The organism is Streptomyces sp. 378 (genome assembly GCF_030124145.1).
Classification (GTDB): domain Bacteria; phylum Actinomycetota; class Actinomycetes; order Streptomycetales; family Streptomycetaceae; genus Streptomyces.
The window spans coordinates 115,343-230,685 of record NZ_JASKMS010000005.1 but is presented as its reverse complement, the minus strand read 5'-3'; the positions used below and the strand labels follow the sequence as shown (position 1 = coordinate 230,685).

Annotated in this window: 104 protein-coding genes and 2 riboswitches (2 of these 106 running past the window's edge); of the genes, 34 read left to right on the top strand and 70 right to left on the bottom strand. The window is 71.3% G+C overall.

All coding sequences use genetic code 11. From position 1 onward, the window contains the following. Together QNO09_RS09780 and hisD are read right to left on the bottom strand one after the other, a co-directional pair. Positions 1-10: the 5' end (the start) of a histidinol-phosphate transaminase gene (locus QNO09_RS09780; RefSeq protein WP_283969699.1), read on the bottom strand. Its footprint begins 1,097 nt before the window's first position; the window shows 10 of its 1,107 coding nt (coding positions 1-10); the start codon lies at positions 8-10; its stop codon lies beyond the left edge, outside the window. Continuing rightward, positions 7-1,332, bottom strand: coding sequence for a histidinol dehydrogenase (gene hisD, locus QNO09_RS09775; protein WP_283969698.1), 1,326 nt, complete (start codon positions 1,330-1,332; stop codon positions 7-9). Before hisD ends, QNO09_RS09780 begins: the two co-directional genes overlap by 4 nt. A 177-nt stretch (positions 1,333-1,509) precedes the next feature. Between hisD and QNO09_RS09770 the strand changes: the two genes are divergently transcribed. The 4 genes from QNO09_RS09770 (at position 1,510) to ybaK (ending at position 5,503) form a co-directional block, all read left to right on the top strand. Further along, positions 1,510-3,087, top strand: coding sequence for an oxidoreductase (locus QNO09_RS09770; RefSeq protein WP_283969697.1), 1,578 nt, complete (start codon positions 1,510-1,512; stop codon positions 3,085-3,087). A 121-nt stretch (positions 3,088-3,208) separates the two neighbouring features. After that, a complete protein-coding gene (locus QNO09_RS09765) occupies positions 3,209-4,240 on the top strand; it encodes a hypothetical protein (protein WP_283969831.1) in 1,032 nt (343 codons plus the stop codon). Positions 4,241-4,251: 11 nt separating this feature from the next. Continuing rightward, positions 4,252-4,992 carry an LON peptidase substrate-binding domain-containing protein gene (locus QNO09_RS09760; protein ID WP_283969696.1) on the top strand — a complete coding sequence of 247 codons (741 nt, stop codon included), beginning with the start codon at positions 4,252-4,254 and terminating at the stop codon, positions 4,990-4,992. A gap of 10 nt (positions 4,993-5,002) precedes the next feature. Then, positions 5,003-5,503, top strand: coding sequence for a Cys-tRNA(Pro) deacylase (gene ybaK, locus QNO09_RS09755; RefSeq protein WP_283969695.1), 501 nt, complete (start codon positions 5,003-5,005; stop codon positions 5,501-5,503). Here the strand turns inward: ybaK and QNO09_RS09750 are convergent. From QNO09_RS09750 to QNO09_RS09735, 4 genes are all read right to left on the bottom strand, one after another. Then, positions 5,490-6,188 (bottom strand): AAA family ATPase, encoded by a 699-nt coding sequence (locus QNO09_RS09750; protein WP_283969694.1) that lies wholly within the window; start codon positions 6,186-6,188, stop codon positions 5,490-5,492. The two genes, ybaK and QNO09_RS09750, sit on opposite strands and share 14 nt — an antisense overlap. A gap of 56 nt (positions 6,189-6,244) precedes the next feature. Then, entirely contained in the window at positions 6,245-7,066 is an 822-nt protein-coding gene (locus QNO09_RS09745) for an ABC transporter permease (RefSeq protein ID WP_283969693.1), read from the bottom strand. Positions 7,067-7,169: 103 nt separating this feature from the next. After that, positions 7,170-8,144: an ABC transporter ATP-binding protein gene (locus QNO09_RS09740; RefSeq protein ID WP_283969830.1), complete on the bottom strand. Its 975-nt coding sequence runs from the start codon at positions 8,142-8,144 to the stop codon at positions 7,170-7,172. 123 nt (positions 8,145-8,267) lie between these two features. Continuing rightward, a complete protein-coding gene (locus tag QNO09_RS09735) occupies positions 8,268-9,479 on the bottom strand; it encodes an NYN domain-containing protein (protein ID WP_283969692.1) in 1,212 nt (403 codons plus the stop codon). A 220-nt stretch (positions 9,480-9,699) separates the two neighbouring features. Here QNO09_RS09735 and QNO09_RS09730 point away from each other — a divergent pair, with 220 nt between their 5' ends. After that, a complete protein-coding gene (locus QNO09_RS09730) occupies positions 9,700-9,864 on the top strand; it encodes a hypothetical protein (protein ID WP_283969691.1) in 165 nt (54 codons plus the stop codon). A 91-nt stretch (positions 9,865-9,955) separates the two neighbouring features. Here QNO09_RS09730 and dnaE read toward each other — a convergent pair whose 3' ends face one another. Beyond that, on the bottom strand, positions 9,956-13,495 hold the full coding sequence (dnaE, locus tag QNO09_RS09725) for a DNA polymerase III subunit alpha (RefSeq protein ID WP_283969690.1): 3,540 nt from the start codon (positions 13,493-13,495) through the stop codon (positions 9,956-9,958). 217 nt (positions 13,496-13,712) lie between these two features. Between dnaE and QNO09_RS09720 the strand changes: the two genes are divergently transcribed. The 3 genes from QNO09_RS09720 to QNO09_RS09710 all read left to right on the top strand — a co-directional run bounded on the left by QNO09_RS09720 (position 13,713) and on the right by QNO09_RS09710 (position 16,781). Continuing rightward, positions 13,713-15,062, top strand: a complete 1,350-nt coding sequence (locus QNO09_RS09720; RefSeq protein ID WP_283969689.1) for a DUF2252 domain-containing protein — start codon at positions 13,713-13,715, stop codon at positions 15,060-15,062. Positions 15,063-15,129: 67 nt separating this feature from the next. Next, positions 15,130-15,825 carry a hypothetical protein gene (locus tag QNO09_RS09715; protein ID WP_283969688.1) on the top strand — a complete coding sequence of 232 codons (696 nt, stop codon included), beginning with the start codon at positions 15,130-15,132 and terminating at the stop codon, positions 15,823-15,825. Between the two features lie 116 nt (positions 15,826-15,941). After that, on the top strand, positions 15,942-16,781 hold the full coding sequence (locus QNO09_RS09710; protein ID WP_283969687.1) for a thioredoxin domain-containing protein: 840 nt from the start codon (positions 15,942-15,944) through the stop codon (positions 16,779-16,781). A gap of 152 nt (positions 16,782-16,933) precedes the next feature. Here the strand turns inward: QNO09_RS09710 and QNO09_RS09705 are convergent, their stop codons facing one another. Beyond that, the gene (locus QNO09_RS09705; protein ID WP_283969686.1) at positions 16,934-18,169 is read right to left on the bottom strand and encodes an IS701 family transposase; all 1,236 of its coding nucleotides are present in this window, start codon (positions 18,167-18,169) and stop codon (positions 16,934-16,936) included. Positions 18,170-18,975: 806 nt separating this feature from the next. On the opposite strand from QNO09_RS09705, the gene QNO09_RS09700 reads away from it, so the two are divergent. Next, positions 18,976-20,646, top strand: a complete 1,671-nt coding sequence (locus tag QNO09_RS09700) for an alkaline phosphatase D family protein (RefSeq protein ID WP_283969685.1) — start codon at positions 18,976-18,978, stop codon at positions 20,644-20,646. 6 nt (positions 20,647-20,652) lie between these two features. On the opposite strand, the gene QNO09_RS09695 is transcribed toward QNO09_RS09700, so the two are convergent. Next, positions 20,653-21,330: a dienelactone hydrolase family protein gene (locus tag QNO09_RS09695; RefSeq protein WP_283969684.1), complete on the bottom strand. Its 678-nt coding sequence runs from the start codon at positions 21,328-21,330 to the stop codon at positions 20,653-20,655. Between QNO09_RS09695 and QNO09_RS09690 the strand changes: the two genes are divergently transcribed. Further along, positions 21,329-22,465 carry a mechanosensitive ion channel family protein gene (locus tag QNO09_RS09690; RefSeq protein WP_283969683.1) on the top strand — a complete coding sequence of 379 codons (1,137 nt, stop codon included), beginning with the start codon at positions 21,329-21,331 and terminating at the stop codon, positions 22,463-22,465. The genes QNO09_RS09695 and QNO09_RS09690 overlap by 2 nt on opposite strands. 64 nt (positions 22,466-22,529) lie before the next feature. Here the strand turns inward: QNO09_RS09690 and QNO09_RS09685 are convergent, their stop codons facing one another. From QNO09_RS09685 to QNO09_RS09660, 6 genes are all read right to left on the bottom strand, one after another. Further along, complete coding sequence (locus QNO09_RS09685) at positions 22,530-23,270, bottom strand: SDR family NAD(P)-dependent oxidoreductase (protein WP_283969682.1); 741 nt, start codon at positions 23,268-23,270, stop codon at positions 22,530-22,532. Positions 23,271-23,313: 43 nt separating this feature from the next. Beyond that, the gene (locus tag QNO09_RS09680; RefSeq protein WP_283969681.1) at positions 23,314-24,900 is read right to left on the bottom strand and encodes a Na+/H+ antiporter; all 1,587 of its coding nucleotides are present in this window, start codon (positions 24,898-24,900) and stop codon (positions 23,314-23,316) included. Between the two features lie 95 nt (positions 24,901-24,995). Further along, complete coding sequence (locus QNO09_RS09675) at positions 24,996-25,466, bottom strand: GNAT family N-acetyltransferase (protein ID WP_283969680.1); 471 nt, start codon at positions 25,464-25,466, stop codon at positions 24,996-24,998. Next, positions 25,463-26,407, bottom strand: coding sequence for an RluA family pseudouridine synthase (locus tag QNO09_RS09670; protein WP_283969679.1), 945 nt, complete (start codon positions 26,405-26,407; stop codon positions 25,463-25,465). The genes QNO09_RS09675 and QNO09_RS09670 overlap by 4 nt, the downstream gene beginning before the upstream one ends. Positions 26,408-26,450: 43 nt before the next feature. After that, a complete protein-coding gene (gene lspA / locus QNO09_RS09665; protein ID WP_283969678.1) occupies positions 26,451-27,092 on the bottom strand; it encodes a signal peptidase II in 642 nt (213 codons plus the stop codon). 89 nt (positions 27,093-27,181) lie between these two features. Then, on the bottom strand, positions 27,182-28,300 hold the full coding sequence (locus QNO09_RS09660) for a TraR/DksA family transcriptional regulator (protein WP_283969677.1): 1,119 nt from the start codon (positions 28,298-28,300) through the stop codon (positions 27,182-27,184). A gap of 603 nt (positions 28,301-28,903) precedes the next feature. On the opposite strand from QNO09_RS09660, the gene ileS reads away from it, so the two are divergent. After that, positions 28,904-32,080 carry an isoleucine--tRNA ligase gene (gene ileS / locus QNO09_RS09655; RefSeq protein WP_283969676.1) on the top strand — a complete coding sequence of 1,059 codons (3,177 nt, stop codon included), beginning with the start codon at positions 28,904-28,906 and terminating at the stop codon, positions 32,078-32,080. 206 nt (positions 32,081-32,286) lie between these two features. Here ileS and QNO09_RS09650 read toward each other — a convergent pair whose 3' ends face one another. The 16 genes from QNO09_RS09650 to rsmH all read right to left on the bottom strand — a co-directional run bounded on the left by QNO09_RS09650 (position 32,287) and on the right by rsmH (position 50,049). Further along, positions 32,287-33,417 (bottom strand): DivIVA domain-containing protein, encoded by a 1,131-nt coding sequence (locus tag QNO09_RS09650; RefSeq protein WP_283969675.1) that lies wholly within the window; start codon positions 33,415-33,417, stop codon positions 32,287-32,289. Between the two features lie 53 nt (positions 33,418-33,470). Then, complete coding sequence (locus QNO09_RS09645; protein ID WP_007448661.1) at positions 33,471-33,755, bottom strand: YggT family protein; 285 nt, start codon at positions 33,753-33,755, stop codon at positions 33,471-33,473. A gap of 60 nt (positions 33,756-33,815) precedes the next feature. After that, positions 33,816-34,457, bottom strand: a complete 642-nt coding sequence (locus tag QNO09_RS09640; protein WP_283969674.1) for a cell division protein SepF — start codon at positions 34,455-34,457, stop codon at positions 33,816-33,818. Positions 34,458-34,586: 129 nt separating this feature from the next. Then, complete coding sequence (locus tag QNO09_RS09635; protein ID WP_283969673.1) at positions 34,587-35,306, bottom strand: YggS family pyridoxal phosphate-dependent enzyme; 720 nt, start codon at positions 35,304-35,306, stop codon at positions 34,587-34,589. Between the two features lie 6 nt (positions 35,307-35,312). Then, a complete protein-coding gene (pgeF, locus tag QNO09_RS09630) occupies positions 35,313-36,044 on the bottom strand; it encodes a peptidoglycan editing factor PgeF (protein WP_283969672.1) in 732 nt (243 codons plus the stop codon). Between the two features lie 10 nt (positions 36,045-36,054). Continuing rightward, on the bottom strand, positions 36,055-37,248 hold the full coding sequence (gene ftsZ, locus QNO09_RS09625; protein ID WP_283969671.1) for a cell division protein FtsZ: 1,194 nt from the start codon (positions 37,246-37,248) through the stop codon (positions 36,055-36,057). A gap of 288 nt (positions 37,249-37,536) precedes the next feature. Continuing rightward, complete coding sequence (locus QNO09_RS09620; RefSeq protein WP_283969670.1) at positions 37,537-38,331, bottom strand: cell division protein FtsQ/DivIB; 795 nt, start codon at positions 38,329-38,331, stop codon at positions 37,537-37,539. A 27-nt stretch (positions 38,332-38,358) separates the two neighbouring features. Further along, positions 38,359-39,456 (bottom strand): undecaprenyldiphospho-muramoylpentapeptide beta-N-acetylglucosaminyltransferase, encoded by a 1,098-nt coding sequence (gene murG / locus QNO09_RS09615; protein ID WP_283969669.1) that lies wholly within the window; start codon positions 39,454-39,456, stop codon positions 38,359-38,361. A 6-nt stretch (positions 39,457-39,462) separates the two neighbouring features. Continuing rightward, positions 39,463-40,839, bottom strand: coding sequence for a putative lipid II flippase FtsW (gene ftsW, locus QNO09_RS09610; RefSeq protein ID WP_283969668.1), 1,377 nt, complete (start codon positions 40,837-40,839; stop codon positions 39,463-39,465). A 134-nt stretch (positions 40,840-40,973) separates the two neighbouring features. After that, entirely contained in the window at positions 40,974-42,416 is a 1,443-nt protein-coding gene (murD, locus tag QNO09_RS09605) for a UDP-N-acetylmuramoyl-L-alanine--D-glutamate ligase (RefSeq protein WP_283969667.1), read from the bottom strand. Beyond that, entirely contained in the window at positions 42,398-43,489 is a 1,092-nt protein-coding gene (gene mraY / locus QNO09_RS09600) for a phospho-N-acetylmuramoyl-pentapeptide-transferase (RefSeq protein WP_283969829.1), read from the bottom strand. The genes murD and mraY overlap by 19 nt, the downstream gene beginning before the upstream one ends. Then, on the bottom strand, positions 43,489-44,904 hold the full coding sequence (locus tag QNO09_RS09595; RefSeq protein WP_283969666.1) for a UDP-N-acetylmuramoyl-tripeptide--D-alanyl-D-alanine ligase: 1,416 nt from the start codon (positions 44,902-44,904) through the stop codon (positions 43,489-43,491). Before QNO09_RS09595 ends, mraY begins: the two co-directional genes overlap by 1 nt. A 28-nt stretch (positions 44,905-44,932) precedes the next feature. Continuing rightward, positions 44,933-46,453 (bottom strand): UDP-N-acetylmuramoyl-L-alanyl-D-glutamate--2,6-diaminopimelate ligase, encoded by a 1,521-nt coding sequence (locus QNO09_RS09590; protein WP_283969665.1) that lies wholly within the window; start codon positions 46,451-46,453, stop codon positions 44,933-44,935. Positions 46,454-46,644: 191 nt separating this feature from the next. Beyond that, complete coding sequence (locus QNO09_RS09585; protein ID WP_283969664.1) at positions 46,645-48,606, bottom strand: peptidoglycan D,D-transpeptidase FtsI family protein; 1,962 nt, start codon at positions 48,604-48,606, stop codon at positions 46,645-46,647. A gap of 5 nt (positions 48,607-48,611) precedes the next feature. Continuing rightward, the gene (gene ftsL, locus QNO09_RS09580) at positions 48,612-49,061 is read right to left on the bottom strand and encodes a cell division protein FtsL (RefSeq protein WP_283969663.1); all 450 of its coding nucleotides are present in this window, start codon (positions 49,059-49,061) and stop codon (positions 48,612-48,614) included. Between the two features lie 31 nt (positions 49,062-49,092). Further along, positions 49,093-50,049: a 16S rRNA (cytosine(1402)-N(4))-methyltransferase RsmH gene (rsmH, locus tag QNO09_RS09575; protein ID WP_283969662.1), complete on the bottom strand. Its 957-nt coding sequence runs from the start codon at positions 50,047-50,049 to the stop codon at positions 49,093-49,095. A 387-nt stretch (positions 50,050-50,436) separates the two neighbouring features. On the opposite strand from rsmH, the gene QNO09_RS09570 reads away from it, so the two are divergent. From QNO09_RS09570 to QNO09_RS09555, 4 genes are all read left to right on the top strand, one after another. Next, entirely contained in the window at positions 50,437-50,988 is a 552-nt protein-coding gene (locus QNO09_RS09570) for a beta-class carbonic anhydrase (protein ID WP_283969661.1), read from the top strand. A gap of 302 nt (positions 50,989-51,290) precedes the next feature. Continuing rightward, positions 51,291-52,331, top strand: coding sequence for an AAA family ATPase (locus tag QNO09_RS09565; protein ID WP_283969660.1), 1,041 nt, complete (start codon positions 51,291-51,293; stop codon positions 52,329-52,331). Next, positions 52,331-53,692 (top strand): DUF58 domain-containing protein, encoded by a 1,362-nt coding sequence (locus tag QNO09_RS09560; protein WP_283969659.1) that lies wholly within the window; start codon positions 52,331-52,333, stop codon positions 53,690-53,692. Before QNO09_RS09565 ends, QNO09_RS09560 begins: the two co-directional genes overlap by 1 nt. Continuing rightward, on the top strand, positions 53,692-56,085 hold the full coding sequence (locus tag QNO09_RS09555; protein WP_283969658.1) for a transglutaminase TgpA family protein: 2,394 nt from the start codon (positions 53,692-53,694) through the stop codon (positions 56,083-56,085). Before QNO09_RS09560 ends, QNO09_RS09555 begins: the two co-directional genes overlap by 1 nt. A gap of 243 nt (positions 56,086-56,328) precedes the next feature. On the opposite strand, the gene QNO09_RS09550 is transcribed toward QNO09_RS09555, so the two are convergent. From QNO09_RS09550 to QNO09_RS09540, 3 genes are all read right to left on the bottom strand, one after another. Further along, positions 56,329-56,733 (bottom strand): SCO2097 family morphological protein, encoded by a 405-nt coding sequence (locus QNO09_RS09550; RefSeq protein ID WP_283969657.1) that lies wholly within the window; start codon positions 56,731-56,733, stop codon positions 56,329-56,331. Between the two features lie 279 nt (positions 56,734-57,012). Continuing rightward, positions 57,013-57,819, bottom strand: coding sequence for a methyltransferase (locus QNO09_RS09545; RefSeq protein WP_283969656.1), 807 nt, complete (start codon positions 57,817-57,819; stop codon positions 57,013-57,015). 392 nt (positions 57,820-58,211) lie between these two features. Next, positions 58,212-58,772, bottom strand: a complete 561-nt coding sequence (locus QNO09_RS09540; protein ID WP_283969655.1) for an SAV_6107 family HEPN domain-containing protein — start codon at positions 58,770-58,772, stop codon at positions 58,212-58,214. Between the two features lie 166 nt (positions 58,773-58,938). Between QNO09_RS09540 and QNO09_RS09535 the strand changes: the two genes are divergently transcribed. The 4 genes from QNO09_RS09535 (at position 58,939) to QNO09_RS09520 (ending at position 64,394) form a co-directional block, all read left to right on the top strand. Beyond that, positions 58,939-59,721, top strand: coding sequence for an ATP-binding cassette domain-containing protein (locus tag QNO09_RS09535; protein WP_283969654.1), 783 nt, complete (start codon positions 58,939-58,941; stop codon positions 59,719-59,721). Continuing rightward, on the top strand, positions 59,693-61,777 hold the full coding sequence (locus QNO09_RS09530; RefSeq protein ID WP_283969653.1) for a YhgE/Pip family protein: 2,085 nt from the start codon (positions 59,693-59,695) through the stop codon (positions 61,775-61,777). Before QNO09_RS09535 ends, QNO09_RS09530 begins: the two co-directional genes overlap by 29 nt. A gap of 47 nt (positions 61,778-61,824) precedes the next feature. Next, positions 61,825-62,454, top strand: coding sequence for a TetR/AcrR family transcriptional regulator (locus QNO09_RS09525; protein WP_283969652.1), 630 nt, complete (start codon positions 61,825-61,827; stop codon positions 62,452-62,454). 449 nt (positions 62,455-62,903) lie between these two features. Next, entirely contained in the window at positions 62,904-64,394 is a 1,491-nt protein-coding gene (locus QNO09_RS09520) for a phytoene desaturase family protein (RefSeq protein WP_283969651.1), read from the top strand. Positions 64,395-64,422: 28 nt separating this feature from the next. Here QNO09_RS09520 and QNO09_RS09515 read toward each other — a convergent pair whose 3' ends face one another. From QNO09_RS09515 to QNO09_RS09490, 6 genes are all read right to left on the bottom strand, one after another. Then, positions 64,423-65,358, bottom strand: coding sequence for an SCO2102 family sporulation regulator (locus QNO09_RS09515; protein ID WP_283969650.1), 936 nt, complete (start codon positions 65,356-65,358; stop codon positions 64,423-64,425). 56 nt (positions 65,359-65,414) lie between these two features. After that, complete coding sequence (gene metF, locus QNO09_RS09510; protein WP_283969649.1) at positions 65,415-66,338, bottom strand: methylenetetrahydrofolate reductase [NAD(P)H]; 924 nt, start codon at positions 66,336-66,338, stop codon at positions 65,415-65,417. A gap of 98 nt (positions 66,339-66,436) precedes the next feature. Next, the gene (thiE, locus tag QNO09_RS09505) at positions 66,437-67,087 is read right to left on the bottom strand and encodes a thiamine phosphate synthase (RefSeq protein WP_283969648.1); all 651 of its coding nucleotides are present in this window, start codon (positions 67,085-67,087) and stop codon (positions 66,437-66,439) included. A 324-nt stretch (positions 67,088-67,411) separates the two neighbouring features. Further along, complete coding sequence (locus QNO09_RS09500; RefSeq protein ID WP_031131943.1) at positions 67,412-67,777, bottom strand: Rv2175c family DNA-binding protein; 366 nt, start codon at positions 67,775-67,777, stop codon at positions 67,412-67,414. A 109-nt stretch (positions 67,778-67,886) separates the two neighbouring features. After that, positions 67,887-69,128: an NAD(P)/FAD-dependent oxidoreductase gene (locus QNO09_RS09495; protein WP_283969647.1), complete on the bottom strand. Its 1,242-nt coding sequence runs from the start codon at positions 69,126-69,128 to the stop codon at positions 67,887-67,889. 32 nt (positions 69,129-69,160) lie between these two features. Continuing rightward, on the bottom strand, positions 69,161-69,511 hold the full coding sequence (locus QNO09_RS09490; RefSeq protein WP_283969646.1) for an avidin-fold protein: 351 nt from the start codon (positions 69,509-69,511) through the stop codon (positions 69,161-69,163). A gap of 52 nt (positions 69,512-69,563) precedes the next feature. Then, positions 69,564-69,675, top strand: a riboswitch (TPP riboswitch). Here QNO09_RS09490 and thiO point away from each other — a divergent pair. The 5 genes from thiO (at position 69,673) to QNO09_RS09465 (ending at position 74,794) form a co-directional block, all read left to right on the top strand. Further along, positions 69,673-70,845, top strand: a complete 1,173-nt coding sequence (thiO, locus tag QNO09_RS09485; protein ID WP_283969645.1) for a glycine oxidase ThiO — start codon at positions 69,673-69,675, stop codon at positions 70,843-70,845. Its footprint overlaps the riboswitch before it by 3 nt. Then, positions 70,842-71,042: a sulfur carrier protein ThiS gene (thiS, locus tag QNO09_RS09480; protein ID WP_283969644.1), complete on the top strand. Its 201-nt coding sequence runs from the start codon at positions 70,842-70,844 to the stop codon at positions 71,040-71,042. The genes thiO and thiS overlap by 4 nt, the downstream gene beginning before the upstream one ends. A 2-nt stretch (positions 71,043-71,044) precedes the next feature. Next, positions 71,045-71,842 carry a thiazole synthase gene (locus QNO09_RS09475; protein WP_283969643.1) on the top strand — a complete coding sequence of 266 codons (798 nt, stop codon included), beginning with the start codon at positions 71,045-71,047 and terminating at the stop codon, positions 71,840-71,842. Positions 71,843-71,935: 93 nt separating this feature from the next. Further along, positions 71,936-73,858, top strand: coding sequence for a Stk1 family PASTA domain-containing Ser/Thr kinase (pknB, locus tag QNO09_RS09470; RefSeq protein WP_283969642.1), 1,923 nt, complete (start codon positions 71,936-71,938; stop codon positions 73,856-73,858). A gap of 57 nt (positions 73,859-73,915) precedes the next feature. Beyond that, the gene (locus QNO09_RS09465; RefSeq protein WP_283969641.1) at positions 73,916-74,794 is read left to right on the top strand and encodes a deoxyribonuclease IV; all 879 of its coding nucleotides are present in this window, start codon (positions 73,916-73,918) and stop codon (positions 74,792-74,794) included. A 4-nt stretch (positions 74,795-74,798) separates the two neighbouring features. On the opposite strand, the gene QNO09_RS09460 is transcribed toward QNO09_RS09465, so the two are convergent. Continuing rightward, complete coding sequence (locus QNO09_RS09460) at positions 74,799-75,449, bottom strand: sulfite oxidase-like oxidoreductase (RefSeq protein ID WP_283969640.1); 651 nt, start codon at positions 75,447-75,449, stop codon at positions 74,799-74,801. A gap of 176 nt (positions 75,450-75,625) precedes the next feature. Here QNO09_RS09460 and bfr point away from each other — a divergent pair, with 176 nt between their 5' ends. Then, complete coding sequence (gene bfr, locus QNO09_RS09455) at positions 75,626-76,102, top strand: bacterioferritin (protein ID WP_283969639.1); 477 nt, start codon at positions 75,626-75,628, stop codon at positions 76,100-76,102. Positions 76,103-76,154: 52 nt separating this feature from the next. Here the strand turns inward: bfr and QNO09_RS09450 are convergent, their stop codons facing one another. Together QNO09_RS09450 and QNO09_RS09445 are read right to left on the bottom strand one after the other, a co-directional pair. Then, entirely contained in the window at positions 76,155-76,388 is a 234-nt protein-coding gene (locus tag QNO09_RS09450; protein WP_283969638.1) for a (2Fe-2S)-binding protein, read from the bottom strand. A 148-nt stretch (positions 76,389-76,536) separates the two neighbouring features. Beyond that, on the bottom strand, positions 76,537-77,889 hold the full coding sequence (locus tag QNO09_RS09445) for a class II 3-deoxy-7-phosphoheptulonate synthase (RefSeq protein WP_283969637.1): 1,353 nt from the start codon (positions 77,887-77,889) through the stop codon (positions 76,537-76,539). A gap of 96 nt (positions 77,890-77,985) precedes the next feature. On the opposite strand from QNO09_RS09445, the gene QNO09_RS39895 reads away from it, so the two are divergent. Then, entirely contained in the window at positions 77,986-78,042 is a 57-nt protein-coding gene (locus tag QNO09_RS39895; RefSeq protein WP_078625594.1) for a trp operon leader peptide, read from the top strand. Between the two features lie 109 nt (positions 78,043-78,151). After that, positions 78,152-80,017, top strand: a complete 1,866-nt coding sequence (locus QNO09_RS09440; RefSeq protein WP_283969636.1) for an anthranilate synthase family protein — start codon at positions 78,152-78,154, stop codon at positions 80,015-80,017. Between the two features lie 52 nt (positions 80,018-80,069). On the opposite strand, the gene QNO09_RS09435 is transcribed toward QNO09_RS09440, so the two are convergent. Genes QNO09_RS09435 through QNO09_RS09420 form a run of 4 tightly spaced genes read right to left on the bottom strand, consistent with a single transcriptional unit; the run spans position 80,070 to position 83,871 of the window. Next, entirely contained in the window at positions 80,070-81,098 is a 1,029-nt protein-coding gene (locus QNO09_RS09435; protein ID WP_283969635.1) for a 6-phosphofructokinase, read from the bottom strand. 53 nt (positions 81,099-81,151) lie between these two features. Further along, complete coding sequence (locus QNO09_RS09430; protein ID WP_283969634.1) at positions 81,152-81,841, bottom strand: response regulator; 690 nt, start codon at positions 81,839-81,841, stop codon at positions 81,152-81,154. Continuing rightward, complete coding sequence (gene macS, locus QNO09_RS09425) at positions 81,838-83,064, bottom strand: MacS family sensor histidine kinase (protein WP_283969633.1); 1,227 nt, start codon at positions 83,062-83,064, stop codon at positions 81,838-81,840. Before macS ends, QNO09_RS09430 begins: the two co-directional genes overlap by 4 nt. A gap of 27 nt (positions 83,065-83,091) precedes the next feature. Further along, positions 83,092-83,871 (bottom strand): lysophospholipid acyltransferase family protein, encoded by a 780-nt coding sequence (locus QNO09_RS09420; RefSeq protein ID WP_283969828.1) that lies wholly within the window; start codon positions 83,869-83,871, stop codon positions 83,092-83,094. 202 nt (positions 83,872-84,073) lie between these two features. Between QNO09_RS09420 and QNO09_RS09415 the strand changes: the two genes are divergently transcribed. Next, positions 84,074-84,871: an alpha/beta hydrolase gene (locus QNO09_RS09415; RefSeq protein WP_283969632.1), complete on the top strand. Its 798-nt coding sequence runs from the start codon at positions 84,074-84,076 to the stop codon at positions 84,869-84,871. Then, positions 84,864-85,502, top strand: a complete 639-nt coding sequence (locus tag QNO09_RS09410; RefSeq protein WP_283969631.1) for a hypothetical protein — start codon at positions 84,864-84,866, stop codon at positions 85,500-85,502. The genes QNO09_RS09415 and QNO09_RS09410 overlap by 8 nt, the downstream gene beginning before the upstream one ends. Here QNO09_RS09410 and QNO09_RS09405 read toward each other — a convergent pair. The 6 genes from QNO09_RS09405 to QNO09_RS09380 all read right to left on the bottom strand — a co-directional run bounded on the left by QNO09_RS09405 (position 85,499) and on the right by QNO09_RS09380 (position 90,708). Further along, on the bottom strand, positions 85,499-86,278 hold the full coding sequence (locus QNO09_RS09405) for an endonuclease/exonuclease/phosphatase family protein (protein ID WP_283969630.1): 780 nt from the start codon (positions 86,276-86,278) through the stop codon (positions 85,499-85,501). The genes QNO09_RS09410 and QNO09_RS09405 overlap by 4 nt on opposite strands. A 105-nt stretch (positions 86,279-86,383) precedes the next feature. Then, a complete protein-coding gene (locus QNO09_RS09400; protein ID WP_283969629.1) occupies positions 86,384-87,337 on the bottom strand; it encodes an ROK family glucokinase in 954 nt (317 codons plus the stop codon). A 139-nt stretch (positions 87,338-87,476) separates the two neighbouring features. Next, positions 87,477-87,977, bottom strand: a complete 501-nt coding sequence (locus QNO09_RS09395) for a DUF5304 domain-containing protein (protein WP_283969628.1) — start codon at positions 87,975-87,977, stop codon at positions 87,477-87,479. Positions 87,978-88,100: 123 nt separating this feature from the next. Continuing rightward, positions 88,101-89,288, bottom strand: a complete 1,188-nt coding sequence (locus QNO09_RS09390) for an ArsA family ATPase (RefSeq protein WP_283969627.1) — start codon at positions 89,286-89,288, stop codon at positions 88,101-88,103. A gap of 72 nt (positions 89,289-89,360) precedes the next feature. Beyond that, positions 89,361-89,801 carry an SRPBCC family protein gene (locus QNO09_RS09385; RefSeq protein ID WP_283969626.1) on the bottom strand — a complete coding sequence of 147 codons (441 nt, stop codon included), beginning with the start codon at positions 89,799-89,801 and terminating at the stop codon, positions 89,361-89,363. A gap of 109 nt (positions 89,802-89,910) precedes the next feature. Beyond that, positions 89,911-90,708 carry a metallophosphoesterase family protein gene (locus QNO09_RS09380; protein WP_283969625.1) on the bottom strand — a complete coding sequence of 266 codons (798 nt, stop codon included), beginning with the start codon at positions 90,706-90,708 and terminating at the stop codon, positions 89,911-89,913. Between the two features lie 296 nt (positions 90,709-91,004). Between QNO09_RS09380 and QNO09_RS09375 the strand changes: the two genes are divergently transcribed. Then, complete coding sequence (locus QNO09_RS09375; RefSeq protein ID WP_283969624.1) at positions 91,005-92,801, top strand: AMP-dependent synthetase/ligase; 1,797 nt, start codon at positions 91,005-91,007, stop codon at positions 92,799-92,801. A gap of 12 nt (positions 92,802-92,813) precedes the next feature. On the opposite strand, the gene QNO09_RS09370 is transcribed toward QNO09_RS09375, so the two are convergent. Continuing rightward, the gene (locus QNO09_RS09370) at positions 92,814-94,451 is read right to left on the bottom strand and encodes a GMC oxidoreductase (protein ID WP_502962271.1); all 1,638 of its coding nucleotides are present in this window, start codon (positions 94,449-94,451) and stop codon (positions 92,814-92,816) included. Positions 94,452-94,629: 178 nt separating this feature from the next. Next, on the bottom strand, positions 94,630-95,772 hold the full coding sequence (locus QNO09_RS09365) for a glycosyltransferase family 4 protein (RefSeq protein ID WP_283969622.1): 1,143 nt from the start codon (positions 95,770-95,772) through the stop codon (positions 94,630-94,632). Positions 95,773-95,889: 117 nt separating this feature from the next. On the opposite strand from QNO09_RS09365, the gene QNO09_RS09360 reads away from it, so the two are divergent. Beyond that, a complete protein-coding gene (locus tag QNO09_RS09360) occupies positions 95,890-97,125 on the top strand; it encodes a glycosyltransferase 87 family protein (protein ID WP_283969621.1) in 1,236 nt (411 codons plus the stop codon). A gap of 253 nt (positions 97,126-97,378) precedes the next feature. Here the strand turns inward: QNO09_RS09360 and QNO09_RS09355 are convergent, their stop codons facing one another. The 5 genes from QNO09_RS09355 to QNO09_RS09335 form a co-directional block, all read right to left on the bottom strand. Further along, on the bottom strand, positions 97,379-98,563 hold the full coding sequence (locus QNO09_RS09355) for a hypothetical protein (RefSeq protein ID WP_283969620.1): 1,185 nt from the start codon (positions 98,561-98,563) through the stop codon (positions 97,379-97,381). 33 nt (positions 98,564-98,596) lie between these two features. Continuing rightward, the gene (locus QNO09_RS09350; protein WP_283969619.1) at positions 98,597-99,610 is read right to left on the bottom strand and encodes a C40 family peptidase; all 1,014 of its coding nucleotides are present in this window, start codon (positions 99,608-99,610) and stop codon (positions 98,597-98,599) included. A 232-nt stretch (positions 99,611-99,842) separates the two neighbouring features. Further along, entirely contained in the window at positions 99,843-100,883 is a 1,041-nt protein-coding gene (locus QNO09_RS09345; protein ID WP_283969618.1) for a C40 family peptidase, read from the bottom strand. Between the two features lie 246 nt (positions 100,884-101,129). Then, a complete protein-coding gene (locus QNO09_RS09340; protein WP_283969617.1) occupies positions 101,130-102,479 on the bottom strand; it encodes an NYN domain-containing protein in 1,350 nt (449 codons plus the stop codon). 37 nt (positions 102,480-102,516) lie between these two features. After that, entirely contained in the window at positions 102,517-102,756 is a 240-nt protein-coding gene (locus QNO09_RS09335; RefSeq protein ID WP_283969616.1) for a hypothetical protein, read from the bottom strand. Between the two features lie 159 nt (positions 102,757-102,915). Here QNO09_RS09335 and QNO09_RS09330 point away from each other — a divergent pair, with 159 nt between their 5' ends. Next, a complete protein-coding gene (locus QNO09_RS09330; RefSeq protein WP_283969615.1) occupies positions 102,916-103,668 on the top strand; it encodes a rhomboid family intramembrane serine protease in 753 nt (250 codons plus the stop codon). After that, positions 103,665-103,946 carry an Lrp/AsnC family transcriptional regulator gene (locus QNO09_RS09325; RefSeq protein ID WP_030848030.1) on the top strand — a complete coding sequence of 94 codons (282 nt, stop codon included), beginning with the start codon at positions 103,665-103,667 and terminating at the stop codon, positions 103,944-103,946. Before QNO09_RS09330 ends, QNO09_RS09325 begins: the two co-directional genes overlap by 4 nt. A gap of 89 nt (positions 103,947-104,035) precedes the next feature. Here the strand turns inward: QNO09_RS09325 and QNO09_RS09320 are convergent, their stop codons facing one another. From QNO09_RS09320 to ctaE, 6 genes are all read right to left on the bottom strand, one after another. Continuing rightward, a complete protein-coding gene (locus QNO09_RS09320) occupies positions 104,036-105,418 on the bottom strand; it encodes an aminotransferase class V-fold PLP-dependent enzyme (RefSeq protein WP_283969614.1) in 1,383 nt (460 codons plus the stop codon). Positions 105,419-105,550: 132 nt separating this feature from the next. Then, positions 105,551-105,667, bottom strand: a riboswitch (SAM riboswitch). A gap of 72 nt (positions 105,668-105,739) precedes the next feature. Beyond that, complete coding sequence (trpD, locus tag QNO09_RS09315; RefSeq protein WP_283969613.1) at positions 105,740-106,804, bottom strand: anthranilate phosphoribosyltransferase; 1,065 nt, start codon at positions 106,802-106,804, stop codon at positions 105,740-105,742. A gap of 137 nt (positions 106,805-106,941) precedes the next feature. After that, positions 106,942-108,564 carry a cytochrome bc1 complex cytochrome b subunit gene (gene qcrB, locus QNO09_RS09310; protein ID WP_283969612.1) on the bottom strand — a complete coding sequence of 541 codons (1,623 nt, stop codon included), beginning with the start codon at positions 108,562-108,564 and terminating at the stop codon, positions 106,942-106,944. After that, positions 108,561-109,628 (bottom strand): cytochrome bc1 complex Rieske iron-sulfur subunit, encoded by a 1,068-nt coding sequence (gene qcrA, locus QNO09_RS09305; protein ID WP_283969611.1) that lies wholly within the window; start codon positions 109,626-109,628, stop codon positions 108,561-108,563. Before qcrA ends, qcrB begins: the two co-directional genes overlap by 4 nt. Continuing rightward, on the bottom strand, positions 109,625-110,437 hold the full coding sequence (qcrC, locus tag QNO09_RS09300; RefSeq protein ID WP_283969610.1) for a cytochrome bc1 complex diheme cytochrome c subunit: 813 nt from the start codon (positions 110,435-110,437) through the stop codon (positions 109,625-109,627). Before qcrC ends, qcrA begins: the two co-directional genes overlap by 4 nt. Positions 110,438-110,518: 81 nt before the next feature. Continuing rightward, entirely contained in the window at positions 110,519-111,139 is a 621-nt protein-coding gene (gene ctaE / locus QNO09_RS09295; RefSeq protein ID WP_283969609.1) for an aa3-type cytochrome oxidase subunit III, read from the bottom strand. Positions 111,140-111,284: 145 nt separating this feature from the next. Here ctaE and QNO09_RS09290 point away from each other — a divergent pair, with 145 nt between their 5' ends. Further along, the gene (locus QNO09_RS09290; protein WP_283969608.1) at positions 111,285-111,686 is read left to right on the top strand and encodes a response regulator; all 402 of its coding nucleotides are present in this window, start codon (positions 111,285-111,287) and stop codon (positions 111,684-111,686) included. Positions 111,687-111,789: 103 nt separating this feature from the next. Here the strand turns inward: QNO09_RS09290 and QNO09_RS09285 are convergent, their stop codons facing one another. From QNO09_RS09285 to ctaC, 4 genes are all read right to left on the bottom strand, one after another. Next, positions 111,790-113,043, bottom strand: a complete 1,254-nt coding sequence (locus tag QNO09_RS09285; protein WP_283969607.1) for a L,D-transpeptidase — start codon at positions 113,041-113,043, stop codon at positions 111,790-111,792. A gap of 131 nt (positions 113,044-113,174) precedes the next feature. Continuing rightward, entirely contained in the window at positions 113,175-113,573 is a 399-nt protein-coding gene (locus QNO09_RS09280; protein WP_283969606.1) for a cytochrome c oxidase subunit 4, read from the bottom strand. Then, a complete protein-coding gene (ctaD, locus tag QNO09_RS09275; RefSeq protein ID WP_283969605.1) occupies positions 113,570-115,306 on the bottom strand; it encodes an aa3-type cytochrome oxidase subunit I in 1,737 nt (578 codons plus the stop codon). Before ctaD ends, QNO09_RS09280 begins: the two co-directional genes overlap by 4 nt. Continuing rightward, positions 115,303-115,343, bottom strand: the 3' portion of a protein-coding gene (ctaC, locus tag QNO09_RS09270; protein WP_283969604.1) for an aa3-type cytochrome oxidase subunit II. It continues 925 nt past the right edge of the window; 41 of the gene's 966 nt are visible here — the last part of the coding sequence; its start codon lies off the right edge, out of view — the gene reads right to left on this strand; it ends in the stop codon at positions 115,303-115,305. The genes ctaD and ctaC overlap by 4 nt, the downstream gene beginning before the upstream one ends.

The window sequence follows — 115,343 nt, the reverse complement described above, 5'->3', positions numbered from 1 at the left end:
TGCCTGTCACTTGCTTGCGGGTACCTTCCAACCGAACCGGGCCTTGATCGCCGCACCGTGGGCCGGCAGGTCCTCCGCCTCCGCCAGCGTCACCACGTGGTGCGCGACCTCGGCCAGGGCGTCCTGGGTGTAGTCGACGATGTGGATGCCGCGCAGGAAGGACTGGACGGACAGGCCGGAGGAGTGGCAGGCGCAGCCGCCGGTGGGCAGGACGTGATTGGAGCCGGCCGCGTAGTCGCCGAGGGAGACCGGGGCCCAGGGGCCGACGAAGATCGCGCCGGCGTTCCGGACGCGGTCGGCCACGGCGGCGGCGTCCGCCGTCTGGATCTCCAGGTGCTCGGCGCCGTACGCGTCGACCACCCTCAGGCCCTCGTCGATGCCGTCGACCAGGACGATCGCGGACTGCCGGCCGGACAGGGCCGGGACGATCCGGTCGTCGATGTGCCGGGTGGCCGCGACCTGCGGCTCCAGCTCCTTCTCGACGGCGTCGGCGAGCCGGACGGAGTCGGTGACCAGGACGGCGGCGGCCAGCGGGTCGTGCTCGGCCTGGCTGATCAGGTCGGAGGCGACGTGCACCGGGTCGGCCGTGTCGTCGGCGAGGACGGCGATCTCGGTCGGGCCGGCCTCGGCGTCGATGCCGATCCTGCCGGTGAAGTAGCGCTTGGCGGCGGCGACCCAGATGTTGCCGGGGCCGGTGACCATGTTCGCGGGCGGGCAGGACTCGGTGCCGTGGGCGAACATCGCGACGGCGGTGGCACCGCCGGCCGCGTACACCTCGTCGACGCCGAGCAGCGCGCAGGCGGCGAGGATCGTCGGGTGCGGCAGGCCGCCGAAGTCGGCCTGGGCGGGCGAGGCGAGCGCGATGGACTCGACGCCGGCCTCCTGCGCGGGCACCACGTTCATGATCACGGAGGACGGATACACGGACCGGCCGCCGGGCGCGTACAGCCCCACCCGGTCGACCGGGACCCACTTCTCGGTCACGCTGCCGCCGGGCACGACCTGTGTGGTGTGCGAGGAGCGGCGCTGCTCGCGGTGGACGGTACGGGCGCGGCGGATGGACTCCTCCAGAGCCGCGCGCACGGCCGGGTCGAGCTCCCGCAGCGCGCGGGCGAGTGCGGCGGCCGGCACCCGCACCTGGTCGAGCCGGACCCCGTCGAACCGCTCGGCGGCGTCGATCAGCGCCGCGTCGCCCCGATGATGCACGTCCTCGCAGAGCGGACGCACCTTCTCCAGGGCGGCCGCTACGTCGAAGTCGGCTCGGGGCAGCAGGTCACGCAGGGCGGGGCCCTCGGGAAGGGCGTCGCCGCGCAGATCGATTCGAGAGATCACGGGCTCAATTCTCTCAGACCCGGATGAGACGCCGTCCGCGCGTATCAATGGCTGATACAGAAGCCCCCGGAAGGCGGAAGATCCCCTTCACCTCCTGCTTTCGGGGCGTCACACAGCGGGCATGAACAGTTGTACGAAGAAACCAACCGGCGCGTACCCGGGGAGGAGGGAAGAGCCGTGACCGAGGGGGCCGGCCTCCGTGCCGGGGATCTGCCCGACGACCTGACCGCGGCCGAGGCCGGCATGTGGCAGGCCTTCCGCAACGGGACCGTGTACGACCTGAGCAGCGGCGACGCCGTGGCGGACGATCCGCACGGCGGTCGTCCGTGGGGCGCGGAGCGGACCGTGCGGGCCCGGATCGTGTGCTGGTTGCTGCTGGACGGCCCGCCCGCCCTGGCCGGTCGCGTGTCCTCGCTGAAGCTGGTCGGCGTGCAGGTCAGCGGCTCGCTGGAACTCGCCGGCGGCACGGTGGTGCCGTACGTCGAGCTGCGCCGGTGCCGGTTCGAGCAGGACGTGCTGCTCCCGGAGGCCCGCTTCACGACCCTGCGGATGGTGGACTGCTCGGTGCCGCGGCTCGAGGCGGCCCGGGTGCACACCGAGGGTGATCTGCATCTGCCGCGCTGCCGCTTCCACCACGGCATCCGGCTCACCGACGCGCAGATCGGCACGGACCTGATGCTGAACCAGGCGATCGTGCACCGGGACCACAGCGGCCGGTCGATCGCCGCGGACGGCCTGACCGTCGGCCAGGACTTACAGGCCGAGCTGCTGGAGTCGCACGGCGAGCTGAGCCTGCGCGCGGCCACCGTCGGCGTCTCCCTGAGCCTGCGCGGCGCCCGCCTGGCGAACCCGTACGCCCGGCTCGCGCTGAACGCGCCGCAGCTGACCGTCGAGCGCAGCCTGTACCTCACCCCGGCGGGGGTCGGCGCCCAGGCGATGAGCGGCATGACGCCGGCCGAGGGGACGCGGATCCAGCGCTTCGAGTGCGAGGGCGGGATGCGGCTGGACGACGGGCGGTTCGGCGACGCGGTCGACTTCGAGCAGGCCCGGTTCACCCTCACCGACGACCAGGAGCTGTCGCTGCGCCGGGTGCAGACTCCCGAGCTGCGCTTCCTCGGGGAGCAGCCGGCGCGCGGGCGGGTGGTGCTGTCCGGGGCGAAGGTCGTCAACCTGATGGACCGGGCGGACGCCTGGCCGGGCCCGGGCCGGCTGCACATGGGCGGTTTCGCCTACGAGAACCTCGTGCCGCGCGGACCGTTCCCGCCGGCCGAGCGGCTGGCCTGGGTGGCGGCGGCGACCGCCGAGTACAACCCGGAACCGTACGAGCGGCTCGCGGCCGTGCTGCGGGCCTGCGGGGAGGACGAGGACGCCCGCGAGGTGCTGCTCGCCAAGCAGCGCCGGCATCGCGAGAGCCTGCCGATCGCGGCCAAGCTGTGGGGGTACGCGCAGGACTGGACGGTCGCCTACGGGTACCGGCCGGGCCGGGCCGCGGTGTGGATGGCGGTGCTGTGGGCGGCGGGCTCGCTCACCTTCGCGCAGGCCGGCCGTCCGCCGATGAGGCGGGGCGAACACCCGGAGTGGAATCCCACGCTCTTCGCCCTCGATCTGCTGCTGCCGGTCATCGACCTCGGCCAGGTGGGCTTCTGGCAGCTGCGCGGCGCCTGGCAGTGGCTGGCGACGGCGATGATCCTGCTGGGCTGGGTCCTGGCGACGACGGTGGCGGCGGGGGCGACACGGGTGCTGCGGCGCAACTGATGATGCTGCTGTGGCCAAAGTTATTGAACTGTCACACCTTTACGCTCTCTTGACCATCGGATGTACAACTTTCCGCAGGTTTGATGAACGGTCTGGCGCCGCGATGACCACCCGACTTTCAATGGTCGGCACCATGGCAATGCAGCTCCCGTTCATCCGCCCGAGCCGGATGGCAAGGACCTCCCCCCACCCCGTCGGCGAGCCCCGCGCCGACGACGAGGTGCTGCTCGACGCACCGGACGCCCGGCTGAGTCCGGCGCTGGTCGCCGCCGCCCGGGGTGAGCACGGGCCAGCCGCCGGCCTGCTCCTGGCCACCCGCGCGGCCTCCGAATGGGAACGGCGCGACCGGTACGTCACCCGGCTGGCCGCCTTCGCGCACTCACGGCCCGAGTGGCTGGACGCCTGGCTCGCCCTCGCCCCGCAGGACCCCGACGCGCTGCTGGTCGCGGCCCAGCTGGCGGTGGACCGCGCCCGGCGGTCACCGGCCCGGGCCGAGCTGCTGCGCGAGGTGAGCCCGCTCATCACGGCCGCGGCCCGGGGCGACCAGCGGGACCCTGTGCCGTGGCGGCTTGCGCTCGACCACGCCCGGGGCGCCCAGGCCGGGCACACCTACTTCGAGGAGCTGTGGGAGGCGGCCGTACGCCGTGCCCCGCACCACTACGGCTGCCATGTGGCGGCGCTGCGCTACCTGGCCACCCACTGGCACGGCTCGCACCACGAGTGCTTCGACTTCGCCGACCGGGCCGCCCAGGACGCTCCCCCCGGCGCGCTCGTCCAGGCGCTCCCGCTGCGGGCCGCCTTCGGCTACCTCACCGACGGCTGCGGGCCCGAGGTGTCCCGGGAGCGGCTGGACGCGGCCGTGGACCGGGCGATCGCGCTGTCCCCGCTGCTGCCCGCGGTCGATCCCTGGCCGGCCCGGATGCGGAACCTGCTGATCTTCGTCCTGGTGCGCCTGGAGCGCTGGCAGGACGCCACCGAACAGCTGCTCCTGAACGGCCCGTACGCCACCTCGTTCCCCTGGGACCGGGTGTCGGACGACCCGCTCGGCCACTTCCTGCGCGTACGCGACGACATCCGGGCCGCGACGGCCGCGGACCCCTCCTGGCATCCACGGAGTGAACGGGGCGGACGGGTCCGTCCCGGCGACCATTAGGCTTTTGCGTCGTGACCACCGTCCGGCTCCCCCTCTTCCCCCTGAACTCGGTGCTGTTCCCGGGGCTCGTGCTCCCTCTCAACGTCTTCGAGGAGCGGTATCGCGCCATGATGCGCGAACTGCTGAAGACGCCGGAGGACGAGCCGCGCCGGTTCGCCGTCGTGGCGATCCGGGACGGCCACGAGGTCGCCCCCACCGCGCCCGGCATGCCCGACCCGACAGCCGTGCCCGAGCGGGGACCGGCGGCCGGTTTCGGCACGCACCCGGCCAAGGCGTTCCACAAGGTGGGCTGCATCGCGGACGCGGCGACGATCCGCGAGCGCACCGACGGCTCCTTCGAGGTGCTGGCGACCGGCACCACCCGGGTGAAGCTGCTGTCGGTCGAGGCGTCCGGGCCCTTCCTGACGGCCGAGCTGGAGCCGCTGGAGGAGGAGCCCGGGGACGAGGCCGCGCCGCTGGCCGAGGGGGTGCTGCGGTCCTTCCGCCAGTACCAGAAGCGGCTGGCCGGGGCGCGGGAACGCTCGCTCGCGACCGGCACCGACCTGCCCGACGAGCCGGGCGTGGTGTCGTACCTGGTGGCGGCGGCGATGACGCTGGACACCCCGACCAAGCAGCGCCTGCTCCAAGCGCCCGACACGGCGTCCCGCCTGCGCGACGAGCTGAAACTCCTTCGCTCGGAGACGGCGATCATCCGTAGTCTGCCGTCGTTGCCGGCGTCGGATCTGACGCGCGGCCCGATGAGCCTCAACTGAGCGGACCGGCATGGCGAAGAAGTCGAAGAAGCAGCAACAGGCGGGCGGCACCCCCGCGACGGTGGCCCTCACGGCGGCGGGCACGTCCTACACGGTCCACGCCTACGACCACGACCCGGCACACCCCAGCTACGGCGAGGAGGCGGCCGAGGCGATGGGCGTCTCCCCGGACCGCGTCTTCAAGACCCTGGTCGCGGACGTCGACGGCACGCTGACGGTCGCGGTGGTCCCGGTGGCGGGCCAGCTGGATCTGAAGGCCCTCGCCGCGGCGGTCGGCGGCAAACGCGCCACGATGGCCGACCCGACCCTGGCGGAACGCACGACCGGCTACGTCCGGGGCGGCATCTCCCCCCTGGGGCAGCGCAAGAAACTGCCGACGGTCCTCGACGCCTCGGCGTCGGCGCACGCGACGATCTGCGTGTCGGCGGGCCGGAGGGGCCTGGAGGTGGAACTCGCCCCTCAGGACCTGCGCGAGCTGACGGAGGCGGTCCTGGCGCCTATCGGCCGCTAGAGGCGGGCGATTGCGGATACGGCCCGGCCGGGAACTCGGGCTCCGGGTCCCGGGGCCCGAACAGCCCCATGAGCCCGAGGTGCAGCACCAGCGCGGCCAGCGGCCAAGCCAGCAGCGCCCCCTTCGCGCCCAGCTTCAACGGCGCGGAGAACGTCACCCCCTGGCCCACCTCCCGCGCCCGCGCGATCACGTCCTGCTCGGGTCCGAGCCACACGCCGACCCGCCAGGCGAGCAGCGAACCGAGCAGCCCGCCGAGGGCGAGCCCCACCACGAGCGGCACGCCCCCGCGCCGCCGCAGCAGAAAGACGACCAGCGCGCTCACGACGCCGAAGCCCAGCCCGAGCAGCGTGAACGTGCCGTCGACGCCGATGGCCTGCTCGCCCTCGGTGTCCTTGAGGAAGACGACCCAGTTCTTCTCCACCACGTCACCGACCAGCGGCACGTGCGGCGCGAGCCACCACCACAGCACTCCGAGCAGCACCCCGCCGAGCGCCACGGCCACCGCGATCACGGCGGACTCCCGCAGTTCCGTCTTCATCCCGGGGCCGTCCTGTCCGTACCAGCCGTGCCCGGCGTACTCGGCGTGCTGCGACCCGGGAGCCTGCGGCCCGGCGGCCGGCGGCTGCCACGAACCCTGTGCGGAGTGTTCATGCGGCGGCGGTGGCGGAGTCAATGGTGCGGTCACCCTGCCATCGTGCCAGGCCTGTTCGCGTGCCGCGTCACCGGACGACCCCCGCGCGCTCACCGGACGGCCGCCCGGCGGTAGGCCCACGTGGCCACGGCCAGCGAGACGACGCCGACGGCCGCGCACACGGCGAGGTCACCGAGGACGAACGCCCAGTCGGGGTGTGGCCCGAACGTCCGCGCGAAGGCCTCCACGCCGTACGTCGAGGGCAGCAGGTCCCGCGTGAAGCGCACGACCTCCGGCATCCGGTCCGCGGGCAGCACGCCCAGCAGCAGTGCCGCCGACATGCCCAGCTGCCCGAGCAGCGTGGCCAGCTCCGGCCGGGGCGCGAGCAGCCCCAGCGCCGCCCCGAGCCCGGCGAGCGCCGCGCCCGCGAGCGGGATCACGGCCAGGAGGATCCACAGATGGGCCATCGGCAGCCCGAACAGCACACAGCCGAAGACCGCCGTCACGACGGTCCCGGGCACCGTGAACGAGGCGTACGCGCCCGCCGCGCCCAGCACCACGGCCGCCGGCGGCACCGGCAGCGTCGCGTAGTGGTCGAGTCCGCCGCTGGCCCGCAGCTGCCCGAAGTACTGCGCGAGCAGGTTCAGCGCGACGAAGGCGACCACCAGGACCGACGACCCGGCGACGACGGCCTGCGCCTCCACCCCGTCGTCCACGACCCCGCGCATCAGGATCATGATCCCGACCGACTGGAAGGTGGCCACGAACAGCAGTGGGATCCGCGCCACCCTCGCCCGGGACAGCTGTGCCCGGTACACGGCCGCCAGCGACGGCCACAGCCGCGCCCGGGGTCCGAGCTCGGCCGCGCACACGGCGGGCTCGTCCACGGCCAGGGCACTGCCCGGCAGGACTTCGGCGGGTACGACACTCACGTCGTGCTGCTTCCCTTCGCTCGGGTCCACTGCGGCAGTCGCCTGTTCGATACGGATACGGCGGCCGGTGCACTCACCACCGGCGCGCCCCGCGCCCCGGTGCTCACACCTTCACCAGCCCCTGCTGCGCGGCACCGCCGAGGGCCAGGTACACGTCCTCCAGGCTCGGCGTGGCCAGCGTGAAGTCGTCCAGGGCGGCGAAAGCGGCCCCGCCGGTGACGGTCGCGACGACCGCCCGGGCCTCCTCGGGCCCGAGCCGCAGCGTCCAGCGGCGGCCCGACTCCACGACACGGTCCCGCAGCGCGGCCACCTCGGGCACGTGCAGCGGAGCCGCGTCCCGCCACACCAGGTCGACGCGCACCTCACCGGCGACCTGCTCCTTGAGCCCGGCCGGGGTGTCGCAGGCGATGACCCGCCCCCGGTCGAGGACGGCCACCCGGTCCAGCACGGTCTCGGCCTCGATGACGTTGTGGGTGACGAGCAGCACGGTCGTCCCGCGCTCGGCCCGCCGCCGGTCGACGGCGGACCACACGGCCCGGCGCGCCACCGGGTCCATGCCGGTGGTCGGCTCGTCCAGCACGAGCAGCGGCCGCTCCCCCACCAGGGCCGCGGCGAAGCACGCCAGGCGCCGCTGGCCCCCGGAGAGCTTCTTCAGCGGCCGCCCGGCGAGCGCCGTGAGGCCCAGCTCGTCGAGGACGGCGTCCCGCTCGGCCCGCGCGTGCCGTAGGTCCAGCCCGCGCAGCCGCCCGGTGGTCTCGGCGGCGAGGGAGACGGTGAGCTCGTCCAGGGCGGTCGACTCCTGCCCGAGGTAGGCGAGGATCCGCGCGGCCCGTTCGGGGTGGCGCACGATGTCGTGGCCGAGGATCTCCACGCCGCCGCGGTCGGGCCGCATCAGCCCGGTCAGCTGGCGTACGAGGGTGGACTTGCCGGCGCCGTTCGGACCGAGCAGGCCGAAGATCTCGCCGCGGCGGATGTCCAGCGTCACGTCGTCGGTGGCCCGGACCTCGGGTGTCGCGGGGGCGCCGCGCCGGGCCCGCACCGCCGGATAGGTCTTGGTCAGCCCGCGGACCGCGCACACGACGTCACCGTCGTGCCGAAATGCCTGTGCCGCGCGCTTACTCACAAAGGACGAGACTACGGGGTCGGCGACCCCGGTCCGCTCTCGGGGCGGTCCGCGACGGGAAATCCGTCGTCGATGATCTCAGGCGTCGACGGGCGGGTGCTCCACGCCTGTGCGCACGCTGATCTCCCGCCAGAACCCGGCCCGGATGGCGTACCGGTCCCGTTCGTCGATCTGGTCGTCCTTGTGGGCGAGCAGGCCGAAACGGGCGGCGTAGCGCAGCAGCTCCCCGTCGACGCGGTGCGGGATGCGCGGGTACATCCCGGACAGTTTCGGTAGGTGGCCCTGGTCGCCGAGGCGCTCCACCCAGCGCCGGGCGAAGACCTGCCCCACCTCGTAGGGGTCGCCGCCGACGGTGGTGATGTCCTCCTCGCGGTCGGCCCACCGCTGCTCGGCCGTGGTCAGCTGGGCGAGTGTCGGCATCGAGGCGGCCTCGGGGGGCTCGGCCGTGGGCCGGTCGACCCAGCCTTTGTCGGAGGACCACCGGAGGGTGGCGGAGGCGGGGGGCTGGGCGGGCTGGGGGCCGGGGGCGCGCAGGGCGGCGAGGTCCTTGGGCGTGGGGACGCCTTTGGCGGCGGGCAGCCGCTCCTCGGTGCCGTTGTGCCCGGGGTCGGCCGTCGGGTGCCGGGGCTGCGGGGCGGGCCGTTCGGTCGCGGCGCCGAGGGCGGACTCGGGCAGCGGCGCGGAGAGGATCGCGGCGATCTCCGGCCGGGGCGCGGGCTGGGGCGCGCACACCCCGGAGTGGTCCTTGGCGCGGACGGCCCTGGTGATCCACGTACGGTCCAGGACGCGCCGCTCGTCGGCCTCGGCGACCAGGTCCTCGGACTGGTTGTAGTCGCCGTCGGCGGCCTGGACGGCCCACAGGTGGACGGCGACGCCGTGCTCCTTGGCGGCCATCATGCCGGGCAGCAGATCGCCGTCGCCGGTGACGAGGACGACGTCGGAGCAGGCGCGGTTGCGGGCCAGTTCGGTGAGCTCGGCGTGCATCGCGGCGTCCACGCCCTTCTGCGCCCAGCGGCCGTCGCTGCGGGTCAGCGCGCCGAGCCGGACGGTGACCCGGGGCATCACGCGCAGCCTGCGGTGCTCGGGTTGCGGAACGCGGTCGGGGGCGCCGTCGAACCAGTAGATGCGCAGCAGCGGCTGCTGCGTGTCGGATTCGGCACGCTCACGCAGCCCCTGGATGAGGGCGGTGTGGTCGACGGTGATGCGGGACCGTGAGGGCTCCCCGGCGAGGAGACTCGCCGCGGCTCCCAGCAGATACCCAGCGTCCACCAGGACGATGCAGCGGTCCACGCGACTCACCCTCTTCCCAGGAGGTTTGCTTCGGGCTTGTTTCGAGTCTGCCCGACGGCGCGGAGGTTAACGGCCCGAACTCGATCTTCGGCGTGGCGTTTCGGGACTTTCCGCTCCGACCGCCCTGTCACGCACGGTAATTGTCCGACATGCGATCGTTGTCGGGCTGTGTGAATCTGGTCCCGGCCCTGGCCCCTAGTCCCCCTCAGGAGGCATCACCATGGCCAAGAACAAGAACCGTGACCGTAAGCAGCAGCGTCCGACCGAGCGTGGCCAGCGGGCCGACCGCAGCCCCGCCTCGCAGACGGAGCCCCAGCCCGAGGTCGAGGTGACCCCCGGCGAGATGGCGTCCGGCAAGCGAAAGCGCAGCTTCGGCCACAACTGACATCCGCGTGACGGGCTGTTGAGCTCACGCACCCGCACGAGGGGCGTACCCGATGCCGGGTACGCCCCTCAAGCGCATCGAGAGCCCCGCGTCAACCGGCCAGGCAGGACGGCCCGAGCAGCACCTTCAAGTCGCCGAAGAGCGCCGGGTCGGGCTTGACCCGGTGCCGGTCCAGCCGCAGCACGGTCGTCTTGGTCGGCCCCTGGAGCTTGATCCGCACCTCGCTGTCGCCCTTGTGGTGACTGAGGACTTCGCCCAGGCGGCTGACCAGCGGCGGGGTGACCCGGGTGGCCGGGATGGTGAGGACCACGGGCGCGTTGGTGCCCGCGTTGGACAGGTCGGGAACCATCAGCTCCATCGCGACGAGCCGCGGCACGTCCTCACGCTTGTCGAGGCGGCCCTTGACGAACACCACGGCGTCCTCGACGAGTTGCGTCGAGACGAGCTGGTAGGTCGCGGGGAAGAACATGCACTCGATCGAGCCGGCGAGGTCCTCGACGGTGGCGATGGCCCAGGCGTTGCCCTGCTTGGTCATCTTGCGCTGCAGGCCCGAGATGATGCCGCCGATGGTGACGACCGCGCCGTCGGAGTGCTCACCGCCGGTCAGCTGGGAGATACCGGCGTCGGCCTTGTCGGACAGGATGTGCTCCAGGCCGAACAGCGGGTGGTCGGAGACGTACAGACCCAGCATCTCCCGCTCCTGGGCGAGCAGATAGGTCTTGTCCCACTCGTCGGTGGAGAACTCCACGTCGAGCCCGAAGCCCGGCTCGCTGGTCTCCGCCTCGCCCATGCCGCCGAAGAGGTCGAACTGCCCCTCGGCCTCCTTGCGCTTGACCGCGACCACGTTGTCGATCATCGGCTCGTAGTGCGCGGTGAGGCCCTTGCGGGTGTGGCCCATCGCGTCGAAGGCACCGGCCTTGATCAGCGATTCGGTGGTGCGCTTGTTGCAGACCACCGCCTCCACCTTGTCGAGGTAGTCCGGGAAGGAGACGTACTTCCCCTTGGCCTTGCGGCACCTGATGATCGACTCGACCACGTTCGTACCGACGTTGCGGACGGCGGAGAGGCCGAAGAGGATCACGTCGTCGCCCTGGGCCGCGAAGTTGGACATCGACTCGTTGACGTCCGGCGGGAGCACCTTGATGCCCATGCGGCGGCACTCGTTGAGGTAGACGGCCGACTTGTCCTTGTCGTCCTTCACGGACGTGAGCAGCGCGGCCATGTACTCGGCGGGGTGGTTCGCCTTCAGGTACGCGGTCCAGTAGGAGACGAGTCCGTAGGCGGCGGAGTGCGCCTTGTTGAACGCGTAGCCGGCGAAGGGGACCAGCACGTCCCACAGGGCCTGGATGGCCTCGTCGCTGAAGCCCTTCTTGCGGGCGCCCTCCTGGAAGAGGACGAAGTTCTTCGCCAGTTCCTCGGGCTTCTTCTTGCCCATCACGCGGCGGAGGATGTCGGCCTCGCCGAGCGAGTAGCCGGCGATGATCTGGGCGGCCTTCTGCACCTGCTCCTGGTAGACGATCAGGCCGTGGGTGACGTCCAGGACCTCCCTGAGCGGCTCCTCCAGCTCGGGGTGGATCGGCGTGATGTCCTGCTGGCCGTTCTTGCGCAGTGCGTAGTTCGTGTGGGAGTTCATTCCCATCGGGCCCGGGCGGTACAGGGCCGACACGGCGGAGATGTCTTCGAAGTTGTCCGGCTTCATCAGCCGGAGCAGGGAGCGCATGGGGCCGCCGTCGAACTGGAAGACGCCGAGGGTGTCGCCGCGCTGGAGCAGTTCGAAGGTCGTGGGGTCGTCGAGCGGGAGGCTCAGGAGATCGATGTCGATCCCCTTGTTGGACTTCACCATCTTGACGGCGTCGTCCATGATCGTGAGGTTGCGCAGGCCCAGGAAGTCCATCTTCAGCAGACCGAGCGACTCGCAGCTCGGGTAGTCCCACTGGGTGATGGTGACCTTGTCCGTGTGCCGGACCCAGACGGGCACGTGGTCGGTGATGGTCTCGCTGGACATGATCACGCCGGCGGCGTGCACGCCCATCTGCCGGACCAGGCCCTCGACGCCCTTGGCGGTGTCGATGACCTTCTTCACGTCCGGCTCGTTCTCGTACATCGCCCGGATCTCGCCCGCCTCGGAGTAGCGGGGGTGCTCGGGGTTGGTGATGCCGTCGAGGTTGATGCCCTTGCCGAGGACGTCGGCGGGCATGGCCTTGGTGAGGCGGTCGCCCATCGCGTACGGGTAGCCCAGCACGCGCGCGGAGTCCTTGATCGCGTTCTTGGCCTTGATGGTGCCGTACGTGCCGATCATGGCGACCTTGTCGGCGCCGTACTTCTCCGTCACGTACCGGATCACCTCGACGCGCCGGCGCTCGTCGAAGTCGATGTCGACATCGGGCATGGAGATGCGCTCGGGGTTGAGGAACCGCTCGAAGATCAGGCCGTGCGGGATGGGGTCGAGGTCGGTGATGCCCAGGGCGTAGGCGACGATCGAGCCGGCCGCCGAGCCTCGGCCGGGGCCGACCGCGATGCCCTGCTTCTTGGCCCACATGATGAAGTCGGCGACCACGAGGAAGTAGCCCGGGAAGCCCATCGAGATGATGGTGTCCATCTCGTACTCGACCTGCTTCATGCGGTCGTCCGGGATGCCGTCCGGGAAGCGGCGGTGCATGCCGCGCAGGGTCTCCTCGCGGAACCAGCTGACCTCCGTGTACCCCTCCGGGATGTCGAACTTCGGCATCAGGTCGCGCTTCTCGAACATGCCCGTGGTGTCGACCATCTCGGCGATCAGGCGGGTGTTGGCGCAGCCCTCCTGCCAGGCGTCCGAGGAGTCGATGGCGTACATCTCGTCGGTGGACTTCAGGTAGTAGCCGGTGCCGTCGAACCGGAAGCGGTCGGGGTCGGAGAGGTTCTTGCCGGTCTGGATGCACAGCAGCGCGTCGTGGGCGGTCGCCTCGTGCGCGTACGTGTAGTGCGAGTCGTTGGTGACCAGCGGGGGAATGCCGAGCTTCTTGCCGATCTCCAGCAGACCGTCGCGGACCCGGTGCTCGATCTCGATGCCGTGGTCCATCAGCTCCAGGAAGTAGCGGTCCTTGCCGAAGATGTCCTGGTAGTCGGCGGCGGCCTTCAGGGCCTCGTCGAAGTGGCCGAGGCGCAGCCGCGTCTGGACCTCGCCCGAGGGGCAGCCGGTGGAGGCGACGATCCCCTCGGACCACTGGGCGATGGTCTCCTTGTCCATCCGGGGCCACTTCTGCAGCCAGCCCTCGGCGTAGGCGTCGGAGGACAGCCGGAAGAGGTTGTGCAGGCCGGTCGAGCTCACCGCCCACATCGTCTTGTGGGTGTAACCGCCGGAACCGGATACGTCGTCCCGCTTCTGGTGCGGCTGGCCCCACTGGATCTTGCGCTTGTTGCGGCGGGACTCCGGCGCGACATAGGCCTCGATCCCGATGATCGGGGTCACTCCGGACTTCTGGGCGGTGTGGAAGAAGTCGTACGCCCCGTGGAGGTTGCCGTGGTCGGACATGGCGATGTGCGTCATGCCCATCTCGTTGCACGCGTTGAACATGTCCTTCAGCCGCGCGGCACCGTCCAGCAGCGAGTACTGGGTGTGGACGTGCAGGTGCGTGAACGGCGGCTTTGACACGGCTGCGGCCTCCAGAGAAAACATGGATCGAATGGGGCCCGACAGGCTGCGGACAGTCTGGGGGACAGCGTCGAAGTCTATGCCTCGGCAGTGACACCGGGAGGCCTGACCCGCGTACCTTCGTGCGAGGCCTCGCGGGCACTCCCGCGGGCCGCCGCACGTTAGGCGAAGGGCGGACCAGCCGCCCTGCGACGCATGCACCAGGAGGCACCCAGCGATGTCGTTCCCGCAGCTCGACGACGAGCACCGCGGTGAGGAGATCCTCGCCGTCTTCGACACCGCGTTCGGCCGGCTGCTGGCCGCCGACCCCGCCGCGTTCCGCGTGAAGTTCCGGAAGATGGCGGCCTCGGCCTTCGCCTTCTACCGGGGGACGGCGTGCCTCTTCTACCACGACATGGACAAGGAGACCGCCGGGCGGGACGGCGGGAAGACGCCCGGCGGTCCCTACCTGGACGAGCGCACGTCCCGCGTGTGGATCCACGGCGATCTGCACGCGGAGAACTTCGGCACCTACATGGACGCCAACGGCCGCCTGATCTTCAACGTCAACGACTTCGACGAGGCCTACGTCGGCCCCTTCACCTGGGACCTGCAGCGCTTCGCCGCCTCCATCGCGCTGATCGGGTACGCGAAGGCGCTGAGCGACGAGCAGATCTCCGAGCTGGTGACGATCTACGCGGTGGCGTACCGCGAGCGGATCCGTGCCCTGGCGACGGGCGCGAAGAGCGACGAGGTGCCGCCGTTCACGCTGGACACGGCCGAGGGCCCGCTGCTGGACGCGCTGCGTGACGCCCGCTCCCTGACCCGCTTCGGCCTGCTGGACGCGATGACGGAGATCCGCGACTTCGAGCGCCGCTTCGCGGCGGGCGGCGGCTCCGTCGAGCTGGACGCGGCCACGCGCTACAAGGTCCTCGCCGCTTTCGACGGTTACCTGGAGACGCTGCCGGACAGCTCGCTGGCCCGCCCGGACTCCTACCGCGTGAAGGACGTCGTCGGCCGGCGCGGCATCGGCATCGGCTCGGCGGGGCTGCCGTCGTACAACATCCTGCTGGAGGGGCACAGCGACGCCCTGGAGAACGATGTCGTGATCTACATCAAGCAGGCCCAGACCCCGGCCGTCTCCCGGCACATCACCGACCGGGCGATCCGCGACTACTTCCAGCACGAGGGGCACCGCACGGTCATCTCCCAGCGCGCCCTCCAGGCGCACGCCGACCCATGGCTGGGCTGGACCGAGCTGGACGGTGCGGGCCAGCTGGTCGCCGAGGTCTCGCCGTACGCCGTGGACCTCGACTGGGACGACATCGACGACGCGGAGGAGATCGCCCAGGTGGTGGCCGACCTCGGACGGGCGACGGCCGCGATGCACTCGGCGGCGGACGACCAGTCCGGCGAGTCCCTGGTGCCGTTCTCCACGGAGCGGGCCATCGACGCGGCGATCGCGGCCGACGAGGAGGGCTTCGCCCCCCTGCTGGTCGACTTCGCGCACCGCTACGGCGCACGCGCGCGTGCCGACCACCAGAGCTTCGTCGACCTGTTCCGCAACGGACGGATTCCGGGCCTGTGACGGTAAGGCCTCTCACTGGCATCCTTTAGGGGTCCCTTACGGGCCCCCATGACAGACTCGTTTCGCTATGGACATATCCGGGATCCAGCTCAGAGCCGCGCGCGCGGCGCTGTTCACGACCGTGGTCGTGACACTCAGCACCGCGTCGCACGTGCTGCTGTCCCGGGCCCCGCTGCCGGTGGGCCCGGTGGCCGCGGTCGCCGCCGCCGTGTTCGTGATCGCGTTCGCCCTGGCGGGCGCCGAGCGCTCCTTCGGGAGGATCGCGGCCCTGCTGATCCCGCTGGAACTGGCCGCCGACACGGTCTTCACCACGGGCCAGCACGCCTGTTACGGCCGGGCGGGCGGCCCGGTCACCGGCCCCCTGCGCTCGGTCGGCCTGGACGTGCTCTGCGGCGGCGGTGAGGTCGGCACACCCCTGGCCCGGATGGCAGGGGCCACCGGCACCGACCGGCTCGCGGCCGCGGTGGTCCATGCCGACCCGGCCACCGCCTGGCTGCTGCTCGGCGCGCACATCGGCGTCGGGCTCCTCGCGGCCGGCTGGCTTCGCCGCGGCGAGCGGGCCCTGGCCCAGCTGCTGCGGGCGGTGACCGCGACCACGTTCCGGCCGCTGCTGCTGGCGGCCGCCGCGGTCGCGGTGGAGCGGGCCCCGGCCGGGCGGCGCCTGCCGGCGCGGGCCGCCGACCGCACCCCTACCGCCCGCGACCGGATCCTCGCGTACTCCCTGGGGCGGCGCGGACCGCCGTGCTCGTCCACCTTCGCGTAAGGCACTCGCCGTCGCGGGAGGCTCCTGCGCCCCCCCGCGGCCCTTTCGAGCACCAGCAGTCCTTCATACGTATCCCGCACACACCGCTGTGCGCCTCCCCCACGGAGAACATCACCATGAGCAAGCGGAACAGCCAGTCGGCGAAGACGGCGGCCCGTGAGCGGCTGCGCATCGAGCGCGAGCGCGAGGCCAAGCGGGCGAAGACGAAGCGGCAGGTCATCGTCGCCTGCTCGATCGTCGGCGTCCTGGCGATAGCCGGCGGCATCGGCTACGCCGTCGTCCAGGCCAACAAGCCCACCCACTGGGAGGCGGTCAAGGACGAGAAGGTCGTCACGCCGGCCAACACCACGGGCACCGACGGCACCACGGTCGTCATCGGCAAGGACTCGGCGAAGAAGACGCTGAAGATCTACGAGGACCCACGCTGTCCCGTGTGCGCCCAGTTCGAGCAGACCGTCGGCCCGACCGTGAAGAAGGACATCGACGACGGCAAGTACAAGATGCAGTTCATCGGCGCCACCTTCATCGACGGCGATGCTCTGGGTGACGGCAAGATTGGGTCCAACGGCGAGGGCTCCAAGAACGCCATGAGCGCCCTGGGCGCCGCGCTGAACGTGAGCGACGCGGCGTTCCTCGACTACAAGGCCGCGCTGTACTCGGCGAAGTACCACCCGGAGGAGACGACCGACAAGTTCAAGGACGACAGCTACCTCATCAAGGTCGCGAACACCGTCCCCGAGCTGAAGGACAACAAGAAGTTCCAGGACGCGGTCGAGAAGGGCACCTACGACGCCTGGGCGTTGGCGATGTCGAAGAGCTTCGACACCAACAAGGACGATGTAAGGGGGACCCCGAGCTTCGTCATGGACGGCAAGAAACTCACCACATCGGCCGGCAATCCACCCATGACGGTGGAGGACTTCAACTCCATGGTCAACACTGCACTTAAGGGTTGAGGAAGGTAGGTCGCAGGACCTAGTAGTGCTTCGTTAGGTTCTGGACTGTCTGCGGCTGCTTCGAGTGCTGGGCAGGGGGCGGCCGCAGGTAGTGCAGGTACCGGTCCAGCACCTCAGCAGGTCCTGAAGAACGTCGAGGACCTGGTAGAGGGTCAGGCCGGTGTGCGGACTTTTGGGTAGAGCCGCCTGAGGGTGAGGAATGCCTGGGCGGCGGTGACGAGGGTGACGTGGTGGTGCCAGCCGCGCCAGGTGCGGCCCTCGAAGTGGCCCAGTCCCAGGCCGTGTTTGAGCTCGCGGTAGTCGTGCTCGATCCGCCAGCGCATCTTGGCCCACCGCACCAGGTCAGCGGTAGGTGTGGTGGCGGGCAGGTTCGATATCCAGTAGCCCGTCGGAGTGTCCTGGCCGTCCGGCCATTCGACCAGGAGGGTCCGGGTGGGCAGGACGCCGTCCCACCGGTTGCGGCCGCCGCCCGCCTCCTGGGCCGCGGCCAGGGACTGCTTGCCCGCAGGCCGCACTGTCAGCACCGCGAACCGTGAGGTCATCGCGCCTTTGCTGCCCTGCCGCCAGGTCACCTCGGTGAACCGCTCCGCACCCGCCTCCACTGCGAGGACACAGACGGCTCGCGGTGGGGTGCGGTAGCGGGCAAGGGTGGGCGGCCCGAGTCCGCCATAAGCAGGCTGGTACGGCTCGGCATCCTCCAAGTGGGCGACTTCCTTCCCGGTCAGGGCCAGGACATAGGACAGCCCTCGCTCCTCGAGACCGAGCCGGAACGGGGTGCTGACGCCGTAGCCGGCATCGGCGACCACCACCGGCGCCTTCAACTGCCACTGAGCGAGTGTGTCCAGCAGACCGAGCGCCAGACGCCACTTCTCCCGGTGCACCACGTCGTCGGGGACTCCTGCCCTGCGGCATCGGTCCGGCTCATCCGTCCACTCACGCGGCAGATACAACTGCCACTCCAACGGGCACGAGGCAGTGTCGGTGGCGGCATGGACACTGACCGCGACCTGGCAGTTCGCCCGCTTGCCGACCGCTCCGCAATACTGGCGGGCCACCCCCACCGACGCCTTGCCGCACTTGGGGAACGACACATCGTCGATCACCCACACCTCAGGCGTGATCACCTCGGACAGCCGCGCGGCGATCCGCTGCCTGACCGGCAGCGGATCCCACGGCGACTGGTTCACGAACTGCTGCAGGGCCTGCATGTTCCCCTCCGGCAGACGCTCGGCCATCGGCTGGATCGACTTGCGCCGGCCATCGAGCATCAGGCCCCGCAGATAGCACTCGCCCCACCGCCGCTGATCCCGCCGCGACAGCGACCCGAACACATCGGCAACGAACTCCGCCAACTCACCCCGGAGCCGCTCCACTTCCCCCAACCTCACTCCAGGAAGCTACCCACGACCAGCCGAGATCACTCAACGTAACGAAGTACTACTAGACCACAGCAGGTTTCCGATGGCCAGCGGCGAGCGGAGTCTGGTTTCGCTCGTCTCTGGCTGGAAAGCGCCCCCCTACAAGCTTCGCCTACCGAACACGCTTGCGTGTTGATCTCGACTGCGCATAACGTCAGCTCACACCCCCGCGCACCGACCATGCGTGGGGAGCGCAATCAAAGACTGAACCCACAGATCAGGGGGAAGAAAATGCTTTCGGCAACTCCGCTTAGGCGCGCGCTCACCGGGGTGGCAGCAACCGCTTCTGCATTGGCACTCAGTACTGCTCCAGCTTTCGCTGGCTCAAATGCGCACGCTCAGTCAAAGAGTGAAAGCTGCGGAGTTATCAGCTGCATCACGGTCGAGCACGCAGAAGCTTGGTTCTATCACAATGGGGACCACTGGAAGGTGTGCGACACATACTCGGACGGCGACAGGGCCAAGATGTCCGTCTACTGGAGCGACTCCAACGGCAACCACGTCATTTACACCTCGGCCACGGGTGGTACGGGCGATTGTGCCACCGGTAACCACAACATACCGGAAGGCGAGGAGGTGACTCTGCAGGTCTGGCATCAGAACGGAGCCGATGGGTCACCCAAGCACAGGAAGACGGCCACCGGGAAGGCGTGAATCTACTGGCTCCACATCGAGCTTGACTCAAGGGGCTCGGTGAGCGCGCCAGCGTGGGTGGGTGTGGGCAAAGGTCTGGAGTTTGCCCACACCTGCACTACCGACCAGTAACCTGATCGGTCGTGACCAGTCGATACAGATCATCGAAAACGTCAGAGGGCGTCAACTCCCTCACACCACGCCGCCGTACGGTCGTCAAGGCCGCGGCGGCGACCGCTGTCCTGGCCGGGCCGCTGGCGGCGACCCCGCCGGCGCGTGCCGTGGAGCAGGCACCCGCCTTCCTGCACGGCGTGGCCTCCGGTGACCCGCTGCCGGACGGCATCCTGCTGTGGACCCGCGTCACCCCGGTGCCGGAGGCGATACCCGGCTCCGGAGTCGGCCCGGACACCGAAGTGAGCTGGATCGTCGCCGAGGACAAGGCGTTCACCATCGTCGTCGCCAAGGGCTCCACCACCGCCACGGCCGCCTCGGACCACACCGTGAAGGCCGACATCCGCGGCCTGCGGCCCGGCACCGACTACTGGTTCCGCTTCTCCGCCGGCGGCACCGACTCCCCCGCCGCGCGCACCCGCACCGCCCCGGCGCACGACACGGCCGTCCCGGGCCTGCGCTTCGGCGTGGTCTCCTGCGCCAACTGGGAAGCCGGTTACTTCTCCTCGTACCGTCATCTCGCGGCCCGCGGCGACCTGGACGCCTGGCTGCACCTCGGCGACTACATCTACGAGTACGGCACCGGCACGTACGGCACCCGCGACAAGGTCGTCCGCCCGCACGCGCCCGCCCACGAGATCGTCACACTCGCCGACTACCGCACCCGGCACGGGCGGTACAAGACCGACCCGGACCTCCAGGCGCTGCACGCCGCGGCCCCGGTCGTGGCGATCTGGGACGACCACGAGATCGCCAACGACGCCTGGTCGGGCGGCGCGGAGAACCACACGGAGGGCGCGGAGGGCGCCTGGTCCGCCCGCCAGGCCGCCGCGAGGCAGGCCTACTTCGAGTGGATGCCGGTGCGCCCGGCGATCGAGGGCACCACCTACCGCCGGCTGCGCTTCGGCAGGCTGGCCGACCTCTCGCTGCTGGACCTGCGCTCCTTCCGCTCGCAGCAGGTCAAGGTCGGCGACGGTGACGTCGACGACCCGGAGCGCACGCTCACCGGCCGCGCCCAGCTCGACTGGCTCAAGGCGGGGCTGAAGTCGTCCGACACGAGCTGGCGGCTGGTCGGCAATTCGGTGATGATCTCGCCGTTCGCCGTCGGCTCGCTCTCCGCCGACCTGCTGAAGCCCCTCGCCAAGCTGCTGGGCCTGCCGCAGGAGGGCCTCGCCCTCAACACCGACCAGTGGGACGGCTACACCGACGACCGCCGCGAGATCCTGGCGCACCTGCGGACGAACGCGATCCGCAACACGGTCTTCCTCACCGGCGACATCCACATGGCTTGGGCCAACGACGTTCCGGTGAACGCCGGCACGTATCCGCTGTCCCCGTCGGCCGCCACGGAGTTCGTCGTCACCTCGGTCACCTCGGACAACCTCGACGACATCGTGAAGGTCCCGGAGGGCACGGTCTCGGCGGTCGCCGCGCCGGTCATCCGCGCCGCCAACCGGCACGTCCACTGGGTGGACACCGACCGCCACGGCTTCGGCGTGCTGGACATCACGGCCGAGCGCGCGCAGATGGACTACTACGTCGTCTCCGACCGCACGAAGCGCGACGCGACCGCCACGTGGTCCCGCTCGTACCGCACCCGCAGCGGAACGCAGAAGGTCGAGCGCTCCTACGACCCGGTGTAACCGCCGCTACAGGGTGTCGAGGAAGCCGAGCGCCACCCGCCAGGTGGCCTCGGCGGCCTCCTCGTCGTAGTCCGGCAGGCCGGGGTCGGTGTAGAGGTGGCCGGCCCCGGCGTACCGGTACACCTCGACGTCGGCGCCGGTGCGGCCCATCTGGAGGTACCAGGCGCTGAGCCAGTCGTCCGTCTCGAAGGGGTCCGGCTCCGCCACGTGCAGCTGGACGGGCAGGTCCTCCGCCGTGACGTCGGGCGCGATGTCCGACGTGCCGTGCAGCAGGAGCAGTCCGCGCGCCCGGTCGTCGCCGAGGGCGAGCGTCTGCGCGATGGAGGCGCCGAGCGAGAACCCGGCGTACACCAGCCCGCGCTCGGAGTAGGGCGCGGCGGCCAGCACGGCCCGCTTCAGCAGCTCGTCCTTGCCGATCCTCTCCTTGTGCTCCATGCTCTCCTCGACCTCATCGAAGGTGCGCCCCTCGAAGAGGTCGGGCGTCCACACCTCGTGTCCGGCCGATCGCAGCCGGTCAGCGGCCTGGAGCACAGCGGGCCGCAGTCCGAGGGTCGAGTGAAAGAGCATGATGTTCATGAGGCCATGGTGCCAGCCGGGTGTGACGGCCCGGGTTCCCGGCACTACCCAGGACGCAACGGAAGTCACAGGTTCATGCCCCCGGGAGCCGGTTAGGTTCGGAGGCATGGAAAACCTGCTACGACCGCTGATCGTGGTCGGTGGCTCGGTCGTGCTCACGCTGGTGATCGGCTGGGCCACCGACTTCCTTCTGCGCAAGGCCGACGCACGGCATCACGACACCCCGCTGTGGGGGCTGCTCCGCCGTGCCCGCATCCCCTACCAGCTCGTGCTGGGCGCCGCCCTGCTGAGAGGCTCGTACGACGAGGCGCAACTGCTGCAGAGCCGCGAGGAGGCCGTCGGCCGGGTACTGGCCCTGGTGCTGATCGGGTCGACCGCCTGGCTGATCATCCGGATCGCGGCGGCGATCGTCGAGACGTCCTACAGCCGATACGCCCACGCCCGGGTCCACCGGGATCCGGCCCGGGTCCGCCGGGTGCGCACCCAGGTGACGCTGATCATGCGGGTCCTGTCCGCGATCGTCGGCGTGGTGGCCGCGGCGAGCATGCTGCTGACCTTCCCGGCGTTCAAGGCGGCCGGTGCCTCGCTGCTGGCCTCGGCCGGCATCCTCGGCATCGTCGCCGGTGTCGCCGCGCAGTCCACGCTGAGCAACATGTTCGCGGGCTTCCAGATCGCCTTCGGTGACATGGTGCGCATCGGCGACACCGTGGTGGTGGACGGCGAGTGGGGCACGGTCGAGGAGATCACGCTGACGTTCCTGACCGTCCGCACGTGGGACGAGCGCCGGATCACCATGCCGGTGTCGTACTTCACGTCCAAGCCGTTCGAGAACTGGTCGCGCGGCACCCCGCAGATGACCGGCATCGTCTTCTGGCACCTCGACCACTCGGCGCCCCTGGAGGCGATGCGCGACAGGCTCCGCGACATCCTGCGCGAGTGCCCGGCCTGGGACGGCCGCGCCTACAACCTGTCCGTCACGGACACCACCCCGACCACCATGCAGGTGCGGGCCCTGGTGACGGCCAAGGACGCGGACGACATCTGGACGGTGCGGGTCAGGGTCCGCGAGGAGATGATCCGCTGGCTGACCCGCGAGCACCCGTACGCCCTGCCCCGCGTCAACACGGCGGACGCGGTCCTTGCGCCGCCGGGAGGCAGCAATGGCCACCGCCCGGCCCCGCAGACCGTACCGGCCCAGCAGCGCCGCTACCACGGGAACGGCCCGGGACGGCCGGACCGCTGACGATCGGGACGGGCCCGCGCCCGTACGACGAGGGGGAGGGCCGGCCCTCCCCCTGTCCGCCGGATCAGTGGCCGCGCTCGGCGCCGCCGTTGACCTGGATGATCTGCGAGGTGATGTGCCCGGCGCCCGGGGAGGCCAGCCAGTGCAGGGTCTCGGCGACGTCCCCCGGGGTTCCCGCCCGCCCGTTGGAGGTCTCGGCGATGAGGCGCGCCCGTCGCTCCTCGGCCATCGTGTCCCCGAAGAACCCGGTGTCCTCGATGTACCCGGGCGCGACCACGTTGACGGTGATGCCGCGCGGCCCCAGTTCCCGCGCCAGAGCGTGGGCGTAGGGATGCAGCCCCGCCTTGGCCGCCGCGTACGCCCCGATCCCCGATCCCCGGTAGGCGGCGATGGAGCCGAGGAACAGCACCCGGCCGCCGGGCTCGGCGAGCCGCGGCTTCAGCGCCTCGGTGAGCAGGACGGCGGTGAGGACGTTGAGCCGGAAGTTCACGTTCCAGGTGTGCGCGACGGCCGCGAGCGGATCGTCACCCGGGGCGTCCGGTTCGAGCAGCCCGCTGCCCCCGGCGCTGTGCACGAGCACGTCCACAGCCCCCAACTCCCGCTGCACGAACGCGGCGACACCGCGCACGTCGGCCGGCTCGGCGAGATCGGCCGCGTACGTCAGCGCGCCGGGCACCCCGGCCCGCTGAAGCACCTCGGCCCGCCGCCCGAGCAGCAGCACCCGATCCCCGTCGGCGGCGAACACCCGGGCCGCCGCGAGGCCGACTCCCGTACCTCCACCACTGATGACCACATTCCGCGCCATGTGAACGACCCTATGCCGCCCCGGCTGCCCGCCGCGACGCGACTCAGCGCAGGCTGCGGACGTCGAGGTGCCGCAGCACCCGGTCCACCACCTCGGGGTCGGCCCCCGGTTCACTGCGCGCCGCGAGCACCTCGTGCCGCGCCGCACTCAGCATCTCCTGCTGGATGCGCCGGACCCGCTTCACCCGCCGGGCCCTCTCCCGGTACGCCTCGCGCCGTTCGTCCTCCGCCAGTTCGGGACTGATCCGCACCCCGATGTCGTAGGCGCGCCGCAGCATCTGCTCGGACAGTTCCTCCGGCAGCTCCTCGTTCTCCTCGATCTCCCGCAGTCTGTGCTTCGCCGCCTCGGCCGCCCGGATCGCCAGCGCCTTAGCGAGCTCCTTGTCCTGGTCCGTGTCGGCCTTGACGCCGAGCCGCCGCACCAGCCACGGCAAGGTGAGTCCCTGGAGCACCAGCGTCGCCATGATCACACCGAACGCGATGAAGATGATCTCGTCCCGGCTGGGGAACGGCGCGCCCGCGTCGGTCTCCAGCGGGATGGCCAGCACCAGCGCGACCGAGGCCACCCCGCGCATCCCCGACCACCACATCACCACGGTCTCGCGCCAGCTCACCGGGATGTCCTCGTCGTAGTCCCGCCGCGCGTGCAGCCGCTTGGTCAGCCAGGTCGCCGGCAGCAGCCACAGCAGCCGTGCCAACACCACGACGACCACCACCACCGCCGCCCACCAGAGCAGCTCGCCCCACCGCCCGGAGGCCGTGCGGATGGCGTTGTGCAACTCCAGCCCGACCAGCCCGAACGCGACGCCGGTGACGAGCGTGTCGACGATGTTCCAGAAGGTGTGCCCGGCCAGCCGCGTCATGACGTTGTCGGCGTCCGAGCCGTACTCCGCGAGGAACAGCGCGGTGGTGAGCACGGCGAGCACGCCCGAGCCGTGCAGTTCCTCGGCCATGACGTACGCGGCGTAGGGCACGAGCAGGGTCAGCCCGATCTGCAGGGTCGCGTCGCCGAGCACCTCCATCAGCTTGTTCGCACCCCAGCCCAGGACGAGGCCCACGGCCACCGCCACCACGGCCGACAGCACCAGGTCGAGCCCGGCCTTCCAGGGTGAGAACGTCCCGCTGACGGCGGCGGCGATCGCCACGTGGTAGAGGACGATGGCCGTCACGTCGTTGAACAGCCCTTCGCCCTCCAGGATCGACACGAGCCGGCGCGGCAGTCCCAGCTGTCCGGCCACGGCGGTCGCCGCGATCGGGTCGGGCGGCGCCACCAGCGCGCCCAGCGCGAACGCCGCGGCGAGCGGCAGCCCCGGCACGATCGCGTCGGCGACGGCGGCCACACAGGCCATGGTGACGAACACCAGCGCCACGGCCAGCAGGAAGATCGGCCTCTTGTTCGCCGCGAACTGCCGCCAGGACGTGCGCCGCACGGCGGCGTACAGCAGGGGCGGCAACAGCAGCGGCAGAATCAGGTCCGGCGGGATCTCGACGTTCGGCACGAACGGGAGCAGTGCGAGGACCATGCCCAGCAGCGTCATCAGCACCGGCGCGGGTACCGCGAACCGGTCGCCCACGGGGACACTGATCACGGCCCCGAGCAACAGCAGGAACAGCAGGGCCAACTGATCCACGGTCAGCGCTCCGAGAGGTCACATATTCACACGACTGACCTCAAGCCTGCCACGCGACTGCAGGGACAAACCGTTTCGGCACCTGCCTCGTGGGGCTAGAGCGAACGCCGCATCCCCTGATGCGGAATGCCCGCCTCCAGGTACTCCGGCCCGTACGGCTCATAGCCGAGCCGCTCGTAGAAGCCCAGCGCGTGTGTCTGCGCGTGCAGGTCCACGGCCGTGAGACCCCGCGCGCGAGCCGCGTCCTCGATGGCCCGCACCAGGGCGGCCCCGACGCCGAGCCCCCGCGCGGCGCCCGTGACCGCGAGCCGGCCGAGGGAGCCCACCAAAGGGCCGGCACCGGTCTGCGCCACGGCCGCCGCCCCGTGCAGCAGCCGCCCCGTCCCGAGCGGCACACCGTCCTCGCGGACCGCCAGCACATGGACCGCGCCGGCGTCGTACGCGTCGTACTCGATGTCCTCGGGCACGCCCTGCTCGCCGACGAAGACCTCCTTGCGCACCGCGAAGCACGCCTCCCGGTCGGCCGGGCCCTCGGCGACCCGCACCAGGTACGGGGTGGTGCTCACGCGTACGTCTCCTCGCGGACCTGCTCCAGGGCCGCGTGCAGGTCCTCCGGGTAGTCGCAGGAGAACTCCGCCCACTGCCCGTCCCCGGGGTGCTCGAAGCCGAGCCGCACCGCGTGCAGCCACTGGCGGGTCAGCCCGAGGCGCTTGGCGAGCGTCGGGTCGGCTCCATAGGTGAGGTCGCCCACGCAGGGGTGCCGGTGAGCGGCCATGTGGACGCGGATCTGGTGCGTGCGGCCGGTCTCCAGCTTCACGTCGAGCAGGGAGGCCGCGCGGAACGCCTCGATGAGGTCGTAGTGCGTGACGGACGGCTTGCCCTCGGCGGTGACGGCCCACTTGTAGTCGTGCTGCGGGTGCCGGCCGATGGGCGCGTCGATGGTGCCGCTGGTCGGGTCGGGGTGGCCCTGGACGAGCGTGTGGTAGCGCTTGTCGACCGTGCGCTCCTTGAACTGGCGCTTCAGCGACGTGTACGCGTACTCCGACTTGGCGACCACCATCAGCCCCGACGTGCCCACGTCGAGCCGGTGCACGATGCCCTGGCGCTCGGCGGCGCCGGAGGTGGAGATCCGGTACCCGGCGGCGGCGAGGCCTCCGATGACGGTCGGCCCGGTCCAGCCCGGCGACGGGTGCGCGGCCACGCCGACCGGCTTGACGATCACGACCACGTCATCGTCGTCGTGCACGATCTCCATGCCCTCGACCGGCTCGGCCACGACCTGCACCGGCGCGGGCGCCTGCGGCATCTCGACCTCCAGCCAGGCGCCGCCGTGCACGCGCTCCGACTTGCCGACCACCGACCCGTCGACCGTGACCTTTCCCGCGGCGGCGAGCTCGGCCGCCTTGGTACGGGAGAAGCCGAACATGCGGGAGATGGCGGCGTCGACACGCTCGCCCTCCAGGCCGTCGGGCACGGGCAGGGTTCGGATCTCGGGAATCGTGCTCACCCGTCGAGTATGCCGGACGGCTCCGACAGGGCCGCACGCGCGCTCAGTCCTTGTGGACGGTGCCGTCCGGGTCGAGGCCCTTGAACGACAGCACGACGATCAGGATGCCGCCGCACACGATCGCCGAGTCGGCCAGATTGAAGACGGCGAAGTGCTTGGGCGCGATGAAGTCCACGACCGCGCCCTCGAAGACGCCCGGCGCCCGGAAGATCCGGTCGGTGAGGTTGCCCAGCGCCCCGCCGAGCAGCAGGCCCAGCGCGATCGCCCAGGGCAGGCTGTAGAGCTTGCGGGCCAGGCGGGCGATCACCACGATCACCGCCGCCGCGATCATCGTGAAGATCACGGTGAAGGCCTCACCGAAGCCGAAGGCCGCGCCCGCGTTGCGGATCGCCTCGAACTTCAGCCAGTCCCCGATGATCTCGACGGGCGGGTGGTGCTCCAGCTTGGCCACCACGATCAGCTTGCTGATCAGGTCGAGGGCGTACGCGAACGTGGCGACGGCGAACAGCACCGCCATCCGGCGCTTGCCCCGGGGCCGCCCGGTGCCGGTCTCCGGCTGGTCGGCACCGGCCGCCGGGCCGGTGCCGGGCTCGCCGGCCGGGGTGCCCTCGGAGTCGGGCCGCTCCTTGCCGCCGGCCGCGTCCGGTGTGTCCGGCGTACCGATGATGCGCTCCGCCTCTGCCACGTGAGTCCCTCAACCTAGGTGCCTGACTGAGGACGAGGGTACGGCACACCCCGTACGTCGCACGTGCTCAGGAGGCATTCGGCGGCGGGTCAGTAACGGCGCTCCTGCTTCTGCTTGCACTCCACGCAGAGCGTGGCCCGGGGGAAGGCCTGCATGCGGGCCTTGCCGATGGCGTTGCCGCAGTTCTCGCACAGACCGTAGGTGCCCGCGTGCAGACGTTCCAGGGCGCGCTCGGTCTGGAGGAGCATCTCGCGCGCGTTGGCGGCCAGGGCCAGCTCGTGCTCGCGGGTGATGTTCTTGGTGCCGGTGTCCGCCTGGTCGTCGCCCGCGCCGTCCCCGGAGTCCCGCATCAGTCCGGCGAGCGACCGCTCCGACGATGTGATCTCCTCACGCAGCCGGGTCTCCTCGGACGTCAGCTCGGAGCGCGCCTCCTCGACCTCCTCCTCCGTCCAGGGGTCCTCGCCCGGGCGTACCGCGAGCTCACCGGGCTCCGCCGCGGCGACCCGTGCCTTGGGAACGGCGGTCTTCGCCGCCGTGGCCGTGCCAGGAGTCTTCTTCGCAACCACCGTCGTCGCTCCCGTCTGCTGCGCGGCCTCGGCCGCACCCGCCTTCGTGGCCGCACTGCGCGCGGCCGTTTCCTGTGTGACCGCGCCGGTCGGGGCAGCGCCCTTCCCGGCCGCGCTCTTGGTGGTGCTCTTTCCGCCGGTGGCCCTTTCGGCCGGGGCCTGCCTGGCCGCCGTCTTCCTCGCGGCCGCCTTCGCGCCCGTCGGCTTCTTCCTGGCCGCGGCCTTCTCGGCCGGGGCGGTCGTCTTGGCCGTCGCCTTCTTCACAGCCGCCTTCCCGGCCGGGGCCTCGGGCGCCGGGTCCCCGGCCGCGGCTTTCTCGGCCGCCGCCGTTCCGGCCCCCGCCATCCTGGTCGTCTTCTTGGTCGTCGTCCTGGTAGCCGTCTTGGTGGCCGTCTTGGTGGCCGTCGTCTTCGCCACGGCTTCCTCGCCGGCCCCTTCCCCGGCCGCGGCCTTCTCGGCCGTCACCTTCTTCCCGGCCGTCCGCGTCCCCCCGGCCGCTTTCCCCCCGCTCTCCTTCGCCCCGCGCCCCGCCGGGGGTCCCTGCGCGGACTTCTTCCCGCCCACGCCCTTGGCCGCACCGCCGGAGGCCTCCGCGGACCTGCCGGACGCCGGATGCTGTACGGCGGTCTTCTTCGCCACCATGGCCGCGGCCCCTTCACATATTGTGATCTTGCTCGCGAATCGTGCTGGGACGATAAATCGACTCGAGTCCCGCGGCAACGGGGCACACCGCCCGATTCGCCCGCCTCGCGCACGCCACGCGGCGAACCTGCATCCGTTGTGCCCAGCTCCCCGCCCGGTAATCCGCCGAGCGGGACGTCCCAGGATCCGAACACCTATACCGCGCCATTCGGGTCATCAAACCCATTTCGCCCCCTGCTCGGCCCTCCCCTCCCGGCAGCCACGAAAACGGGTCGGCCGCTGTCCGCGCGGCGCCGTACACTGGGCGGAGCGAAAAGCGTGGATGGGGACGAGTAGCGGCGTAGGCAGCCCAGAGCGACCCGGGGACGGTGGAAGCCCGGGGGCGAGCGCGACGCGAAGATCACCCCGGAGCCGCCGGAAGAACGCCCTCCAGGGCCAGTAGACCCGGCATCGCGACCCCAATGAGGGGGCTCACCGGCGCACACCCCGTGCCGGAGGGCCAAGGAGGGTGGTACCGCGGGAGCGCGCCGAAGACGGCGCAGGCAGACCTAGCTCTCGTCCCTCCGGACGGAAGGCAGCAAGTCCGCCGGAGGAAGCCCGCTGATGACATCGCCGACGTACCGCCAGGTGCCCGCCCAGGTCGACCTGCCCGCCCTCGAGCACGCCGTGCTCGACTTCTGGCGCGAGCAGAAGATCTTCGCCAAGAGCCTGGAGCAGTCCGAGGGCCGCCCCGAGTGGGTGTTCTACGAGGGTCCGCCCACCGCCAACGGCATGCCCGGTGCCCACCACATCGAGGCCCGCGTCTTCAAGGACGTCTTCCCCCGCTTCCGCACCATGCGCGGCTACCACGTGGCCCGCAAGGCCGGCTGGGACTGCCACGGCCTCCCCGTGGAGCTCGCCGTCGAGAAGGAGCTCGGCTTCTCCGGAAAGCAGGACATCGAGGCGTACGGCATCGCGGAGTTCAACGAGAAGTGCCGCGAGTCGGTGACCCGGCACACGGACGCCTTCGAAGAGCTCACGACCCGCATGGGCTACTGGACCGACCTCCAGGATCCCTACCGCACGATGGACCCCGAGTACATCGAGTCGGTCTGGTGGTCGCTGAAGGAGATCTTCAACAAGGGCCTGCTGGTCCAGGACCACCGCGTGGCCCCCTGGTGCCCCCGCTGCGGCACGGGCCTGTCGGACCACGAGCTGGCGCAGGGCTACGAGACGGTCGTCGACCCGTCGGTCTTCGTCCGCTTCCCCCTCACCTCCGGCCCGCTCGCCGGTGAGGCCGCGCTCCTGGTGTGGACGACGACCCCGTGGACCCTGGTGTCCAACACCGCCGTCGCCGCCCACCCCGAGGTCACCTACGTCGTCGCCACCGACGGCGAGGAGAAGCTCGTCGTCGCCGAGCCGCTCCTCGCCAAGGCCCTCGGCGAGGGCTGGGACGTCACCGGTCAGACCTTCACCGGCGCCGAGATGGAGCGCTGGACGTACCAGCGCCCCTTCGAGCTGGTGGAGTTCCCGAGCGCAAGCGAGGGAACCAATGGGCACAGCCCGGCCGAAGCCCACTTCGTGGTCAACGCCGAGTACGTCACCACCGAGGACGGCACGGGTCTGGTCCACCAGTCCCCCGCCTTCGGTGAGGACGACCTCAAGGTCTGCCGCGCCTACGGTCTGCCGGTCGTGAACCCGGTCCGCCCCGACGGCACCTTCGAGGAGGACGTCCCCCTCGTCGGCGGCGTCTTCTTCAAGAAGGCCGACGAGAAGCTCACCGAGGACCTCGACAGCCGCGGCCTGCTCTTCAAGCACATCCCGTACGAGCACAGCTACCCGCACTGCTGGCGCTGCCACACCGCGCTGCTCTACTACGCCCAGCCGTCCTGGTACATCCGCACCACGGCGCTCAAGGACCGTCTCCTCGCGGAGAACGAGGGCACCCACTGGTTCCCGGACACCGTCAAGCACGGCCGGTACGGCGACTGGCTGAACAACAACATCGACTGGGCGCTGTCCCGCAACCGCTACTGGGGCACCCCGCTGCCCATCTGGCGCTGCGAGGACGACCACCTCACCTGCGCCGGATCCCTCGCGGAGCTGACCGAGCTGACCGGCACGGACCAGTCGGGCCTGGACCCGCACCGCCCGTTCATCGACGACGTCACCTTCCCCTGCCCGCAGGACGGCTGCGGAAAGACGGCCACGCGCGTGCCCGAGGTCATCGACGCCTGGTACGACTCGGGCTCGATGCCGTTCGCGCAGTGGGGCTACCCGTACAAGAACAAGGAGCTGTTCGAGGCCCGCTACCCGGCACAGTTCATCTGCGAGGCCATCGACCAGACCCGCGGCTGGTTCTACACGCTGATGGCGGTCGGCACGCTCGTCTTCGACAAGTCGTCGTACGAGAACGTCGTCTGCCTCGGTCACATCCTGGCCGAGGACGGCCGCAAGATGTCCAAGCACCTGGGCAACACCCTGGAGCCGATCCCGCTCATGGACCGGCACGGCGCCGACGCCGTCCGCTGGTTCATGGCGGCCGGCGGCTCCCCGTGGGCGGCCCGCCGCGTGGGCCACGGCACGATCCAGGAGGTCGTCCGCAAGACGCTCCTGACGTACTGGAACACGGTCGCCTTCCAGGCCCTCTACGCCCGTACGACGGGCTGGGCCCCGTCCGGGGCGGACCCGGCCCCGGCCGACCGCCCGGTCCTGGACCGCTGGCTGCTGTCCGAACTGCACGCCCTCACCGACCAGGTCACCAAGGCCCTGGACGCCTACGACACCCAGCGCGCCGGCAAGCTGCTGTCCGCGTTCGTCGACGACCTGTCCAACTGGTACGTGCGCCGCTCCCGCCGCCGCTTCTGGCAGGGCGACAAGGCGGCGCTGCGCACGCTGCACGAGGTCGTCGAGACGGTCACGCAGCTGATGTCGCCGCTGACCCCGTTCATCACCGAGCGGGTGTGGCAGGACCTGATCGTCCCGGTCACGCCGGGCGCCCCGGAGTCGGTCCACCTGTCCTCCTGGCCGGAGGCGGACCTCGGCGCCATCGACCCGGAGCTGTCGAAGCAGATGGTGCTGGTGCGCCGGCTGGTGGAGCTCGGCCGGGCCACGCGCGCGGAGTCGGGCGTCAAGACGCGTCAGCCGCTGTCCCGCGCGCTGATCGCGGCGGCGGGCTTCGACGCCCTGGACCCCGAACTGCGCACGCAGATCACGGAGGAGCTCAACGTCGAGTCCCTGGCGACGCTGAGCGAGGTCGGCGGGAGCCTGGTCGACACCACGGCGAAGGCCAACTTCCGTGCGCTGGGCAAGCGGTTCGGCAAGCGCGTCCAGGACGTGGCCAAGGCCGTCGCCGGCGCGGACGCGGCCGCCCTGTCCCTGGCCCTGCGCGAGGGCACGGCGTCGGTCGAGGTCGACGGCGAGACCATCACGCTGGCCCCCGACGAGGTCATCATCACGGAGACCCCGCGCGAGGGCTGGTCGGTGGCATCCGACGCCGGGGCGACGGTCGCCCTGGACCTGGAGATCACGGAGGAGCTGCGTCGTGCGGGTCTGGCCCGGGACGCGATCCGCCTGATCCAGGAGGCCCGCAAGAACAGCGGCCTCGACGTGGCCGACCGCATCGCGCTGCGCTGGACGGCCACGGACCAGGCGACGGCAGAGGCCCTCACCGACCACGCCGGCCTGATCGCCGACGAGGTCCTCGCCACCGACTTCGCCGGCGGCGAGGCGGACGGCACCTACGGCGAGCCCTTCACCGACGAAGGTCTGTCCCTGACGTTCCGACTGCGCAAGGCGTAACGCTCAGGCCGAAGGCCCGTACCCACCAAAGATCTTGGTGGGTACGGGCCTTCGGCGTTGCGTGCGCACGCACGCGAACGTGTACGCACGAACGCGATGTCGCAGAGGCGAACGCGTGTGGCAAAAGGGCGAGGCCCCGGGTGGGAACCCGGGGCCTCGCCCTGAACGCTGCCGACGTCTATGCCGTACTACCGGCCATCAGGCCGTCAGTTGTCGTCCTCGTCGATCAGGAAGCCCCGCATCGGCGAGGGCGCCTGACCCATCGGGGACGGGCCCTGCGGGCGCACCGGCGCCATCGGCTGGGTCATCGCCGGCGACATCTGCTGCTGACCGCCGTAGGACGGACCGGACGGCGACGGGCCGCCGCCCATCGTCTGGTTGCCGCCACCGTAGGACGGGGCGCTCGCGCCGGCCGGAGCCATGGAAGGCGCCGGGGACGGCGGGAGGGACGCGGTCGCCGGAGTGCGCGGCGGGGCCAGCGAGTCGTCGGCCTGGGTCTCCAGCTGACGCAGCTGCGACTCCAGGTACGACTTCAGGCGCGTGCGGTACTCGCGCTCGAAGCCGCGCAGGTCCTCGACCTTGCGCTCCAGCGTGGCGCGGGCGGACTCCAGGGAGCCCATCGCGACGCGGTGCTTCTCCTGCGCGTCCCGCTCCAGGGCGTCCGCCTTGGCACGGGCGTCACGCTCCAGACCCTCGGCACGCGAACGGGCCTCGCCGACGATCTTGTTGGCCTCGGAACGGGCCTCCGCGATCGCCTGGTCGGCGGTCTGCTGGGCCAGCGAGAGGACACGAGCGGCGCTGTCGCCACCGGGACCCTGCTGACCGGGGCCGCCCATCGGACCGCCCATGGGGCCGGGGCCGCCCATCGGGCCGCCCATCTGCTGCTGCATCGGGGGCTGGCCCATCGGACCCGGACCCTGGCCCATCGGACCGGGACCCTGGGGTCCACCCTGACCACCGGGACCGGCGGGCAGCTGCGGGGCACCGCTCGGCAGCTGGGGCGGACCACCCATGGGGCCACCCATCTGCTGCTGCGGCGGGCCCGATATGCCGGCGGGTACGGGACCACCGGGACCCCGCATGCCCTGCTGCTGGTGCTGCGGTGGCTGTTGCTGATCCTGCTGCTCCGGCGGTTTGCGCATGTTCTGCTGGTTCTGCGCGGCAGCACGCGTGGCCGCGGCCAGCTTGGCGCGCAGGTCCTCGTTCTCGCGGAGCAGGCGGGTCAGTTCGGCTTCGACCTCATCGAGGAAGGCATCGACCTCGTCCTCGTCATAGCCTTCTCGGAGGCGGACGGTCGTGAACTGCTTGTTCCGCACGTCCTCGGGGGTCAACGGCATCTCTTCACCTCAACGTAGTCGTCGGCATTCGGCAAGACCGTAGTTCACATCGCTCACAGCCGGCTCACGATCGAGATCAGGATGTAGACGATGATCATCAGTACGAAGAAGGACAGGTCGAGCGCCACGCCCCCGAGACGCAGCGGCGGAATGAACCGCCGCAGAAGCTTGAGCGGTGGATCAGTGACAGTGTAGGTGGCCTCCAGAACGACCACCATCGCCTTGCCGGGTTGCCATGAGCGGGCGAACTGGAAGACATAGTCCATGACCAACCGGAAGATGAGCACGATGAGAAAGCACATCAGCGCGATGTAGACGACATCCAGAACCACGCTCATGACCTCTTGCTTCCCTCTCCCCTGTGCCCTGCTCGGTACTGCTGTTTCCGGTGGTGCGTCTCAGCTCTGGTTGAAGAACCCGCCCTCTGCGATGCGGGCCTTGTCCTCCGCCGTGACATCGACGTTAGCAGGCGACAACAGGAACACCTTCTGCGTCACCCGCTCGATACTGCCGTGAAGACCAAACACCAAACCGGCCGCAAAGTCGACAAGTCGCTTCGCATCTGTGTCATCCATCTCAGTCAGATTCATGATCACCGGGGTGCCTTCACGGAAGTGTTCCCCGATGGTACGGGCCTCGTTGTAGGTCCGCGGGTGAAGTGTGGTGATCCGGTAAGGCTCTCGTTCCGACACGACCTTGGGCATGATCACCGGTGCGTTCTTCTCCAGATTTGCGCGTTCTTGTGTGATGGATGCCACGGGCGCGATGCGCGCCGGGCGGCTGGATTCCGCGGGGAGCGAAGCGGAACGGGCGACCGGTTCGCGAGGCGCGGGCGGCTGTACGACTCGTACCTCTTCGTCCCTTTGGGACTGATGTGAGACGTGCGGCTGATGGGACGGCTCGTGCCGCCGGTGGTCCCGCTCGGGCTCCGGGTCCAGCTCGGGTTCGAAGTCGTCGTCGGGGTCGAATCCGCGGCCGTCGTACCCATCGTCCTCCACGAGGCCGAGGTAGACCGCCATCTTGCGCATCGCGCCGGCCATGCTCTGAGTCCTCCGCTCTGTGGTGGATCGGCTGACGACTTCCAAGTGCCCGCGATCCACGTGGTCCTTGAATCCGCCTATCGGCGGCAATGACCATATTTTCTGCTGTGGTCCGACTTCTTGGCGACGTTACCCGAGCCTGGGGCGGACTCCGAGTACCGCGCTGCCGACGCGCACATGTGTCGCTCCGGCCGTCACGGCCTGTTCGAGGTCCGTACTCATCCCTGCCGAGACCATGGTGGCAGCCGGATGACTCCGGCGCAGGTCGGTCGACAAATCCATCAACCGCTCGAAGGCGGCCTGTTCGCGGCCCGCGTACTCCCCGGTGAGCGGCGCGACGGTCATCAGTCCGTCGAGCCGGAGCCCGGGCGCGCCGGCCACGAGACCGGCCAACTCCCCGATGCCGCCGGGTCCGACACCGCCGCGCTCGCCCCGGCCGCTCTCACCGGCGTCGAGTGCGACCTGGATCAGGCATCCCAGTTCGCGCCCGGACCGGACGGCCTCCTTCGACAGAGCGGCAACGAGCTTGGAACGATCGACGGACTGCACGAAATTCGCGTAACCGACCACCGATCGCACCTTGTTGGTCTGGAGTTGACCCACGAAGTGCCAGGTGAGGGGCAGATCCGAGCAGGCCTCGGCCTTGGGGGCCGCGTCCTGGTCGCGGTTCTCGGCGACGTGCCGCACGCCGAGTTCCGCGAGGATCCGCACATCGCTCGCGGGGTAGGTCTTGGTGACCACGATCAGGGTCACCTCGTCGCGTGATCGCCCCGCGGCGGCGCACGCCTCGGCGATACGCCGTTCCACCTTCGCCAGATTCGCGGCGAGTTCGTCTTTGCGGTCCGTCATGCCCTATCAGTCCAGCCACACATAACCCGCGAGCCGACCGGTGGTGCGGTCGCGGCGGTATGAGAAGTGATCGCGTGACTCCAGCGTGCACACCGGCGACTGCTCCCGGTCGCGCACCCCGAGCCGTTCGAGCTGGGCGTGCACCCCGGCGCTCACGTCGACCGCCGGTGTGCCCCAACCGGTCTCGGCGTACGCCGCCGGCTCGATGGCGGACACCTCGGCGCGCATCGCCTCGGGCACCTCGTAACACCGGCCGCAGACGCTGGGCCCGGTGCGGGCGACGATCCGGGAGGGCTGGGCGCCCAGTTCCGTCATCGCGCGCAACGCGGCCGGGACGACTCCGGCGATCATGCCGGGCCGGCCCGCGTGGGCCGCGGCGGCGACTCCGGCGACGGGGTCGGCGAGCAACACCGGCACGCAGTCGGCGGTCAGCACGGCGAGGGCGAGCCCCCGCCGCGTGGTGACGATCGCGTCGACCGACGACATCGCGGTGGAAGATCCCCACGGCCCGTCCACCACCGCCACGTCGGCCCCGTGCACCTGGTTCATCCAGACCACCCGGTCCGGCTCGACGCCCAGGGACTTGGCGGCCAGCTCCCGGTTGGTACGTACGGCGTCGGGATCGTCACCGACCGCTCCGCCGAGGTTGAGCTCCTCATACGGAGCGGCGCTCACCCCGCCCCACCGGTCGGTGAAGCCGAAGTGCGCGCCGCTCGCGCTTTCGCGCTGTCCTATCACGACTGAAGGATCACTTGAGAAAGTCCGGTACGTCCAGTTCCTCGGCCGCGCTGTCCGAGTAGGTCCGCGGCGCCGGCGGGACCGGCGGGGCGACCGGGATGTCCTTGACCGGCTCCGGCGCGGGCTCCGGGTCCTCCTTCGGGGTCACGCTGCCGAGTGATCCGAAGGACGGCCGGCCTTCGGTCTGCCGGACCGGGGCCGGCTCCTCGCGCTTGGCCGAGGACGAGCCGAGGACATTGTCCCGCTTGGCCGGCGGCTGGCCGCCGTCGAAGCCGGCCGCGATCACGGTGACCCGGACCTCGTCACCGAGGGCGTCGTCGATCACCGCGCCGAAGATGATGTTGGCCTCGGGGTGGGCGGCCTCGCTCACCAGCTGGGCGGCCTCATTGATCTCGAACAGGCCGAGGTCGGAGCCACCGGAGATGGACAGGAGCACGCCGCGGGCGCCGTCGATGGACGCCTCCAGCAGCGGCGAGGAGATCGCCATCTCCGCGGCGGCCACCGCGCGGTCGTCGCCGCGGGCCGAGCCGATGCCCATCAGGGCCGAGCCGGCCTCCGACATGACCGACTTGACGTCGGCGAAGTCGAGGTTGATCAGGCCCGGGGTGGTGATGAGGTCGGTGATGCCCTGGACACCGGAGAGCAGGACCTGGTCGGCCGACTTGAAGGCGTCCAGTACCGAGACCTGGCGGTCCGAGATGGACAGCAGCCGGTCGTTCGGGATGACGATGAGGGTGTCGACCTCTTCGCGGAGTTCGGCGATGCCGTCCTCGGCCTGGTTCGCGCGACGCCGTCCCTCGAAGGTGAACGGGCGCGTCACCACACCGATGGTGAGGGCGCCGAGCGAGCGGGCGATGTTGGCCACGACGGGCGCGCCGCCGGTGCCGGTGCCGCCGCCTTCACCGGCTGTCACGAAGACCATGTCGGCCCCCTTGAGGACCTCCTCGATCTCCTCGCGGTGGTCCTCGGCGGCCTTGCGGCCGACGGCCGGGTTGGCTCCGGCGCCGAGTCCGCGGGTGAGTTCACGGCCGACGTCCAGCTTGACGTCGGCGTCGCTCATCAACAGAGCTTGCGCGTCGGTGTTGATGGCGATGAACTCGACGCCCTTGAGACCGACCTCGATCATCCGGTTGATGGCATTGACACCACCGCCGCCGACACCGATGACTTTGATGACTGCGAGGTAGTTCTGCGGTGCTGCCACGTCGAAGGCCTCTCGCCTCGAGTTACGTGTCGACGGATCAGCGTGACGCCCTGCGCCCCGCGACCCGACGACTGATGCCGAATGGGACGGTCCGTATCGCCGACCCGAACCCTAACCCTGAAGTTTAGGGTTACCAGTGTGTCTGTTCCTTGGAGTCTTCTGAACAGGACACTAAGTCGACAAGTGGCGCACGTTCAACGAACACGCCGAACCTCCCGTTTTTCTTTTCACCCTATGTGATCAGCCGTAGCACTGCCCAACCAGGGTGCTGGCCTGCGCGGATGTGCGTCAACTCCGCGATGACGCGGGCGCGGTGGGGACACTCACATCGAAGTACCGCGCATCGGGCGAGGCTTTCATCAGAGCGGTGAGCGTACGGGCCTTCGCGGCACCCTTCTCGCTGCTTCCCCAGACCACCGTGCGGCCGTCCTTCAACTCCAGCGAGATGTCGTCGTAGGAACGGACCTTGACGGTCCGTGTGTCACTCGCGACGGCGGCCGGAACCGCGCGCGCGACGCCGACCGCCTCACGCACCAGCCGGGACTCGCCGAAGCGGCGCAGGCTCGCGGCGGCGGAGCTGGAGCGGGAGAGCGTCAATTCCAGTGCGGGGACGCCTTTCGGCGCCTCGGAAACCGTGGCGAAACGGACACCTTCGTCGTCCACTTCGACGAACTTTCCGCCCTTTTGAACAATCAGAACCGGAGTCCGCTCGACCACTTTCAGGTCGATTCCCCGAGGCCAGGATCGGACCACGTCAACCGCGTCAATTCGGGGCACTTTCCGGCGCAGGCGCGTCTCGATCGCATCGGTGTCGACGGAAATCAGCGGCTTCCCGAGCGGAACCTCGGCGGCCGCCTCGACCTGAACCGGTGTCAGGACCCGGGTGCCGGACACGGAGACGTGCTCCGCGCGCAGCCAGTCGGAGCCGTAGAACAGCCAGACCGTCGGGATGCCGAGGAAGACCAGGGCGAGGCCCAGGAGGACGAGCGCGCGGATCCTGGCCCGCCTCGAGCGAAGGCGGGGCGGCGGGCCGGACGACTCCTGCTGGCGTGCACCGCGCTCGGCGGTGGTCGATCCGGCCACGCTCCCCTGCCTTCCCGTCATACGGTCCTATCGGTGTGCACGGCTGGCGGCGATCGCCTCGTACACCATGCCGACGAGCAGTTCGTCGGCGTCCCTGCGGCCGAACTCGGCCGCGGCGCGGGACATCTGGTACAGCCGGTGCGGGTCGGCGAGCACGGGCAGGACGTTCTGCTGGACCCACTCGGGGGTCAGCTCCGCGTCGTCGACCAGCAGTCCGCCGCCGGCCTTGACCACCGGCTGGGCGTTGAGCCGCTGTTCGCCATTGCCGATGGGCAGCGGGACATAGGCGGCCGGGAGCCCGACGGCGGAGAGTTCGGCGACGGTCATCGCGCCCGCGCGGCAGAGCATCATGTCGGCCGCGGCGTACGCGAGGTCCATCCGGTCCAGGTAACTTACCGGGATGTAGGGGGGCATCCCCGGCATCTGCTGGACGTGCGGCAGTTCGTTCTTCGGGCCGACGGCGTGCAGGATCTGGATTCCGGCCTGCTGGAGCCAGGGCGCGACCTGCTGGACGACCTCGTTCAGGCGGCGGGCGCCCTGGGAGCCGCCGGTGACCAGCAGCGTGGGCAGGTTCGGGTCGAGCCCGAACGCGGCCCGGGCCTCGGGGCGTACGGCGGCCCGGTCGAGGGTGGCGATAGAGCGGCGCAGCGGGATGCCGATGTAACGGGCGCCCCGCAGCTTGCTGTCGGGCGTGGAGACGGCGACCTGGCTGGCGTAGCGCGAGCCGATCTTGTTGGCCAGGCCCGGGCGGGCGTTGGCCTCGTGGATCACGATCGGCACGCCCAGGCGCTTGGCCGCGAGGTAGCCGGGCAGGGCGACGTAGCCGCCGAAGCCGACCACGGCGTCCGCCTTGGTGCGTTCCAGGATCTGCTCCGTCGCCTTGATCGTGCCGCGCAGCCGGCCCGGGACGGTGATCAGTTCCGGGGTGGGCTTGCGCGGCAGCGGAACGGCCGGGATCAGCGCGAGTTCGTACCCGCGCTCGGGTACGAGACGGGTCTCGAGGCCGCGCTCCGTGCCCAGGGCCGTGATGCCCACGCTCGGGTCCTGCCTGCGCAGGGCGTCCGCGAGGGCGAGCGCGGGCTCGATGTGGCCCGCGGTTCCTCCGCCGGCGAGTACGACATGCACCGAAATTCACCGCTCTCCGGACGAGCGTGCCGCCGAGGCACGCCGTCGCATCGTGTTCCATCTCCGGGAGACTCCGGCCGGCCTGCCCGACCGAGCGGTGCCCCCCGCCCCCCGCTTTCTACCAAAGCGGGGTTGTCGCATCGCAAGCGCCATCCGCGCAGCGGGGTCGTCACGCGCGAAGGCGATCAGCAACCCGATGGCGAACATGGTCGGCAGCAGGGCGGATCCTCCGTAGGAGAACAGCGGGAGGGGGACGCCGGCGATCGGCAACAGACCGAGCACCGCACCGATGTTGATCACGGCCTGGGCCGTGATCCAGGTGGTCACGCCTCCCGCGGCATACCTCACGAACGGATCTTCCGTGCGTCCGGCCACGCGGATACCCGCATAGCCTAGAGCCGCGAAGAGGGCGAGTACCGACAGCGTCCCCGCCAGACCCAGTTCCTCACCGGTGACGGCGAAGATGAAGTCGGTGTGAGCTTCGGGGAGTTGACCCCATTTCTCCACACTCGCACCCAGTCCGGACCCGAAGATCCCGCCCGAGGCGAGGGCGTAGATCCCGTGCACGGCCTGCCAGCAGTCGACGGGCCCCGACTGGGGCTCGGTGGCGCCCAGGCACTGCAGGCGGGCCATGCGGTTGGGGCTGGTCTTGATGAGGATCAGGCCGAGGACGGCGGCGATCGACAGCACCCCGGCGAACAGCCGCGTGGGGGCGCCGGCCAGCCACAGCAGGCCGAACAGGATGGCCGTGAGGATGATCGCCGTGCCCATGTCGCCGCCGATCATGATCAGACCGAGCAGCATGAAGGCGGCCGGCACCAGCGGCACGAGCATGTGCTTCCACTGGGTCAGCAGCCTCCTGTCCTGTTTGCGGGCGAGCAGGTCGGCGCCCCACAGCACGAGGGCGAGCTTGCCGAACTCGCTGGGCTGGATCTGGAAGGAGCCACCGAGGGCGATCCAGTTCTGGTTGCCGTTGACCGACACTCCTATGCCGGGGACCTGCACCAGGGTCATGAGGAAGACGGCGCCCGCGAGGATGGGGTAGGCGAGTGCCCGGTGCAGTTTCACCGGCATCCGCGAGGCCGCCAGCAGCAGAACGGTGCCGATGCCCGCGGCGAGCAACTGCTTGCGGAAGAAGTACGAACCGGGCAGCGACATCTGCAGCGCGGTGATCTGGGAGGCCGAGTAGACCATCACCAGCCCCAGCACGGTGATCAGCGCACTGCCGCCGAGGATCAGGTAGTAGGCGGTCAGCGGCCGGTCCCAGCCCCTGCGCACGCGGGTGTAGAGGCCGAGGACGCCGTTCTCACGGGCGTTCCGCGGCGCCACGGGGCGTTTGGGGGCGCGGGGGGTCGGGGGCCGTCCGGTGCGGCTGGTGGGCATCGCCGCTCACCCTGCCGTGCCGGAGGGGGACAACGCGCGGTGCACGCCCCCAGGCCGCTCGGGCACCAGCCACATCCGTGTCACGCGTCCCTCCCAGGTTCGCCCGGCGCGCCGCCGGGCGAGGCGGACCCGGGTCAGCCGTCGGCGGAGCCGAGCTCACGAACGGCGTCCGCGAAAGCGTCCCCGCGCTTGTTGTAGTTGGCGAACATGTCCATGGAGGCACAGGCCGGAGCCAGCAGCACCGTGTCGCCCGGGTGAGCGAGTTGCCGCGCCTCCTGAACCGCCGCGCGCATCGCCCCAGTGTCGGTCCGGTCGAGGTCGACGACGGGTACCTGCGGGGCGTGTCGCGCGAGGGCTTCCCGGATGAGCGCGCGGTCCGCGCCGATCAGCACGGCACCCCGCAGCCGCTTCGCCGACTTGGCGACCAGTTCGTCGAAGGTCGCGCCCTTCGCGAGTCCGCCCGCGATCCACACGATCGACTCGTACGCCGCCAACGAGGCTTCCGCCGCATGCGTGTTGGTGGCTTTGGAGTCGTCGACCCAGACGACCCCGTCCACGTCCGCCACGTGCGCGATGCGGTGGGCGTCCGGGGTGAACGCCCGCAGGCCGTCCCGTACGGCCCTGGCGGGCACGCCGTAGGCGCGGGCGAGGGCCGCGGCGGCGAGGGCGTTGGCGATGTTGTGCGGGGCCGGCGGATCGACGTCGGCGACCTCGGCGAGCTCCTGGGCGTTCTTCTGCCGGTTCTCGACGAAGGCGCGGTCGACCAGGATGCCTTCCACGACGCCGAGTTGGGACGGGCCGGGGGTGCCGAGGGTGAAGCCGACGGCCCGGCAGCCCTCCTCGACGTCGGCCCGGCGGACCAGGTCCTCGGTGGCCTTGTCGGCCACGTTGTAGACGCAGGCGACGCGATTGCCCTCGTAGATGCGGCCCTTGTCGGCGGCGTAGGCCTCCATGGAGCCGTGCCAGTCGAGGTGGTCCGGGGCGAGGTTCAGCACGACGGCCGAGTGGGCGCGCAGGGAGGGCGCCCAGTGCAGCTGGTAGCTGGAGAGCTCCACGGCCAGCACGTCGTACCGCTCGTCGCCGAGGACCGCGTCCAGCAGGGAGACGCCGATGTTGCCGACGGCGGCCGTGCGCAGGCCCGCCGCCTTCAGGATCGAGGCCAGCATCTGCACGGTGGTGGTCTTGCCGTTGGTGCCGGTGACGGCGAGCCAGGGGGCGGCGTCGGGGCCGCGCAGGCGCCAGGCCAGTTCGACGTCGCCCCAGACGGGGACCCCCGCCTGCCGTGCCGCCGCGAACAGCGGCTTGTCCGGCATCCAGCCGGGCGCGGTGACGATGAGCTCGGTGCCCTCGGGCAGAGTGCCGCCGTCACCGAGGCGCACGGTGATGCCGAGCGCCTCCAGCTCGGCCGCCTGCGCCCGCGCGCGCTCGTCGGCGCCGTCGTTGACGACGGTGACCCTCGCGCCGAGCCCGTGCAGCACCTTGGCCGCCGGGACGCCCGAGACGCCGAGTCCGGCGACGGTGACGTGCTTGCCCTGGAAGTCGAAGGGCTCCGAGGAGGTCACTTGTCCGCTGCCCATCCCGCATAGAAGAGGCCGAGTCCGACGATCACACAAATGCCCTGGATGATCCAGAAGCGGACCACCACGAGCACTTCGGACCAGCCCTTGAGTTCGAAGTGGTGCTGGAGTGGCGCCATCCGGAAGACACGCTTTCCGGTGAGCCGGAAGGAACCGACCTGGATGACCACGGACATGGTGATCAGGACGAAGAGGCCGCCGAGGATGGCGAGCAGCAGCTCGGTGCGCGAGCAGATCGCGAGGCCGGCGAGCACACCGCCGAGCGCCAGCGAACCGGTGTCGCCCATGAAGATCTTGGCCGGCGAGGTGTTCCACCACAGGAAGCCGAGGCAGGCACCCATCAGCGCGGAGGCGACCACCGCCAGGTCGAGGGGGTCCCGTACCTCGTAGCAGGCGCCCGGGTTGGTCAGGGTCTGCGCGTTGGCGCAGGACTCCTGGAACTGCCAGACGCCGATGAACGTGTAGGCGCCGAAGACGAGCACCGAGGCGCCGGTGGCGAGACCGTCCAGACCGTCGGTGAGGTTCACGCCGTTGGACATCGCCAGGATCATGAACAGCGCCCAGACCACGAACAGCACGGGGCCGATCGTCCAGCCGAAGTCCGTGATGAACGACAGCTTCGTGGACGCCGGGGTGTTGCCGCGGTTGTCCGCGAACTGCAGCGAGAGCACCGCGAAGGTGATGCCCACGATCAGCTGGCCGGCCATCTTGGCCTTGGCCCGCAGGCCGAGCGAACGCCGCTTGACGATCTTGATGTAGTCGTCGAGGAAACCGACCAGGCCCATGCCCACCATCAGGCCGAGCACCAGCAGACCCGAGAAGGTCGGCGCCGCGTCGGCCTCCGGGTCCACATAGCCCGTGATCACCTTGGCCAGGAAGTACGCGGCGACCGTCGCGAAGATGAAGGCGATACCGCCCATGGTCGGCGTACCGCGCTTGCTGGCGTGCTCGCGCGGGCCGTCGTCGCGGATGTACTGGCCGTAACCCTTGCGCGCGAGCAGCTTGATCAGCAGCGGGGTGCCGACCAGCGTGAGAAAGAGACCAATGACTCCTGCGAACAGGATCTGCTTCATCATCGGGCGGAAACCTCACCCTCGGCACCGGTCTCGAGCAGCGCCTGCGCCACGTTCTCGAGCCCGACCGAACGGGACGCCTTCACGAGCACGACGTCCCCCGGGCGCAGCTCGCTGCGCAACAGGTCGACCGCCGCCTGTGCGTCGGACACGTGCACCGACTCCTCACCCCACGAACCCTCGTTATATGCGCCCAGTTGCAGCCAGGCGGCTTCCCTGCCACCGACCGCGACGAGCTTGCTGACGTTGAGCCGGACGGCGAGCCGTCCGACCGCGTCGTGCTCGGCGAGAGCCTCGTCCCCGAGCTCGGCCATCTTGCCGAGCACCGCCCACGTACGACGCCCCTTGCCGATGGCCACGAGCGCGCGCAGCGCGGCCTTCATGGACTCGGGGTTCGCGTTGTAGGCGTCGTTGACGACCGTCACGCCGTCCGGGCGCTCGGTGACCTCCATCCGCCAGCGGGAGAGGGAGCCCGCCTCGGAGAGCGCCACGGCGATCTCGTCAGCGGACATGCCCAACTCGTGGGCGACGGCGGCCGCGGCGAGCGCGTTCGACACGTGGTGCTCACCGTACAGGCGCATGGTCACATCACTTGCACCGGAGGGTGTGTGAAGCCTGAACGAGGGCTGTCCGGTGTCCGTGAGTCGCACGTTCTCGGCACGAACGTCCGCTTCGCCGGACTCTCCGAAAAAGAGCACCTTCGCCTTCGTACGGGAGGCCATGGCCCGCACGTAGGGGTCGTCGGCGTTGAGGATCGCGGTGCCGCCGTCGGCCTCGGCGGGGAGGGCCTCGACGAGTTCGCCCTTGGCCTGCGCGATCTGCTCGCGACCGCCGAACTCGCCGATGTGGGCGCTGCCGACGTTGAGGACGAGACCGACCCTGGGGGGTGTCAGGCCGGTGAGGTAGCGGATGTGCCCGATGCCGCGGGCGCCCATCTCCAGGACGAGGAACCTGGTCTCCTCGGTGGCGCTGAGCGCGGTCAGCGGCAGCCCGATCTCGTTGTTGAGCGAGCCGGGCGTGAACACCGTGGGGGCCTTGCGCTGCAGCACCTGCGCGATGAGGTCCTTGGTGCTGGTCTTGCCCGCCGAGCCGGTGAGGGCGACGAGGGTGGCACCGAGACGTCGTACGACGTGCCGCGCGAGGGCGCCGAGCGCGCTCTGGACGTCGTCCACGACGATCGCGGGCACGCCGACCGGCCGGGTGCCGAGCACGGCCGCCGCTCCGGACTCGACGACCGCCGCCGCGAAGTCGTGGCCGTCCACGCGCTCCCCGGCGAAGGCGACGAAGAGGCTGCCGGGCACCGCCTCCCGGGAGTCCCGGACGACCGGTCCGGTGACCTGGACGGACGGATCCGGTATGTCGTGCGTCTGCCCGCCGACGACTTCTGCGATCTCGGCGAGGGAGAGGGCGATCACAAGTTCATCCCCTGGGTCTTCTGGATTTTCATCCCTGGGTCTTCTGGATGGCTTCGCGGAGCACCTGGCGGTCGTCGAAGGGACGGACCACCCCGGCGATGTCCTGGCCCTGCTCGTGGCCCTTGCCCGCGACCAGCACGGTGTCGCCGGGTTCGGCTCGGGCGACGGCCGCGGCGATCGCGGCGGCCCGGTCCTCGAAGACCTGCACCTCGCCGCGCTCGTGCGACGGCACGGACGCCGCGCCCTGGAGCATCGTGGCGAGGATCGCGAGGGGGTCCTCGGAGCGGGGGTTGTCGGAGGTCAGTGTGGCGGTGTCGGCGAGCCGCGCCGCGGCGGCGCCCATGGGCTCGCGCTTGGTCTTGTCCCGGTCACCACCGCAGCCGAGGACGATGTGCAGCCTGCCCTCGGTGACCTTGCGCAGGGCGCGCAGCACCGACTCGACGGCGTCGGTCTTGTGCGCGTAGTCCACGACCGCCAGGTAGGGCTGCCCGGCGTCCACGCGCTCCAGGCGGCCCGGGACGCCGGGGACGGCGGCGACACCGTCGGCGGCGGCCTGCGGGTCGAGGCCGGCGACGGCGAGGGCGACGATGGCGGCCAGGGTGTTGGCCACGTTGAAGGGCCCGGGCAGCGGCGAGGTGGCGTCGATCCGCTCGCCCTTGGGGCCGACGACGGTGAACGTCGAGTCCAGCCGGCCGACCTGGACGTCCTCGGCACGCCAGTCGGCGTCGGGGTGGCCCTCGGCGGAGTAGGTGACGACCGGGACGGTGGCCTCCTTCGCCAGCCTGCGGCCGTACTCGTCGTCGACGTTGACCACGCCGAGCTTGCCCCGTTTCGGGGTGAACAGCTGCGCCTTCGCCTGGAAGTAGTCCTCCATGTCGGAGTGGAACTCCATGTGCTCCGGGCTGAGGTTGGTGAAGACGCCGATGTCGAAGACGCAGCCGTCGACCCGGCCGAGCACCAGGGCGTGGCTGGAGACCTCCATGGCGACCGCGTCGACGCCGCGTTCGCGCATGACGGCGAACAGGGCCTGGAGGTCGGTGGCCTCGGGGGTGGTGCGCTCGGACTTGATGCGCTCGTCGCCGATGCGCATCTCGACCGTGCCGATCAGGCCGGTGGACCTGACCGTCTTCAGGCCGCCCTCGACGAGATAGGCGGTGGTGGTCTTGCCGGAGGTGCCGGTGATGCCGATCTGCAGCAGGTCCCGGCCGGGGTGGCCGTAGATCGTGGCGGCCAGCTCGCCCATCCGCCCGCGCGGGTCGTCGACGACCAGGACCGGCAGACCGGACGCGGCGGAGCGCTCGGCGCCGGTGGGGTCGGTCAGCACGGCGGCCGCGCCGAGGCCCGCGGCCTGGTTGACGAAGTCGGCGCCGTGCAGCCGGGCACCGGGGAGGGCGGCGTACAGGTCGCCGGGGCGCACGGCACGGGAGTCATGGGTGATGCCCGTGACCCCCGGGGAGCTGTCCGGCGCGGAAGCACCCAGCTGATCGGCGAGTTCCGCGAGGGGTGTGGCGGAGACCTGCGCCGGCCTGGGCGGCCCGGGGTATGTCACGGGATGGCCCTTCTGGGTGGTTTGGGACTGATCAGCGTGTGGCACGGCGGTGAGCGTACCGGGCGTACCCGCCTCCGGGCGAAGTGAGGGGCTGGGGCTGCCCTGGTTACCGGGCTCGGGGGTGATCGTTGTCACGGAGGCGGTCCTGGTGGCTCGGTGGGGCTGGGTCTGATCAGGGTGCGTCGCGCTGGTCACTGCTTGAAGGAGACGGGCAGCTTCGCGGGTTTGGCGCCGGTCGGCGGGACCTGGAGGGACTTCAGCGCGAACTCCATGACCTTCTTGTAGACGGGTCCGCAGATCTGGCCGCCGAAGTAGCTGCCCTGGGTGGCGTTCTGAATGGCGCAGTAGACGGTGACGCGGGGCTGGTCGGCGGGCGCGAATCCGGCGAACGACGAGGTGTAGCCGTGGTACTTGCCGGTGGCCGGATCCACCCGGTTGGCGGTACCCGTCTTGCCCGCGACGCGGTAGCCGGGGATGCGCGCCTTGGTGCCGGTGCCCTCCTCGTCGTCCACGACGGACTCCAGCATCTGGGCGAGGGTCTTCGCCGTCTCGGCGCTGACGACCCGGTTCTTCGCGGGCTTCGGGGCGGGGGTGAAGCGCCCGTCGGGGCCCTTGGCGCCGCGCACGAGGGTGGGTTCGACACGGACGCCGCCGTTGGCGATGGTCGAGTACACGGAAGCCGCCTGCATGGCGTTGATGGAGACGCCCTGGCCGAAAGGGATCGTGTACTGCTGCGAGGTGGACCACTTGTCGGGCGGGGCGAGGATGCCCTTGGTCTCGCCGGGGAAGCCGAGCCCCGTGTGGCTGCCGAGGCCGAACTTGCGCAGGTAGTCGTAGAGGACCTTGTTGGCCTGCGCCTGGGTTGTGCCGAGCTGGCCGGTGGCGAGGATGGTGCCGATGTTGCTGGACTTGGCGAGGACGCCGTTCAGGGTCAGGTACCAGGTCGGGTGGTCGATGTCGTCCTTGAAGAGCCGGTCGCCGCGGTGCAGCCGGTTGGGCACCACCACGTGCGTCCCCGGTGTGGCGACGTTCTCCTGGAGGACGGCCGCCATCGACATGACCTTGGCGGTGGAGCCGGGCTCGAAGGCGTCCTGGAGGGCGGCGTTGCCGAGGGCGGCCGGGTCGGCGTCGGACAGGTCGTTCGGGTCGAAGCCGGGCGAGTTGGCCATGGCGAGGATCTGCCCGGTGCGGGTGTCCTGGACGATGACGTAGCCGCGGTCGGCCGCGGACTCCTTCACCTGGTCGCTGATGGCGTTCTGGGCGGCCCACTGGATGTCGCGGTCGATGGTGAGCTCGATGTCGCTGCCGGGGACGGCGGGTGTCTCGGTGGAGCCCGCGGTGGGCACGAGACGGCCCCCGGACTGCGCGTAGCGGATCTTGCCGTCCTTGCCGGCGAGCTGCTTGTTCAGCTGCAACTCGATGCCGCCGCCGGGCTTGCCCTCGGCGTTGACCCAGCCCAGTATCCCGGCGGCGAGGTCCCCGTTGGGGTACACACGCTTGCTGGTGGCGACGGAGAAGACGCCCGAGAGGACGTTCGGCGTGGACTTGTCCGTCTCCGCCTTCTTGGCGAGCGCCGACTTGAGGTCCTTGATCTGCTTCCAGACCTGCGGGGTCTGACGGGAGGCCAGTTTGACGTAGCGCAGGGCCGTGTTCTTCGGCCGCAGCTTCTCGACCAGGCTGTCCTGCTCCTGGCCGAGGATCGGCGCGAGGAGGGCGGCCGCCTGCTCCGGGCCGTCCTCGATCTTCAGCTGGCGGGGGGCGAACATCGTGGGGTCGGCGGTGATGTCGTAGGCGTCCTCACTGGTCGCGAGGGCCACTCCGGAGCGGTCGGTGATCTCGCCCCGGTCCGCGGCGAGGATCTGCCCGACGTAGCGGTTCTGCTCGGCCTTGGCGGCGTACGTGCTCGCGTCGACGGCCTGCACCTGGAACAGCCGTACGACGAAGGCGGTCAGGACCAGGGTGAGCGCGAGTCCGACCAGGCGCAGGCGGGGGCGGGGGCTGCCGAGCCTCAGCGGCTTGGGCGGCGCCGGGGGGCGGCCCTGCCCCGGCCGCCGGGCCGGACGGGCACCGGGGCCGGGACGGCGCCGGGCGTCGGGGCGAGCGGGCCTGGCGGGGGCGGGCACGCGGCGACGCGGCGGTTCCCTGTCGGACACTTCCGTCACCTGCCGGGGGTCGGGGTGGGGCCGTCGGTCATGGCCTCGGGGGCGAGGACCAGGGGCGTGTACACGGAGGTCTGCCCGGCACCGGTGGCCGCGCCGGGGACACCTTTGACGGTGCCGTCGGGATCGAGGAAGGCGGGATCGCCGCCGGGCACCATGCCGAGCTCGCGGGCGCGGCGCTGGAGGGCGTCGGGGGCGGAGTAGGCGTCGATGTCCCGCTGGAGGGCCTGCTCCTCGTCGGTGAGGCTCTTGGTCCCGCGCTGGAGGTCGTCGAGTTCGAACGCGCCTTCACTGAGGGCCGAGTTCAGCACGAGCAGGCAGATGAGACCGCCGCCGAGCAGGAGGACGACCAGGAGGACGAAGGGCGTGCGGGCCGCCTGCCCCTGGCCGGTCGGGAGGAGCCGCGCGAGGCGGGCCGCCCTCCCCTTCAGTTCGGGTTTGCCGCTCACGCACGCTCCCTCGGTCCGGCCTGCACACGCCTCACTCGACGTCCTCCCTGATGCGCTGGGCCCCGCGCAGCCGCGCCGGTGCCGCCCGTCGGTTCTCGGCGATCTCCTCTTCCGTGGGGAGTTCGGCACCGCGCGTGAGCAGCTTGAGCCTCGGCTGGTAGCGCTCGGGGACGACGGGCAGTCCGGGCGGCGCGGTGGTGGCCGCGCCCGCCGCGAAGACCTGCTTGACCAGCCGGTCCTCCAGCGAGTGGTACGACAGCACCGCGATCCGCCCGCCCACGTCGAGTGCCTTGACGGCGGCGGGGATCGCGCGCTCCAGCACGGAGAGCTCGCCGTTGACCTCGATGCGCAGGGCCTGGAAGGTGCGCTTGGCCGGGTTGCCGCCGGTGCGCTTGGCGGCCTGCGGCAGGGCGTCGCGGATCAGCTCCACCAGCCGCGCGCTGTTGCTGAACGGCTCCTTCGCCCGCTCGCGCACGATCGCGCTCACGATCCGCTTGGCCTGCTTCTCCTCGCCGTACGCCCGGAGGATCCGCACCAGTTCGCCCGGCGGGTAGGTGTTGAGGACCTCGGCGGCGCTGACGCCGGTCGTCTGGTCCATGCGCATGTCGAGCGGGGCGTCCTGGGCGTAGGCGAAGCCGCGTTCGGCCTCGTCGAGCTGCATGGAGGAGACGCCCAGGTCGAACAGGACGCCCTGCACGCGCGCGATGCCGAGCCGGTCGAGCACCTCGGGGAGCTCGTCGTAGACGGCGTGGACGAGGGTCGCGCGCTCGCCGTGGGGGGCGAGGCGCTCGCCGGACAGCCGCAGGGCCTCCTTGTCGCGGTCGAGCGCGACGAGCCGGACGCCGGGGAACCGCTCGAGGAGCGCCTCGCTGTGGCCGCCGAGGCCGAGGGTGCAGTCGGCGACCACGGCGTCCGGGCCCTCCAGGGCGGGTGCCAGCAGGTCCAGGCACCGCTGGAGCATCACCGGGACGTGTCGACTCTCGCTCAAGGGGCCCTCTCAGATCCGGCGCGGTCGTCCGCACCGCCGGGTCCCCGCCCGCTGGTGAACATGAGGCCCGCCGTCGCCGGAAGCGTCAGCCGACCGGGAGCGGGAGGAGGCCGAGCCGTGCGTACGCGCCGCGCACGCGGGGAGATCACCGGTCGTCGCCGGGGTCTTGTGAAGAACATCAGTCCAGCGGGGAGAGTCTCGCCTCCCGCTTCGCGTCACTTTAGTCCACCCTGTCGCCCGGTCAATCAACCGGCCTGCGCGTCGCCGCCGTTCACGCGGAGACCGGGGCACCACCCTTGTGGGTTACCTCACACACCTCACTCGACGGCATTCTTTGTTCACTTCCACAGGAGGCCTGGACAGGGTGTGACCAGTAACGTCATAGCTATGACGACTTCTGCATCGGTTCCCACAGGTTCGGAGAGCGCCATGAAGGCCGGCGGCACGGTCACCGACCGTCTCGTGGAGGCCAACGCCCGGTACGCGGACGCCTTCACGGACCCGGGGATGGACGCCCGGCCCGTGCTGCACGTCGCCGTCGTGGCCTGCATGGACGCCCGTCTCGACCTGCACGCGGCGCTCGGCCTGGAGCTGGGTGACTGCCACACGATCCGCAACGCGGGCGGTGTCGTCACCGACGACGTGATCCGCTCCCTCACCATCAGCCAGCGCAAGCTCGGCACCCGCAGCGTGGTGCTCATCCACCACACCGGCTGCGGCCTGGAGAGCCTCACCGAGGACTTCCGCAACGAGCTGGAGGCCGAGGTCGGCCAGCGTCCGGCGTGGGCCGTGGAGTCCTTCCGGGACGTCGACCAGGACGTGCGGCAGTCGATGCAGCGCGTGCGCACCTCGCCGTTCGTGCCGCACACCGACGACGTGCGCGGATTCGTGTTCGACGTGAAGACCGGCCTGCTGCGGGAGGTCGACCCGGTCGCCTGATGCCCGCCCGCCGACCCGGGCGCCGGGGGGCGCCCGCCCCGGAGGGCCACCCGCCGCAGCTGTCGAAAGCCTGTCAGTCGCGTGTTCGAATGATCGTAAGACCGACATATCGCGGCCAGTTGTCCACAGTCGAGTGACACGAATCGGTAACGGCAGCAAGAATGCGGGGGTGACGTCGCGCGGAACCATTCCCGCGGGGTGTCCGTGGTTGGGGTGGGCCGGCCCGCGTCATGCGGCGTCGGCCCGGGAAAATGGGGTATCCCGTGCTCCCCGGGAGCACGGGAAAGGCCGAGGAGGGCCGGGTGACGACCTATGACGATCGAGCGAGCCTCACTGATCTGACCGCCGTGGTGGAGCGCGTGCGGGAGTCGGTGGAAGGCGTGATCGAGGGCAAGCCCGAGGTCGTACGGCTCTCGCTGACCGTGCTGCTGGCCGAGGGACATCTGCTGATCGAGGACGTCCCGGGTGTCGGCAAGACGATGCTGGCCAAGGCGCTGGCTCGGTCCATCGACTGCTCGGTGCGGCGCATCCAGTTCACGCCGGACCTGCTGCCGTCGGACATCACCGGTGTGTCCATCTGGGACCAGCAGCGCCGCGACTTCGAGTTCAAGCCGGGCGCGATCTTCGCGCAGGTGGTGATCGGCGACGAGATCAACCGCGCCTCGCCCAAGACGCAGTCCGCGCTCCTGGAGTCCATGGAGGAGCGCCAGGTCACCATCGACGGCAAGACCTACGAGCTGCCCAGCCCCTTCATGGTGGTGGCGACGCAGAACCCGGTCGAGATGGAGGGCACCTACCCGCTGCCGGAGGCCCAGCGCGACCGCTTCATGGCCCGGGTCTCGGTCGGTTACCCGAGCGCCGAGGCCGAGCTGCAGATGCTGGACGTCCACGGCGGCGTCTCGCCGCTGGAGGACCTCCAGCCCGTGGCCCACGCGCACGAGATCCTCAAGCTGGTCGAGGCGGTGCGCGGGGTCCATGTCGCCGAGCCGATCCGGCGCTACGCGGTCGACCTGGTCGGCGCCACGCGCACGCACCCCGAGCTGAGACTGGGCGCCTCCCCGCGCGCCACGCTGCACCTGCTGCGCGCGGCGAAGGCGTCCGCCGCCCTCAGCGGCCGGGAGTACGCGCTGCCGGACGACGTGCAGGGCCTGGCCGTCGCCGTCCTGGCCCACCGTCTGCTGCCCACCGCCCAGGCCCAGCTCAACCGGCGCACCGCCGAGCAGGTCGTCGAGGAAATCCTGCAGCGCACGCCCGTACCGGCGGCGCCGCCGCAGCAGAGCGGCTTCGGCGGCCTCGGCCGTCCGGCGCCGGCGTATCCCCAGCAGCCGCCGCGGAGACTGTGATGACCACCGCGGGGACGGGGCACGCGGAAGCCGACCGGGGCGAGAAGGGCGGCATCCGCACCGCTCTGGCCGGTCTGACCACCCGCGGACGCTCCTTTCTGGCCGCCGGCGTCGCGGCCGCCGTCTGTTCGTACGTGCTCGGGCAGAGCGACCTGCTGCGCGTGGGGCTGCTGCTGGCGGTGCTGCCGCTGGTGTGCGCGGCGGTGCTGTACCGCACGCGCTACCGGGTCGCAGGCAGCCGCCGGCTCTCCCCCGCGCGCGTGCCCGCCGGCAGCGAGGCCAGGGTCCACCTGCGGATGGACAACGTCTCGCGACTGCCCACGGGCCTGCTGATGCTCCAGGACCGGGTGCCGTACGTGCTCGGCCCCCGGCCGCGTTTCGTGCTCGACCGGGTGGAGGCGGGGGGCCGGCGCGAGGTCTCCTACCGGGTCCGCTCCGACCTGCGCGGCCGTTACCCGCTGGGCCCGCTCCAGCTGCGCCTGACCGACCCGTTCGGCATGTGCGAGCTGACCCGCTCCTTCTCGGCGCACGACACCCTCACGGTCATCCCGCGGGTGGAGCCGCTGGCGCCGGTGCGCCTCAGCGGCGAGGCGAAGGGGTACGGCGACGGACGGCAGCGTTCGCTCGCGCTGGCCGGCGAGGACGACATGATCCCGCGCGGCTACCGCTACGGCGACGATCTGCGCCGCGTGCACTGGCGCTCCACCGCCCGCTACGGCGAGCTGATGGTGCGCCGCGAGGAGCAGCCCCAGCGCGCCCGCTGCACGGTGCTGCTGGACACCCGCGCCATCGCCTACCGGGGCGCGGGGCCGGACTCGGCCTTCGAGTGGGCCGTGTCGGGCGCCGCGTCCCTGCTGGTGCACATGCTCGAACGCGGCTACTCGGTACGGCTGCTGACGGACACCGGAAACGCGGTGCCCGGCGAGGGCGGGGACGGCTTCGCGGGCGCGAGCCAGGAGTCGGCCGACGCGGCCGGCCAGATGATGGACACCCTCGCGGTGATCGACCACTCGGACGGCGCGGGCCTGTCCCGGGCCTACGACGTGCTGCGCGGCGGGAACGAAGGGCTCCTCGTGGCCTTCCTCGGCGACCTGGACGAGGAGCAGGCGGCCGTGCTGGGCCGGATGCGGCAGCGCAGCCCGGGCGCGGTCGCCTTCCTGCTGGACAGCGACACCTGGCTGCGGGAACCGGGCGACGTGCCCAGCCCGTTGGACAGGAGCGGCGACCGGCTGCGCATGCTGCGCGAGGCGGGGTGGACGGCCCTGCGCGTACCGCAGGGCACCTCGGTGGACGAGTTGTGGCGCCAGGCGGACCGGGAGCGCAGTGGCCTGGCCGCCGCGAGCGGCGGGGAGGGACCGTGATGAGCGGGCGGGTACGACTGACGCTGGGGGCGTGGGCGGCCACGCTGATGGCCGCGTGTGCCCTGCTGCCTCTGGTCAGACCGGCCACGTGGATCGTGCAGGCGGCCTTCCTGCTGGCCCTGCAGTCGGGCGTGGGCGCCCTCGGCCGCAGGGTGCCGCTGCCCCGGCCGCTGACGGTGGCGGCGCAGGCCGTGGTCACCGTGATGCTGCTGACCTTCGTCTTCGCCCGGGGCCAGGCCCTGGCCGGGGTGATCCCGGGACCGCAGGCCGTCGACCGCTTCGCGCTCCTGTTCGAGCAGGGCGGTAACGACATCGCGCGGTACGCGATCCCGGCCCCCCTGGAGTCCGACGGCATCCGACTGATGCTCATCGGCGGGGTCCTGATCATCGGCCTGCTGGTGGACGCCCTCGCGGTGACCTTCCGCAGCGCCGCCCCGGCCGGGCTGCCCCTGCTCGCGCTGTACTCCGTGGCCGCGGGACTGTCCGACGGGGGCACGGACTGGCTGTGGTTCCTGGTGGCGGCGGCCGGCTATCTGATGCTGCTGCTGGCCGAGGGCCAGGACCGGCTCTCCCAGTGGGGCCGGGTCTTCGGCGGCGCTCCGCGCACATCCGGCGGGGAACCGGGCGGCGCCGTCGCCCCGGTCCGCGCCGGTCGGCGCATCGGTGTGGTCGCGCTGGGCATCGCGCTGGTGGTGCCGCTGGGCCTGCCCGCGATGAACGGCGGCCTGCTGGACTCCGTGGGAGCGGGCGCGGGCGGCGGTCCCGGCGGCGGGGGCACGATCTCCGCCGTGAACCCGCTGGTGTCGCTGCGGGACAGCCTGAACGTGGACGAGGACCAGCAGGTGCTGTCCGTGCGGACCAAGATGGAAGACGTCTCGGACCTGTATCTGCGGATCGTGTCCCTGGACGACTTCGACGGCACCACCTGGAAGCCGTCCCGGCGGTCCATCACCGCCGTGCCCGACGGCGCCTTCCCGGATCCGGTCGGCCTCAGCCCGGACGTCAAGCGCACCGAGGTCGACACCACGATCAGCGCGGCGGACTGGTACGCCCAGGACTGGCTGCCCATGCCCTACCCGCCGAGCGACGTGCGCATCAGCGGCAACTGGCGGTACGAGCCGGTGGGCATGACGCTGGTCGGCGACCACGGGCAGAACACGCGGGGCCTGACGTACCAGGTCAGGAGCCTGGACGTGCAGCCGACGGCGGAGCAGCTGGCCTCGGCGGGACCGCCGCCCGAGGACATCGAGCGTGACTTCACCGAGTTGCCCGACTCGCTGCCGTCGGTGGTCGGCCGCACCGCCCGCCAGGTCACCGCGGGGGCCGCCGACCCGTACGGCCAGGCGGTCAAGTTGCAGGACTGGTTCGCCGTGACGGGCGGCTTCGAGTACGACACGCAGGTGCAGGTCGGCAGCGGCTCGCAGGCCATCGCCCGCTTCCTGAAGGACAAGCAGGGCTTCTGCGTGCACTTCTCCTTCGCGATGGCGGCGATGGCCCGCTCCCTGGGCATACCGGCCCGGGTCGCGGTGGGCTTCGCGCCCGGTTCCCCGCAGTCGGACGGTTCGGTGTCGGTCGGGCTGCGGGACGCGCACGCCTGGCCCGAGCTCTACTTCGAGGGCGTGGGCTGGACCCGTTTCGAGCCTACGCCGACCCGCGGCTCGATCCCCGCGTACACCGTGCCGGACAGCCCGGACAGCTCGGTGCCGGACGAGGTGCGTCCCTCCCGGTCGGCGTCCGCCGCGCCGTCCGCGACGCCCTCGGCGAGCGAGACCTGCACGCCGGAGCAGAAGAAGCTGGACGGCGGCTGCGCTAGCCAGTCGCCGCAGGCGGCGCTGCCCACGGACGACGACGGCCCGAAGTGGTACGCCTTCGCGCTCTGGGGCCTCGCCGGTCTCGCCGTCCTGGCACTCCCCTCGGCGCCCATGCTGTGGCGGCTGCGGACGCGCAGGGCACGGCTGGGGGCGCACGGCCGCAGTGAGGCGGACGCGGCGCTGTACACGCTGGCCGCCTGGCAGGAGCTGACCGACACGGCGTGGGACTTCGGCATCACGCCGGACGAGTCCCGGACACCGCGCAAGGCGGCCGACCGTATCGTCCGGCTGGGCGACCTCGACGCGACGGCCGCGGCCTCGGTGCACCGGGTGGCGAACGCGGTGGAGCAGGTCCTGTACGCACCCCACCCCCGTCCGACGGCGGGCCTCACGGACGACGTCCACCGAGTGACGGCGCGTCTCGGCGCGGCCGCCGGGCGTCCGGCCAGGGTCCGCGCGCTGCTGGCCCCCCGCTCCACCGTTCGTGTGGTGTGGGCGGCGTCGGCCTGGTGGACGAGGGTCCGGGAACGCGCCGTGGCACTGCGGCCGACGTGGCGCAAGGCGTCGGGACAGCAGGGCTGAGGCGGCCGGAGCGGGTCGGGCCAGCCGGATCGGGTGCATCGGCCGTGCGGGTGCGCCGGCCGGTCCTGCGACCGGCAGGCCCTGCTGGAGAGCGAGTGTCCTGAGGCGGTCGGCGGTGCGGGGCGCTCCGCGTGCACCTCGCACGTGCAGTGCACACGCATGCGTCAGGGGGTGACCACCGAGCCGGTGGTCACCCCCTGACGTACGCATTCACGTAAGCCTGGAGAGGCTGCGCGGAGGGCGCTAATGGCCGCCCTGCTCGTCGCGGCGCTTCTGCCAGCGCTGCTCGATGCGGTCCATCATCGAGCGGCGCTGCCGACCCTGCCGACGGGCGCGGGGTCCGGCGGCACCGGCACCGGCCGCCTGTTCGCCCGGCTTGGGGGCCTTGCGCCAGCCGGTCACGGCCAGCACCGCACAGCCCAGCATGACGAGGAAGCCCACGACACTGAGCCAGACCTGCTTGGCGACCATTCCAGCCATGAGGAGCGCGATACCTACGAGGAAGCCCGCGACCGCCTGGTAGACCCGTCGCCGGGTGTACGTACGCAGCCCGCTTCCCTCAAGCGCTGTCGCGAACTTGGGATCTTCGGCGTACAGCGCTCGCTCCATCTGCTCGAGCATGCGCTGCTCGTGCTCCGAGAGCGGCACGGAGTCCTCCTCATCGTGCAGTCGCCGGGGCGACCGGGGGGGTCTCTTCAGGATAGGCAGGGAATCGCCCCCGTGAAACCCGCCCCTCTGCGCCAATTGACCAACCGGAACCCGCCATGGGCGTCCCGGCTCGCTGAGGCTTCCATTCCCCGGCGGCCGACCCGTCATGCCGGAACGGTCTCCCTCGATCATACGGCGCGCCGCCCCCATTCGGGGGGCCTGTGGCGTACTCCATGCACAGCCAAGCCGCTGATCAGCGGCGGTGCCTCACGAAATGGCTCAGGCCTCGACCGTCCCATCGGTCTCGACCGCCCCACTGTTCTCGGTAACACCGGTGGTCTCACCCAACACGTGCAGCTGTGTGGCCACCGAGTGGAAGGCGGGGAGCTCGGCCGCGGCCTCCTCCAGCTTCAGCAGCGCTTCGAGGGCGCCGGGCTCGGTGTCCACCAGGACGCCGGGCACGAGGTCGGCGAAGACCCGCACACCGTGCACGGCCCCGACGCGCAGGCCCGCGCCCTCGACCAGGCCGGTGAGCTGCTCGGCGGTGAAGCGGCGCGGAACGGGGTCACCCGTGCCCCATCGTCCGTTCGGGTCGTCGAGCGCCTGCCGGGCCTCCTTGAAGTGCCCGGCCAGGGCCCGGGCCAGTACGGCGCCGCCGAGACCGGCGGCGAGCAGGCTGAGCACGCCCTCCGGGCGCAGGGCCGCCACCGCGTTGCGGACGCCCTCGGCCGGGTCGTCCACGTACTCCAGGACGCCGTGGCACAGCACCGCGTCGTAGCCGCCGCGCTCGGCCACGTCGAAGAGGCCGTGGGCGTCGCCCTGGACACCCTTGACCCGGTCGGCGACGCCGGCCTCGGCGGCGCGGCGCTCCAGGGCGAACAGCGCGTTGGGACTGGGGTCGACGACGGTGACCCGGTGGCCGAGGCGGGCGACGGGCACCGCGAAGTTGCCGCTGCCGCCTCCGGTGTCGAGGACGTCCAGCGACTCCCGACCCGTGGCCTTGACCCGGCGGTCCAGGGCGTCCTGGAGGACCTCCCAGACCACGGCGGTACGGAGTGAGGCGCGGGGGCGCATCGGGTCCGACACGGCAGTTGACTCCTCGGCGCGGCACCGCCTCTTGCACGGCGGCGGAACGGGGCGTCTTCCCCGGCCCCGCGTCAGGGAGGGAAGACTTCAGGCGTCCCCCACCCTATTGCCTCGGCCTCGGCGTCCGGATGACCCGGTGCCGGGACGCCCAAGGGTCTGGTGGCCCGCGCCCTGGTCGGACCTGCCGGGACCCCACACCGCGGATGTCGGATCCACCTGGGCCGGCGGTACAGGCTGGGCCCGGAGCACGGCACCGCCGGAATCCGGCTGGACCCGAGGTACGGCACCGCGGGAACCGATGGGGCCGGAACCCGGCATCGCCGGAACCCGAATGGGCCGGAACCCCACACCGCCAGGCCGCGAGTGGGCCCGGGCCCTTCCCCCCTGCCCGGTCAGCCCGCGTCCGGCATGTCCCTCCCCGTGCCGGGGTCCGGCTGGTCCTGGTCCGGGCGGGGCTGCGGGAGGACCGGCTGGAGGACGAGCATCCGCTCGACGAGGCGCAGGAACATCGACACGTCCCGTATCAGGTCGTCGGCATCCCGGCCGGTGGCGGCGCCCTGGATGCCCGCCTCGGCCCGGGCGCGGCGCCGGGCCCCGGAGGCGAACAGGGCGCTCCAGTCGGTCAGTTCGGGCGCGATCTCCGGGAGCACTTCCCAGGCGCTCCGGATCTTGGCCCGGGCCCGCGGCGAGGTCTCCGGCCGCCCCCGGGCGGCGAGCACCGCGGCCGCGGTGCGCAGGGCGGCGAGGTGGGCCGTCGCGTAGCGCTCGTTCGGTGTTTCCAGGGCGGTGGCCTCGTCGAGGCTCGCGCGCGCCTGGGCGAGAAGGTCGAGGGCGGCGGGCGGGGCCGTGGCCCGGCGCAGCACGGGGTGCACGTCGCTCGCCGGTCCGGTCAGTGAGGGGGCAGGGCCGGTGGCGCGGCGCCGACGGGCGGCTGCTGCGTGGTAGCTGGCCATGACGAACCTCCTGTCGTCTGTGTGACGGCACGTCCGGTCACGAAGTGCCGTATGTGACCCATCGTGAGGTATGGCACTGACAATCCGTTCTGACCTGCTGTTTTGCCTCGATCGTAGGTTCGGAGTAGTTTTTGCACTGACCAGTCAGTTCAAAAAGGGGAGACTCGTGGGGGAACTGCCGGGAGGGGTGCGGATCGCCGCCGACGGCCTCGGAATCAAGGGGCCACGGGGGTGGGCGGTCCGCGGCATCTCCGTCGACGCGGGGCCGGGTTCGCTCGTCGCGGTCGAGGGCCCGTCCGGGTCCGGCCGCACGTGCCTGCTGCTCGCGCTGACGGGGCGGATGAAGGTCGCTGAGGGCACGGCCGCCGTCGGTGACGCGAGACTGCCGAAGCAGATGGCGGCGGTACGGGGCGTCAGCGCGCTGGCGCACGTTCCCGGGGTCACCGACCTCGACCCGGCGCTGACCGTCGGGGAGCACCTGCGGGAACGGGCATTGCTCCAGCAGCGGTTCGGCGCGTCACTGCGCGGACTGCTGCGTCCGCGCGCCGAGCGGGCGGCCGAGGCCGGGCAGCGCGTCGACGCGGCGCTCGAAACCGCCGGGCTCGACCTTCAGGCCCTGCCCAAGGGGCCGCGCACGGCCGTGCGGGATCTGGAGCGTCTGGAGGCGCTGCGGCTGTCGGTCGCGCTCGCCCTGATCGCCGAGCCGCGGCTGCTGGGCATCGACGACACCGACCTCAAGCTCTCGGACGGGGAGCGGGCGGAGGTCTGGGCGTTGCTCGGGTCTCTGGCCGACGCCGGGACGACGGTCGTGGCGGTGTGCGCCGAGGCCCCCGAGGGTGCCGTCGCGGTCTCCACCGCGCAGAGCCATGAGGAGCCGGTCGCCGAGGGCGACGAGGCCGACCAGGGAGAGGGGAAGGCCGATGCGCTCGCCGAGTCTGGCCGCGCTTGAGCTGCGCCGCTTCGGGCGGGGGAGACTGCCGCGGGCCGCACTGGTGGCGCTGCTGGTGCTGCCGCTGCTGTACGGCGCGCTGTACCTGTGGTCGTTCTGGGACCCGTACGGCCGTCTGGACCGGATTCCCGTGGCGCTCGTGAACGACGACAAGGGGGCGACCGCCGACGGGAAGAAGATCACGGCGGGCGACGACATCACGAAGGGCCTGCGCGACAGCAAGACCTTCGACTGGCGGGAGGTGAGCGCCGCCGAGGCCCGCAGGGGCGTCGAGGACGGCAGCTACTACCTGTCGCTCACCATGCCCGCCGACTTCAGCGAGCGGATCGCCTCCAGCTCGGGGAACACCCCGGAGACCGGCGCCCTCCAGGTACGCACGAACGACGCGAACAACTACATCGTCGGGCAGATCTCCCGGACGGTCTTCGGCGAGGTGCGGCAGGCGGCGTCCACGAAGACGTCCCGGTCCTTCCTGGACAAGATCTTCGTGTCGTTCTCCGACATCCACGGCAAGACCGTGAAGGCGGCGGAGGGGGCCGACCGGCTCAAGGGCGGCATCGGCAAGGCCGAGAAGGGCTCCAAGGACCTCGCCGACGGCCTGAGGGACGCCAAGGACGGCAGCGGCAAGCTCTCCACGGTCCTGAAGAAGCTCCACAGCGGAACGGGTGACCTGGAGGACGGCTCGAAGCGGGTCGCGGAGGGCACGCAGACGCTCGCCGACCGGGTCAACGGCACCGCCGGCAAGGTCGGCCCGTTCCTCAAGGGCAACGAGAAGACCATCGGCGACACCGCCCAGCTGGTGGCCGACTCCTCCGGGGTGATCCGCAAGCACCTGGACACCCTGGTGAGGACGGCCCCGACCGCCGCCAAGGGCGCCCGTGCGGCCTCCGGCACGCTGAACGACGTCCACGCCCGGCGCTGCGACGATCCCGTCCTGCCCGACGCGGCCTGCTCCGACCTGAAGAAGGCCAAGGACGCCGCCGCCGACGTGACCACCATCGCGGACGACCTCAACACGCTGATCGCGGACCAGGACGGCGATCTGGACACACTCGACAAGAACCTCGCCACCCTCCAGAAGCAGTCCCAGGCCCTCGCCGACCGCGCACCGCACCTCTCCGAGGACCTCGCCGACGCCGTCAAGAAGATCAACAAGCTGAACGACGGGGCAGCGAAGGTCGCCGCCGGCGCGAAGAAGCTGCACAAGGGCCTCGGCGCGGCCAAGACCGGTGCCGTCGACCTGGACAAGGGCGTCGGCACGCTGAAGACGGGCGCGGACGACCTCAACGGCGGCATCTTCAAGCTCGTCGGCGGATCCGGGAAGCTCGCCGGCGGCCTGCACGACGGGGCGGAGCAGATCCCCGACTACGACGAGCGGGACCGCGACCGGCGCACCGAGGTCATGGCCGACCCCGTGCGGCTCGCCTCCCACGACCTGCACAAGGCACCCAACTACGGCACCGGGTTCGCCCCGTACTTCATCCCGCTGTCCCTGTGGGTCGGCGCGATGGTGGCGTACATGCTGATCGCGCCCATGAACCGGCGGGCGCTCGCGGCCGGCGCCCCGGCGTGGCGGATCGCGCTGGCGGGCTGGCTGCCGGTGCTGGCGATCGGGGTGCTGCAGACGGTGGCGCTGATGTCGGTGCTGCACTGGGCGGTCGGCCTGGAGATGGCGCGAGCGGCCGGGACGGTGGGTTTCCTGTTCCTGGTGACGGCGTGCTTCGCGGCGATCGTGCAGTGGCTGAACGCGCGCTTCGGGGCGGCGGGCCGGATCCTCGTCCTCGCGCTGCTGATGCTCCAGCTGACCTCGGCGGGCGGCACCTACCCCGTGCAGACCAGCCCCGGGTTCTTCAACGCGCTCCACCCGTTCCTCCCGATGAGCTACGTCGTCGAGGCGCTCAGGCGGCTCATCACGGGCGGTGGACTCGAACCGGTGTGGCACGCGTGCGTGGTGCTGACGGCGTTCACCGTCGGCGCCCTCGCCCTGACCGCCGTGGCGGCCCGCCGGCGCCAGGTGTGGACACTGGACCGGCTGCACCCGGAGCTGACCCTGTGAGCCCCGCCGTCACTCCCCCCGGAGAGCTTCCTGTGACAATCAGGGCCATGGAAAGCAGCAGTGCCGCGTCGGGCGGCAGCACGCGCCGCGAGGCCACCCGGCAGAAGCTCTACGAAGCGGCCGTCACGCTCATAGCCGAGCAGGGGTTCTCCGCCACGACCGTGGACGAGATCGCCGAACGTGCCGGGGTCGCGAAGGGCACGGTCTATTACAACTTCGCGAGCAAGTCCGGCCTCTTCGAGGAGCTGCTGCGGCACGGAGTGGGTCTGCTGACCGCCTCCCTGCGGGAAGCGGCCGAGCGGACCGAGCGGGAGGGCGGCACCAAGGTCGACGCCCTCGACGCGATGATCCGCGCGGGGCTGGTCTTCATCGACCGCTACCCGGCCTTCACCCAGCTGTACGTGGCCGAGCTGTGGCGCACCAACCGGACCTGGCAGTCCACGCTGATGGTGGTCCGGCAGCAGGCCGTCGCGGTGGTGGAGGACGTCCTGCGCGACGGCGTGGCGGGCGGCGAGTTCAGCGCGGAGATCGACGTTCCGCTGACGGCGGCGGCGCTGGTCGGCATGGTTCTGGTGGCGGCCCTCGACTGGAAGTCCTTCCAGGCGGAGCGCTCCCTGGACGACGTCCACGCGGCCCTGTCCCGGCTGCTCCAGGGACGGGTGAGCGGCTGCCGCTGATCGTGCGGACATGAAGACGCCGGTTCGGTGTGGCCGCGTCCCCTGCGGGCCATACCGAACCGGCGCCTTCCGTGCTCCCCCGTGCGTCCCCCCGCACAACCCCCGTTCGGTCGTCCCCCGGTACTCCCCCGTGCCTCGCTCCCGCCGACACCGCCGGCGGAAGGAGCGGATCGTGGGCCGGCTCCCGCTCCGGCGCCCCGTGTCGCCGGTGCCGGAGCCGAGCCCCTCTCCGTGTCTCCACTCTCTCGTCCGCGCAGGTCGTCCCCCATCCGCGCCCGTACTCAACTCCCCGTATGGGTACGGATACTCAGTCCTGCGCACGCGGCCCCACAACGCCGCGCGGCCGACTGGTCACGATCACCTCCGCGCCCGTACTCGGAGGCGGCCGAGAGGTCCGTCGCAGGGGCTGTCGGCGGAGGCTGTCTGAGGGGGCCGATAAAGTCCCTGGCATGGCACGGATTGCGGTGATCGGCGCCGGGATGGGCGCGCTGACGGCCGCCGCCCGGCTGGCCGTCGCGGGCCACCGGGTGGCGGTGTACGAACGGACGGACACCTACGGCGGAGCCCTGCGCCGCTTCGAGCGTGACGGGTTCTCCTTCGACACGGGCCCCGCCCTGCTCCCGCTGCCGGCCGTCTACCGCGACCTGTTCGTCAAGACCGGCAAGGAGCCCCTGGAGTCCAGCGTCGACCTCGTCCAGGTCGACCCGTCGTCCCGCCACGTGTTCGCGGACGGCACCGAGGTGTCGCTGCCGAACGCCTCGCGCGCGGGCGTCGTCGCCGCCCTGGACGAGGGGCTCGGCGCGGGTGCCGGGCAGCGCTGGGGCGACTTCCTGGTCCGGGCCCGCGAGGCCTGGGACCGCACCCGTCGGCCGCTGCTGGAGGAGCCGCTGTGGCGCGACTGGCAGGTGCTGGGCGAGCGCGAGCCCTACCCGTCGGTCCCCCACCGGCGGCTGCTGCGCACCCGGCGGGCCGGCACACTCGCCGAGATCGGCGCCTGGGAGCTGCGCGACCCCCGGCTCGTGGCACTCCTGGAGAGCCACGCCCTCCTGTACGGCCTGGATCCCCGGCTCACCCCGGCGAGCGCGGCCGTACTGCCGTACATGGAGCACGCCTTCGGCACCTGGTACGTGCGCGGCGGCCTGCGCGAGCTGGCGCGGGCGGTGTACGAGCGGTGCCTGGCCCGGAGGGTCGAGTTCCGCTTCGGTGCCGACGTCACCGGCGTGCTGGAGAAGGACAGCCGGGCGTCGGGGGTGCGACTCGCCGACGGGTCGGTGGCGGAGGCTGACTTCGTGGTCGCGGGCGTCGCGCCCGGCATCCTGGACCGGTTGACGGCGGGAACCGCCGTACGGGGCGAGGGCGAGGTGCCCCCGCAGCCCGCGGCGACCGCCCGGCTGACTCTTCTGCTGGCCCTGCGCGGGGCCCGCGCGGAGGGTACGGCGCACCGCACGGTGGTGCACACCGGGGACCGGGAGGCCGAGCTGGACGCCCTGTTCGGCACGGCGGCCGGGAGTCCGAGCCCCACGGTCGCGGTGCTACGGCCCGACGATCCGCGCCTGGCCCCGGCGGACCACGAGGCGGTCACCCTCACGACGGTGGTGCCCGCGCGGCCCGGCCGGCCTCACGACGACCTCGCCGACCGCATGCTCACCGTCGCCGAACGCGCCGTGCCCGGTCTGCGCGACCGGCTCCTGTGGCGCGAGGTGCGCACCCCGGCCGACATCGAGGACGCGACGGGAGCGCAGGGCGGGGCGGTCCCCGTCCCGGCCCTGGCCGCGGCCGACGGACGGCTGCTGCATCCGTCCAACACCACACGGGTGCCCGGCCTGTTCACCGTGGGCGGCTGGGCACACCCGGGCGGCGGGCTGCCGCACGCGGGCATGTCGGGCGCGCTGGTGGCGGGACTGATCGTGGAGGGCCCGGAGTTCCGCGGCTCGCAGTGACCCCGCCGCCGCCTGCCGGGTTCGCGCTTCAGAAACGGTACTGCTCGTCGAACCCGTTCCCCTGCGGCTGCTGCCCGCCCCCCTGATAGGGGTACGGCTGCTCGGGCGGCAGCTCCCGCCCGTACTCGTCGGTGTCGCGCTGCTGTGGGACCCACACCCCGCCGGGCGGGGTCTCGCCGCCGTGGGTGCCGGCGTACTGGTCCTGGGCGTAACCCTGCTGGCCGTAGTACTGCTGGTCGCCGTACGAGGTGTCGTACGAGGCCTGGCCGTAGTTCGACGAGCCGATGTACGGGTCGGAGTAGGCGGCGTACTGCTGCTGACCGGTGGCGTCGTAGCCCTGCTGCTGGCCGTAGCCGGAGTGGTCGTAGGCGTAGGACTGGTCGGCGGCCTGAGCGGCGTACTGGTCGGCGGGCTGCTGCCCCCCGGCCTGGTACCCGTTGTCGTAGACACCGTAGGAGCCGGTGTCGTCGGGCATGGGCTGCGGCTCGTAGACGGCGGTGGACTCGGCGGACGTCGGCTGGTGGGCCGGGCGGGCCGGGGTGAAGACGTCGTCGCGGTCGTAGTCGTCGTCCTCGCCGTAGGCGGCGGGGTCGCGGCGGTAGGGGTCGGCCTCGTCGTCGTAGCCGCCCTCGGCCTCCAGCCCGGAGACCTCCAGGGTCGGCTCCCGGCGGCCGCGCTCCCCACGACGGCGCTTGCTGCCGCCGAGCGCGGGCGCGTTCATCGCCCAGCCGGACGCGAAGCCGCTGCGGAACGACAGGGTGACGTAGGTCTGCCCGACCGCGAAGGCGGCGGCGCCAAGGCCGATGACGACGACCGACGGGATCAGGACACCGACGACGACACCGAGGAACCCGGCGAAGGCCAGCAGCCGCCAGCGCAGCCGCGCCTTGTACTGCAGCAGCACCTCACCCAGCAGCCACAGCGCGACGATGCCGAACGCGATGTAGAGGACCGCCCAGCCCATGTACGCCCCTCTCCCAGTGGCCGCTACGCAGTGTGTCGTATACCGGTGCGAACGGTCTAGGCCTGCGATGAGTGGTGCAGGCCCAGGTTCTCGTAGATCTCCAGTGTCGCGGTGGAGTTGTTGAGCGTGATGAAGTGCAAGCCGGGCACGCCTTCGGCGAGCAGCCGCGCGCAGAACTCCGTGGCGAATTCGATCCCGATGGAGCGTACAGCGGCCGGATCGTCCTTCGCTGTGAGGATCCGCTCTTTCAGGGCGGCGGGGAACGCGGCGTTGGTGAGGGACCCGATCCGCTCCAGCGTCTTCACGCTCGCGATCGGCATGACCTCGGGAATGATCGGGGTGTCGCAGCCGGCGGCCGATACGCGGTCGCGCAGCCGGAGGTAGTCCTCCGGCTGGAAGAACATCTGCGTGATGGCGTAGTCCGCGCCCGCTCGGCACTTGTCGACGAAGTGGCGGACGTCGGTGTCCCAGTCGGCGGAGCGGGGGTGCATCGCCGGGAAGGCGGCGACGCCCACGCAGAAGTCGCCGGACGCCTTGATCAGCTCGACGAGTTCGGCGGCGTAGGCAAGGCCCCGCGGGTGCGGGACCCAGTCACCCATCGGGTCGCCGGGCGGGTCACCGCGCAGGGCGAGCATGTTGCGGATCCCGGCGTCGGCGTACTGGCCGATGATGTTGCGCAGGTCGGCCACCGAGTGGTCGACCGCGGTGAGGTGGGCGATCGGGGTGAGGGTGGTGTCGGAGGCGATCGCCTCGGTCGCCTTGACCGTGCCCGCCCTGGTGGAACCGCCCGCCCCGTAGGTCACGGAGACGAAGTCGGGCGCCACCGCCTCGACCCGGCGCAGCGCGTTCCACAGGTTCCGCTCGCCCTTCGGGGTTTTGGGGGCGTAGAACTCGAAGGAGTACGTCGTCTTGCCGGCCGCGAGCATGTCGCGGACGGTGCGCGCGTGGTCCGACCTGATGGATGCGGTGCCGAGGGCCATACCGGCAGGTTAGCCAGGGGCGGTCGGTCCCCCAACCGGTGGCCGACATTTGCCCGGATTGTCCACTTGTTGTCCATCCCTTGGACAAACCGTCCCGACTACCGTCCCCGCAGCCGCTTCGCGAACTCGGCCGCCGCGGCCCCCGGGTCGTCGGCCTCGGTGATCGCCCGGACGACGACGACCCGCCGGGCCCCGGCTTCCAGGACCTGGTCGAGACGGCCGAGGTCGATGCCGCCGATGGCGAACCAGGGGCGGTCGGTGCCGAGGGCGGCGGTGTACCGGACGAGATCCAGGCCGGGGGCGTGGCGGCCGGGCTTGGTGGGGGTCGGCCAGCACGGGCCGGTGCAGAAGTAGTCCACGCCCTGCTGGACGGCGGCCGCGGCGGCCTCGGTCTCGGCGTGGGTGGAGCGGCCGATCAGAATGTCGTCGCCGAGGAGCGCACGGGCCGCGGGGACCGGGAGATCTCCCTGGCCGAGGTGCAGGACGTCGGAGCCGGCGGCGTGGGCGACGTCCGCACGGTCGTTGACCGCGAGGAGTTTGCCGTGCCGGGCGCAGGCGTCGGCGAAGACGGCCAGGTGCTCCAGCTCCTCGCCCGCCTCCATGCCCTTGTCGCGCAACTGCACGATGTCCACCCCACCGGCCAGCACGGCGTCGAGGAACTCCCCGAGGTCGCCCTGCCGCTTGCGTGCGTCGGTGCAGAGGTAGACGCGGGCGTCGGCGAGCTGGGCCCGTGCGGCGGTGCCGGTCATGCGTGTCCCCCAGGGTGTCGGTGGCGTGCGGGAGGGGCCCGTACGCGCGTCGGCGGCATGGGCGTGCGTCCGCACGGCTGTCGGCGGGGAGGGGCGCTGGAGCGCCCCGCCCGGCGACGGTGCCCGCGGCGAACGCCCCGGGCACCTTACGCCCGCCCCGGCCCGCCGGGTACGAGCACCCCGGACGCGGCGCGACTCGCCCCGGGCCGTGCCCCCTGGGCCACGGCCCCCGCGTCGGGCGGTTGTTCAGGCCCGGCCCCGCTCACGGCACCGGACGGTTCCGGCCTCGCTCACGACACCGGACGGTTGTCCGTCGCGGCCGGGTCAGACCGCGAGCGCCTGGGCGCGGCGCTTCACCTCCGTGCCGCGATTCTCGCTGAGCGCCTGCGCGGGGGTGCCGGGCAGGCTGGGGTCCGGGGTGAAGAGCCACTCCAGCATCTCTTCGTCCGTGAAGCCGTCGTCCCGCAGGAGCGTCAAGGTCCCGGACAGGCCCTTGACGACCTTGTCCCCGTCGATGAAGGCGGCGGGAACGTGCAGCGCGCGGTTCTCACCGCGGCGTACGGCGATGAGCTGGCCGTCCTTGACCAGCTGCCGCACACGCGTCACCTCGACGCCGAACTGTTCGGCGATGTCGGGGAGGGTGAGCCAGGCGGGGACGAGAGCATCGATCTTTGCGTCAATCTCGGTCACGGAGACAAGCCTGCCATTTGCCACTGACAGTCGGAAGTCGGCCCCGTCCACCCGGCGGACGCGCCGGGTCCCGCAGCGCCGCCCCGGCCCCGCGCGCGAGCCCCGGCGCCTACGTCGTCGCGGCCTTCAGGGGCCTGGCCGGATCCGCCAGCAGGACCGGATTCATCCGCGCGCCCGACGCGATCAGGCGCCGGCCCTGCGCCAGGTCCCGCGGCCGGCCGACCGCCAGCAGCGCGACCAGCCGTTCACCACGCAGCCAGCACACCGTCCAGGCCGGCCCGGAGGAATCGCCCCGCCACAGGGTCGTGTCCGCGGCGGCGTGGTGCCCGGTGTACTGGACGAAGCGCCCGAACTGCTCGGACCAGAAGTAGGGCACCGGGTCGTACACCGCCGGTGTCTCCCCCGTGGCCCGGCCGACGATGTTCACGGCGACCGTGCGCGGCCCCTGGAGGGCGTTGTCCCAGTGGTGGACCAGCAAGCGCTCGCCGTAGCGCCCGGAGGGGAAGGAGGCGCAGTCGCCGACCGCGTACACGTCCGGTACGGACGTGCGCAGATGCTCGTCGGCCAGGACCTCGGCGTGGGCGCCGAGCGCGATGCCGGAACCGGCCAGCCAGGCCGTGGCGGGCCGGGCGCCGATGCCGACGACGACCGCGCCCGCGGGCAGCCGGGTGCCGTCGTCGAGGAGCACGGCACCCGGCTCGACGCGCTCCACGCGCGCGTGCGTCCGCAGTACGGCTCCCGCGTCGGCGTACCAGCCGGCCATCGGGGCGGCGACTTCGGCGGGCAGCGCCCCGGCGAGCGGCCGTTCGGCGGCCTCCACGACGGTCACCGCGCAGCCCGCCTCGCGCGCGGCGGTGGCGAACTCCGCGCCGATCCAGCCCGCGCCGACGACCACGATGTCCTGCCGCCGGGCCAGCACCGGCCGCAGCCGCTCGGCGTCGTCCAGGGTGCGCAGCAGATGCACGCCGGGCACGCCCTCCGCGCCGGGCAGCCGGACCGGTTCGGCGCCGGTCGCGACGACCAGGGCGTCGTAGGGCACGGGCCCGTCCTCGGTGTCCAGCTCGTGGTCGGCGGGGCGCAGGCCCAGCACCTCGCAGCCGAGCCGCAGTTCGATGCCGAGGGCGTCGAAGTCGACGTCGAAGGCGGAGCCCTCGGACTTGCCGAGCAGGACGGCCTTGGACAACGGCGGCCGGTCGTACGGCTGGTGCGGCTCGGCGCCGATCAGGATCACATCGCCGGTGAAGCCCCGCTCGCGCAGCGCGACGGCGGTCTGCACCCCGGCCATGCCCGCACCCGCCACGACCACGCGCCGGGGCGCGGGTGAACCTGGTTCCTGCGTCTGCTCGCTCACCTGATCACCATAGACACCTGACGCATTGTCAGTCAGCGCTCATACGCCGTGACCTGCTCCACAACGCTCGTACCGTCGCCCCGCCGGGACTCCCACTCCCAGGTCTCCTCCAGCCGCACCCGCCCGTCCGGCAGCTCCACGACCGCCGAGACGCAGTGCCCCGAGGACGTGGTGCCGTCCCGCTGGAGCTGGACGTACCGGAAGTCCAGCCGGTCACCTTCCCGGGTACCCACGAGATGCCCCCGTACGACGTCGCCGCCGCTGTACTCGGCCCAGATCTCGCCCTGTCGCTCGTGGTACGTGAACCGGGTGCGGGTGCCCACCTGACCCGGTGCCTGGTCGGCGACCGGGGCGAGGACGAGACCGTCGAGGGATCGGGCCATGGGCGGAGGCTCCCTTACTGCGGCGTGCGGCATCGGGCTAGGGTGGCCAACGTAAAGCACTCGCGGGAGCCCGGACGCACCGGGCTGAGAGGGAGGCTGGCGGCCTCCGACCGTACGAACCTGATCCGGGTCATGCCGGCGAAGGGAGGGGCTGGACGCCCATGTCGCCTACGTCCACCACATCAGACGTCCTGGTCATCGGGGGCGGGATCATCGGCCTGGCCACGGCCTGGCGGGCCGCGCAACGCGGGCTCGCCACGGCCGTCGTGGACCCCGAGCCCGGCGGCGGAGCCGCACAGGTGGCGGCCGGCATGCTGGCCGCCGTCACAGAACTGCACTACGGCGAGCAGACCCTGCTCGGCCTGAACCTCGCCTCGGCCCGGCGCTACCCGGACTTCGCCGCCGAGCTCACCGAGCTGACCGGCCAGGACCTCGGCTACCGCCGCTGCGGCACGCTCGCCGTGGCCCTGGACGCCGACGACCGGGCCCACCTGCGCGAACTGCACACCCTGCAGCAGCAGTCGGGGCTGGACTCGCAGTGGCTGTCGGGGCGCGAGTGCCGGCGCCTGGAGCCGATGCTCGCGCCGGGCGTGCGCGGCGGGCTCCGGGTCGACGGTGATCACCAGATCGACCCGCGGCGGCTGGCCGGGGCCCTGGTGGCCGCGTGCGAGCGGGCCGGCGTGGTCTTCCACCGGGCGTGGGCGCAGCGGCTGACCGTCGTACGGGACCGGGCCGCGGGTGCCGTCCTGGCCGACGGGACCGCGCCGGCCGCCGGGCAGGTGGTGCTCGCCGGGGGCAGCCTCAGCGGGCGGCTCGCGGGGATTCCGCGGGACGTGCTGCCTCCTGTGCGCCCGGTGAAGGGGCAGGTGGTGCGGCTGACGATGCCGCAGCGGCCCGGGCCGTTCCTGAGCCGGACGGTGCGGGCGGTGGTGCGCGGCAGCCACGTCTACCTCGTGCCGCGCGAGAGCGGCGAGCTGGTCGTCGGGGCGACCAGCGAGGAGCTGGGCTGGGACACCACCGTGACCGCGGGCGGCGTGTACGAACTGCTGCGGGACGCGCACGAGCTGGTTCCCGGCATCACCGAGCTGCCGCTCACCGAGACCCGGGCCGGGCTGCGCCCCGGCTCCCCCGACAACGCGCCGCTGCTCGGCCCGACCGGCCTGGAGGGTCTGTCGCTGGCCACCGGGCACTACCGCAACGGCGTCCTGCTCACGCCGGTGACCGGCGACGCCCTGGCACACGTCCTGACGACGGGCGAACTGCCCGAGGAGGCCCGGCCCTTCACGCCGAAGCGCTTCAGTCCCGCCACCGCACTCACGGAGCAGCCCGCATGAACATCTCCGTCAACGGGGAGCCCCGGGACGTCCGGCCCGGTACGGCTCTCGACACCGTCGTGAGGTCGCTCACCGCCTCGTCCTCGGGCGTGGCCGCGGCCCTCAACGAAACCGTCGTCCCGCGCGCCGCGTGGCCCTCGACGCCCCTGGCCGAGGGAGACCGCGTGGAAGTCCTCACCGCCGTCCAAGGAGGCTGACCATGGCCGACGATCCGTTGCTCCTCGGGGGCACGTCCTTCACGTCCCGCCTGATCATGGGCACGGGCGGGGCGCCCAGCCTCGATGTGCTGGAGCGGTCGCTGGTGGCGTCCGGGACGGAGCTGACGACGGTCGCGATGCGCCGGGTGAACGCCTCGGTGCACGGCTCGGTGCTGTCCGTCCTGGACGAACTCGGCATCCGGGTGCTGCCCAACACGGCGGGCTGCTTCACCGCCGGGGAGGCCGTCCTCACGGCCCGCCTCGCCCGCGAGGCCCTCGGCACCGACCTGGTCAAGCTGGAGGTCATCGCCGACGAGCGCACCCTGCTGCCGGATCCGATCGAGCTGCTGGACGCGGCCGAGACCCTGGTCGACGACGGGTTCACGGTGCTGCCGTACACCAACGACGACCCGGTGCTGGCGCGGAAGCTGGAGGACGTGGGGTGCGCGGCGATCATGCCGCTGGGCTCGCCGATCGGCTCCGGGCTCGGCATCCGGAACCCGCACAACTTCCAGCTGATCGTGGAGCACGCGCGCGTGCCGGTGATCCTGGACGCGGGCGCGGGGACGGCCTCGGACGCGGCGCTGGCGATGGAGCTGGGGTGCGCGGGTGTGATGCTCGCCTCGGCGGTGACCCGGGCGCGGGAGCCCGTGCTGATGGCCGACGCGATGCGGCACGCCGTGGAGGCGGGGCGGCTGGCGTACCGGGCGGGGCGGATCCCCCGGCGGCACTTCGCGCAGGCGTCGTCTCCGGTGGAGGGGACGGCCGCGCTGGATCCGGAACGGCCGGCCTTCCGGTAGCCGGTGGGAGACACGTCACAGGTCGGCTGCAGTCCCGCCTCGAAAACCGGCGGGAGGCCGGGGCCGTCGGTGGTGACTCGTACACTCGCCTGCGTGGACACGACCCTTCAGGACCCCTTGGTCGGGCAGGTGCTCGACGGCCGGTATCGCATCGACGCGCGGATCGCGGTCGGCGGGATGGCCACGGTCTACCGGGCCGTGGACACCCGGCTCGACCGGGTCCTGGCGCTCAAGGTGATGCACCCCTCGCTCGCGGTCGACGCCTCGTTCGTCGAGCGGTTCATCCGCGAGGCGAAGTCCGTGGCCCGGCTGGCGCACCCGAACGTGGTGCAGGTCTTCGACCAGGGCACCGACGGCTCGTACGTGTACCTGGCGATGGAGTACGTCGCGGGCTGCACCCTGCGGGACGTGCTGCGCGAGCGCGGGGCCCTGCAGCCGCGGGCCGCCCTGGACATCCTGGAGCCGGTGCTGGCCGCGCTGGGCGCCGCGCACCGCGCCGGGTTCGTGCACCGCGACATGAAGCCGGAGAACGTCCTGATAGGGGACGACGGCCGGGTCAAGGTCGCCGACTTCGGTCTCGTCCGGGCCGTGGACACGGTGACGAACACCACCGGCACCGTCCTCGGCACGGTCTCGTACCTCGCCCCCGAGCAGATAGAGAACGGCACGGCCGACCCCCGCGTCGACGTGTACGCGTGCGGCGTGATGCTCTTCGAGATGCTGACCGGCGACAAGCCGCACGAGGGGGACTCCCCCGCCGTCATCCTGTACAAGCACCTCCACGAGGACGTCCCGCCGCCCTCGGCGTCGGTGCCGGGGCTGGCGTACGAGCTGGACGAGCTGGTCGCGTCGGCGACCGCCCGCAACCCCGGCCTGCGCCCGTACGACGCCGTGGCGCTGCTGGCGCAGACCCGTCAGTCGCGCGAGGGGCTGGGCGCGGACCAGCTGGACGCGCTGCCGCCGCGGGCGGTCACCCTGGAACACGACAACGCCGACGACCGTACGAGTGTGATCCCGCGCTCGCTGACGGTGCCGCGCCTGCTGCCCGTCGACGAGGACGCCGAGCCGGAGGTGCTCCGCACCAGCCGGCTGGCGACACCGCCTCCCCCACCACCCGGGCGGCGCCTGCCACGGCGCGGCGTGGTCTCGATCGTCGTCGCCCTGCTGCTGGTCCTCGGCGTCGGCGCGGGCGTCTGGTACATCAACTCCGGACAGTTCACCAAGGTCCCGGCGTTGCTGACGAAGACCGAGGCGCAGGCCAGGGACCAGCTGGAGGAGGCGGGGCTCAAGGTCGGCGAGGTCAGCCACGCCCACAGCGACACCGTCGAGCGCGGCACGGTCATCGGCAGCGACCCCGAAACGGGCGCCCGTATCCGCGTCAACGACTCCGTGTCGTTCACCATCTCCGACGGCCCCGAGACCGTGCGGGTGCCCGCCCTGGCGGGTCTGAGGCTGGAGGAGGCGCGGGACCTGCTGAGGCAGGACGGGCTGGAGCCCGGCATGGTCACCCGGGAGTTCGGCGAGGAGGTACCGCGGGGCTCGGTGATCTCCGCGCGCCCGGCGGACGGCACCAAGGTGCGTGCGGGGACGGCCGTCGCGCTGGTCGTCAGCAAGGGCGCCCGCATCGACGTCCCCGACGTCACGGGTGACGACGAGGCGGACGCCCGGGCGCAGCTGGAGGACGCCGGCCTCAAGGTGAGAATCGCCACCGAGCAGGTCAACTCCTTCGAGTACGACACGGGCCAGGTCGTCCGGCAGACGCCGAAGTCCGGTGGCCCGGCGGCCGAGGGCGACACCGTGACGCTGACGCTGTCCAAGGGCCCCGAGATGATCGAGGTCCCGGACGTGGTCGGCGACAGCGTCGACGACGCCAGGCAGGCTTTGGAGGGCGCCGGGTTCGAGGTCGACGAGGACCGGGGCCTGTTGGGCCTGTTCGGCGACGAGGTCAAGGGCCAGTCCGTCGAGGGCGGCCGGACCGCGCCCAAGGGCTCGACGATCACCATCGAGATCAGGTGACGGGCACGACCGAGGCCCGTGGGCGGAGCCGGGCCGGACGCATGACACCCTGAACGGGTGAACAGTCAGCTGTCCGGTCCCTCCCGCAATCCCGTGGGCGGCCACGTCCCCGTGGCCGGTGGCCTCCACTCCGTCGGTCTGTCGTACGCCCGTGACCTGAAGGCGGAGACCGTCCAGGTCTTCGTCGCCAACCCGCGCGGCTGGGCCACGCCGACCGGAAACCCGAGGCAGGACGAGGCCTTCCGCGCGGCCTGTGCGGCCGAGTCGATCCCGGCCTATGTGCACGCCCCCTACCTGATCAACTTCGGCTCGCACACCGAGGCGACCGTGGAGCGCTCGGTGGAGTCCCTGCGGCACTCGCTGCGGCGCGCGCGGGAGATCGGGGCGCTGGGCGTGGTCGTGCACACCGGCAGCGCGACCGGCGGCCGCGAGCGGTCGGTGGCGCTGAAGCAGGTCCGGGAGCATCTCCTGCCGCTGCTGGACGAGCTGACCCACGACGACGACCCGTTCCTGCTGCTGGAGTCGACGGCCGGCCAGGGCGCCTCCCTGTGCTCACGGACCTGGGACTTCGGCCCGTACTTCGAGGCGCTGGACGCCCATCCGATGCTCGGCGTGTGCCTGGACACCTGCCACATCTTCGCCGCCGGTCACGACCTGACCGGCCCGAGCGGCATGCACCGGACGCTGGACCTGCTGGTGGACACGGTGGGCGAGGGCCGGCTGAAGCTGATCCACGCCAACGACTCCAAGGACGTGGTGGGCGCGCACAAGGACCGGCACGAGAACATCGGCGTCGGCCACATCGGGGAGGACCCGTTCCGGGCGCTGATGACGCACCCCGCGACCGAGGGGGTGCCGCTGATCATCGAGACGCCGGGCGGCAGGCAGGGGCACGCCGGGGACGTGGAGCGGCTGAAGAAGCTGCGCGACGGCTGAGGCGTCAGATGCCGGGGCCGTCCCCGGGCTCCTCCTGGTAGGAGTAGCGCTGCTCCTGCCAGGGGTCGCCGATGTTGTGGTAGCCGCGCTCCTCCCAGAAGCCCCGCCGGTCGGCGGTCATGTACTCCACACCGCGCACCCACTTGGGGCCCTTCCAGGCGTACAGGTGGGGCACGATCAGGCGCAGCGGGAAGCCGTGCTCGGCGGTGAGCAGCTCCCCGCCCTTGTGGGTGGCGAACAGGACCCGCTCGTCGGCGAAGTCGGACAGCCGGAGGTTGGAGCTGAATCCGTACTCGGCCCACACCATCACATGGGTGACGTCGTCCGCGGGCGGGGCGAGGTCGAGGATCGTGCGCGCGGGGATGCCGCCCCACTCCGCGCCGAGCATGCTGAACTTCGTGACACAGTGCAGATCGGCCACGACGGTGGTGTGGGGCAGGGCGGTGAACTCCTCGTGGGTCCAGCAGTGCTTGCCGCCGTCGGCGGTGGCTCCGAAGACCCGGAACTCCCAGCGCTCGGGCCGGAACTTGGGGACGGGCCCGTAGTGCGTGACCGGCCATCCGCGTTGCAGCCGCTGCCCCGGGGGCAGGTCGGGCTGCGTCGCACCTGCTGGGTCGCGCCCTTCTCCCGATTCGTGCTCCAGCGGCTGACCCATGACTCCATCCTGACAGACCTCGGGTGATGCCCCTGACCGGGGCCACCCCGAAACCGGACAGACTCGACTAAGCATGCCCTTACTTACTAAGTGAAGACTTACTGGACGATCTTCTCCGCCAGTGGAATCATGCGGCGCAACCTGTCAGTTCCCCCCGCGTGGAAGGAGCCTCTGCGATGCAGGGCGACCCCGAGGTTCTCGAATTTCTCAACGAGCAGTTGACCGGCGAGCTGACGGCGATCAACCAGTACTGGCTGCACTACCGGATCCAGGACAACAAGGGCTGGACCAAGCTCGCCAAGTACACGCGTGAAGAGTCCATCGATGAGATGAAGCACGCGGACAAGATCACCGAGCGCATCCTCATGCTGGACGGTCTGCCCAACTACCAGCGGCTCTTCCATGTGCGGGTCGGCCAGACGGTCACCGAGATGTTCCAGGCGGACCGCCAGGTGGAGGTCGAGGCGATCGACCGCCTCAGGCGCGGCATCGAGGTGATGCGCAGCAAGGGCGACGTCACGTCCGCGAACCTCTTCGAGTCGATCCTGGAGGACGAGGAGCACCACATCGACTACCTGGACACGCAGCTGGAGCTCATCGACAAGCTCGGCGAGGCGCTGTACATCGCGCAGCAGATCGAGCAGCCGAGCTAGTGCCGCAGCAGGCAGCGTTCGCCCCGTCGCGACACCAGCGGCGCCTGTCGCCCTAGGCGGCGTCTTCCAGTTCGGCGAGCACCGGATCGCCCCGGTCGGCCAGGTCGCGGCGAGGGCAGGATCCCCTGCCCAGGATCGCCTGGATGCGGCGCACGCACGAGCCGCAGTCCGTGCCCGCCTTGCAGGCGGAGGCAATCTGGCGGGGCGTGCAGGCGCCGCCGTCCGCGTGCTGCTTGACCTGCTGCTCGGTGATCCCGAAGCAACTGCAGACGTACACGCGGTTCACCTCCCGACGGGGTCGTTCTCTGGCGCCGTCCCCGGTGATCGGTGAGGCTAACCTAACCTTACCCGGCGGGTCCGGAGCGCAAAAGTGGAGAGGGGCGCGGATCGTGTGATCCGCGCCCCAGTCCTTGCCCCGGTAACAGGCGGACCCGTTACTGGTCCCTGTACATCTCGGCCACGAGGAACGCCAGGTCGAGCGACTGGCTGCGGTTGAGCCGCGGGTCGCAGGCCGTCTCGTAGCGCTGGTGCAGGTCGTCGACGAAGATCTCGTCGCCGCCGCCCACGCACTCGGTGACATCGTCGCCGGTGAGCTCCACGTGGATGCCGCCCGGGTGGGTGCCGAGGGCCTTGTGGACCTCGAAGAAGCCCTTGACCTCGTCGAGCACGTCGTCGAAGCGGCGGGTCTTGTGCCCGGAGGCCGCCTCGAAGGTGTTGCCGTGCATCGGGTCGGTCACCCAGGCCACGGTCGCACCGGAGGCGGTGACCTTCTCGACCAGCTCGGGGAGCTTGTCGCGGACCTTGTCGGCGCCCATGCGGACGATGAAGGTCAGCCGGCCCGGCTCCCGCTCGGGGTCGAGGCGCTCGATGTACTGCAGCGCGTCCTCGGCGGTGGTCGTCGGACCCAGCTTGATGCCGATCGGGTTGCGGATCCTCGAGGCGAACTCGATGTGCGCGTGGTCCAGCTGCCGGGTGCGCTCACCGATCCACACCATGTGGGCCGAGACGTCGTACAGCTGCCCGGTGCGGGAGTCGACCCTGGTCAGGGCGGACTCGTAGTCGAGCAGCAGCGCCTCGTGCGACGAGAAGAACTCGACGGTCTTGAACTCCTCGGGGTCGGCCCCGCAGGCGTGCATGAAGTTCAGCGCGTTGTCGATCTCGCGGGCGAGCTGCTCGTAGCGCTGGCCGGACGGGGACGACTTGACGAAGTCCTGGTTCCAGGCGTGCACCTGGCGCAGGTCGGCGTAGCCGCCGGTGGTGAAGGCGCGCACCAGGTTGAGCGTGGAGGCGGACGCGTGGTACATCCGCTTCAGGCGCTCGGGGTCCGGGACGCGGGCCTTCTCGTTGAACTCGAAGCCGTTGACGGAGTCGCCGCGGTACGTCGGCAACGTCACGCCGTCGCGGGTCTCGGTCCCCTTGGAGCGCGGCTTGGAGTACTGGCCGGCGATGCGGCCGACCTTCACGACCGGCACCGAGGCGGCGTACGTGAGCACGGCGCCCATCTGGAGCAGCGTCTTGAGCTTGTTGCGGATGTGGTCCGCGGACACGGCGTCGAAGGCCTCGGCGCAGTCGCCGCCCTGGAGGAGGAACGCCTCTCCCTTGGCGACGGCCGCCATCCGGGCGCGCAGCTGGTCGCACTCGCCCGCGAAGACGAGCGGCGGATACGACTCGAGGTCCGCGATCACTGCGCGCAGAGCCTCGGTGTCGGGGTACTCGGGCTGCTGCGCCGCGGGCAGGTTTCGCCAGGTGTTGCCAGCACTCGCGCTGGTCTTAGCGTTCACGGTCACGACCTCAACACTACGGGGTCGTCTCGGGCGTCCTGAGCCGTGCCCAGTAATTGAGACACCCCGTACACCCCTCGGACGTGGGGTAAGGTGCCTGCCATGTTCGCGCACTCGACCCAGACCTGGTGGTGGACCGCTCATCCGGCGGCCCGCTGACTGCGCGTACTCACCACTTCGCGAAGGCCGCCCGAGGGGCGGCCTTCGGTGTTTCCGGGGTCGTTCCTCCTCGACATCGACGTGATGCGACGGAAGAGGAACTCACTCCATGGACCTGACACAGCTGTCGGACGATCCCCGTCCGTTCGCCCTGCTCCACCGCCGGACGCCCGGCCGGGACCACGACAGGATCGACGTCCTGATCGGCCCGGTCGCCGGTTACGACCGCCTCGCCGACCTGCCCGACACATGCCTCGCGCTGGTGCCCTTCCGGCAGATCCGCGAGCGCGGCTTCGACGTCCGCGACGACGGCACCCCCCTGCTGGCACTCACGCCCGAGGAGTCCTGCGCCGTCCCGCTGGCCGAGGCGCTGGAGCAGCTCCCGGCGCACGACGTCCGCGTCGACGGCGGGGGCTTCGACGTCCCCGACGAGGAGTACGCGCGGATCGTCGGGCGCGTGCTGGAGGAGGAGATCGGCCGGGGCGAGGGCGCCAACTTCGTGATCCGGCGGACGTACGAGGGTGAGATCCCCGGATTCGGTCGGGCCGACGCCCTCGCGCTGTTCCGGCGGCTGCTGGAGGGCGAGCGGGGGGCGTACTGGACGTTCGTCGTGCACACCGGGGACCGCACGCTGGTCGGGGCGAGCCCCGAGGTGCACGTGCGGATGTCCGGGGGCACGGTCGTCATGAACCCGATCAGCGGGACGTACCGCTACCCCGCCGAGGGGCCGACGGCCGAGCACCTGCTGGACTTCCTCGCCGACGGCAAGGAGATCGAGGAGCTGTCGATGGTCGTCGACGAGGAGCTCAAGATGATGTGCACCGTCGGCGACCGGGGCGGGGTCGTGGTCGGGCCCCGGCTGAAGGAGATGGCGCACCTCGCGCACACCGAGTACGAACTGCGCGGCAGGTCCTCGCTGGACGTGCGGGAGGTCCTGAAGGAGACCATGTTCGCGGCGACGGTCACCGGCTCGCCGGTGCAGAACGCCTGCCGGGTGATCGAGCGGCACGAGAGCGGCGGCCGCGGGTACTACGCCGGGGCGCTGGCGCTGGTCGGCCGGGACCCGGGCGGGGTCCAGACCCTGGACTCCCCCATTCTCATCCGCACCGCCGACATCGACGCGGGCGGGCGACTGCGGGTACCGGTGGGTGCGACCCTGGTGCGTGGCTCGGACCCGGCGGGCGAGGTGGCCGAGACGCACGCCAAGGCGGCGGGGGTGCTGGCGGCACTGGGAGTACGGCCGGCACGGCCGCATGCGGAGCACACCCGCCCGCGCCTGGCCGACGACCCGCGCGTGCGGGCCGCGCTGGACGCACGCCGGGCCTCGCTCGCGCCCTTCTGGCTGCGCATGCGGGAGCGCGCGGACGAACGGGCCGGCCACGCCCTGGTCGTCGACGGCGAGGACACCTTCACGGCGATGCTCGCGCACGTGCTGCGCTCCAGCGGCCTGGAGGCGAGCGTGCGGCGGTACGACGAGCCGGGGCTGCGGGAGGCGGTGCTCGCCCACGAGGGACCCGTGGTGCTCGGCCCCGGGCCGGGAGACCCGTCCGACCTGGCGGACCCCAAGATGCGGTTCCTGCGCTCCCTGACCGCCGAGGTGATCAGAGGCGAACGGCAGGGCGTGCTGGGCGTCTGCCTCGGTCACGAGCTGATCGCGGCGGAGCTGGGGCTGGACATCGTGCGCAAGGAGGTGCCGTACCAGGGGGCACAGACGGAGATCGAGCTGTTCGGGCGGCGGGAGACCGTCGGCTTCTACAACAGCTTCGTGGCGCGCTGCGACGACGAGACGGCGGCCGAGCTGGCGGCGCACGGGGTCGAGGTCGCGCGCGCCGCGAACGGTGAGGTGCACGCGCTGCGCACCGCCGGGTTCGCCGGCGTGCAGTTCCACCCCGAGTCGGTGCTGACGCTGAACGGGGCGCGGGTCGTGCGCGAACTGGTGGGGCGGTTGCGGGGCGCGGGCGCGCCCTCGCTCTGACAGGGCTCCGGTCGGGGCCGCCCGGCCCCGACCGGCACCCGGGAGCGGGCGGTCAGCCGAAGAACACCCCCACCTCCTCGTACAGCGCCGGGTCCACCGTCTTCAGCCGGGCCGTGGCGTCCGCGATGGGGACACGGACGATGTCCGTGCCGCGCAGGGCGACCATCCGGCCGAAGTCGCGGTCGCGGACGCAGTCGATGGCGTGCAGCCCGAAGCGGGTCGCGAGCCAGCGGTCGAAGGCGCTGGGGGTGCCGCCGCGCTGCACATGCCCGAGGACCGTGGTGCGGGCCTCCTTGCCCGTGCGCTTCTCGATCTCCTTGGCGAGCCACTCGCCGACCCCGGACAGCCGGACGTGCCCGAAGGAGTCCAGCGACTGGTCCTTGAGGACCATGTCGCCGTCCTTCGGCATCGCCCCCTCGGCGACGACCACGATCGGCGCGTACGACGCCCGGAAGCGGGAGGTCACCCAGGAGCACACCTGCTCGACGTCGAAGCGCTGCTCGGGGATGAGGATGACGTTGGCGCCGCCGGCCAGGCCCGAGTGCAGGGCGATCCAGCCGGCGTGCCGGCCCATCACCTCCACGACCAGGACACGCATATGGGACTCGGCGGTGGTGTGCAGCCGGTCGATGGCCTCGGTCGCGATCCCGACGGCGGTGTCGAAGCCGAAGGTGTAGTCGGTGGCGGACAGGTCGTTGTCGATCGTCTTCGGGACGCCCACGCAGGGCACGCCGTGCTCGTCGGACAGGCGGGCGGCCACGCCCAGGGTGTCCTCGCCGCCGATGGCGATGAGCGCCTCGACCTCCAGCCCGGCGAGGGTCTGCCGGATCCGGCGGATGCCGTTCTCCACCTTCAGGGGGTTGGTCCGCGAGGAACCGAGGATGGTGCCGCCGCGGGGCAGGATGCCGCGCACGGCGGGGATGTCCAGACGGACGGTGGCGTTCTCCAGGGGTCCTCGCCAGCCGTCCCGGAAGCCGGTGAAGTCATAGCCGTACTCCTGCACGCCCTTGCGGACGATGGCCCGGATGACGGCGTTGAGGCCGGGGCAGTCGCCGCCTCCGGTCAGTACTCCGACGCGCATGGAACAGTCCCTTCGCCGCAGGTGCCTGACGAAGGGTCAGTGTGACGTGCGCCTCACTCGTCGTCGAGGCCGCGCTCGATCGCGTACCGCACGAGCTCCACGCGGTTGTGCAACTGGAGCTTGCCGAGGGTGTTCTGGACGTGGTTCTGCACGGTGCGGTGGGAGATGACCAGGCGTTCGGCGATCTGCTTGTAGCTCAGGCCCTTGGCGACCAGGCGCAGCACCTCGGTCTCGCGGTCGGTGAGCCGGGGCGCCTTGGGTGCGTCGGTGTCCGGGGCGGGGCCGGGCTCGGAGGCCAGGCGGCGGTACTCGCCGAGGACCAGCCCGGCGAGGCCGGGGGTGAAGACCGGGTCGCCGACGGCCGTGCGGCGGACCGCGTCGCGCAGTTCCTCGGTGGAGGCGGACTTCAGCAGGTAGCCGGTCGCGCCGGACTTCACCGCCTCCAGGACGTCGGCGTGCTCGCCGCTCGCCGACAGCACGAGGACCCGCAGCGCGGGGTTCGCGGCGACGACCTCCTTGCAGACCTGCACGCCGGGCTTGGCGGGCAGGTTCAGGTCGAGCACGAGGACGTCGGGCGTGGCGGCCTTGGCGCGGCGCACTGCCTGGTCGCCGTCGCCCGCGGTGGCGACCACCTCGAAACCCGACTCGGCCAGGTCGCGGGCGACGGCGTCGCGCCACATGGGGTGGTCGTCGACGACCATGACCCTGATCGGGTCCCGCCGCTCCTCGGTGCTCTCCGTCATCGCTGCTCCGCCTTCCCCCGTGTGTTCGTCACGTCCTTCGGCACCTTCAGCTCGACCTCCGTGCCCTGGCCCGGAACCGAGACCAGCTCGGCGCTGCCGCCGAGGTCGCGCAGCCGGCCGCGGATCGACAGGGCGACGCCGAGCCGTCCCTCGCCCTCGGCCTGGACGAGCCGTCCCTCCGGGATGCCGGGGCCGTCGTCGCGCACGGTGACGATGACCTCGTCCGGCTCGTCCTCGACCAGGATCCACGCGCGCGCGTCCTCACCGGCGTGCCGGCGGACGTTGTCCAGGGCGGTCCCCACCGCCGCGGCCACCTCCCGGGCGGCGGCCGGCGCCAGCGGCACGGGCGCGCCGGGCTCGGCGAGGCTGACCCGGGCCGCGGCGTACGGTGCGAGCAGGGTGCGCAGGTCGACGGGGCCGCTGTCGTCCGGCTCCTCGTCGACGGCCCGGACGAGAGCGCCCTCGGCGGCGTCGTCCGAGACGCGGGAGACGGGCACCAGCCCGCCGGAGACCAGCGTGCGCAGCGCCACCTCCTGCTCGCCGGCCATCCTGCCCAGCTCGGCGGCCTCTCCCCCGATCACGGCCCCGCGGCGCTGCACCATGGCCAGCACCTGGAGCACGCTGTCGTGGATGTCCCGGGCGAGCCGCTCGCGCTCCCGGGTGGCGGCCTCGATCTCCAGGGCGCGGGCGAGGGTGCGCTCGGAGGCGCGGGCGACCTCGACGACGTAGCCGATGGCGATGGAGGCGATGCAGACCAGGAGGACGTTGTGGACGGTGTCGCGGGCCGGGCTGCCGCGCTCGATCAGGTTGGCGACGGCCACCAGGCCGGAGGCGAGGGCCGCCCAGCGCCAGCCGCCCTTGATGGCGAAGGCGAGGACGGCACCGGCGGTCCATATCGACGGCAGGGTCGGCCCGCCGGCCTGGACCCGCTCGTGCGCGTCGGCGACGGGCGTGAGCAGGATGCCGGTGAGGGCGACGGTGAGGTCGGCGGCGAGGAACCGCTTGGTGCAGCGGGCCGCGTTCGCGACCCGGGGCAGGGTGGCCAGGGTCCAGGTGCCGAGCACGGCGTAGTAGGCGACGGCGATCCAGGGTCGGGGGAACTCCTCGTAGGCGGTGGCGAACAGGCCGACCGCGTAGAGCATCGTGAGCACCCGGTACGCGGTGAGCGCACGCCACAGCGGCTGCTCGACCGACATCCTCATCACACGCTCGCGCTCGGCCATCTCCCCGCCCCCCGTCCGACGCCCCGACTAGGGCTCGGTCCGCCGCTGCTCCGTCTGCTTTTCCTTCTCGGCCTGTTCCTTCTCCGCCCGCGCGAGTGCGGCCCTGGCCGCCTTCTCGGCTTCCTTCTGCGCCTTGGCCGCTTCGGTGAGCTGCCGCTTCATGGCCGTCGCGTACATGTCGACGTACTCCTGGCCGGACAGCTTCATGATCTCGTACATGACCTCGTCGGTCACCGCGCGCAGCACGAACCGGTCGTGCTCCATGCCCTGGTAACGGCTGAAGTCCAGGGGCTTGCCGATCCGGATGCCGGGCCGCATCAGCTTCGGCACGACCTTCCCGGGCGGCTGGATCTTCTCCGTGTCGATCATGGCTACGGGGAGGACGGGCGCGCCGCTGGCCAGCGCCACGCGCGCGAGGCCGCCCGGCTTGCCCCGGTAGAGCCGCCCGTCGGGCGAGCGCGTGCCCTCCGGGTAGATCCCGAACAGCTCACCGCGCTCCAGCACGTCTATGCCGCTCTTGATGGCGGCCTCACCCGCGCCGCGCGCACCGGAGCGGTCCACGGGGAGCTGCCCGACGCCCTTGAAGAAGGCGGCCGTCAGCCGGCCCTTCACGCCCGGCGTGGTGAAGTACTCGGCCTTCGCGATGAAGGTGACCTTGCGGTCGAGGACGGCGGGCAGGAAGAACGAGTCGGAGAACGACAGGTGATTGCTCGCCAGGATCGCGGCGCCCTCGGCGGGTACGTTCTCCAGGCCCTCCACCCAGGGTCTGAAGGCGAGCTTCAGCGGACCCCCGACGGTGACCTTCATCGCGCCGTACAACAACCGAGTGCCTCCTGTATGTGTCGGTCAGACCTTAACCCGGAGCACCGTCAAAGGCGCCGACGGCCCTGGTCGGTGTCAGTGCGGTCGCGTACGGTGAAGGTCCCGCGAACGGCGTGCGACCCCTTCCATGGCGTTCCGTGACATCCCGTGATCGTGTCAGTCCCTTCTCACGACCAGGAGGCCGAAGGTGCCGGTCCTTGCCGGAGCCGAGCCGTTTCACCACGAGGGCGGGGAGGTCGCCGTCCTCCTCTGCCACGGCTTCACCGGATCACCGCAGTCGCTGCGCCCCTGGGCGGAGCACCTCGCCGAACACGGCATGACCGTCTCCCTGCCGCTGCTGCCCGGGCACGGCACGCGCTGGGAGGACCTGCGGATCACCGGCTGGCAGGACTGGTACGCGGAGGTGGATCGCGAGCTGCGCCTGCTGTGCGAGCGCCGCGAGACGGTCTTCGTGGCCGGTCTGTCGATGGGCGGCGCGCTGGCGCTGCGGCTGGCCGCGAAGCACGGCGACGCCGTCCGCGGCGTCATGGTCGTCAACCCCGCCAACAAGGTGCACGGCCTGGCCGCGCACGCCCTCCCGGTGGTCCGCCACCTCGTCCCCGCGACCAAGGGCATCGCCAGCGACATCGCCAAGCCGGACTGCAGGGAGCTCGGCTACGACCGGGTGCCGTTGCACGCGGCGCACTCGCTGCGCCGGTTCTTCCAGGCCACCGACCGCGAGCTGCCGCAGGTCACCCAGCCGGTGCTGCTGCTGCACAGCCCGCAGGACCATGTGGTGCCGCCCGCCGACTCGGCCCGGATCCTCAGCCGCATCTCCTCGACGGACGTGAAAGAGGTCATCCTGGAACAGAGCTACCACGTCGCCACGTTGGACCATGACGCGGACCGGATCCACGAGGAGAGCCTCGCGTTCATCCGCCGCATCGCGTCCGGCCTCGCCAAGGAGCCCGGGCTCGGCAAGGAAGGGACGACCGCAGGTGGCTGAGCACGACTCCGACCGCGAGGGCCGGGAGCCGGACGAGAAGGGCGTCCCGATCGACGAGGAAGCCGCCTGGGCGGCGATCGTCGCCGGATACGGCGAGGAGCCGCCGGACCCGCCGGGCGCCAAGCCGTTCAAGTCGATCGAGGACCTGGCCCTGCCCGCGGCCGGGACCAACGACATCGTGATGGACGGCGACCGGGGCGATACGGCCGTGAAGTCCGGGGACGCCGTGAAGCCGGCCGAGCCGGAGCAGGCCGAGGGGCCAGGGGAGGAGCCGGCGAAACCCGCGAAGCCGCTGGGCGGCTCCGTCTCCTTCGCGCCCGGTGTCGGCCCGCGCGACTACTCCGTGCGCGAGCCCACCGAGGACGACTTCGACGAGGACGACGAGGGCCACTTCGTCCCCCCGGAACCGCCTCCGCTGCCCGACGCCGACCCCACCGCCAAGTTCGCCTGGCTGGGTGTGCTCGGCGGGCCGGTGCTGCTCCTGCTGGCCGTGCTGTTCGGCTGGGACATGACGTGGTGGCTGGCCACGCTGGGGATCGGCGGGTTCGTCGGCGGGTTCGCGACGCTGGTGATGCGCATGCGCACGGACGACGAGGACGACGACGACCCCGGCCGGGGCGCGGTCGTCTAGGAAGCCGGGACTCTGAGGGCGGCCAGGACCGGGAGGTGGTCCGTGGCCGCCCTCAGATCCGCCTCGGACACCCCGGGCTGTCCATGGGGGTCCCGTTCGAGCGGAGCCGAGAGTGAGGGAGGCACACCGCAGCCCAGCACCTCGATACCTCCGGTCGCGAAGATCGCGTCGATGCGCTGGTAGGGGTCGGTGGGCGTCCAGGTGTGCTCGCCGCCCCAGGGAGCCGCGGCCCGGCAGTCGGTCAGGCCGTCGGCCAGCCGGCGGAAGGCCGGCCCGTCGGGGCGTTCGTTGAGGTCGCCGCCGGCGATCGCGTGCTCCACACCCATGCTCGCGAGCCGGTCGAGAAGCATGCCGGACTGCTCGTAGCGCTCGTCCTTCTGCAGGGACAGGTGGCAGCTGAGCACGCCGAGGCGGGTGCCGGCGATGCGGACGACCGCGGTGGCGAAGCCGCGGCGGTGCAGGCCGGGGGTGGGCGGCAGGAGGACGTCCTCCGTGCGTTCGACGCCCACCCGGAGCGAGCTGAGGATCGCCGGTCCTGTGGTGGTGGCGCCGCCGGTGACGATCACGAGGTCGGACGCGAGGGCCAGGCGGGCGAGTTTCTTGCGCCAGCGGAAGAAGCGGGGGGCTTCTTGGATGAGGACGAGGTCGGGTGCGCAGGCCTTGATGACGCGGGCCAGGGCGTCGGTGTCGTCGCGCATGCTGCGGATGTTGTAGCTGAGGACCCTGATGACCGCGGAACCGTCGGGCTCGGTACGGGAGTTGGGGAGCAGGGGCATGTGATCAATCTACGCCCGACAGCTCGGGGCGCGGGGACGGTGCGCGATCGCCGGTCGTTCGTGGCTGTTCGCGCCGTTCCCCGCGCCCCTGAAGAACGCGGCGCGTTACATGATCGGGTCGGGCTCGCGGGCCAGGTCGGCCGCGCCCACCAAACCCGCCTTGTTGCCCAGTTCCGCCGCGCGGACCGCGGCGACCGGGCGCCAGTTGCCGCCGACCAGCCAGCGCTTGTACGACTTGCGGATCGGGCCGAGGACCAGTTCGCCCTCGTCGGAGAGGCCGCCGCCGACGATGAACGCCGAGGGGTCGAAGAGGGAGGCGAGGTCGGCGAGGCCCGCGCCGACCCAGCGGGCCAGCTCGCGGTAGGAGTCGACGGCCACGTGGTCGCCCTGCCGGGCGGCCATGGAGATGTGCTTGCCCTCGATGCCGTCGGGGGTGCCGTTGCCGAGGCCGAGCAGGATCTCGGCGTTCTCCGGGGTGGCGTTGGCACGCTGCTTGGCGTACCTCACCAGCGCGCGGCCCGAGGCGTACTGCTCCCAGCAGCCCTGTGAGCCGCAGCCGCACAGCAGGCCGTCCGGCACCATGCGGATGTGGCCGAACTCGGCGGCCACGCCGAAGTGCCCGCGGCGCAGCTTGTTGCCGATGATGATGCCGCCGCCGAGGCCGGTGCCCAGCGTGATGCAGATGACGTTGCGGTGGCCCTTGCCGGCACCGAACTTGTACTCGCCCCACGCCGCGGCGTTCGCGTCGTTCTCCACGACCACCGGGAGGCCCACGCGGGCCTCGACCTTCTCCTTGAGCGGCTCGTTGCGCCAGTGGATGTTGGGCGCGAAGTAGACCTCGGAGCGCTGCCGGTTCACGTAGCCGGCGGCACCGATGCCCACGCCGACGATGTCGTGTCCGACGCGTGCGCCGTCCACCGCCGCGGCGATGGCGTCCACGATGCCCTCAGCCGTGCCCGGGGTCGGCACCTTGTGGGTCGAGAGGATGTTGCCTTCCTCATCGACCACGCCGGCCGCGATCTTCGTGCCGCCGATGTCGACGCCGATGGTGAGTCCCATGAATCCCTCAGTTTCGGTCGAGCCCCGCTACGGCCAACGGTACCCGAGGCCCCCCGTCGGGTTCGCCGTCGTCCGCACGCTGGGCACCCCGGAGGGCCGCTCCGCGGCCGGGGCCGCGGGCTCATGGTGAAAGGACCCCTCAGTCCAGGTCGATGCGCTGCCCGGGACCGGCGTCGTCGCCACCGTCCCGGCGTCCGCCCTGGTCGCGGGGGTCGTCCTGGTCCTCCCGGCCGGTCCAGCGCCGCTCCTGGGCCTGGACGGCGGAGCGGTAGGCGGCGAGCAGCTCGTTCCCGGCCGCCGCGAGGTGGTCGAAGACGTCCGGATTGCGCTCGATGACGGGTTCCACGGCGTCCTTGGCCTGCTGGACGACCTGCCGGACGACCTGCTCGGCGGCGGGCCCCGCGACCGCGCCGAGCAGCGGGGACCGGACACCCGACAGTTTCTCCGCGACGGCGTCGACGAGCTTCTTCAGCTCCTCGGCCGCGGAGCCGGGAGGCGTGCCGTACTGGGTACGGCGGCGGGCCTTCTCCGCCTGGAGGTCCTCGGCGCACGCGGTCGCCCAGGCGTCGGCGTCGGTCGCCCGCGTCTCGTCCGCGGCCTCGTCGCGGGCGGCGTCGGACGGGGGGAGCTCTTCGCTCATGACGGACTCCTGCCTACGGTTCGTCCCTACGACGTTACCCGAACGGGCGCGACCGGTTCACGGGCCGGGCGGAGCTGTCTCTGCCCGGTTCCCGCTGGGGTTCGCCCGGGCCGCCCCGCCGGGTCACCGGCCCTGCGGCCACTGCTTCGGGTCGGGCGTGAAGCGGATGCGCAGCTCGCCGTCGCGCAGGGCGGCCCCGTCGACGGTGCAGCGGCGCAGCGCGGAGGGCAGCGAGACGATCCGCCGGAACGGTCCCGCCGTGACGAGGAGTTCGTCGCCGCGCCGGACGAGGTCCAGTTCCTCGCGTATGGCGCCGGGCAGCGGGATCCGCCAGACCAGCACGCCCTCCTCGCCGAGCCGGTCGGTCACCGGCCAGTCGGCCTTGGTGGCCGCCTGCTCTGCGCCGGGCACGGCGAGGGCACCGGGCACGGCGAGGGCGGTGAGGTCGTCGGTGCCGCGCGGGTCGCGTCCGAGGTGGGCCACGGTGCGGACGTCGTAGGACTCCCGCCACTCCTCCAATGTCTTGCGCTGCTGGGCGACCGGGCCGGCGAGCCAGGCGTCCGGGGAGGCCTCGGGCAGGACGCGGTTGGCGACCACGACGTCGGTGCGCAGGCCGCGCAGGGCGAGACCGAGGCCGGCGGTGCGCAGCGCGTCGGCGCCCGCCGGTCCGGGCTCGGCGACCAGCCGTACGACGGTGTCGCGGTCGGCGACGACCGCCTCGACGGCGGCCAGTTCCAGGTCCCAGCGTGCTGCCGCGTCGTAGAGCCACTCGGCGGGCATGGGCACGCCGGCGAGACGGCCGAGGACGGGGCGCAGGGCGCGGGCGGCCTGCCGTTCCGGCGGGAGCAGGCGGCGCAGGTAGCGGCGGAGTTCCTCGGGCAGGGCGAGCAGGGCGAGGGCCTGCGGGGCCGGCGGGAGGTCGACGACGAGGGTGCCGTACGTCTCCGAGAGCGCGGCGTCGCGCAGGGCGCGCAGCAGGGCGAGTTCCTCGGCGCCGGGCAGGGGCGTGAGCTCCTCGGGGTCGAGGCAGGAGGCGCCGAGGAGGTCCAAGGCGGAGGAGGCGCGGTCCTGGAGGGCGGTGAGGTCCCTGCGGAAGTCCTGGGCGGCGTCGGGGCGCCAGGCGGTGAGGTGGGGAGCCGCCTCCACCGGGGCCGGGCCGGTCGTCACCCCCAGGGCGGCACCGAGCGTGTCCGTGCGATCGGTGCCGAGGACGAGAGTGCTGGTGCCCTCGGCCGCCGCGGCCAGGGCGGTCGCGGCCGCGAGGGTGGTACGGCCGCTGCCGCCGGGCCCGGTGATCAGGATGGTGCGCATGGGTGTGACGGTACCGGGCGTCGGCCGGGCGCCCGGTGTCGCCGACGGGGCCGTCCGGGTGTGCGGCCGGGGCTACTTACCCGCTTCGACCCTCTTCTTCAGGCCGGCCAGCGCCCGGTCGATGATGACCTTCTCCGCCTTGCGCTTGATCATGCCGAGCATGGGGATCTTGACGTCCACGGTCAGCAGGTAGGTGACCTCGGTGCCGCCCGCGCCGGACGGCTTGAGGATGTACGAGCCGTCGAGGGACCGGAGCATCTGGGACTTCACCAGGGTCCAGGACACCTCGTTCTCGCTCGTCCAGGTGTAGCCGAGGACCTGGTCGTCCTTGATCGCGCCCGCGTCCATGACGAGGCGGACCTGCTCGGCGCGGCCCTCGGCGTCGGTCTTCAGGACCTCGGCCTCCTTCACCTCGCCCGTCCAGTCCGGGTAGCGGGCGAAATCGGCGATGACCGCCATGACGTCGGCCGGGGCCGCCTCGATCGTGATGCTCGAGCTGGTGTGTTCCGCCATCGCCGTGGCTCCTCCGGATACGGGCCGAGTATGAGGTCGTGCGCACGTGAGTGCAGCGTGAAGGCTACCGCGCACGGGCCCCGCCGATCTCATCCGACCTGGGGCGCCCTCACCACTCCAGCGCCCAGGGCGTTCCGGTCGACGCGAAGTGCCCCACGTTCACACACTCGGTCGCCCCGATCCGCATCCTCTTCACCAGCGGCTGGTGCACGTGCCCGAAGAGTGAGTAGCGGGGGCGGGTGCGACGGATGGCGTCCAGCAGGGCGCGGCTGCCGCGCTCGAAGCGGCGGGCGACGGTGTCGTAGACCAGCTCGGGGACCTCGGGCGGGATGTGCGTGCAGAGCACGTCGACCTCGCCGACGGCCTCGATCTTCGCCGCGTACTCCTCGTCGCTGATCTCGTAGGGCGTCCGCATCGGGGTGCGCAGGCCGCCGCCGACGAAGCCGAAAACCCGGCCGCCGATCTCGACGCGCTCGCCGTCCAGGACGGTCGTGCCGGGGCCCGCGTACTCCCGCCACAGCGGCGGCATGTCGACGTTGCCGTAGGTGGCGTACGTAGGAGAGGGGAAGGCGGCGAACAGCTCGGCGTACTGCTTGCGCACCGCCTCCTCGATCACCGCGGCGCGGTTCTCCTGGAGGCCGGCCCACAGCCGGGCCCCGAGCACCCGGGCCTCCTCGAAGCGGCGGGCGGTGCGCAGCGCGACGATGCGGTCGGCGTTCTCCACGCCGAACAGGTCGGGGAAGATGCCGCGGGAGTGGTCGGCGTAGTCGAGGAAGAGGACGAGGTCGCCCAGGCACACCAGGGCGTCGGCACCCTCGCCGGCCCTGGCCAGGTCGCGGGCGTTGCCGTGCACGTCGCTGACCACGTGCACGCGCGTGCGGTGCTTTCCGGCTGGTGTGGATGCCATGACGATCAAGCGTAAGCGTGTGCGGCACACGTGAACAGTGGCGGTCCTACCTGCGGTTACTGGCCAGTCAGTTAGCCCGTGGACTACTGTGCGCGAAGGAATACCCCACTGTGTGACGCAGCGAACATCTCGACGGGACCCCCTGTCGGAGAAGCCATACCGGCGGGTAACGTCCGGGCAGTCCAGTCGTGCTCTGCATTTCAACAAGTGAATGCCTGAGCACCTCCCCGAGCCTTGGACCGCACCGTCGCAGCACACAACGTCGTGGCGCCGGCGCCCTATGAGGAGCAGCAGTCTTGCGCGAGTTCAGCCTTCCGGCTTTGTACGAGGTCCCTGCGGACGGGAATCTGACCGACATCGTCCGCAGAAACGCCTCGCAGCACCCGGACGTCGCCGTCATCGCCCGCAAGATCGGTGGCAGCTGGCAGGACGTCACGGCCACCACCTTCCTCGCCGAGGTGCACACGGCGGCCAAGGGGCTGATCGCCGCCGGGGTCCAGCCGGGTGACCGGGTGGGCCTGATGTCCCGCACCCGCTACGAGTGGACGCTGCTGGACTTCGCGATCTGGAGCGCGGGCGCGGTGACCGTGCCGGTGTACGAGACCAGTTCGCCGGAGCAGGTGCAGTGGATTCTCGGCGACTCGGGCGCGACGGCCTGTGTCGTGGAGTCGGACGCCCACACGGCCGCCGTCGAGTCGGTGCGCGACCGGCTGCCGGAACTGAAACACGTGTGGCAGATCGAGGGCGGCGGCCTCGACGAGCTGGGACGGCTCGGCCAGGACGTCACGGACGAGACGGTCGAGGAGCGCAGCTCGATCGCCAAGGCCGACGACCCGGCGACCATCGTCTACACCTCCGGCACCACGGGCCGCCCCAAGGGCTGTGTCCTCACCCACCGCAACTTCTTCGCGGACTGCGGGAACGTCGTGGAGCGCCTGCGCCCCCTGTTCCGTACCGGCGAGTGCTCGGTCCTGCTCTTCCTGCCGCTGGCGCACGTCTTCGGCCGGCTGGTGCAGATCGCCCCGATGATGGCGCCGATCAAGCTGGGCTGCGTCGCGGACATCAAGGACCTCACCGACGAGCTGGCCGCGTTCCGCCCGACGCTGATCCTCGGGGTGCCGCGGGTCTTCGAGAAGGTCTACAACTCGGCGCGCGCCAAGGCGCAGGCCGACGGCAAGGGCAAGATCTTCGACAAGGCCGCCGACACGGCGATCGCGTACAGCAAGGCCCTGGACACCCCCTCGGGCCCGTCGCTCGGCCTGAGGATCAAGCACAAGACCTTCGACAAGCTCGTCTACAGCAAGCTGCGCGCGGTCCTCGGCGGTCGCGGCGAGTACGCGATCTCCGGGGGCGCCCCGCTGGGCGAGCGGCTGGGTCACTTCTTCCGCGGCATCGGCTTCACGGTCCTGGAGGGCTACGGCCTGACCGAGTCCTGCGCCCCCACCGCGTTCAACCCCTGGGACCGTCAGAAGATCGGCACCGTCGGCCAGCCGCTGCCCGGTTCGGTGATCCGGATCGCCGACGACGGCGAGGTGCTGCTGCACGGCGAGCACATCTTCAAGGAGTACTGGAACAACCCCGGCGCGACCGCGGAGGCGCTGGCCGACGGCTGGTTCCACACCGGCGACATCGGCACGCTCGACGAGGACGGCTACCTCAGGATCACCGGCCGCAAGAAGGAGATCATCGTCACCGCGGGCGGCAAGAACGTCGCCCCGGCCGTGATCGAGGACCGCATCCGGGCGCACGCGCTGGTCGCGGAGTGCATGGTGGTGGGCGACGGGCGGCCGTTCGTGGCCGCGCTGGTCACCATCGACGAGGAGTTCCTGGGCCGTTGGTGCGCCGACCACGGCAAGCCGGAGGGTTCCACCGCGGCGTCGCTGTGCCAGGATCCGGACCTGCTGGCCGCGGTCCAGGCGGCGGTCGACGACGGCAACACCGCGGTGTCGAAGGCGGAATCGGTGCGGAAGTTCCGCATTCTGTCCTCCCAGTTCACGGAGGAGTCGGGCCACCTGACGCCCTCGCTGAAGCTGAAGCGGAACGTGGTGGCGAAGGACTACGCGCACGAGATCGAGGCGATCTACGCGAAGTGACCCACGGGTCGTCTAGGGCGCGGTGTCCTCGGCGAGGACCCGCGCCATCGTGCGTTCGGCGAGCGCGGTGATGGTCACGAAGGGGTTCACCCCGAGCGACCCGGGCACGAGCGAGCCGTCGGTGACGTACAGCCGGGGATACCCCTTGACCCTCCCGTAGTCGTCCGTCGCCCTGCCCAGCACACAGCCGCCCAGTGGGTGGTAGGTGAAGTCGTCGGCGAAGACCTTGCTCTTCGGACCGAACAGGTCGTACCGGTAGATCGTCGCGTTGGCCGCGTTGATGCGGTCGAACAGCTTCTTGGCCATGGCGACGGAGACCGCCGAGTGTGCGGCCGTCCAGCCGAGCCGCAGCCGGCCCGAGCCGGTGTCGTAGGAGAACGACGCCCGCTCCGGGTTCCTGGTGATCGCCAGGTAGAGGCTCACCCAGTGCTCCAGTCCCGTCGGCAGCGGGGCGATCTCCGCGAACACCGGGTTGGCGGTGTTGGCCCAGTCGTCGATGCCCATGACCGGCATGGTCGACTGGTTCGCGCCGACCGTGTCCCACAGGTGGTTGGCCCGGCCCAGCATCACGTTGCCGTTGGTGCCCCAGCCGGCGCCGACACTGGCGTCGAGGCCGGGCAGGGCGCCCGACTCCCGGGCGCGCAGCAGCAGTTCCGTGGTGCCGAGGCTGCCGCCGCCGAGGAAGAGGTAGGTGCAGCCGTACTGCCTGGTCTCGACGACCCGGCCGGTCTCGTCGACGCGGTCGGCGGTCAGGACCCAGGTCCCGTCCGGCGCGCGGCTGACGGCGCGCACCTTCTCCAGGGTGTGGATGGTGACGTTGCCGGTGCCGAGCGCGGCGGCGAGGTAGGTCTTGTCGAGGCTGCGCTTGCCGTGGTTGTTGCCGTAGATGACCTCGCCGCCGAGCGCCGACTTCGGGGCGGTGCCGGCCGCCTCGCGCCGCATGTGGCCGAAGTCGTAGACGCTCGGCACGAAGGTGGTCCGCAGGCCGGTCTTCTCGGCGTGCTTGCGGGAGACACGGGTGAAGCGGTACCACTCCGTCGACTCGAACCAGGCGGGGTCGACGGTGTTCACGCCGAGGGCGGCCCGGGCGCGCGGGAAGTACGTGCCGTACATCTCGTCGGCGTCGACGGTGGGGAACTGCTCGGCGAAGTACGACCGGGGCGGGGTGACCGCCATGCTGCCGTTGACCAGGGAGCCGCCGCCGACGCCGCGGCCGACGTAGACCGACATGTGGTCGAAGTGCACGCGGTCCAGGACGCCCGGGTAGCGGCCGATGTCCCGGTTGACGACGTCCAGCCAGAGGAAGGAGCCGAGGGGGGCCTCGGTGCGGGTGCGGAACCACATGGAGCGGCTGTCGGGCGCGCTGGTGGTGCAGAAGACCTTTCCGTCGGGGCCGGGGGTGTTCCAGAGGCGGCCCATCTCCAGGACGAGGGTGCGGATGCCTGCCTGGGCGAGGCGCAGGGCGGCGACGGCGCCGCCGTAGCCGGAGCCGACGACGATGGCGGGGGCGGTGTCGACCGCTTCGGGCTGGGCGGCTCGGGCGCTTTGGAGGCCGATGCGGGTGAAGCCGAGGGCGGCTGCCGATTGCAGGGCTGCCATACCGAGGATTTGACGTCTTGTCAGATGACGATGTGTCAGGTTTGCTGTCATAGGCGCAGCATCGGCGGTATCCGGGGTTCCGCCTAGTGGGGTGCCGCGTATTCGTCGTGGGGTGCCGCGTATTCGTCGTGGGGTGCCGCGTATTCGTCGTGGGCGGGTGCGGGTTCGTCATGGGCGGGTGCGGGTTCGCTGTGGCCGGTCGCGCAGTTCCCCGCGCCGCTGAGGGCACCTACAGCAAGCCCCTCAGCTGCTCCGCGAGCAGGTCCCAGCGCCACTTCTCCTCGACCCATTCCCTGCCCCGCTCGCCCATCCTGCGGCGCAGCTCGGCGTCGCCCAGGAGGGCGGTGATGCGGTCGGCGGCCTCCTCCGGAGAGCCGCCTCTCACCACCCAGCCGGTCTCGCCGTCGAGGACCGCGTCCGGCGCGCCGCCCGAGTCGCCGGCGACGACCGGGAGGCCCGTCGCGGACGCCTCCAGGTAGACGATGCCGAGGCCCTCGACGTCGAGGCCGCCGCGCCGCGTGCGGCAGGGCATCGCGAAGACGTCACCGGCGCCGTAGTGGGCGGGCAGCTCGGACCAGGGCACGGCGCCGGTGAAGCGCACGGCCGGGGAGACCCCGGTCTCGCGCGCGAGCCGCCGCAGGTCGCTCTCGTAGGGGCCGCCGCCGACGATCAGCAGGACGGTGTCGGGCTCGGCGGCGAGAATGCGGGGCATGGCCCGGATCAGGGTGTCCTGCCCCTTGCGCCGCACCAGCCGGGAGACGCAGACCACCACCGGCCGGTCCGTCAGCCCCAGCCGGGCCCGCACCTCGTCACCGCCCGACGCGGGGTGGAAGGTCTTCTCGTCGACACCGGGCGGCAGCCACGCCATGCGCGCGGCGGCCTCGGGCGTCAGGGCCGGGGCGATGCGCGAGCGGGTGTACTCGCCGAGGTAGGTGATCGTGTCGGTGGCGTCGCCGATCCGCCGCAGCAGCCGCCGGGCGGCGGGCAGCTGGGCCCAGCCCGCCTCGTGGCCGTGCGTGGTGGCGACCAGGCGCTCGGCGCCCGCGCCGCGCAGCGCCGGGGCCATCAGACCGAGCGGGGCCGCCGCCCCGAACCACACCGAGGTGCAGCCGTGCTCCCGCAGCAGCCCGACGGCCCGCCGGGTGGCACCCGGCGTCGGCAGCAGCATGGTCGTGCGGTCCCGTACGACGGTGAACGGCTGCTCCGCGTCGAAGGCGCGGGTCGCCTCGACGCCCTCCCGGCTCCGCTTCCAGGTCGAGGCGTAGACGACCAGGTGCTGCGGGTCCAGCCGCAGCGCCATGTTGTGCAGGAACGCCTGGATGCCACCGGGCCGGGGCGGGAAGTCGTTGGTCACGATCAGGGTCTTGCGCACGCCGCCGACCCTACCGAACCGCCCCGCACGGCTTCGCGCCGCGGCACGTATGGCACGCTCACAGACGGCGGGCCCATCATGGCCCCCTCGACACGGCGGGCGAACGGGCGGGATCACGTGAAGACGACGGGCTTGAGGCGGTCCCCGGCATGGCTGCCGGTGGTCTGGTGTCTCACGAGGCTGTTGCTGCTGCTGTTCGTCCTGAAGGTGTACGTCTTCCCCGGCCCGGACGTGACCAGCGACGTGCACGTGATCTACCAGGGCTGGTACGGCGTCCTGAGCAGCGGAACGTTCCCGCTGAACGACGTCACCTGGCAGTACCCGCCCGCCGCCGCGCTGGCGATCCTCTCCCCCGGCCTGCTGCCCTTCCTGGACTACGCGACCGCGTTCTTCGTGCTGATCTGCGTCACCGACGCGGCCGTACTGGCCTTGATGACCTGGGCCGGACGCCGCCCGGGCCGCTCGCTGCGCGGCGCGTGGGTGTGGGTGATCGGCGTGCCGCTGCTCGGACCGACGGTGTACGCCCGCTACGACGTGATGGTCACGGCGGTGGCGATGGCCGCGCTGCTCGCGGGCGCCCGGCACCCGCGGGCGATGGGGGCCCTGGCCGCCTTCGGTGCCCTGCTGAAGGTCTGGCCCGCGATGCTGCTGCTGGCCGCCCGCCGCCGCAGCGCCTGGGGGGCGGCCCTGGTGACGGGCATCGCGGTGACGGGTGTGTTCGCCCTGGCCATGCCGGGTGCGTTCGCGTTCCTGACGTTCCAGCGGGACCGGGGCACCGAGGTGGAGTCGCTGGGCGCGCTGGTCTTCCATGTCGCCCGGCACTTCGGCTGGCAGGGTGAGGTGAAGCTGAACTACGGCTCCATCGAGTTCCTCGGGCCGTATGTGAGCGAGGTGAGCACGGGCGCGCTGTTCCTGACCGGGGCGGCCTTCGGCTGGCTGGTGCTGTGGCGGCTGCTGGCCCGGCGCTTCGAGGAGCACACCCTCACCGACGCGGCCTTCGTTGCGGTGCTGATGTTCACCACCACCAGCCGGGTGATCAGCCCGCAGTACATGGTGTGGCTGGTCGGGCTGGCGGCGGTGTGCCTGTACCACCCGGGGAGCCGGATGCGGCTGCCGGTTCTCCTGGTGCTGGTGGCGAGCTTCGTGACGGTGCTGGAGTTCCCGTTCTACTTCGGCAGCGTGGTGGCCAGCGACGGCCTCGGCCTGACCCTGCTGTTCCTGCGCAACGGTCTGCTGGTGGCCGCCTCGCTGATCGCGGCCCGGGCCCTGTGGAAGGCGACGGTCCCCGGCATTGCCCCCGCCCCCGTGCCCCCGCGGCCCGCCCGCGCCGGTGAGACGCCCGTCTCCCCCTGAGCCGGCACCCACCGCGGCAGCCATCCGGCCGGGTGACACCGCCCACCCGTCGCCGGCGCCCCGGGGCAGCCCCGGGGCGGCCGGGCCGTTCATGTGAGGAGTCCGAGTCGGACGGCCGTCCCTCCAGGGACCGGCGACGGACAGCGCAACGGCCGCGGTGCGCCCGGGAGCACCGGCGGGAAGCACGGCCCGCCGACCGATCGCCCACCGCCCGTGACCGGCCCGTGTGAGACCACGGACGGTCCGGCTCAGGTCAGCCCAGCTGCTCCCGCAGGGACTCCCGCCACTGAGTCGTGAAGGCCTGCGGTGTCGTCCCCAGTACCTCCCGCATGGCGTCCTCCACCGCCCCGGCCCGCTTCTCGTGCGCCCCGACGGCCCGGTAGAACGCGCGCAGCCGGGACTCGCCCCAGCGGTCGGCGATCAGCCGGCACGCCGTCCAGCCGCTCTCGTAGGCGCGGGCCAGACGGCCGGCGTCGCCGGTGAAACCGAAGTCCTCGTCGTCCGGCAGCGCGGCGGGGATCCGGCCCTCGGTCACCGCCCGGGACAGTTCGGGCGCGGCTTCGGCGGGGGTGCGACCGGCGGCGCGGTAGCCGACCCAGTCGGCGTACCCCTCGGACAGCCACAGGGGTGTGGCGGCGGTGGTACGGGCACGGGTGGCGACGTGGGTGGTCTCATGGGTGATGACGACCTGCTCACCCGGCCCGCCGAGGAGCGCGAACGCGTCCGGGTTGACGATGACCCGGTCCGCCGGTGCCTGTCGCCGCGCGCCCGTCTCGCCGGTGGTGACCGCCGCGATCCCGCGGTAGGAGGAGGCGGGCGAGCCGAGCAGCCCCGCCATCCCCTCCAGTGACTTCGGCACGAGCACGACGACCCGTCTGCTCCAGTCCGTGCCCCACGCGTCCGACACGGCGGGCACCGCGCGGTCGGCCAGGTCCGCGAAGTCGCGCAGCGACCGTCCGGACTGCCCGACGCCCAGGACGAGGCTGTGCCGTCCCCGGACTTGCTGCACCGTCCCCTGGTCCCAGAGCTGCTGCGCGGCCTTCTTCGCGGGCCGGTCGGTGTCGACGGACCACTGCCCGTCCGCGTCACGGTTCAGCCGCAGGGTGCGCCCGGCGGTCACCGGCGCCGGGTCGTACCCGGCGACGCGGTAGCGCAGCTCGGCTTCGGCGGTGGCCGTGTCACCGCTGCGGCGCAGCCCGGTGACGCGGTACGACCAGGCGGCCACGGGCACCGCGCGCAGCCGGGCGAAGTCGGTGCCCCGGCCCGTTTGGTCGTAGGCCCGCTCGTCGCGGTCGAGGACCGCGGCGGCCCGCCGGTCCAGGAGCCGCTGGACCTCGGCCGTGGCACGGTCGGCGACGGGCCGCCCGCCGCACCCGACCAGGGCCACGAGCAGCAGGACGAGCGCCGCCACCCCGGATCCCGACCTTCGACCAGCCACGTTCCCGATCGTACGGGCGACGGGCCACGCGGGTCAGACCCTGGTGACCGACGAGACGGGCATCATCCCGACCGGGTCGTAGCGCACGGGCGCGCCGGGATAGGGCGCGTGGATGACCTGGCCGTTGCCCATGTACATCCCGACGTGGCTGGCGTCGCCCCGGTAGACGACCAGATCACCGGGGCGCGCCTCGGACAGCGGGACCTGCCGGCCGGCGTGGCGCTGGGCCTGCGAGGTGCGCGGCAGGGCGACCCCGGCCTGCGCGTACGACCACTGCATCAGGCCCGAACAGTCGAAGCCCGAGGGCCCGTTGGCGCCCCAGACATAGGGCTTGCCGAGCGCGCTGCGGGCGGCGGCGACGGCGGCGGACCCGCGCCCCGAGGCGGCGGTGGCGCCGTCGAGCCCGGCCATGCCGTCACGGCCGGAGCGGGAGGCGCGGCCGTAGGCGTCGCGCTCGTCGTCGGGCAGGGAGTCGAGCAGCCGCCGGGCCGTGGCGAGCTTCCGCTCGACGGTCTTCTTGTGGGCGGCGACTGCCTTGCGGCTCTTCTCCAGTTCGCGGAGCTTGCCGGCGGCCTCCTCGCGGTCCTGGGCGAGTTCGCGCATGGCGTCCTGGAGCTCCCTCAGTTCACCGGCCTGGTGGGCGGTGAGTCGGTCGAGCCGGGACGCGTGGTCGAGGTAGTCGTCCGGGTCGTCGGAGAGCAGCAGGGCGAGGGAGGGGTCGATGCCCCCCGAGCGGTACTGGGCGCCGGCGAGCGAACCGAGGGACTCCCGCAGGGAGTTGATCCGCTGCTGCTGGCGGGCGACGCGGTCCCGGGCGGTGCCGACCTCGGCGCGCAGCTCGTCGGCGCGTTCGTCGGCCGCGTTGTAGGCCTCGGTCGCCTTCTCGGCCTGCTCGTAGAGCCGGTCCACCTTGGCCCGGGTTTCGTCGTACGGTGCGGCGTCGGCCGGTACCGCCCCCAGGATGGCGGCGGCGACGGACAGGAAACCGACGGCGACAATGGCGCCCCGGTCGAACCCGGACGTGGCAAGGCGGCGATGGGACCCCACGGGAAGCCGCTCTCCTTCCGCTGGCGGACTTGGAACGCGGCAGACAGTAGCCCCGTGACAGGGGGCCGCCAACGACCATCCGTGGGTGTCCGGCACGACGCCCCGCCGCTGACGCAGGTCAATGGCGGGGCGTGGGCTCACTCGGAGCTGTCGTGATTCGCCCGAACGGCCGACACGGTGTCCTGATCTTCGGGACGCCGGGGAGAGTTCGAGGGACCTCGCGGCGCGAGGATCAGACCCGGACGCCGAACATGAACGGGCCGCCGATGGTGTTCATCGACTCGTAGCGGACGACCGTGCCGGTGCGCGGGGCGTGGATGATCTGCCCGTTGCCGGCGTAGAGGCCCACGTGGTGCAGGTCGTTGAAGAAGAAGACCAGGTCGCCGACCTTGAGCTGGCTGACCGAGTAGATCTTGGTGCCGGCCCCGGTCTGGGCCTCGGAGGTGCGCGGGATCTGTACGCCGGCCGCGGCGTAGGCCCGGGAGGTGAGGCCGGAGCAGTCGTAGGAGCTCATGCCGGTGGCGCCGTAGACGTAGGGCTTGCCGAGCTGGCTCTGGGCGAAGGCGAAGGCGGCGGCGGCGCGGCCGGAGCCGGGCGGCACGTCGGCGGTCAGGGCGTCGCGCTCGGCGGTCCGGCTGGCGCGGTTCTGCTCAGCGGCCATTTCGGCCTTCTGAGCGGCGGTGAGACTGTTGAGCAGCTTCTGCGCGGAGGAGAGCTTGCCCTGGACTTCCTTCTTCTTCTTGCCGAGTTCGGTCCGGGTGGAGGCGAGATCCTTGAGCTTCTCGGAAGCCTCGGCGCGCTCCTGGGCGAGTTCGCGCTGCTTCTCCTGGACCTTCTTCAGCGCCTCGACCTGCTGGCTGCTCAACTGGTCGAGCGTGGAGGCCTTGTCGAGGTAGTCCTCGGGGTTCGCGGAGAGGAACAGCTGGACGGAGGGGTCGATGGAGCCGGTGCGGTACTGCGACGCGGCGGCCAGGCCCAGGCTGTCACGGAGCTCGTTGAGCTCCCCCTGGCCGCGGGCCACGTTGTCCTGGATGGTGGAGATCTCCTTCTGGAGCTTCTCCTGCTTCTCCTTGGCCCCGTTGTACTTCTCGGTGGCCTGCTCCGCCTCTTCGTAGAGCTTGTCGACCTTGGCCTTGACCTCGTCCTTGCTCGGCTTCTCACTGGGGGCCGCGTTGGCGGCCTGCGAGCTGAAGGCGACGGCAGCGGCGGCGGCGGTGGTCAGCACGGTCACACGTGCACGGCTCGGCTGCTTCGGACGACGGTGGGACGCCACGGGTGAAAAGCTCCTTCTGGCCCCTCCGCCGTCTCTCCCGATGAGTGATCACCCGAGCGGAGGTTCGGCCTGACCCTAGTGACCTTCCTGTGATCAGTTCAAATCCTCAGATGAAAAATCGCGTCACGGTAGGCCAACTTTTCCCCGGGACTCACAGGCAGTGAGGCCCACTTGACGCACCGTGGCTCACAGGCACCATCAATTCGGGCATCACGCCCGGACGTTACGCATGGGGCGTACGCCCCCCTAGGCCCGCGAAAGGCGCTTGAGGAGCATCGCCGAGGCCACCGGGCGGGCACCGGCCCGGGCGACTCCGTCGGCGACCTCGCGGTCGGTGGACGCCACGATGACCGGGCGGCCCGGCGGTTCGGCCCGCACCAGCTGGCGGATGAGCTCGTCGGCGGTGACGCCCGGCTTCGAGAACAGCACGCGCACCCCGCGCGGCGGGGCCAGCAGCACCGGTGCGGCGAGTTCGGCGCCGTCGAAGACGCAGGTCACCTCCGCGCCGCTCTGCGCGGCCAGCTGGGAGAGCTGTCCGAGCAGCCTGAGGCGCTGCTTCTCCAGCGGCATCTGCGGATAACCCGTTTTGGTGACGTTGTAGCCGTCGACGACCAGATGGGCCTGCGGCAGCGCCAGCAGCTGGTCGAGGACCTGCGGGTCGTTCTCGGACAGGGCGCGGGCGGCGATGTCCTTGGGGGTCATCCGGCCCGGCTCGACGGCGTCGACGGTCTCGGCGGGCCGCACCGACACCGGCGGCAGGGCCAGTTCGCGCCGGAGCCCCTGCGTCGCGTCCAGCAGGGTGTCCAGCAGCAGCCGTACCCGCATGTCCTCGACGCTGCGGCCCTCGCGGGCGGCCCGGCGCGCGGCCTCCAGGGCGGCCTCGGTCTCGCCCAGCCGGGACTTCAGCCGCCGGGTCTCGCTCTCGGCGGCGGACACCTGGGCGTGCCCCTCGGTGCGGATGGCCTCGATCTCGCCGTGCGCCTTGCGCAGGGCCGCCTCGCCGCGCTTGACGTCGCTGAGGGCGGCGCGCAGCTTGCGGTGCAGTGACTCGGTCTCCTTCTTGGCCGATTCCAGCTCCGTGCGCAGCCGCTCGGTCTCGGTCCGGGTGTGATCGCGGGCCCGGTCGAGTTCGGTTCGCAGCCGTTCCAGCTCGGCCCGGCTCTCCTCGTCGGCGCGTTCGGCGTCGGCCCGCTGGGCCTCCTCGCCGGCGGTGGTGACCAGCTTCACCCAGCCGGACGGCCGCAGTACGTAGGCCGCGGCCGCCACGTCGAGCGGGTCCGCGGCCGGGGGCGGGGAGCCTGAGTCGAGAGCGCCGGTCAGTTCCGGCTGGGTCTCTCTGAGCTTCTCCCCGATGCGCTGCCGGAACAGCGGATCGGTCTCCAGCGCCGCGGCCATCGCGTTGCCGGCGAACTTGGCCCTGCGGTTCGGGGCGAACCTGGCGTACTGCCTGAGCTGGGCGGGCAGCTCGCCCACCGTCAGCGAGCCGAAGCCGTCGGAGACGATCTGCACGACCCTGCGGCGCACACCGTCGGGCAGGGGGCGGTCGAGCACCTCGGCGGCGCCGTCCCCCGGCCCCCCGCCTGTGGTCTCCACCATCCGTCACACCCCAATGCCTGTGCGGGGCCGCCTCCCGTCAGGAGCCGGCGCCCGGCCTGTCCACGAGTTCCACCTGGTCCACCGCGTTGCACCAGCGGCAGCGCACCGACTCGATGGTCTCACTGAGCACCTCGCGCTCCTCGACCTTCGGCTCTCCGGCCAGGTCGAGGTGGACGTACTCGACGACCTTCGACGAGCGGGTCACGTCGAACCTCGTGAGGTTGCCGCAGAGGGCGCAGCGCCACCGCGTCTCGGCGGTCGGCAGGGGAACCGTCATCGTGACCTGTTCTCTTTCCTTCTAGTGTCCGTGACGCGACCGGCATCCCCGGTGCGTATGGCTCGTAACCCTACGGCCTGGCGGGTCCTCGCCGCCTGCCCGTCCGCGGCGGCGAGGCGATCTGGGCGGTTGCGTCCGATTGCGTCATGCTTTGTGCTCATGATCCGCAAGTGGAGTGCGTCGATCGTCCGGGCCGGCAGAGCGGTCAGGGGGTCGTCGGCGCCGGTGACGTACGCACTGATCGCCCTGTGCTGTCTGTCCTTCCTGGCCGGACCCGCCTCGGGCCTGAACCCCGCGTACGGCACCGGCGACGAGCTCCTCGCCGTACAGCGGGCCTACTTCCGGCGCTGGGGGGTGATTCCCGCAGAACTGTTCGAAGGGTCCGCGGGGTCGGCCCTCACTCCCGCGACGGCGCTCTTCGTCCACGGCAGCTGGGTGCACCTGCTCGGCAACATGCTCTTCCTCTACGTCTTCGGGGCGATGACCGAGGAACGGATGGGCCGCGTGCAGTTCACCCTGTTCTACGTCGGCTGCGGCTATCTGGCCCTGCTGGGCTACGCCGTCGCCAACGCGCACTCCGAGCAGTCCCTGGTCGGTGCCTCGGGGGCGATCTCGGCGGTCCTCGGCGCGTTCCTGTACCTGTTCCCCCGCGCCCGGGTCACCAGTCTCCTGCCGTTCCTCTTCTTCCTGCCGGTGCGCTTCCCGGCGTGGGTCGTGCTGCCGTTCTGGGCGGCGCTGCAGTGGCTGGCGGCCGGGCGGGCCTCGGACGGGCCGGGGGTGGCCTACCTCGCGCACCTCATCGGGTTCGGTCTGGGCTTCGGCTACGCGTCGGTCCGCTACGGCCGCCCCACCGGCCCTACTAGAGTGAAGGCCGCCCCTGCTCCGGCCCCCGAGGGAGAGAACCAGCCGTGATCACCGCGATCGTCCTGATCAAGACCAGCGTGGACCGGATCCCCGAGATCGCCGAGTCGATCGCGGCGCTGGACAGCGTCAGCGAGGTCTTCTCCGTCACCGGCACCTACGACCTGATCGCGATGGTCCGGGTGAAGGAGCACGAGGACCTGGCGGAGGTCATCCCGGGCCGGATCAGCAAGATCCCCGGAGTCGAGGGCACCGACACGCACGTGGCGTTCCGCACGTACTCGCAGCACGATCTGGAGGCGGCGTTCTCGATCGGCCTGGACAACTGAGGCCGTCGCGTCCCGCCCGCGCGTGACCCACTCAGGGACGCCCTCGAACCCGCCGGGCGGATGATCGTCCCGGGCAGCCGCCCACCGGCTCAGGCGGAGGTGTCCGGCACACAGCGCCCGTCCTCGGTGCGGTAGTTCCACCGCGCCCCGTCCGTCACGAGCTCCTTCACCGCCCGCACGAACCGCTCCACGTGCTCGTCGGGCGTGCCCGCGCCGAAGCTGACCCGGATGGCGTTGAGCGACTTCTCCCCGGGCGCCGCCTCCGGCGACCCGCACTCCCCCTGCGTCTGTGGGTCGCCGCCGAGCAGCGTGCGCACCAGCGGATGGGCGCAGAACAGCCCGTCCCGCACGCCGATGCCGTACTCGGCCGACAGGGCGGCGGCGAAATGGGAGCTGTTCCAGCCCTCGACGACGAAGGAGAGCACCCCGACCCGCGGCGCGTCGTCCCCGAAGAGGGACAGGAACCGCACCCGGGGAACGTCGGCGAGACCTTCGCGCACCGTGCGGACCAGGTACTGCTCACGGGCCACGAGGGTGTCGAAACCGGCCTCGGTCAGCGCCTTGCAGGCCGAGGCGACGGCGTAGGCGCCGATGACGTTGGGCGAACCGGCCTCGTGGCGGGCGGCGCTGTCGTGCCACTCCACGTCCACTCCCCCGTCCTGGCGCCGGCCGACCTTGCGGCTGGCGCCGCCGCCCGCGAGATACGGCTCGGCCGCGCGCAGCCAGTCGGCCCGTCCGGCCAGGACACCCGAGCCGAAGGGCGCGTACAGCTTGTGCCCCGAGAAGGCGACCCAGTCGACACCGAGGCCGGCGACGGACACCGGGTGGTGCGGGGCCAGCTGGGCGGCGTCCAGCACGATCCGCGCACCATGGGCGTGCGCCGCCGCGGCGAGTTCCCGTACGGGCCACAGCTCGCCGGTGACGTTCGAGGCGCCGGTGACGCAGACCAGGGCCGACCCGTGGCCCCCCTCGGCCGACCCGGTCCGGCCGGCCAGGGCGCGCTCCAGGGTCTCGACGGCCTCACGGGGGCCGCGCGGGGCGTCGAGGTACGTCACGCGGGCCTTGCGCCAGGGCAGCAGGGCGGCGTGGTGCTCGGTCTCGAAGACGAAGACCTCGCAGTCGGCGGGGAGCGCGGTGGCAAGGAGGTTGAGGGAGTCGGTGGTGGAGCGGGTGAAGACCACCTGGTCGTCCTCACGGCAGTCGAGGAACTCCGCGACGGTCCGGCGGGCGTTCTCGAACAGGTCGGTCGACAGCTGGGACAGGTACCCGGCCCCGCGGTGCACGCTGCCGTAGTAGGGCGCGTAGGCGGCCACGTCGTCCCAGACCCGCTGGAGCGCCGGGGCGCTAGCGGCGTAGTCGAGCGCGGCGTAGGTGACCTCGCCACCGGTCACGAGCGGGACGGTGACATCCCGGCCCAGAACGGGCAGCGGGGAACAAACGGACTGATCGGCGGCAACGGTGGAGACGGACATGGGTGAACTCCCGTGAAGGCAGGTGGAATCCGCCCGCGAGCACGTACGGCTACAAGCGGGGGTGAAGGAAGAGGGGTGCGGAGGCGGGGCTCTGCGGCCCTATCGCATTCGCTGGTTCACGAGAGACTCCTCGTCACGCGCTTGCCACAGACCTCGCTGCCTGCGGCCTGGTCTTCACCCGGGGCACCCCGCCACGGACGGAGGGTTGCCGGACAGTCGGCCGGGGCCTCATGACTGTCACTCATGACCTGCCAGGAACGTACGCGAAATGATCGGCGTCCCGCAACCCGAGTCCGGATCGCGGGACACCGTCCGGTTTCCCTACGTATTGCTCGCGGCCACCCAGCGCTCCAGCGTCCGCTTCGCCGCACCGGAGTCGATCGACTCGGCCGCCTTCACCATCGCGGCACCGATCTGCTCGGCCAGTGGCGCGGTGGTGGGCTCCAGAGCCACCAGGGCCGCGGCCGAGTTCAGCACCACCGCGTCCCGCACCGGCCCCGCCTCTCCGTCCAGCAGCCGCCGCGCGACCTCCGCGTTGTAGGAGGCGTCCGCACCGCGCAGGGCCTCCACGGGGACCAGGGGGAGGCCGACGTCCCGGGGGTCGAAGGCCTCCTCGGCCACCTCGCCGTCCCGGACGATCCACACCCGGGACGTGGCCGTGGTGGTGAGCTCGTCGAGGCCGTCGTCACCCCGGAAGACCAGGGACGAGTTGCCGCGCTCGGCGAACACGCCCGCGACGATCGGCGCCATGCGGGGATCCGCCACACCGACGGCCTGGGCCCGGACCCGGGCCGGGTTGGTCAGCGGGCCGAGGGCGTTGAACACCGTGCGGATGCCCAACTGGCCGCGGGCCGCGCCCGCGTGCCGCAGCGCCGGGTGGAACTTCACCGCGAAGCAGAAGGTGATCCCGGCCTCCTCGGCCACCTCGACGACCCGGTGCAGCGGCAGCTCCAGGTTGACCCCGAGCTTCTCCAGCACGTCGGAGGCCCCGGACGCCGAGGACGCGGCCCGGTTGCCGTGCTTGACGACCTTCGCGCCGGTGCCCGCGACGACGATCGAGGACATCGTGGAGATGTTGACCGTCTTCGCGCCGTCACCGCCGGTGCCGACGATGTCGACCGTCGCCCCGGGCACCTCGATCACGTTGGCGTGCTCGTACATCGTGCGGACCAGGCCGTTGATCTCCTCGACGGTCTCGCCCTTGGCGCGCAGGGCCACGACGAACCCGGCGATCTGCGCCTCGGTCGCCTCGCCGCGCATGATGCGGTCCATCGCCCAGGCGGTGTCGTCGGCGCTCAGGTGCCTGCCGTCCAGCAGGCCGTTCAGCAGCAGGGGCCAGGAGCGGCCCGCCGCGGTGTCGCCTCCAGCGGGGATCACAGCGCTCATAAGCCGCTCCAGGGTCAGGCGTCCCGCAGTGCGGGACGAGAGTCTCAACGGGGTCCACCCTATCCAGCCGCGGGCAGGGCGAAGGGCCCCGTCCGTTGAACGGACGGGGCCCTCTGTGTGGCGTGGCGACTCGGTGATCAGTGGTGGCCGTGGCCGCTCGTGATCTCCCGGTACTCCTCGGCGGTGGGCTTCGGGATCTGGGCACCCTCGCCGTAGTAGGCGTCGCTGAGCTTGGCGCGCAGCTTCTCGGAACCCTTCACCTTGCGCTCGACACCGTTCTCGTCGACCGTCGGGCCGATCTCGGCCGGCTGGTACTGCTCGTGCGCCGTGAGCGTGTACATCTGCTCCTGGCTGAGCGGCTCGTGCACCTCGATGAACTCACCGTGCGGCAGGCGCTTGATGATGCCCGACTCGCGGCCGTGCAGCACCTTCTCCTTGTCCCGGCGCTGCAGGCCGAGGCAGATGCGCTTGGTGACGATGAAGGCGATGACCGGTCCGAGGAAGAACCCGATCCGGACGAACCAGGTGACCGCGTTGATCGACAGATGGAAGTGCGTGGCGACGATGTCGTTGCCACCGCCGATCAGCATGATGATGTAGCCGGTGATCCACGCGACACCGACGGCCGTGCGGGTCGGGGCGTTGCGCGGACGGTCCAGGATGTGGTGCTCGCGCTTGTCCCCGGTGACCCACGACTCGATGAACGGGTACAGGGCGATGATCGCGAGGAACACACCGAACAGGACCAGCGGGATGAACACGCCGAGGACGAGCGTGTGACCCCAGAAGTTGATCTCCCAGCCCGGCATGGCGCGGACCAGACCCTCGGCGAAGCCCATGTACCAGTCGGGCTGGGCACCGGTCGACACCTGGTCGGCCCGGTACGGCCCCAGGTTCCAGATCGGGTTGACGGTCGCGATGCCGGAGAGGGCCGCGATGAAACCGAAGACCAGGAAGAAGAAGCCTCCGGCCTTGGCCATGTAGACCGGCAGCAGCGGCATGCCGACGACGTTCTTGTTGGTCCGGCCGGGACCCGCAAACTGCGTGTGCTTGTGGTAGAAGACCAGGATCAGGTGGGCGACCACGAGCCCGAGCATGATGCCCGGCAGCAGCAGGATGTGGATCGAGTAGAACCGGGCGATGAAGTCGGTCCCCGGGAACTCCCCGCCGAACAGGAACATCGAGATGTACGTGCCCACGATCGGCACGGACAGGATCGCGCCCTGCGTGAAGCGGACACCGGTGCCGGAGAGCAGGTCGTCCGGGAGCGAGTAGCCGGTGAACCCGGTGAACATGCCCAGGACGAACAGCAGGAAGCCGAACAGCCAGTTGATCTCACGCGGCTTGCGGAACGCGCCGGTGAAGAACACGCGCATCATGTGCACGAACATGCCGGCGAGGAAGATGATCGCCGCCCAGTGGTGGATCTGCCGGATGAGCAGACCACCGCGGATGTCGAAGCTGATGTCCAGCGTGGAGGCGTACGCCTCACTCATCAGCACGCCCTGCATGGGGACGTAACTGCCGTGGTACTCCACCTCGTTCATCGACGGGTGGAAGAACAGCGTCAGGTACACACCCGTGAGGATGATGATGATGAAGCTGTAGAGGCAGATCTCACCCAGCATGAAGGACCAGTGGTCCGGGAAGATCTTGCGCATGTTGGCCTTGGCCAGGGAGTAGATCCCGAGGCGGCCGTCGGCCCAGTCGGCGACCCGCTCTCCGGCGGGCGCCTTGCGGCGTGTCTGTGCAGTGCTCATCCGCGCTCCCAGAAGGCAGGGCCGACGGGCTCCGCGAAGTCGCCGAGCGCCTCGAGGTAGCCCTCGTCGTTCACGCCGATGCGGAGCTGCGGCAGGGCGTGACCGGCGGGACCGAAGATCACTCGGGCACCGTCGGAGAGGTCGAAGGTGGACTGGTGGCAGGGGCAGAGCACGTGATGCGTCTGCTGCTCGTACAGGGAGATCGGGCAACCGACGTGGGTGCAGATCTTCGAGTACGCGACGATGCCCTCGTGCGACCACTCGAGTTCGCGCTTGTCCTTGATGTCCTCCGGCTGGATCCGGACGATCATCAGGGCGGCCTTGGCGATCTCGTTCTGGAAGCCGTGGTCGTGCTCCTCCAGGCCCTCGGGCTTGGCGAAGGTCAGCGACCCGACCGCGACGTCGGAGGGACGCAGCGGCTCGTTCGTGTTCATGTTGACGAGCAGCTTGCCCCTGGACCACAGGGTGTGGCGGAGCTTCTCGCCGGGCAGCGGGCCGAGGTCGCGCAGCAGCACGACACCGGAGAGCGGCACCAGCGTCAGCGCGCCGAGCATGGTGTTGCGGATCAGCTTGCGGCGGCCGAGCGCCGACTCCTTGGCGCCCTGCTTGAAGTCCGCGAAGACCTTCTCGCGGACCTCGGGACCCGCCTCGATCGGGTGCCGCTCGTCGGCGACCTCGACGTCCGACATCAGGGTGCGGGCCCAGTGGACGGCGCCCGCGCCGATGCAGAACAGCGCGATCCCGAGCGTCATGCCCAGCGCGAAGTTCAGCGCGCTGATGTGGCCGAGCGGGAAGATGTAGACCAACTTGTCGACCGGGATCGCCACGAACGAGGCGATGAAGGCGACCGTCGCCAGCATCGACACCGTGAACATCAGGGCGACCGAGCGCTCGGACCGCTTGGCGGCCCGCTCGTCGACGTCCTGGATGCGGTGCTCGTGGGGCGGCAGGCCCGGGTCGGCGAACGGGTGCTTGTCGTCCGCGACGCTCATCGCACCGTGCTCGTCGTGTCCTGCGGACCGCGCGGCGGGCAGGTTCTCTTCTGGAATGTCTTGGCTACTCATGACTTCTTGGCCTTTGCGGTCCGGGCGGCGACCCACACGGCGACGGCGATCAGCCCGCCGAGACCGAAGATCCAGCCGAACAGGCCCTCGCTGACCGGCCCGAGGCCGCCCAACGCGAGACCGCCGGGGCTCTCGGAATCGCTGCTGTTGACCGCGTCCAGGTACGCGATGATGTCCTTCTTGTTCTCCTCCGACAGCGTGGTGTCGGGGAAGGACGGCATGTTCTGCGGGCCGGTCTGCATGGCCTCGTAGATGTGCTTCGGAGAGACGTCCTCGAGGTCCGGCGCGTACTTGCCGTGCGTCAGTGCGCCGCCCTTGCCGGTGAAGTTGTGGCACTGCGCGCAGTTGTTGCGGAACAGCACACCGCCCTCGGCGATGTCGGCACCCTCGGGGCTGTACTGCTCCTCCGTCGGGATGGCCGGACCGGCGCCCAGCGAGGCGATGTACGCCGCGAGCTGGTCGATCTCGGCCTGCGAGTAGATGTTCTTCTTCTCCGGGATCTGAGGACCCTGGGAGGTTGCGGCCGGCATGCGGCCGGTGGCCACCTGGAAGTCGACGGCCGCGGCGCCCACACCCACCAGGCTCGGCCCGTCGGAGGTGCCCTGACCGCCGGTGCCGTGGCAACTGGCGCAGCCGACGGCGTAGAGCTTCTTGCCCTCCTCGATGGTGAGGGACTGGGCGGTTTCGTCGGCCTGTGCCTTGTCCGCGGGTGCGAACACGGCGTACAGCCCCCCGGTGCATGCCAGCGCGAGGAGTAGGACGACGAGCGCCGCCAGCGGGTGGCGTCGTCGTGCGGAGAGCTTTTTCACGGATTACCCCGGTGTCAGGATCTTCTGCGTCGATGCTTCTGGGATGCGCGCTTCGTCGAGCACGCGCGGATGCGGGCCCTGCTACTTGATCATGTAGATCGTGGCGAAGAGACCGATCCAGACGACATCGACGAAGTGCCAGTAGTAGGACACGACGATCGCGGCCGTCGCCTGCTCGTGGGTGAACCTCCGAGCCGCGTAGGTCCGGCCCAGGACCAGCAGGAAGGCGATGAGACCGCCCGTCACGTGCAGGCCGTGGAAGCCGGTGGTCAGGTAGAACACCGAGCCGTACGGGTCGGAGGAGAGGGTCAGGCCCGCCTCCTTGACCAGCTCCGTGTACTCGAAGACCTGACCGCCGATGAAGATCGCACCCATCACGAACGTGACGATGAACCACATCCGGAGCTTCTTCACATCACCGCGCTCGGCGGCGAAGACGCCGAGCTGGCAGGTGAGCGAGGAGAGCACCAGGATGGTGGTGTTCGTCGCCGAGAACGGGAAGTTGAGATGGGCGGCCATCTCCTTCCAGTGATCGGGACCCGTCACCGATCGCAGGGTGAAGTACATCGCGAAGAGGGCCGCGAAGAACATCAGCTCGGAACTCAGCCAAATGATGGTTCCGACGCTGGTGAGGTTCGGCCGGTTGACCGACGGGTGCGCGTGCCCGGTTTCTACTGTCGTTGCTGTCGCCACGACCGACATTATGTCGGTCGCTTATCCCGCCCTCACTCCGGGGGGTGCCGTTCGGAGTGTCTGAGGCGGTCGTACCGGTGTTGACGTGGTGTTCAAGGGAGTAGCATCCGGCCCAACGGGCCTGTCCTTACGACGCTGACGTCACGGAGGAACAATGCAGCCGACCGCTACGGTGCTGGTCTACAGCGACGACTCCAACACCCGGGAGCAGGTGCGGCTCGCCACGGGACGGCGGCCGGCTCCGGACGTTCCCGTGGTGGAGTTCGTGGAGTGCGCGACTCCCGCCGCGGTGCTCACGCAGCTGGACCGGGGTGGGATCGACGTCTGTGTGCTGGACGGTGAGGCCGTGCCGATGGGCGGCATGGGGATGTGCCGGCAGATCAAGGACGAGGTGTTCGACTGCCCGCCGGTGCTGCTGCTGATCGGACGGCCGCAGGACGCCTGGCTCGCGACCTGGAGCCGGGCCGAGTCCGCGGTGACGCTGCCGGTGGAGCCGGTGGAGTTCGCCTCCGCGCTGGCTTCCCTGCTGCGGGAGAAGGCGGCCTTGAACGCCTAGGGGGCTCGGTTCGTCTCGCTGTGCGGCGGCTGCGGGCGCGTGGGGGTTGTTCGCTCCCACGCGGCGGAGCCGCATATCCGATGCGGCCCCGCGCCCCTTCAGGTCAGACGCTCTGAGGGCGCAGGCGGGCCCTGTCGGCCGCTGTGGGGCCGTCCGGGGTGCCGCCCATGAGGGCGCTGCCGGTGCGCCACTTCGCCCAGTCGAGGTTCCAGTCGCCGAAGCCGTTGCCGAAGGGCGCCATCGTGTCGCCGCCGGAGTTCACGACCTTGACGATGTCGCCCTCGCGGACGGTGTCGTAGAACCACGCCGCGTTCTCGGTGCTCATGCCGATGCAGCCGTGGCTGACGTTGGCGTAGCCCTGGGAGCCGACGGACCAGGGTGCGGCGTGGACGTACTCGCCGCTGTGGGTGACCCGGACCGAGTGGTGCACGACCAGGTCGTAGAAGTCGGAGGCGCCGATGCTGGCGCTGGTCATGCGGACGGTGCCCTCCTTGGCCAGGACGACCTTGACGCCGTTGCGGGTGTCGTAACCCGGCATGCCCGTGGTGACCGGTATCTGCCGGACGATCTCGTCGTTCCGGTAGACGGTCATCTGGTGGGCGGCGGCGTCCGTGACGGCTATGAGCTTGTCCGCGGTGGTGATGGTCAGCGGCTTGGCCTCGCCGCCCCACATCCGGTCGCCGATCTTGATGCCCTGAAGGTTGCTGCGGACCTGGACGGTGGCCCGGGCGGGCCAGTAGTCCTTGGGGCGGTAGTGCAGCTTCTTGTCGTCCACCCAGTGCCAGGCGCCGTCCGTGGAGGGCGTGGAGGAGACCTTGAGGGCGCGTTCCACGACGGCCCGCTGGGCCTTGACCTTGACGGGCCGGCTCAGCTCGGCCGTGATGGGCTGGCCGACGCCGTAGGTGCCCGCCTTGGGGCCGAAGGTGACGTCCAGGCGCTGCTTGGTGGTCGGCATGCCGGTGTCGAAGGTGACGACCTTGCGCCCGGGCGCGCCGTCCTCGTCCTCGGTGCTCACCCGGACCGTGTAGCTGGCGTTGGCGGCGAGCGGGGAGGTGCTGTGCCAGCGGCTGCCGTCGGCGGCGAGTTCGCCCGCCACATGGCGTCCTGAGGCGTCGTGGGCGGTGACGTCCGTGATGCGCCCGTCGGAGTCCTCGACGACTTCCAGGGGCTTGTCCGGGTCGGCCTTCCGGTGGCCCCCGGAGGGGGCGTTGAAGGACACCTGGTCCGCGGCGTCGTAGGGGCGGGCGGCGAGCGGGTTGCCGTCCGAGCCGCAGGCCGTGACACCCGCGCAGAGGGATATCACCAGCAGCGTGCAGCCCACGGCGGTGCGGGGGCGGGAGATCACTGTGTGGCTCATGACCCCACGCTAGGAAGCGGGGTCAACAGCGGCACGCCGAATGACTCGTACGAGTGACATGTATTGCGGCATACGCAGGGGCCCGGACGCTCCTCTCGGAGTGTCCGGGCCCCTGCGGCGCTCGGCGCGTGTTACTGGGTGCGGTTCTCACCGCGGTAGTACTCGAAGACCCAGCCCCACAGTCCGATCAGGATGATCGGCAGCGAGAAGTACATCAGCCACCAGCCGATCGCGATCGACAGGAAGGCGAGGGCGCCGCCGATGGCCAGCGAGAGCGGCTGCCAGCTGTGCGGGCTGAAGAACCCGACTTCGCCGGCGTCGTCCGCGACGTCCGCCTCCTTGTTGTCCTGCGCGCCCACGTCGACCCGCTTGGCCGTGAAGCCGAGGTAGAAGCCGATCATGATGCACAGGCCGAAGGTCAGGAAGAGGGCCGTGGTGCCGGCCGGTTCCTGCGACCAGAAGCCGTAGACGACCGCCATGACGAGCACGAACGCGCCCAGCCACATGAACATCTTGCCCTGGATCTTCACTTGCCGGCCTCCTTGCCGCCAGCGAGGGCCTTGTCGCCGTGACCGGTGTTCTCGAGCTGGTCGAGAGCGGCGATCTCGGGGTGGTGCAGGTCGAACGCCGGGGATTCACTGCGGATCCGCGGCATGGTGATGAAGTTGTGCCGCGGCGGCGGGCAGGAGGTCGCCCACTCCAGGGAGCGGCCGTAGCCCCACGGGTCGTCGACGCCGACCGTCTTGCCGTACTTGGCCGTCTTCCACACGTTGTAGAAGAACGGCAGGATCGACATGCCGAGCAGGAACGAGCTGATCGTCGAGATCGTGTTCAGCGCGGTGAAGCCGTCGGCCGCCAGGTAGTCGGCGTAACGCCGCGGCATGCCCTCGGCGCCCAGCCAGTGCTGGACCAGGAACGTGCCGTGGAAGCCGATGAACAGCGTCCAGAAGGTGATCTTGCCGAGGCGCTCGTCCAGCATCTTGCCGGTCCACTTCGGCCACCAGAAGTGGAAGCCGGAGAACATCGCGAAGACCACGGTGCCGAAGACCACGTAGTGGAAGTGGGCCACCACGAAGTACGAGTCGGAGACGTGGAAGTCCATCGGCGGCGAGGCCAGGATGACACCGGTCAGACCACCGAAGGTGAAGGTGATCAGGAAGCCGGTCGCCCAGAGCATCGGCGTCTCGAAGGACAGCGAGCCCTTCCACATGGTGCCGATCCAGTTGAAGAACTTCACACCGGTGGGGACCGCGATGAGGAACGTCATGAAGGAGAAGAACGGCAGCAGCACACCGCCGGTGACGTACATGTGGTGCGCCCACACCGTCACGGACAGACCCGCGATCGCGATGGTCGCGCCGATCAGACCCGTGTAACCGAACATCGGCTTGCGGGAGAAGACCGGGATGACCTCACTGATGATGCCGAAGAACGGCAGGGCGATGATGTACACCTCTGGATGGCCGAAGAACCAGAAGAGGTGTTGCCACAGCAACGCGCCGCCGTTGGCGGGGTCGAAGATCTGGGCGCCGAACTTGCGGTCCGCCTCCAGGGCGAACAGGGCCGCGGCCAGCACCGGGAAGGCGAGCAGGACCAGGACACCGGTCAGCAGCACGTTCCAGGTGAAGATCGGCATGCGGAACATCGTCATGCCCGGGGCGCGCATGCAGATGATCGTGGTGATGAAGTTGACCGAGCCGAGGATGGTGCCGAAGCCGGAGAAGGCCAGACCCATGATCCACATGTCGGCGCCGATGCCCGGGCTGCGGACGGCGTCCGAGAGCGGGCTGTAGGCGAACCAGCCGAAGTCGGCCGCGCCCTGCGGGGTGAGGAAGCCGCCCACCGCGATGAGCGAGCCGAACAGGTACAGCCAGTAGGCGAACATGTTCAGCCGCGGGAACGCCACGTCCGGCGCGCCGATCTGCAGCGGCATGATCCAGTTCGCGAAGCCGGCGAACAGCGGCGTCGCGAACATCAGCAGCATGATCGTGCCGTGCATCGTGAACGCCTGGTTGAACTGCTCGTTCGACATGATCTGCAGACCGGGGCGGGCGAGCTCGGCGCGCATGAGCAGCGCCATCACACCACCGATGACGAAGAACGCGAACGATGTGACCAGGTACATCGTGCCGATCGTCTTGTGGTCCGTCGTCGTCAGCCACTTGACCACGACACTGCCGCGGTTCTGGCGCCGGACCGGCAACTCGTCCTCGTAGTGGGACCCAGCTGCCGCGGCACCCTTGGGTTCATTCAGGATGCTCACAGTACGTTCGACTCCCGGTTCTTCTCGTGGCCCGCCT

Excerpts from the sequence above, each read along its gene's own strand:
- QNO09_RS09765 (WP_283969831.1), top strand. The coding sequence starts at position 3,209 with ATGGTCGGCACCATGGCAATGCAGCTCCCGTTCATCCGCCCGAGCCGG.
- ybaK (WP_283969695.1), top strand. The coding sequence starts at position 5,003 with ATGGCGAAGAAGTCGAAGAAGCAGCAACAGGCGGGCGGCACCCCCGCG.
- QNO09_RS09730 (WP_283969691.1), top strand. The coding sequence starts at position 9,700 with ATGGCCAAGAACAAGAACCGTGACCGTAAGCAGCAGCGTCCGACCGAG.
- QNO09_RS09720 (WP_283969689.1), top strand. The coding sequence starts at position 13,713 with ATGTCGTTCCCGCAGCTCGACGACGAGCACCGCGGTGAGGAGATCCTC.
- QNO09_RS09715 (WP_283969688.1), top strand. The coding sequence starts at position 15,130 with ATGGACATATCCGGGATCCAGCTCAGAGCCGCGCGCGCGGCGCTGTTC.
- QNO09_RS09710 (WP_283969687.1), top strand. The coding sequence starts at position 15,942 with ATGAGCAAGCGGAACAGCCAGTCGGCGAAGACGGCGGCCCGTGAGCGG.
- QNO09_RS09690 (WP_283969683.1), top strand. The coding sequence starts at position 21,329 with ATGGAAAACCTGCTACGACCGCTGATCGTGGTCGGTGGCTCGGTCGTG.
- QNO09_RS09695 (WP_283969684.1), bottom strand. The coding sequence starts at position 21,330 with ATGCCTCCGAACCTAACCGGCTCCCGGGGGCATGAACCTGTGACTTCC.
- QNO09_RS09685 (WP_283969682.1), bottom strand. The coding sequence starts at position 23,270 with ATGGCGCGGAATGTGGTCATCAGTGGTGGAGGTACGGGAGTCGGCCTC.
- QNO09_RS09660 (WP_283969677.1), bottom strand. The coding sequence starts at position 28,300 with ATGGTGGCGAAGAAGACCGCCGTACAGCATCCGGCGTCCGGCAGGTCC.
- ileS (WP_283969676.1), top strand. The coding sequence starts at position 28,904 with ATGACATCGCCGACGTACCGCCAGGTGCCCGCCCAGGTCGACCTGCCC.
- QNO09_RS09650 (WP_283969675.1), bottom strand. The coding sequence starts at position 33,417 with ATGCCGTTGACCCCCGAGGACGTGCGGAACAAGCAGTTCACGACCGTC.
- QNO09_RS09645 (WP_007448661.1), bottom strand. The coding sequence starts at position 33,755 with ATGAGCGTGGTTCTGGATGTCGTCTACATCGCGCTGATGTGCTTTCTC.
- QNO09_RS09640 (WP_283969674.1), bottom strand. The coding sequence starts at position 34,457 with ATGGCCGGCGCGATGCGCAAGATGGCGGTCTACCTCGGCCTCGTGGAG.
- QNO09_RS09635 (WP_283969673.1), bottom strand. The coding sequence starts at position 35,306 with ATGACGGACCGCAAAGACGAACTCGCCGCGAATCTGGCGAAGGTGGAA.
- ftsW (WP_283969668.1), bottom strand. The coding sequence starts at position 40,839 with ATGCCCACCAGCCGCACCGGACGGCCCCCGACCCCCCGCGCCCCCAAA.
- murD (WP_283969667.1), bottom strand. The coding sequence starts at position 42,416 with ATGGGCAGCGGACAAGTGACCTCCTCGGAGCCCTTCGACTTCCAGGGC.
- mraY (WP_283969829.1), bottom strand. The coding sequence starts at position 43,489 with ATGAAGCAGATCCTGTTCGCAGGAGTCATTGGTCTCTTTCTCACGCTG.
- QNO09_RS09570 (WP_283969661.1), top strand. The coding sequence starts at position 50,437 with ATGACGACTTCTGCATCGGTTCCCACAGGTTCGGAGAGCGCCATGAAG.
- QNO09_RS09560 (WP_283969659.1), top strand. The coding sequence starts at position 52,331 with ATGACCACCGCGGGGACGGGGCACGCGGAAGCCGACCGGGGCGAGAAG.
- QNO09_RS09555 (WP_283969658.1), top strand. The coding sequence starts at position 53,692 with ATGAGCGGGCGGGTACGACTGACGCTGGGGGCGTGGGCGGCCACGCTG.
- QNO09_RS09540 (WP_283969655.1), bottom strand. The coding sequence starts at position 58,772 with ATGGCCAGCTACCACGCAGCAGCCGCCCGTCGGCGCCGCGCCACCGGC.
- QNO09_RS09530 (WP_283969653.1), top strand. The coding sequence starts at position 59,693 with ATGCGCTCGCCGAGTCTGGCCGCGCTTGAGCTGCGCCGCTTCGGGCGG.
- QNO09_RS09525 (WP_283969652.1), top strand. The coding sequence starts at position 61,825 with ATGGAAAGCAGCAGTGCCGCGTCGGGCGGCAGCACGCGCCGCGAGGCC.
- QNO09_RS09520 (WP_283969651.1), top strand. The coding sequence starts at position 62,904 with ATGGCACGGATTGCGGTGATCGGCGCCGGGATGGGCGCGCTGACGGCC.
- QNO09_RS09515 (WP_283969650.1), bottom strand. The coding sequence starts at position 65,358 with ATGGGCTGGGCGGTCCTCTACATCGCGTTCGGCATCGTCGCGCTGTGG.
- metF (WP_283969649.1), bottom strand. The coding sequence starts at position 66,338 with ATGGCCCTCGGCACCGCATCCATCAGGTCGGACCACGCGCGCACCGTC.
- thiE (WP_283969648.1), bottom strand. The coding sequence starts at position 67,087 with ATGACCGGCACCGCCGCACGGGCCCAGCTCGCCGACGCCCGCGTCTAC.
- QNO09_RS09490 (WP_283969646.1), bottom strand. The coding sequence starts at position 69,511 with ATGGCCCGATCCCTCGACGGTCTCGTCCTCGCCCCGGTCGCCGACCAG.
- thiO (WP_283969645.1), top strand. The coding sequence starts at position 69,673 with ATGTCGCCTACGTCCACCACATCAGACGTCCTGGTCATCGGGGGCGGG.
- thiS (WP_283969644.1), top strand. The coding sequence starts at position 70,842 with ATGAACATCTCCGTCAACGGGGAGCCCCGGGACGTCCGGCCCGGTACG.
- QNO09_RS09475 (WP_283969643.1), top strand. The coding sequence starts at position 71,045 with ATGGCCGACGATCCGTTGCTCCTCGGGGGCACGTCCTTCACGTCCCGC.
- QNO09_RS09460 (WP_283969640.1), bottom strand. The coding sequence starts at position 75,449 with ATGGGTCAGCCGCTGGAGCACGAATCGGGAGAAGGGCGCGACCCAGCA.
- bfr (WP_283969639.1), top strand. The coding sequence starts at position 75,626 with ATGCAGGGCGACCCCGAGGTTCTCGAATTTCTCAACGAGCAGTTGACC.
- QNO09_RS09440 (WP_283969636.1), top strand. The coding sequence starts at position 78,152 with ATGGACCTGACACAGCTGTCGGACGATCCCCGTCCGTTCGCCCTGCTC.
- QNO09_RS09435 (WP_283969635.1), bottom strand. The coding sequence starts at position 81,098 with ATGCGCGTCGGAGTACTGACCGGAGGCGGCGACTGCCCCGGCCTCAAC.
- QNO09_RS09430 (WP_283969634.1), bottom strand. The coding sequence starts at position 81,841 with ATGACGGAGAGCACCGAGGAGCGGCGGGACCCGATCAGGGTCATGGTC.
- macS (WP_283969633.1), bottom strand. The coding sequence starts at position 83,064 with ATGGCCGAGCGCGAGCGTGTGATGAGGATGTCGGTCGAGCAGCCGCTG.
- QNO09_RS09420 (WP_283969828.1), bottom strand. The coding sequence starts at position 83,871 with ATGAAGGTCACCGTCGGGGGTCCGCTGAAGCTCGCCTTCAGACCCTGG.
- QNO09_RS09405 (WP_283969630.1), bottom strand. The coding sequence starts at position 86,278 with ATGCCCCTGCTCCCCAACTCCCGTACCGAGCCCGACGGTTCCGCGGTC.
- QNO09_RS09400 (WP_283969629.1), bottom strand. The coding sequence starts at position 87,337 with ATGGGACTCACCATCGGCGTCGACATCGGCGGCACGAAGATCGCGGCC.
- QNO09_RS09395 (WP_283969628.1), bottom strand. The coding sequence starts at position 87,977 with ATGAGCGAAGAGCTCCCCCCGTCCGACGCCGCCCGCGACGAGGCCGCG.
- QNO09_RS09390 (WP_283969627.1), bottom strand. The coding sequence starts at position 89,288 with ATGCGCACCATCCTGATCACCGGGCCCGGCGGCAGCGGCCGTACCACC.
- QNO09_RS09385 (WP_283969626.1), bottom strand. The coding sequence starts at position 89,801 with ATGGCGGAACACACCAGCTCGAGCATCACGATCGAGGCGGCCCCGGCC.
- QNO09_RS09380 (WP_283969625.1), bottom strand. The coding sequence starts at position 90,708 with ATGGCATCCACACCAGCCGGAAAGCACCGCACGCGCGTGCACGTGGTC.
- QNO09_RS09370 (WP_502962271.1), bottom strand. The coding sequence starts at position 94,451 with ATGACAGCAAACCTGACACATCGTCATCTGACAAGACGTCAAATCCTC.
- QNO09_RS09340 (WP_283969617.1), bottom strand. The coding sequence starts at position 102,479 with ATGGTGGAGACCACAGGCGGGGGGCCGGGGGACGGCGCCGCCGAGGTG.
- QNO09_RS09335 (WP_283969616.1), bottom strand. The coding sequence starts at position 102,756 with ATGACGGTTCCCCTGCCGACCGCCGAGACGCGGTGGCGCTGCGCCCTC.
- QNO09_RS09330 (WP_283969615.1), top strand. The coding sequence starts at position 102,916 with ATGATCCGCAAGTGGAGTGCGTCGATCGTCCGGGCCGGCAGAGCGGTC.
- QNO09_RS09320 (WP_283969614.1), bottom strand. The coding sequence starts at position 105,418 with ATGTCCGTCTCCACCGTTGCCGCCGATCAGTCCGTTTGTTCCCCGCTG.
- trpD (WP_283969613.1), bottom strand. The coding sequence starts at position 106,804 with ATGAGCGCTGTGATCCCCGCTGGAGGCGACACCGCGGCGGGCCGCTCC.
- qcrB (WP_283969612.1), bottom strand. The coding sequence starts at position 108,564 with ATGAGCACTGCACAGACACGCCGCAAGGCGCCCGCCGGAGAGCGGGTC.
- qcrA (WP_283969611.1), bottom strand. The coding sequence starts at position 109,628 with ATGAGTAGCCAAGACATTCCAGAAGAGAACCTGCCCGCCGCGCGGTCC.
- ctaE (WP_283969609.1), bottom strand. The coding sequence starts at position 111,139 with ATGTCGGTCGTGGCGACAGCAACGACAGTAGAAACCGGGCACGCGCAC.
- QNO09_RS09290 (WP_283969608.1), top strand. The coding sequence starts at position 111,285 with ATGCAGCCGACCGCTACGGTGCTGGTCTACAGCGACGACTCCAACACC.
- QNO09_RS09285 (WP_283969607.1), bottom strand. The coding sequence starts at position 113,043 with ATGAGCCACACAGTGATCTCCCGCCCCCGCACCGCCGTGGGCTGCACG.